The organism is Alkaliphilus crotonatoxidans, from assembly GCF_054658015.1.
This window is the reverse complement of sequence record NZ_BAAHXS010000004.1, coordinates 922747-1038089: the sequence shown is the minus strand read 5'-3', so window position 1 is coordinate 1038089 and position 115343 is coordinate 922747. Positions and strand designations below refer to the sequence as shown.

At 42.8% G+C, this 115343-nt stretch carries 106 protein-coding genes, 2 riboswitches and 1 other annotated feature (2 of these 109 only partly in view); of the genes, 15 read left to right on the top strand and 91 right to left on the bottom strand.

Annotated elements, in window-relative coordinates:
• The 6 genes from ACYQ1I_RS07495 to ACYQ1I_RS07470 form a co-directional block, all read right to left on the bottom strand.
• Positions 1–898, bottom strand: partial view of an Ig-like domain-containing protein gene (locus tag ACYQ1I_RS07495; protein WP_459763913.1) — the 5' portion only. The gene continues 1979 nt to the left of window position 1, outside the view; only the first 898 of its 2877 coding nucleotides appear in the window; the start codon lies at positions 896–898; the stop codon falls past the left edge of the window.
• Between the two features lie 549 nt (positions 899–1447).
• Positions 1448–3058, bottom strand: a complete 1611-nt coding sequence (pyrG, locus tag ACYQ1I_RS07490; RefSeq protein WP_459763912.1) for a CTP synthase — start codon at positions 3056–3058, stop codon at positions 1448–1450.
• Between the two features lie 381 nt (positions 3059–3439).
• A complete protein-coding gene (locus ACYQ1I_RS07485; RefSeq protein ID WP_459763911.1) occupies positions 3440–4837 on the bottom strand; it encodes a S41 family peptidase in 1398 nt (465 codons plus the stop codon).
• 261 nt (positions 4838–5098) lie between these two features.
• A complete protein-coding gene (locus tag ACYQ1I_RS07480; protein ID WP_459763909.1) occupies positions 5099–6574 on the bottom strand; it encodes an S-layer homology domain-containing protein in 1476 nt (491 codons plus the stop codon).
• Positions 6575–6593: 19 nt separating this feature from the next.
• The gene (locus ACYQ1I_RS07475; protein ID WP_459763907.1) at positions 6594–9395 is read right to left on the bottom strand and encodes an S-layer homology domain-containing protein; all 2802 of its coding nucleotides are present in this window, start codon (positions 9393–9395) and stop codon (positions 6594–6596) included.
• Between the two features lie 17 nt (positions 9396–9412).
• Positions 9413–15739 carry an IPT/TIG domain-containing protein gene (locus ACYQ1I_RS07470; protein ID WP_459763905.1) on the bottom strand — a complete coding sequence of 2109 codons (6327 nt, stop codon included), beginning with the start codon at positions 15737–15739 and terminating at the stop codon, positions 9413–9415.
• 310 nt (positions 15740–16049) lie between these two features.
• On the opposite strand from ACYQ1I_RS07470, the gene ACYQ1I_RS07465 reads away from it, so the two are divergent.
• Together ACYQ1I_RS07465 and ACYQ1I_RS07460 are read left to right on the top strand one after the other, a co-directional pair.
• Positions 16050–17453, top strand: coding sequence for a stalk domain-containing protein (locus ACYQ1I_RS07465; RefSeq protein WP_459763903.1), 1404 nt, complete (start codon positions 16050–16052; stop codon positions 17451–17453).
• A 94-nt stretch (positions 17454–17547) separates the two neighbouring features.
• Positions 17548–18105 carry an S-layer homology domain-containing protein gene (locus ACYQ1I_RS07460; protein ID WP_459763901.1) on the top strand — a complete coding sequence of 186 codons (558 nt, stop codon included), beginning with the start codon at positions 17548–17550 and terminating at the stop codon, positions 18103–18105.
• Between the two features lie 50 nt (positions 18106–18155).
• On the opposite strand, the gene spoIIE is transcribed toward ACYQ1I_RS07460, so the two are convergent.
• On the bottom strand, positions 18156–20516 hold the full coding sequence (gene spoIIE, locus ACYQ1I_RS07455) for a stage II sporulation protein E (RefSeq protein ID WP_459763899.1): 2361 nt from the start codon (positions 20514–20516) through the stop codon (positions 18156–18158).
• Positions 20517–20755: 239 nt separating this feature from the next.
• On the opposite strand from spoIIE, the gene ACYQ1I_RS07450 reads away from it, so the two are divergent.
• On the top strand, positions 20756–20935 hold the full coding sequence (locus tag ACYQ1I_RS07450) for a hypothetical protein (RefSeq protein ID WP_459763897.1): 180 nt from the start codon (positions 20756–20758) through the stop codon (positions 20933–20935).
• On the opposite strand, the gene sufU is transcribed toward ACYQ1I_RS07450, so the two are convergent.
• The 28 genes from sufU to ACYQ1I_RS07310 form a co-directional block, all read right to left on the bottom strand.
• Positions 20916–21338: a Fe-S cluster assembly sulfur transfer protein SufU gene (sufU, locus tag ACYQ1I_RS07445; RefSeq protein WP_459763895.1), complete on the bottom strand. Its 423-nt coding sequence runs from the start codon at positions 21336–21338 to the stop codon at positions 20916–20918. The two genes, ACYQ1I_RS07450 and sufU, sit on opposite strands and share 20 nt — an antisense overlap.
• Positions 21328–22569, bottom strand: coding sequence for a cysteine desulfurase (locus ACYQ1I_RS07440; RefSeq protein WP_459763893.1), 1242 nt, complete (start codon positions 22567–22569; stop codon positions 21328–21330). The genes sufU and ACYQ1I_RS07440 overlap by 11 nt, the downstream gene beginning before the upstream one ends.
• Positions 22553–23560, bottom strand: a complete 1008-nt coding sequence (gene sufD / locus ACYQ1I_RS07435) for a Fe-S cluster assembly protein SufD (protein WP_459763891.1) — start codon at positions 23558–23560, stop codon at positions 22553–22555. The genes ACYQ1I_RS07440 and sufD overlap by 17 nt, the downstream gene beginning before the upstream one ends.
• An 11-nt stretch (positions 23561–23571) precedes the next feature.
• On the bottom strand, positions 23572–24975 hold the full coding sequence (sufB, locus tag ACYQ1I_RS07430; RefSeq protein WP_459763889.1) for a Fe-S cluster assembly protein SufB: 1404 nt from the start codon (positions 24973–24975) through the stop codon (positions 23572–23574).
• 27 nt (positions 24976–25002) lie between these two features.
• Positions 25003–25752 carry a Fe-S cluster assembly ATPase SufC gene (gene sufC, locus ACYQ1I_RS07425; RefSeq protein ID WP_459763887.1) on the bottom strand — a complete coding sequence of 250 codons (750 nt, stop codon included), beginning with the start codon at positions 25750–25752 and terminating at the stop codon, positions 25003–25005.
• A 173-nt stretch (positions 25753–25925) separates the two neighbouring features.
• Positions 25926–26852 carry a Ppx/GppA phosphatase family protein gene (locus ACYQ1I_RS07420; protein ID WP_459763885.1) on the bottom strand — a complete coding sequence of 309 codons (927 nt, stop codon included), beginning with the start codon at positions 26850–26852 and terminating at the stop codon, positions 25926–25928.
• 85 nt (positions 26853–26937) lie between these two features.
• Complete coding sequence (locus ACYQ1I_RS07415) at positions 26938–27360, bottom strand: S1 domain-containing RNA-binding protein (protein WP_459763883.1); 423 nt, start codon at positions 27358–27360, stop codon at positions 26938–26940.
• Between the two features lie 98 nt (positions 27361–27458).
• Complete coding sequence (locus tag ACYQ1I_RS07410) at positions 27459–27758, bottom strand: septum formation initiator family protein (RefSeq protein WP_459763881.1); 300 nt, start codon at positions 27756–27758, stop codon at positions 27459–27461.
• A gap of 22 nt (positions 27759–27780) precedes the next feature.
• Positions 27781–28293, bottom strand: a complete 513-nt coding sequence (yabQ, locus tag ACYQ1I_RS07405) for a spore cortex biosynthesis protein YabQ (RefSeq protein ID WP_459763879.1) — start codon at positions 28291–28293, stop codon at positions 27781–27783.
• Between the two features lie 106 nt (positions 28294–28399).
• Entirely contained in the window at positions 28400–28696 is a 297-nt protein-coding gene (gene yabP / locus ACYQ1I_RS07400) for a sporulation protein YabP (protein WP_459763877.1), read from the bottom strand.
• Between the two features lie 67 nt (positions 28697–28763).
• Entirely contained in the window at positions 28764–29756 is a 993-nt protein-coding gene (locus tag ACYQ1I_RS07395; protein ID WP_459763875.1) for a SpoIID/LytB domain-containing protein, read from the bottom strand.
• 108 nt (positions 29757–29864) lie between these two features.
• Positions 29865–30110: an RNA-binding S4 domain-containing protein gene (locus ACYQ1I_RS07390; protein WP_459763873.1), complete on the bottom strand. Its 246-nt coding sequence runs from the start codon at positions 30108–30110 to the stop codon at positions 29865–29867.
• A gap of 170 nt (positions 30111–30280) precedes the next feature.
• Entirely contained in the window at positions 30281–30547 is a 267-nt protein-coding gene (locus ACYQ1I_RS07385; RefSeq protein ID WP_459763871.1) for a spore coat protein, read from the bottom strand.
• A 22-nt stretch (positions 30548–30569) separates the two neighbouring features.
• Positions 30570–30755, bottom strand: coding sequence for a DUF1657 domain-containing protein (locus tag ACYQ1I_RS07380; protein ID WP_459763869.1), 186 nt, complete (start codon positions 30753–30755; stop codon positions 30570–30572).
• Positions 30756–30917: 162 nt separating this feature from the next.
• Entirely contained in the window at positions 30918–31196 is a 279-nt protein-coding gene (locus ACYQ1I_RS07375; RefSeq protein ID WP_459763867.1) for an HU family DNA-binding protein, read from the bottom strand.
• Positions 31197–31316: 120 nt separating this feature from the next.
• Positions 31317–32777, bottom strand: coding sequence for a bifunctional methyltransferase/pyrophosphohydrolase YabN (gene yabN / locus ACYQ1I_RS07370; protein WP_459763865.1), 1461 nt, complete (start codon positions 32775–32777; stop codon positions 31317–31319).
• A gap of 24 nt (positions 32778–32801) precedes the next feature.
• On the bottom strand, positions 32802–34412 hold the full coding sequence (locus ACYQ1I_RS07365) for a putative polysaccharide biosynthesis protein (protein ID WP_459763863.1): 1611 nt from the start codon (positions 34410–34412) through the stop codon (positions 32802–32804).
• Between the two features lie 199 nt (positions 34413–34611).
• Positions 34612–35163, bottom strand: coding sequence for a stage V sporulation protein T (gene spoVT, locus ACYQ1I_RS07360; RefSeq protein WP_459763861.1), 552 nt, complete (start codon positions 35161–35163; stop codon positions 34612–34614).
• 294 nt (positions 35164–35457) lie between these two features.
• The gene (locus tag ACYQ1I_RS07355; RefSeq protein WP_459763859.1) at positions 35458–36417 is read right to left on the bottom strand and encodes a peptidylprolyl isomerase; all 960 of its coding nucleotides are present in this window, start codon (positions 36415–36417) and stop codon (positions 35458–35460) included.
• 40 nt (positions 36418–36457) lie between these two features.
• Positions 36458–39982, bottom strand: a complete 3525-nt coding sequence (gene mfd / locus ACYQ1I_RS07350; RefSeq protein WP_459763857.1) for a transcription-repair coupling factor — start codon at positions 39980–39982, stop codon at positions 36458–36460.
• Between the two features lie 107 nt (positions 39983–40089).
• A complete protein-coding gene (locus ACYQ1I_RS07345; protein ID WP_459763855.1) occupies positions 40090–40470 on the bottom strand; it encodes a hypothetical protein in 381 nt (126 codons plus the stop codon).
• Positions 40471–40502: 32 nt separating this feature from the next.
• On the bottom strand, positions 40503–41060 hold the full coding sequence (pth, locus tag ACYQ1I_RS07340; RefSeq protein WP_459763853.1) for an aminoacyl-tRNA hydrolase: 558 nt from the start codon (positions 41058–41060) through the stop codon (positions 40503–40505).
• 156 nt (positions 41061–41216) lie between these two features.
• Positions 41217–42164, bottom strand: a complete 948-nt coding sequence (locus ACYQ1I_RS07335; protein ID WP_459763851.1) for a ribose-phosphate diphosphokinase — start codon at positions 42162–42164, stop codon at positions 41217–41219.
• A gap of 33 nt (positions 42165–42197) precedes the next feature.
• Positions 42198–43574, bottom strand: a complete 1377-nt coding sequence (glmU, locus tag ACYQ1I_RS07330) for a bifunctional UDP-N-acetylglucosamine diphosphorylase/glucosamine-1-phosphate N-acetyltransferase GlmU (RefSeq protein WP_459763850.1) — start codon at positions 43572–43574, stop codon at positions 42198–42200.
• Between the two features lie 213 nt (positions 43575–43787).
• A complete protein-coding gene (gene spoVG, locus ACYQ1I_RS07325; protein ID WP_459763848.1) occupies positions 43788–44069 on the bottom strand; it encodes a septation regulator SpoVG in 282 nt (93 codons plus the stop codon).
• Between the two features lie 145 nt (positions 44070–44214).
• Complete coding sequence (purR, locus tag ACYQ1I_RS07320) at positions 44215–45033, bottom strand: pur operon repressor (protein WP_459763846.1); 819 nt, start codon at positions 45031–45033, stop codon at positions 44215–44217.
• A gap of 238 nt (positions 45034–45271) precedes the next feature.
• A complete protein-coding gene (locus tag ACYQ1I_RS07315; protein ID WP_459763844.1) occupies positions 45272–45934 on the bottom strand; it encodes a class D sortase in 663 nt (220 codons plus the stop codon).
• Positions 45935–46014: 80 nt separating this feature from the next.
• On the bottom strand, positions 46015–48300 hold the full coding sequence (locus tag ACYQ1I_RS07310) for a thioester domain-containing protein (RefSeq protein ID WP_459763842.1): 2286 nt from the start codon (positions 48298–48300) through the stop codon (positions 46015–46017).
• Between the two features lie 255 nt (positions 48301–48555).
• A riboswitch (cyclic di-GMP riboswitch) is annotated at positions 48556–48645 on the bottom strand.
• 75 nt (positions 48646–48720) lie between these two features.
• Positions 48721–48807, bottom strand: a riboswitch (cyclic di-GMP riboswitch).
• A 287-nt stretch (positions 48808–49094) separates the two neighbouring features.
• Here ACYQ1I_RS07310 and murC point away from each other — a divergent pair.
• Positions 49095–50504, top strand: a complete 1410-nt coding sequence (gene murC / locus ACYQ1I_RS07305) for a UDP-N-acetylmuramate--L-alanine ligase (protein WP_459763840.1) — start codon at positions 49095–49097, stop codon at positions 50502–50504.
• Positions 50505–50668: 164 nt separating this feature from the next.
• Here murC and ACYQ1I_RS07300 read toward each other — a convergent pair whose 3' ends face one another.
• The 7 genes from ACYQ1I_RS07300 to ACYQ1I_RS07270 form a co-directional block, all read right to left on the bottom strand.
• Entirely contained in the window at positions 50669–51667 is a 999-nt protein-coding gene (locus ACYQ1I_RS07300; RefSeq protein ID WP_459763838.1) for an LCP family protein, read from the bottom strand.
• Positions 51668–51821: 154 nt separating this feature from the next.
• Positions 51822–54092 carry a transglutaminase TgpA family protein gene (locus ACYQ1I_RS07295; RefSeq protein ID WP_459763836.1) on the bottom strand — a complete coding sequence of 757 codons (2271 nt, stop codon included), beginning with the start codon at positions 54090–54092 and terminating at the stop codon, positions 51822–51824.
• Positions 54076–55293, bottom strand: a complete 1218-nt coding sequence (locus ACYQ1I_RS07290) for a DUF58 domain-containing protein (protein WP_459763834.1) — start codon at positions 55291–55293, stop codon at positions 54076–54078. Before ACYQ1I_RS07290 ends, ACYQ1I_RS07295 begins: the two co-directional genes overlap by 17 nt.
• On the bottom strand, positions 55283–56230 hold the full coding sequence (locus tag ACYQ1I_RS07285) for an AAA family ATPase (protein WP_459763832.1): 948 nt from the start codon (positions 56228–56230) through the stop codon (positions 55283–55285). The genes ACYQ1I_RS07290 and ACYQ1I_RS07285 overlap by 11 nt, the downstream gene beginning before the upstream one ends.
• 437 nt (positions 56231–56667) lie before the next feature.
• Positions 56668–58140 (bottom strand): aminotransferase class I/II-fold pyridoxal phosphate-dependent enzyme, encoded by a 1473-nt coding sequence (locus ACYQ1I_RS07280; protein ID WP_459763830.1) that lies wholly within the window; start codon positions 58138–58140, stop codon positions 56668–56670.
• A gap of 302 nt (positions 58141–58442) precedes the next feature.
• Positions 58443–59558, bottom strand: a complete 1116-nt coding sequence (locus ACYQ1I_RS07275) for a M20/M25/M40 family metallo-hydrolase (protein WP_459763828.1) — start codon at positions 59556–59558, stop codon at positions 58443–58445.
• 149 nt (positions 59559–59707) lie between these two features.
• Positions 59708–61261: an AbgT family transporter gene (locus tag ACYQ1I_RS07270; protein WP_459763826.1), complete on the bottom strand. Its 1554-nt coding sequence runs from the start codon at positions 61259–61261 to the stop codon at positions 59708–59710.
• Positions 61262–61789: 528 nt separating this feature from the next.
• Between ACYQ1I_RS07270 and ACYQ1I_RS07265 the strand changes: the two genes are divergently transcribed.
• Positions 61790–63016, top strand: coding sequence for an NAD(P)-dependent oxidoreductase (locus ACYQ1I_RS07265; RefSeq protein WP_459763824.1), 1227 nt, complete (start codon positions 61790–61792; stop codon positions 63014–63016).
• 95 nt (positions 63017–63111) lie between these two features.
• Complete coding sequence (locus tag ACYQ1I_RS07260) at positions 63112–63552, top strand: DUF3189 family protein (RefSeq protein WP_459763822.1); 441 nt, start codon at positions 63112–63114, stop codon at positions 63550–63552.
• Between the two features lie 54 nt (positions 63553–63606).
• Here ACYQ1I_RS07260 and ACYQ1I_RS07255 read toward each other — a convergent pair whose 3' ends face one another.
• Positions 63607–63987 (bottom strand): hypothetical protein, encoded by a 381-nt coding sequence (locus tag ACYQ1I_RS07255; RefSeq protein ID WP_459763820.1) that lies wholly within the window; start codon positions 63985–63987, stop codon positions 63607–63609.
• Between the two features lie 126 nt (positions 63988–64113).
• On the opposite strand from ACYQ1I_RS07255, the gene ACYQ1I_RS07250 reads away from it, so the two are divergent.
• The 3 genes from ACYQ1I_RS07250 to ACYQ1I_RS07240 are packed head-to-tail and all read left to right on the top strand — an operon-like array spanning position 64114 to position 65379.
• The gene (locus ACYQ1I_RS07250) at positions 64114–64440 is read left to right on the top strand and encodes a YtrH family sporulation protein (protein ID WP_459763818.1); all 327 of its coding nucleotides are present in this window, start codon (positions 64114–64116) and stop codon (positions 64438–64440) included.
• Complete coding sequence (locus tag ACYQ1I_RS07245) at positions 64437–64883, top strand: sporulation membrane protein YtrI (RefSeq protein ID WP_459763816.1); 447 nt, start codon at positions 64437–64439, stop codon at positions 64881–64883. Before ACYQ1I_RS07250 ends, ACYQ1I_RS07245 begins: the two co-directional genes overlap by 4 nt.
• A gap of 52 nt (positions 64884–64935) precedes the next feature.
• Positions 64936–65379 carry a rhodanese-like domain-containing protein gene (locus ACYQ1I_RS07240; RefSeq protein WP_459763814.1) on the top strand — a complete coding sequence of 148 codons (444 nt, stop codon included), beginning with the start codon at positions 64936–64938 and terminating at the stop codon, positions 65377–65379.
• Positions 65380–65523: 144 nt separating this feature from the next.
• Here ACYQ1I_RS07240 and ACYQ1I_RS07235 read toward each other — a convergent pair whose 3' ends face one another.
• The 8 genes from ACYQ1I_RS07235 to modA form a co-directional block, all read right to left on the bottom strand.
• Positions 65524–66951: a hypothetical protein gene (locus tag ACYQ1I_RS07235; RefSeq protein WP_459763812.1), complete on the bottom strand. Its 1428-nt coding sequence runs from the start codon at positions 66949–66951 to the stop codon at positions 65524–65526.
• A 334-nt stretch (positions 66952–67285) separates the two neighbouring features.
• Entirely contained in the window at positions 67286–68152 is an 867-nt protein-coding gene (rsmA, locus tag ACYQ1I_RS07230) for a 16S rRNA (adenine(1518)-N(6)/adenine(1519)-N(6))-dimethyltransferase RsmA (RefSeq protein WP_459763810.1), read from the bottom strand.
• A gap of 9 nt (positions 68153–68161) precedes the next feature.
• Positions 68162–68698, bottom strand: a complete 537-nt coding sequence (gene rnmV / locus ACYQ1I_RS07225) for a ribonuclease M5 (protein ID WP_459763808.1) — start codon at positions 68696–68698, stop codon at positions 68162–68164.
• A gap of 262 nt (positions 68699–68960) precedes the next feature.
• On the bottom strand, positions 68961–69995 hold the full coding sequence (locus ACYQ1I_RS07220) for a resuscitation-promoting factor (protein WP_459763806.1): 1035 nt from the start codon (positions 69993–69995) through the stop codon (positions 68961–68963).
• 404 nt (positions 69996–70399) lie between these two features.
• Positions 70400–71527, bottom strand: a complete 1128-nt coding sequence (locus ACYQ1I_RS07215) for an HD-GYP domain-containing protein (RefSeq protein WP_459763804.1) — start codon at positions 71525–71527, stop codon at positions 70400–70402.
• A 121-nt stretch (positions 71528–71648) separates the two neighbouring features.
• Positions 71649–72713 (bottom strand): sulfate/molybdate ABC transporter ATP-binding protein, encoded by a 1065-nt coding sequence (locus tag ACYQ1I_RS07210; protein ID WP_459763802.1) that lies wholly within the window; start codon positions 72711–72713, stop codon positions 71649–71651.
• A gap of 40 nt (positions 72714–72753) precedes the next feature.
• Positions 72754–73440 (bottom strand): molybdate ABC transporter permease subunit, encoded by a 687-nt coding sequence (gene modB / locus ACYQ1I_RS07205; RefSeq protein ID WP_459763800.1) that lies wholly within the window; start codon positions 73438–73440, stop codon positions 72754–72756.
• 34 nt (positions 73441–73474) lie between these two features.
• Positions 73475–74290, bottom strand: a complete 816-nt coding sequence (gene modA / locus ACYQ1I_RS07200) for a molybdate ABC transporter substrate-binding protein (protein WP_459763798.1) — start codon at positions 74288–74290, stop codon at positions 73475–73477.
• A gap of 249 nt (positions 74291–74539) precedes the next feature.
• Between modA and ACYQ1I_RS07195 the strand changes: the two genes are divergently transcribed.
• On the top strand, positions 74540–75463 hold the full coding sequence (locus tag ACYQ1I_RS07195; protein ID WP_459763796.1) for a substrate-binding domain-containing protein: 924 nt from the start codon (positions 74540–74542) through the stop codon (positions 75461–75463).
• Between the two features lie 59 nt (positions 75464–75522).
• Here ACYQ1I_RS07195 and ACYQ1I_RS07190 read toward each other — a convergent pair whose 3' ends face one another.
• The 4 genes from ACYQ1I_RS07190 to ACYQ1I_RS07175 form a co-directional block, all read right to left on the bottom strand.
• Entirely contained in the window at positions 75523–76290 is a 768-nt protein-coding gene (locus tag ACYQ1I_RS07190) for a TatD family hydrolase (RefSeq protein ID WP_459763794.1), read from the bottom strand.
• Between the two features lie 12 nt (positions 76291–76302).
• Positions 76303–78240: a methionine--tRNA ligase gene (metG, locus tag ACYQ1I_RS07185; protein ID WP_459763792.1), complete on the bottom strand. Its 1938-nt coding sequence runs from the start codon at positions 78238–78240 to the stop codon at positions 76303–76305.
• Between the two features lie 51 nt (positions 78241–78291).
• Positions 78292–78544 (bottom strand) — a binding site (T-box leader).
• A gap of 201 nt (positions 78545–78745) precedes the next feature.
• Complete coding sequence (locus ACYQ1I_RS07180) at positions 78746–79276, bottom strand: spore maturation protein (protein ID WP_459763790.1); 531 nt, start codon at positions 79274–79276, stop codon at positions 78746–78748.
• On the bottom strand, positions 79273–79851 hold the full coding sequence (locus ACYQ1I_RS07175; RefSeq protein WP_459763788.1) for a nucleoside recognition domain-containing protein: 579 nt from the start codon (positions 79849–79851) through the stop codon (positions 79273–79275). Before ACYQ1I_RS07175 ends, ACYQ1I_RS07180 begins: the two co-directional genes overlap by 4 nt.
• A gap of 179 nt (positions 79852–80030) precedes the next feature.
• Here ACYQ1I_RS07175 and ACYQ1I_RS07170 point away from each other — a divergent pair, with 179 nt between their 5' ends.
• Positions 80031–81473: a nicotinate phosphoribosyltransferase gene (locus ACYQ1I_RS07170; protein ID WP_459763786.1), complete on the top strand. Its 1443-nt coding sequence runs from the start codon at positions 80031–80033 to the stop codon at positions 81471–81473.
• Positions 81474–81556: 83 nt separating this feature from the next.
• Here ACYQ1I_RS07170 and ACYQ1I_RS07165 read toward each other — a convergent pair whose 3' ends face one another.
• Positions 81557–82978, bottom strand: a complete 1422-nt coding sequence (locus ACYQ1I_RS07165; RefSeq protein ID WP_459763784.1) for a tRNA nucleotidyltransferase/poly(A) polymerase-related protein — start codon at positions 82976–82978, stop codon at positions 81557–81559.
• Between the two features lie 328 nt (positions 82979–83306).
• On the opposite strand from ACYQ1I_RS07165, the gene ACYQ1I_RS07160 reads away from it, so the two are divergent.
• Entirely contained in the window at positions 83307–83543 is a 237-nt protein-coding gene (locus tag ACYQ1I_RS07160; RefSeq protein WP_459763782.1) for an AbrB/MazE/SpoVT family DNA-binding domain-containing protein, read from the top strand.
• Between the two features lie 60 nt (positions 83544–83603).
• On the opposite strand, the gene rsmI is transcribed toward ACYQ1I_RS07160, so the two are convergent.
• The 15 genes from rsmI to ACYQ1I_RS07085 form a co-directional block, all read right to left on the bottom strand.
• A complete protein-coding gene (rsmI, locus tag ACYQ1I_RS07155; protein ID WP_459763780.1) occupies positions 83604–84455 on the bottom strand; it encodes a 16S rRNA (cytidine(1402)-2'-O)-methyltransferase in 852 nt (283 codons plus the stop codon).
• Positions 84448–85215: a tRNA1(Val) (adenine(37)-N6)-methyltransferase gene (locus ACYQ1I_RS07150; protein WP_459763778.1), complete on the bottom strand. Its 768-nt coding sequence runs from the start codon at positions 85213–85215 to the stop codon at positions 84448–84450. Before ACYQ1I_RS07150 ends, rsmI begins: the two co-directional genes overlap by 8 nt.
• 152 nt (positions 85216–85367) lie before the next feature.
• A complete protein-coding gene (locus ACYQ1I_RS07145) occupies positions 85368–86186 on the bottom strand; it encodes a hypothetical protein (protein WP_459763776.1) in 819 nt (272 codons plus the stop codon).
• 26 nt (positions 86187–86212) lie between these two features.
• Positions 86213–87403 (bottom strand): anti-sigma-I factor RsgI family protein, encoded by a 1191-nt coding sequence (locus ACYQ1I_RS07140; protein ID WP_459763774.1) that lies wholly within the window; start codon positions 87401–87403, stop codon positions 86213–86215.
• A complete protein-coding gene (sigI, locus tag ACYQ1I_RS07135; protein WP_459763772.1) occupies positions 87393–88133 on the bottom strand; it encodes an RNA polymerase sigma-I factor in 741 nt (246 codons plus the stop codon). The genes ACYQ1I_RS07140 and sigI overlap by 11 nt, the downstream gene beginning before the upstream one ends.
• A gap of 207 nt (positions 88134–88340) precedes the next feature.
• Positions 88341–88958, bottom strand: coding sequence for a peroxiredoxin family protein (locus tag ACYQ1I_RS07130; RefSeq protein ID WP_459763770.1), 618 nt, complete (start codon positions 88956–88958; stop codon positions 88341–88343).
• 106 nt (positions 88959–89064) lie between these two features.
• Positions 89065–89952, bottom strand: coding sequence for a PSP1 domain-containing protein (locus tag ACYQ1I_RS07125; protein ID WP_459763768.1), 888 nt, complete (start codon positions 89950–89952; stop codon positions 89065–89067).
• On the bottom strand, positions 89946–90932 hold the full coding sequence (gene holB / locus ACYQ1I_RS07120) for a DNA polymerase III subunit delta' (RefSeq protein WP_459763766.1): 987 nt from the start codon (positions 90930–90932) through the stop codon (positions 89946–89948). The genes ACYQ1I_RS07125 and holB overlap by 7 nt, the downstream gene beginning before the upstream one ends.
• Before the next feature lie 18 nt (positions 90933–90950).
• Positions 90951–91280: a cyclic-di-AMP receptor gene (locus ACYQ1I_RS07115; protein ID WP_459763764.1), complete on the bottom strand. Its 330-nt coding sequence runs from the start codon at positions 91278–91280 to the stop codon at positions 90951–90953.
• A gap of 301 nt (positions 91281–91581) precedes the next feature.
• The gene (nagE, locus tag ACYQ1I_RS07110) at positions 91582–93039 is read right to left on the bottom strand and encodes an N-acetylglucosamine-specific PTS transporter subunit IIBC (protein WP_459763762.1); all 1458 of its coding nucleotides are present in this window, start codon (positions 93037–93039) and stop codon (positions 91582–91584) included.
• Between the two features lie 157 nt (positions 93040–93196).
• Positions 93197–94258: a glycosyltransferase gene (locus ACYQ1I_RS07105; protein ID WP_459763761.1), complete on the bottom strand. Its 1062-nt coding sequence runs from the start codon at positions 94256–94258 to the stop codon at positions 93197–93199.
• A 132-nt stretch (positions 94259–94390) separates the two neighbouring features.
• A complete protein-coding gene (locus tag ACYQ1I_RS07100; RefSeq protein WP_459763759.1) occupies positions 94391–95416 on the bottom strand; it encodes a BclA C-terminal domain-containing protein in 1026 nt (341 codons plus the stop codon).
• A 546-nt stretch (positions 95417–95962) separates the two neighbouring features.
• Positions 95963–97171, bottom strand: a complete 1209-nt coding sequence (locus ACYQ1I_RS07095; protein WP_459763757.1) for a helix-turn-helix domain-containing protein — start codon at positions 97169–97171, stop codon at positions 95963–95965.
• Positions 97172–97545: 374 nt separating this feature from the next.
• Positions 97546–97824 carry a helix-turn-helix domain-containing protein gene (locus tag ACYQ1I_RS07090; RefSeq protein WP_459763755.1) on the bottom strand — a complete coding sequence of 93 codons (279 nt, stop codon included), beginning with the start codon at positions 97822–97824 and terminating at the stop codon, positions 97546–97548.
• A gap of 19 nt (positions 97825–97843) precedes the next feature.
• A complete protein-coding gene (locus tag ACYQ1I_RS07085) occupies positions 97844–98395 on the bottom strand; it encodes an RNA polymerase sigma factor (protein WP_459763753.1) in 552 nt (183 codons plus the stop codon).
• Between the two features lie 288 nt (positions 98396–98683).
• On the opposite strand from ACYQ1I_RS07085, the gene ACYQ1I_RS07080 reads away from it, so the two are divergent.
• Both ACYQ1I_RS07080 and ACYQ1I_RS07075 read left to right on the top strand, forming a co-directional pair.
• Positions 98684–98893: a BhlA/UviB family holin-like peptide gene (locus ACYQ1I_RS07080; RefSeq protein ID WP_459763751.1), complete on the top strand. Its 210-nt coding sequence runs from the start codon at positions 98684–98686 to the stop codon at positions 98891–98893.
• A 353-nt stretch (positions 98894–99246) separates the two neighbouring features.
• Complete coding sequence (locus ACYQ1I_RS07075) at positions 99247–99474, top strand: hypothetical protein (protein ID WP_459763749.1); 228 nt, start codon at positions 99247–99249, stop codon at positions 99472–99474.
• Between the two features lie 22 nt (positions 99475–99496).
• Here the strand turns inward: ACYQ1I_RS07075 and tmk are convergent, their stop codons facing one another.
• Both tmk and ACYQ1I_RS07065 read right to left on the bottom strand, forming a co-directional pair.
• On the bottom strand, positions 99497–100150 hold the full coding sequence (gene tmk, locus ACYQ1I_RS07070; RefSeq protein WP_459763748.1) for a dTMP kinase: 654 nt from the start codon (positions 100148–100150) through the stop codon (positions 99497–99499).
• A gap of 1 nt (position 100151) precedes the next feature.
• The gene (locus ACYQ1I_RS07065) at positions 100152–101609 is read right to left on the bottom strand and encodes an aminotransferase class I/II-fold pyridoxal phosphate-dependent enzyme (RefSeq protein ID WP_459763746.1); all 1458 of its coding nucleotides are present in this window, start codon (positions 101607–101609) and stop codon (positions 100152–100154) included.
• A gap of 162 nt (positions 101610–101771) precedes the next feature.
• Here ACYQ1I_RS07065 and ACYQ1I_RS07060 point away from each other — a divergent pair, with 162 nt between their 5' ends.
• Positions 101772–101918 (top strand): hypothetical protein, encoded by a 147-nt coding sequence (locus tag ACYQ1I_RS07060; protein ID WP_459763744.1) that lies wholly within the window; start codon positions 101772–101774, stop codon positions 101916–101918.
• A 66-nt stretch (positions 101919–101984) separates the two neighbouring features.
• Here ACYQ1I_RS07060 and ACYQ1I_RS07055 read toward each other — a convergent pair whose 3' ends face one another.
• The 18 genes from ACYQ1I_RS07055 to hemB all read right to left on the bottom strand — a co-directional run.
• Entirely contained in the window at positions 101985–102128 is a 144-nt protein-coding gene (locus ACYQ1I_RS07055) for a hypothetical protein (RefSeq protein WP_459763743.1), read from the bottom strand.
• A gap of 161 nt (positions 102129–102289) precedes the next feature.
• Positions 102290–102460, bottom strand: coding sequence for a sigma factor G inhibitor Gin (locus tag ACYQ1I_RS07050; protein WP_459763741.1), 171 nt, complete (start codon positions 102458–102460; stop codon positions 102290–102292).
• A gap of 204 nt (positions 102461–102664) precedes the next feature.
• Complete coding sequence (locus ACYQ1I_RS07045) at positions 102665–103177, bottom strand: DUF6106 family protein (RefSeq protein ID WP_459763739.1); 513 nt, start codon at positions 103175–103177, stop codon at positions 102665–102667.
• A gap of 104 nt (positions 103178–103281) precedes the next feature.
• Entirely contained in the window at positions 103282–103467 is a 186-nt protein-coding gene (locus ACYQ1I_RS07040) for a hypothetical protein (RefSeq protein ID WP_459763737.1), read from the bottom strand.
• A 159-nt stretch (positions 103468–103626) separates the two neighbouring features.
• Positions 103627–104382, bottom strand: coding sequence for a precorrin-6A reductase (cobK, locus tag ACYQ1I_RS07035; protein WP_459763735.1), 756 nt, complete (start codon positions 104380–104382; stop codon positions 103627–103629).
• Complete coding sequence (cobJ, locus tag ACYQ1I_RS07030; protein ID WP_459763733.1) at positions 104379–105122, bottom strand: precorrin-3B C(17)-methyltransferase; 744 nt, start codon at positions 105120–105122, stop codon at positions 104379–104381. The genes cobK and cobJ overlap by 4 nt, the downstream gene beginning before the upstream one ends.
• Before the next feature lies 1 nt (position 105123).
• Complete coding sequence (locus ACYQ1I_RS07025) at positions 105124–106131, bottom strand: cobalt-precorrin 5A hydrolase (RefSeq protein WP_459763731.1); 1008 nt, start codon at positions 106129–106131, stop codon at positions 105124–105126.
• The gene (gene cobM / locus ACYQ1I_RS07020) at positions 106128–106886 is read right to left on the bottom strand and encodes a precorrin-4 C(11)-methyltransferase (protein WP_459763729.1); all 759 of its coding nucleotides are present in this window, start codon (positions 106884–106886) and stop codon (positions 106128–106130) included. Before cobM ends, ACYQ1I_RS07025 begins: the two co-directional genes overlap by 4 nt.
• Positions 106883–107482 (bottom strand): precorrin-6Y C5,15-methyltransferase (decarboxylating) subunit CbiT, encoded by a 600-nt coding sequence (cbiT, locus tag ACYQ1I_RS07015; protein ID WP_459763727.1) that lies wholly within the window; start codon positions 107480–107482, stop codon positions 106883–106885. The genes cobM and cbiT overlap by 4 nt, the downstream gene beginning before the upstream one ends.
• Complete coding sequence (gene cbiE, locus ACYQ1I_RS07010; protein ID WP_459763725.1) at positions 107475–108092, bottom strand: precorrin-6y C5,15-methyltransferase (decarboxylating) subunit CbiE; 618 nt, start codon at positions 108090–108092, stop codon at positions 107475–107477. The genes cbiT and cbiE overlap by 8 nt, the downstream gene beginning before the upstream one ends.
• Complete coding sequence (gene cbiD, locus ACYQ1I_RS07005; protein WP_459763723.1) at positions 108085–109209, bottom strand: cobalt-precorrin-5B (C(1))-methyltransferase CbiD; 1125 nt, start codon at positions 109207–109209, stop codon at positions 108085–108087. The genes cbiE and cbiD overlap by 8 nt, the downstream gene beginning before the upstream one ends.
• A gap of 6 nt (positions 109210–109215) precedes the next feature.
• Entirely contained in the window at positions 109216–109842 is a 627-nt protein-coding gene (locus tag ACYQ1I_RS07000; RefSeq protein WP_459765314.1) for a precorrin-8X methylmutase, read from the bottom strand.
• 7 nt (positions 109843–109849) lie between these two features.
• Positions 109850–110737 carry a GHMP family kinase ATP-binding protein gene (locus ACYQ1I_RS06995; protein ID WP_459763722.1) on the bottom strand — a complete coding sequence of 296 codons (888 nt, stop codon included), beginning with the start codon at positions 110735–110737 and terminating at the stop codon, positions 109850–109852.
• The gene (locus tag ACYQ1I_RS06990) at positions 110734–111474 is read right to left on the bottom strand and encodes an AIR synthase related protein (RefSeq protein WP_459763721.1); all 741 of its coding nucleotides are present in this window, start codon (positions 111472–111474) and stop codon (positions 110734–110736) included. The genes ACYQ1I_RS06995 and ACYQ1I_RS06990 overlap by 4 nt, the downstream gene beginning before the upstream one ends.
• Positions 111465–111989 (bottom strand): ECF transporter S component, encoded by a 525-nt coding sequence (locus ACYQ1I_RS06985; protein WP_459763719.1) that lies wholly within the window; start codon positions 111987–111989, stop codon positions 111465–111467. The genes ACYQ1I_RS06990 and ACYQ1I_RS06985 overlap by 10 nt, the downstream gene beginning before the upstream one ends.
• Complete coding sequence (locus tag ACYQ1I_RS06980) at positions 111958–113391, bottom strand: cobyrinic acid a,c-diamide synthase CobB (protein WP_459763717.1); 1434 nt, start codon at positions 113389–113391, stop codon at positions 111958–111960. The genes ACYQ1I_RS06985 and ACYQ1I_RS06980 overlap by 32 nt, the downstream gene beginning before the upstream one ends.
• A gap of 24 nt (positions 113392–113415) precedes the next feature.
• Positions 113416–114711 (bottom strand): glutamate-1-semialdehyde 2,1-aminomutase, encoded by a 1296-nt coding sequence (gene hemL / locus ACYQ1I_RS06975; RefSeq protein WP_459763715.1) that lies wholly within the window; start codon positions 114709–114711, stop codon positions 113416–113418.
• A protein-coding gene (gene hemB, locus ACYQ1I_RS06970) for a porphobilinogen synthase (protein WP_459765312.1) crosses the window boundary here: on the bottom strand, positions 114708–115343 show its 3' portion. Its footprint extends 339 nt past the window's final position; the window shows 636 of its 975 coding nt (coding positions 340–975); its start codon lies off the right edge, out of view; its stop codon occupies positions 114708–114710. The genes hemL and hemB overlap by 4 nt, the downstream gene beginning before the upstream one ends.

Below are 115343 nucleotides of genomic sequence, written 5' to 3'. Positions count from 1 at the left end.
CAAATCTTACTTCTTCTTCTACTTCTTTTCCTAAAACTTCTTTGCTAATAACCAATACGTTATTGCTTTGGTTAGGAGCTTTAGATACTAAAGTAAGAGTAGCAATGTTTCCATCAATTTCAACATCTTCAATTTTTGAAATAGTTTTACCTTTGTCATTTTCTAGCTTGTAATTGTCAACTTTTTCAACATTTTCGTTTCCTTCAACATCTTGGTTGAACTCAACAACTACTTGCTTTAAGTTGTCAGCGCTAACGCCAACGATTTCTAATTCTTCTGGCTCTGGCTCAACTGGCTCAAAACCTTCAAGACCAAGTTTTTGTCCAAGAGTTTCTTCTCCACCCTTAACTTCTAAGTCAAGAGCCTTATCGATAGTAGCACCAACTACTAATCTTGATACTGTAGAGTTAGCATCTTTAGTTAAGTCAACATCGATACCAACTTCAGCAGCCTTTAATACATAACCGTTAGGCCATGCAAGACCAGCAAGATCTTCGCCGTATCCTAAAGCTCTTAGGATAACTACTAATAATTCAGCATATTTAGCGTTTTCTAAAGGTCTGAAAGTGTTTGCACCAGTATCACCAGTGAATAGACCTTCTTGAACAGCTAAACCAACATATGGTGCATACCATGATGTTGCAGCTACGTCAGAGAAGTTAGAAGCAGTTTTTAATGCTTCAATTTCTGCATCCTCGTAACCGTGTAATCTTAATACTAGAGTTGCTAACTCAGCTCTTGTAGCAATTCTGTCTAATTCTAGACCTCCTACTCCGAAAAGTCCAGCAGCGTGTACTCTTTTTACGCTATCTGGAACTACTTCTTCAGCAGCGAAGGCAAATCCAAAGCTTCCTAGTACCATAGAAAGTACAAGTACTAATGACAGGATTTTCTTCATTATGTCTTCCTCCTTTTTAATTTTGGTTTCTTTTTTGAAGTGAGTTTTTAATAAGGTTTATGGTCGTAACCCTCTTCTGTAAAACCAACCATACCTTTAAATTTATAGAAGCGGTTTTTTGGTTATGTAGCCGCATTCTATAGAAGAAATTATACCACCGACCCGCTTAGATGGTCAATGATAGTTTGTAGATTGTAACATAACTGTAATAAAACCTTACCACAATTATCAACCTCTACACAATCATTATACATGGGCAGAGGCAAAAATACCATTACAGTTATATTACATCTTCTTTAATAGTGTATGACAAAGAAGGCACTGTTTTCCTAAATTATTAGATTCCTTCCATGTCCACTTAATTAATATTCGCTCCTTAGCAAAAAATTCCTCCTTAGTTTAGGAAATTTCTAGTTTTTTTATTTTATTTTTGTTTCTTAATTATGTTCCTTATTTGGTCAAATAATTGTGATTTCAAGCGTGGTCCCTTTTACCGATGAAAAGACCTAAAGGAATTGAACCTTTAGGCCTAGTGAAATCAAAAGTATCCTATTTTTTATATTTTTCATCCAGTGCCGCCCTGATAAAGTCTCTGAACAGGGGATGGGGCCGGGTGGGTCTTGATTTGAATTCTGGATGGAACTGCCCTGCCACAAACCAGGGATGATCGGGAATTTCAATAATCTCAACCAATCTTTCGTCAGGGGAGATTCCGCTGATGATCATTCCGGCCTCCGTCAGTACCTGGCGGTATTCATTATTAAACTCATATCGGTGACGGTGTCTTTCGTAAATCAGGTCTTCACCATAGGCCTCCCGGGCCTTGGTATTGGGGTAGATTTTACAGGGGTAAATCCCCAGGCGCATGGTGCCTCCTTTATCTTCTACATCATGCTGCTCGGGCATCAGGTCTATGACAGGGTTGGTAGTGCCTTCACAGAGCTCAGAGCTGTGGGCATCGGCCATACTCAGTACATTCCGGGCAAATTCCACCACTGCCAGCTGCATACCCAGGCAAATTCCAAAGAGGGGTACCTTCTTTTCCCGGGCATATTGTAGGGCCAGGATCTTCCCTTCAATTCCCCTGTCTCCAAAGCCGCCGGGGATCAAGATTCCATCGGCCTCCTTTAAGATTTCCCCTACATTATCTTCATTAATGTCGCCAGAATGTACCCAGTCAATTTCCACCTTGGCATCGTTATAGATTCCTCCATGGGTAAGGGCCTCTGATACAGAAAGGTAGGCATCCCTCAGCTCGACATATTTACCTACCAAGGCTATTTTAACATGCTTCGTAGGGTTTTTGTGCTTATTAACAATTTCCTTCCATTCGTTCAGCCTGGCTTCACCGGCAGAAAGCTTTAGCCGGTCAATGACCAGGGTATCCAGCCCTTCCTCCTGTAATAATAGTGGAACCTCGTAAAGGCTTTCGGCATCAAGGTTTTGTACCACGCTGTTACCGCTAAGATTACAGAAAAGACCGATTTTTTCCTTCATGTCAACCGATAAGGGGTGTTCAGTACGGCAGACAATAATATCGGGTTGAATACCGATGCTGCGAAGCTCCTTGACGCTGTGCTGGGTAGGCTTGGTTTTTAGTTCCCCTGCCTTGCCTAAATAGGGTACCAGGGTCACGTGAATATACATGACATTTTCGACCCCTACGTCATATTTAACCTGACGAATGGCTTCTAAAAAGGGAAGACTTTCGATATCCCCAACGGTACCACCAATTTCAGTAATGACCACGTCGAAGGTGCCCTCTTTGGATACTCTAAAAATTCTTTCCTTTATTTCATTGGTGATATGGGGAATGACCTGAACGGTTCCCCCCAGGTAGTCACCCTTTCTTTCCTTTGAAATGACTGACCAGTATACCTTCCCTGAGGTAACGTTGCTGTTTTTGCTGAGATTAATATCAATGAAGCGTTCATAATGGCCTAAATCAAGGTCGGTTTCGGCCCCATCGTCTGTTACGAAGACCTCACCATGCTGATAGGGACTCATGGTACCGGGGTCTATATTAATGTAGGGATCGAATTTTTGAATTGATACCTTTATTCCCCTGCTCTTTAGAAGCTGCCCCAGGGATGCGGCCGTAATGCCTTTACCCAGAGAGGAAACAACACCACCCGTTACGAAAATATACTTTGTTGACATAAAAACCTTCCTTTCCCATAAAAAAATTCAATTTAGAATATAGAAACATAAAATTGCTGTAAACCTAAAGCGCTAATTAATATGATTTTTAAAGGAGTATAAGTAGATAGGAATGATTTGACGTTTGAAATAAAACAAAAAAATAAAATGTACAATTTTATCATTAAATATTCAAGTCAAAATCATACATTAATAAAGCATTTTAAATTGGAAAACCTGTCCATTTTGCCTCTAAAAATAGTGAGAGGTCACCCCTAAGGGTGACCTTTTACAGGGCACCCATTCGGGTGCTGGTCTTTTGAGTTTTCTGCTGATATATTAACCATATTATTTTATCTAACTAAGGTAAGGCTGTCAAGATAAAAAGCAAAAATCATCAAATTAATTCGCCGCCGCCCGGTGCCCACCCTTCAGATAATCTATTGCATAATTAAGCTGATTGTCATTTTCCCGGCTCAGGGCTTCCTCAAGGAAGGCACCTTGTAAAGCCAATTTAAGGGGCAGGGATACCTGCTCTTCATCAAAGGAAATTTCTGTGGCCTGGGAAAACTGCTTTAGTGCATTAAGGGTGTTTTGATCAAATTCTCCTGTCAAGGAAACTGATCCATAGCCCAATGCCTTTAGACGCTGCTGAAGGGCCTTGACTTCTTCTCCCTGGGCTTTTAGGGAAAGCTCGGTTTCCAGGTTGAGGGGCAAAAGATTTTCGATATCTAATTTTTCAGGAAATCTATCTACTTCAATATCTGGTTTTACCCCCACCCCGTCAATGACAGTTCTGTTGGGTGAAAGATATCGAGCCTCCGTCAGCTTAAATCCACCACCGCTGTATAGGGAGTGGATTCGTTGTACTGACCCTTTCCCATAGGTGGTAGAACCAATAATCGTAGCAGCTCGGGTATCCTGCATGGCCGCCGCCAGTATTTCAGAGGCACTGGCACTGTTTTCATTAACCAGCACGACAATATCCTTAAATAGAGGCCTCGACAATTGAGATAAATAGGTTACTTCAAAGGCGTTATATTGTATATGTAAAATCGGCCCCTTAGGAACCAGCAGCTGACTGATTCCCAAAACTGAATCTAAAACGCCCCCTCCATTGTTTCGAATATCAACAACCAGGCTTCTGATTCCCTGACCATATAGCCTGCTTACTGCATTGAAGAATTCTTCATAGGTATGCTCATAAAAGGAGATAATTTGAATATATCCGATTCCATCGATCTCCTCGGCATAAACAGTTTCCATTAAAATTTCTTCACGGATGATATTAAACATTAGAGTTTCGTCGGTTAAAGGACGATGTATTTTCAAGGTAACCTGGGTTCCCTCAGGTCCTTTGATTAAGGAAACGGCCTCATCCACCGTCATGCCCTTCAGCAAAGTACCATTGACCTCAAGAACCTCATCACCGGGAAGCAGCCCTGCCCTTTCTGCAGGGGAATTAGCTATCGGCTCTGCAATGATGATTTTTCCCTCATCCTCCTGTACATAGGCACCAATTCCAACAAAGGAGCCCCCCAATTGCTCTAAAAGGCTTTGAAAGGCCTGGGGGCTATAATAAACACTGTGGACATCAAGGTTTTCAAACAGGGCCTCGGGGGTGTCGCCCTGCAGCTCTTCTGGGCTGAGGGGATCAACATACCTTTCCAATATAAAGGCCTTAATCTCGTCTAATTCTGATTTACTCATTTCAGCCCCATAGGCCATGCTTCCTGCCAAAAGGCTGAGCAGCAGCGATAAAACCAATAGTATACCTATCTTTCTGGTATTGCTCCTCACATTTAAAACCTCCTCTGGTTAGTCTGTAGAAAAACGTGAAATTTATATTTCCATATTAACCGACTTTAAAAGAAAAATCTAGACTAGTACCCCAACGCAGTTAAAACTTGAGTTATTCACTGTGGAAAATTTTCATAGAGCAAGGCGGAGGAGGAAGCAATATCGAGGAATATTGCGACTGTCGACAACAAAGCCATATGGAAATTTAACCAGGGATAACCTAAAATTTGCGATGGATCCTAAGTCTAGATTTTTAATATATTAGAAATTCAATATTCTCTCTCGATAATCGTAGCGAATATCCTCTTGTAAATAATGAATTAAGTTTGTCATCAGGGTCGCTGCCTCGGCCTTTGTCATAACCTTTTGGGGCTGAAAATAGTTTTCTTCGTTGCCGCTAATTAATGAAAGCTCCTTGGCAATATAAACGGAATCCTTGGCCCAAATTGGAATTTGAGCATCGTCTCGAAAGCCGGTGTTGTACTGCTGAATGGGAGCAAGATTTTCAAAGCCCAGCAGTCGAATAATGATGGTGGTGGCTTCGGCCTTGGTCACGGTTTGATTGGGTAAAAAGTTCCCCTTACCGTCCCCATGCATAATTCCCTTGTTATATACTGCCTTTATATATTTTTCATTGGGGTCCTTGGTGCTGACATCTAAAAATATCCCAGGCTCCTCGGTGGGTTGTACACTCCTCCGCCGGCTTGTAGTGGGGGCCTCCTCCTCTACCAGATCCATGACTACAGCAATGGCCCGGGCAAAGTCAGCCCTTGACATGGGCAAGGAGGGGCCATAATAGCTACTGCTGGGATAAACCGCCTCAAGACTGGCCAGCAGTAAAATATCATCTTCAGCCCAGTGCCCTAAAATATCCCGCATTTCAGGAATTGTCAGGCGCTGATTTAACGGATTTGTATCAAGGCTGAGGCTTTTGGTACCTGTATTTCTTTGGGAAAGCACATTACCATTTCGAGACAGCCTTGGCAGGTCATAGCTGTATTTCAGTATGTTCTCCTCCTGCTGTGTTAAAAGATAGCCGCCCCTAAAGCTAATTTGACTGGGACTGTTGGGTTCGTAGCTATAGTTGGCGGTACGGTTGTGAACGGCTTCAACCTTAGCCGTACCCTGCCAGCTAACGGGGTTATTACCTGTTTTTTGGTAATCAATATAATGGTTCAGGGTTTGGGTTTCGGTGGAGCTCCAAAATTGATCATAGCCCACCACATCTCCCCTGGTTTCCACAATTACCTGACCCTCATTGTTATTAATAGTGTAGAGCTTTCGTCCGTCCCAGTTTCCCGCAAAGTAGGTAACGCCTGGTTTTAGCTGCTTCAATACGGATTTACTCCACTGTACATTGTTTTTGTTGGTTGCATACCTTACCCCATTGACCTCGATGCTTTCCGAATAGCTGTCAATGGTGTAATTTTCCTGCTGCTGCTGACTGCCGGTATGTGAATCAATGGTGATTTTTACACTTCGGGTCAGCTTAGCCTGGGCCTCGACATTTTCCAGACGATAATTATAGGTTTCGGTAATTCGGTTATTTCTTTCGCTTCTTTTTAGATTTAAGCTCCCTGTCATTAAAATAGGCTCGCCAGTTACAAAAATAACCTCCTGATAGATCATTTCGTTTTGAATACCGCCTTCATACCCGGGGATTTCCAGGGCAAGGCTGTTGAAGCTGCAGGATAGAACCAGGAGAAGTGTGATCAATATGATTGTTCTTTTCTTCATTATAATACTCCCTTCCCTTCTACTGTTCTATAATGACGATGTAGGCATCATCCTGAGTAGATACATTTTTATTTTTCACTAGATAGACCTGGGCCCTTTCTTTGATTAGATAGAGATTATCTCGATCCACCGGCTTATCATTTAACAAGATTACCGCCTTTTCTATGGAAATCTTCTCATTGCCACTGGAAGCCTCCCAACGATTGTTGAGGGTATTCCAATTTCGAACATTTCCTAAAACCAATTCTTCATTATCGAGGTCTACCGATTGTACCGTAGCCGTCGCACTGTGGTGGGTTCGTACAAAACGGCTGGTATGGCTCAGGTTAGGTGTCAGATTGATACTTAATATCTCCTCAACCTTCTGGCCGTCATAATGGCTTTCCTTCACCACCACAAAGGCATTTTTACCCACATAGTGATTGTTTTTGATACGACTTCTCAGGGTTGGGTTTTTAATTAAGTTTGGATCAACAAAACGTGAACTGATGAAATAGCTGCTATCTATTTCTTCTTTAATTTCGCTGTCAAAGATGTAGGTATCCTCTGTTAAAGTCAGCTGCTTTGGCCGTTGTTCAGCCACCCATTGGTTATCGCTAAGCCTTAGGTAGTCTAATTGATTCGACATACGGCTTAGGGTAATGCCATATTCTGAAATGGCATTGATTCTTCCCCGATAGACAACCAGGCGGGTTTCATCAATTCGGTCATCAATCATACCACCGTATTGAATCGCAACGAAGGCGGCGTTACGGGCACCATTTTTTAAATCTGATGCCAGATGGACGGTTTGCCCCACCTCAAGATTTAATCTGTCCACCAGTCGGTTGTTGTTGATTACAATAGTACCGGGACTAAAGTTGATATAATTGTTGTTGACGGTCATACGGCCATTTCCAAACTGTAGATTGGTAATTTTGTTATCAAAAATCTGGGTAGAGCCTTCCTTTACCAGGGTTTTGGCAGCCCGTTCCACTCCGTAGCTGCTCTCTACCGCAGTATACACTTCCTTCCCAATATTGGTCTCTAGCTCCTTAAGGCTTAAGGTCGTTGAGCCCCGATAGATACTTCCGTCAATTTTCAGCTTGACTTTTTGATCGGGGTGCTTTTTCCATACCCCCTGATCATAAAGGGTGACGTTATTCAATATGATTTCATTATTTCTGGTTTGAACAGATTCCAACGTACCCCGGTAGACTCCCTGGATGTGTTTTTCGTCGTCCTCTGCCCTGATTTCTGAGATATCGGCACTGTAGATATCATCAAAGGTTAGAATGACCCTGTCGCCGATCTTCAGCTCAAAAAGATTGGCACTTCTGCCGTTTCGGGTAAGCCTGGTTTCAGGAACAATTCGGTATTTTTCCCGGGCTTCTCCCACCTTGATTTCTATTTCCTGGCTGTTGGCAAAGAGTACGTCTCCCACCTTGGTTCGGCTGCCTGGCGGAATATAGCCATGAAGATTGGGGTCCTCCTCAAGATAGCCCTCAATGGCGATGACATTTCCCTGTCTAAGGCTTAAGGTTACCTCTTGTCCATAGGCAATATCCTGAAGTGCAGCCTCTTTTCCGTTAACACTTACCAGCACATTGGGGGCCAGTTCAAAAAGGTGTCTTTGATCATCATAATCCAGTACCGCCAAGCGTCTGTTATTCATGTCCATCAGCTCTACGGTTCCCTCCAGGGTAGTGACGGCGGAAGCTACCGCCTTGGCATAGATAACCTCCTGGGCATCGTTAATGTAATATTCTATATATTGTTGTGTCTTTAAAAGGCTTGAAAGGCCCAACCGCCCTTCACTAAAAACAATAAAGTCCCTGCCTGCTCCAGGCTCCACCGCCAGATAGTTGACAGTGGTATCATCATTTCGAATACCAAAGAGTATTTTTTCTGTTCCCTGCTGGGTAACAGTTTCTTTATTCAGCACAGTGCCGGCCATTTTGGTCAGACCCCGGCGGGCCAGCAGCTGATCATTGATGTTGTACATGATTTGGGCCATTTGTGCCCTGGTTAAGCTTCCCCTGGGGGAAAAGGCAGTGTTTGATACACCTGACATAATCCCCCTTTGTAAGACGGCCTCAACATGGGGGATTTTTTCAGTGTCAATTTGCTGCCAGTCAGAAAATTGATAAACCCGGGCCAGCTGGTTACCATAGCTGGGGTTTAATTCCAGGGTACGGCTTACCCATAGGGCCACCTGCTGACGGGAAACCGGCCGATTCCAGGCGGTTCTGTTTTCCAGCTGATCTCGTATTTGAGCCTGCAGAGCTTCCAGCTCCTGGGCTGAATAGTCTCCCTCTTGGAAGGAGGCCATTCTGGTAACGATTTGCTCCTCCAGGCTGTTAAGCTGCTGGGGAGTTAGCTCCATAATATCATCCACCTCTTCATCGGTGATGATTCCCTGCTCCAGGGCCACCTGAAGATATCCCTTGGCCCAGTTATCGACAGCACTGAGTATCAAAATATTCCTTACAGAATCGGGAGCTTCATTTTCTCCATATTGCTGGGCCGCCGCCTCGCCTCCGGTTGCCCTGACCAGTACGGTTAAAGCCTCTAAATAGGTCAGGGTGCCGTTGGGCCTAAAGGTGGTATTATTAACTCCCTTCATTACCGAAAGGGCAGACATTTCATAAATTGCCTCCCTGGCCCAGTGATTGTTAATGTCATTAAACCTGAGGGTTTGGAAAAGGGCTTGACCCTTTTCCATTCCTGAGTACACCGGTTGAGAGGTAAAATCCTCAATGCCATAGACCACACCTGATAAGGAGGTAAAGAGAATTAGCAGTATTAATAGGTGACTTATTTTTTGCTGATATGTTTTCATCAAGCTTTCTCCTTTCATTAGCGTTGGGCCATGAGCATGAACCGACCTTTTCGAGTAATAAACATCTGCTGCCCATCGGCCACCTTGTTAAATCCATGCTTTGCATAATCATACTGGCCGATAAACAATTGTCTTCCCTTGGCTGAAGCATAGGCCATGCTGTCGTGCTTAAAGCGAATTTCTCCATTCCGGAGCATGCTGCCTAGGGCCTGGGTGCTTGTGCCGGATTGAAGCTGAAAATCTATATCGTAAACCTCCGATGCCCTGATCTGGGTTCTGGACAGGGCAGTTCTCACAGATTCTGCCGATGGCCCGCTGAGCCGTTCAATGATCACATGGATATGGGCATCATTTCGATTTGCCTGGGGCACTTGAATGGCCTCCCGGGTGTATAGATCCCTGGCCAGGAAGGTAAATTCAATGGTACCGTCGGTAATCACGATTTTTCGATTTAGGTTTTCTGCCACCGTTAAGGGGATTGCCACCACATATCGGTTTTGATTTTTATACTGTGACAATGAAAAATCAATGACATAGGGTGCCACCGCCACAGGGACTTCCTGGGTACCAATGGTTCTGATGACAGTGTTGTTTTGATACTCCACCTTACCTTCTTTTCTGACCTTTTCATCGGCCCGATCCATGGCATCTAATTTATCCTTCAATTGTTGATCTTCCCGTTCGCTGAAGGTTCGTACCGTAACCTCTGCATAGTCTGTGGCACTACCATATTGATTCATTGCTCTGACCATTAAGCGATATTGGGTATTGGGCTCCAGGTTTTTAACAACATATTCATAGCTTCGGGTATCACCTATATAGGTATACTCCCGGTCATTGATGCGTCTGCCGTAGATTTCAAAGCGATCGGCAGCATTTAGCAGGTTCTTGTCGGAATCTGACCAAATCAGGTTGATGGAGGATTCTGCTCCTGGAATTCCCTCCAGTACCATGGGTTTATTAGGTACCGGGATGGCATAATCAAATCGATCATAGGGCTCTGAGATTCCTCCGTCGGGGTTGATAATGATCAGGTGGGTGTTTTCCAGGTCTAGGGCTTCGTTAAACTTCACCTTGATTGTATATTGATCAACCACCGTTACAGAAGCCGCCTCCTTGCCTCCCACCACAGCCACGTGGATATTGTCGCCATAATCGTCTACCCCATGAATTCCCTTGCCCTTTAAATCCATATCGTCGGTCAGATCCCTTTCATTGATGATTTTTCCTCCGATGATAACCTTGGCACCGGAAATAAACATTTCTCCCTTAATGGTCACCTCGGTATCTGTATCGTTGGCTAAAATCTTTGAGGGATTTACATTAGTGATCTTAGGCTGACTGATGTAGGTAAAGCCACCCCTTAAAATTGCCAGCTCTCCGTCAGGGTTTTCAACCTTGACATCCACCAGGCCATGCTTGTTTGATTTCGGTACAATAACATGGATTGTTCTGTAGTCAACCACTTCGATATCGTCCTGATCTACCCGGGCCTCCCCAAAGAAAACCTGTAATTGGTTACCTTCAAAGCCAGTCAGACTTTCTCTGAAATCGGCCCCCTCAATAACTACCCTGGTGCCGCCGCTGGCTGGCCCATGGTCAGGTTTTACGGCAGTAACCTGGGGCTGGGTTTCACCCTTGATAAATTCAATATAGATTGGCGGATTACTTTCATCGGAATAGGCGGCGCCTCCGTCGGTATTGGTGACCACTACCCGATGAAGTCTTCCCATGGCACCCTCGCCCACATCGGGCATTTCAAAGGTCAGTCGGTTGGGAAGCTGATAATCTATTTCACTGGTGTCAATGGTGGCAATATTGGAGATTTGTATTATTGCCCCTTCCCTGAAGTCTTGTCCTATGACACTGATCACGTTGCCGCCCTTATGGGTCATGCGTAGGATTCTGACGGTCTCACCGTTAATTTCCTCCTGCACCGGGTCAAGGCCTTCCTTGGTTATGTTGGTGATGACAGGCTCGCTGTCAGGGTTTTTATATTCAAAGCTATCCTGGGCCTGGCCCCCGTCGGGATTGATGACAAAGACCGGTACCACCCCAACGGTATAATAGCTGGGGGTTCGAAGCATAATTTGAGTTGGATTCACCAGTTGAGCCGTAACGGCATAGCCCCGCTCTACAATAAACCTTCTGTCACTTACCTCCACACGAATTAGCTCGGTACCTTGATATGCCTCATTATCAGCAGTCTTTAACATCGATACGGGAATGTATTTTATACTGTTATCGTAGCCCTTAATGGTGGCTTGATATAGCTTTCCATTTTCCTCAATTTGAACATGAATCTCCTGGCGGTTCCCCACGTATTCCAGCCGTAAATTTCCTGCCAGGCTTACAGAGGCCCGGTTATTATCGATTCTGCCGGAGTTTTCCTGCTCCCTTTGCAGATTGCGGTTGGTGATGTTTCCAAACCTTACCCTGGGCTGATTGACCCGTTCAAAGTCTGTGCTACCATTGCTTTCTCGATCTAGGTAAATTTCCATTTCGCTGTAGGCAAAGCCGGTTCCTATAATTTCAATCCTATCGCCCCCCAGCTTGCTTCCCTGATTCGGGATAATTCTTGTAATCGCAGGGTTGGAGGAACGATAGGTATAGGTTACCTTGTTGGATAACCCGGCATCGTTGTTTAATACATAAACCTGGGCCTGGCCCGAAGCTCCCGGCGGTGTAATTACCTTTAGGTAGCCCCTGGAAAATTCCACAATTTTAGCCTGCTGATCGCCAAAGAAAACCTTGGGCAGTACAGGGGAGTTATAGTAGTAGTCGTATTGTCTATGGTTAAGCTCTGTTTTTCCCAATAGCTCATCGACCCTGGCCTGGTAGTCTTCATCGCTTTCCCCCGGCAGCCGTTCAATTCTCTCTAGATCGTCCCAAATGCCATTGTTGTTCAGGTCATTAAAGGATTCATCCGGGTCTTTGATTTGGTTCCGGTTTGCATCATCATAGGGCTCGTAGAATCGGAAGTCGGTACCAGTTATTTCTACAATTTCCCCCCCGGCTGCTGTTCCCTCTACCGGAACAATTCGGGTAATTCTTGGAGAACTGCTGGGAATTACATAGGTGAAGGCCTTTTCCTCACTGGCAGTTCCCCCATCGGGGTTCACCACTACAATGGGTACAGTCAAACGGTTGGTTCCCCGATCCTGCATTAAGTCGCCATCGTAGGCCGGTACCCTGACGGTAATTTTACGTCCGTCCACCGATACCACGGTATCGGCCGCCGGTACCTCGACACCGTTAACGTAAACCTTGGACTTGGTGGTGCCGTTGTCTTCAAATTCCACCCCGATGATATCGATGGTGTAGCCGCCGTTAACGGAGCCCTCATTGGGGTCAACCGCCGTAATTTGCGGTCTTGATTGGGGCTGTGTATAGTAATAGAAGCCCTGTTGATTGACTCGACTGTCTTTTTTGGTATCGGGGTTAATGACGGTTAAATCATAGTAGCCGTCGGCCCCCAGCACAGGCACTCTGAAATAGATTTCATTTCGATCGTTGACCCGCACCCGATTTCCCACAATTTGATTCCCTTCCACCTTGTAAAGGGTTTTCATGTTAAGTCGAATAGGGCTATCGGTGGCATCGGCCGGTTCAATAATAAGATGATCCTGCTCGATGGTTAAGGGGTGAAGGTTTCCCCCCTCCTTGTCGGCCATAATGGCATCTTTGGCTTCATTCAAACGAATGGTATAGCTGTTGCTGGCTCCGTCTGACAAAATCGCCTCTCCCCGTCCATTTACATCGATGGTGTAAAAGCGATGGGGCAGGTCTTCGGTTTCAAGGATAACACCACTATAATAATCTGCCCAGCGAAGCCCGCCATTTTCAATGGAGAAGATCGGGTCGTCAGCCGGTGAGGTGTAATCCCTCAGGGTAATTCGTTTGGTAATGGGGTCAAGATTATACTCGTTAATTTCCTGATCTCCCAACATCACCCTGGTACCAATTAAACGATAAATGCTTTCGGCAGTGGCCGTTGGGTCAGGCTTCAGGAAGTTTTCTCCCTTGATAATCACCAGGGTATTGGTGTTACCAGACTTGGGTGAAAAATCAATAATCCTGGGATTGGTAAAGGTAATCACATAGGTAAAGGGTCTGGTATCCATTCCCCCTTCAGGGTTCATCACCTGAATTTGGGTTTCACCCTCTCTGCCGGGGGGTGCCTTGAAGGTAATTCTTCGGCCATCCTCCTGACGGGTAATGGGGGTAACCTCCTGGCCGTCAATAAATACCTTCACACCATTTAAGAAGTTGCTACCCTCTATTACAATTTCCTCGCCGCCATCTACAGCCACGGTATCGGGTCTGACGGAGGTAATAATGGGATTTTTATTGGCTTCAGGATTTACAAATTCAATGAAATCCGGCTGAAGGGTGCTTAAGCCCATTTCCTCGGTATTTCTGGTGGGGTTGGTGACCCGAATAAAGGTTTTACCTAAGTTTTCTACTGAAGTGCCCTGGGGCAACATCACCAGGATTTTGGTTCCCAGCTCACTTCCCGTAGTACCATCCAGCTCTCGGCCCGCTGCATCCAGCACCTTCACATACTGCTCAGGGGTGGTATTTTTATCTATGACAATTTCGCTTCCAAATTCAATTACCGGGTAGCGTACCACCTCAGTGCCATCAGGCTTTACATAACGGTGGATCATGAAGTTTTCACCATGAACAGCCACCAGCCGGTCGGAAGGAATCTGATAATCCCCCGGTGTACCTGTCACCTGAATTTTGTCAGGGGTAACGCTGTTGATAACCGGCTCGATCTTACTGGGAATATAGGTAAAGCCGTCCTTCAGCTCGGCACGCTCCCTGACTGTCACTGTACCTGAGCTGGTTGTAATCGTAGTGACCGTTTCAACAATGACATCCTTCACAGGGTTCACGTCGGCATCGGTAATTTGGGGTGTTCTGACGGTTAACCGATCCAGATTGGAGCTAAAGCTGTAATCAAACTCTGTCTCATCCTGGCTGTTCTTTCTGGTCTGATATACCGTATTGCCCCCTATGTAAACTGTAATGATTCTGCTAGCCTCAGCCGCTTGACCCCTGTAGGTACCATTGGTATAGGAAATTTCCAATTGCTGAGGGTTTGCAGACTCTGGATCTGTGACAACCGTAATGTTGTTATTTCCAGGAACGAATTCCGGAATATTTAAGGAGCCGAAAAACTGCCCCGTAATATTGACTACCGTTCCCGTATCGGGGCCGGAATTGGGCTGTACGGAAATAATCTTTGACTTGATGTTGGCATCAATAATGGTGAATTTTTGAAAATTACCTTCTTTATCTTTTAATATATATTCCTGATTGACATTAAGGGCCGGGTCTCCGATTACCGGGTTGGTCAAAACAACATAATATTCCCCCACGGGTAAATCCGGCACCCTAACGGTTAATATATCCTTACCGTCTTCGGCATCAGGGGCAAAGGTTTTGTCGGTTCCCCGATTGGCAATGGAATAGGCCACGGTTCCATCAATCTCCCTCATGAAATAAACGTCATAGTTATTGAGTATATCCCGTTTAAAGTAGACGGTATCTCCCTTTTCCCCCCGGTTAGGCGTCATTTCAATACCTGATAAATCCATGGCTTGATATAGCCTGAATTGGCTCGTATAAGTATGGACGATGCTGGTGTTCACCGGGCTGGCTCCAAAGCCGGGAAAATCGTGGCTTTCGTTATTGGATTTAATAAAGACGATGTTTTGCATCCCCAGGGCCCCGGTTAGATTGTTAAACTCCGCTTTATCGGGATCATAAGGTCCCCCAGGAAAATCTTGATAGCTGCCGGGCCGACCATACTGGGCGGTGATGTTGTTTGACCCAATATTATTAAATCGTGTACCTGTAATGGTCAAGGTTCCATCAGCCTCGGCGGAGCTAGCCTTTACCTTTCTGGTTACATCTGTAATGCTGGGAATTTGATTTTCATTAATGGTAGCCGTATAGTTTCCTATGGTAATGCTTTGCCCTAAGAATGAGGCTTCGTCTTGTATTTGGCTGCCCGAAACCTCAAACTTCAGGAAATCTCCTTCGTTGACGGTTCGGTAGGGCGTTAGAAGTCTTTGCCCGGCTTCATAGGTATTAATTCTAACGGCGGCATTCCGCAGATTAACCCCCACGATGTCAATGTACATATTGGTTAAGTTTCCATCTTGATCGTAGGTTTTCCCAATGCTGATGCTGTCGACTCGATAATTGGCAGGGTCATAGTCGCCAACTTCTGCATGCACCAACAGCCCTGACCAGGGGAGCATTGGAAACAGCATGCAAAATATGACCGTTACCGCCAAGTATCTCTTCATTTTCATTACTGCCTTTTTCATCTGGAAATCCCTCCACTTGTCCTTTATTTTCTATGGTAAAGTTCTGGTTAATCATTTTTTAAAAACAGATATATACCAATATATCGTCATATTTACATTATTTATATAGCTGAAAATAATGGTAATTTTACCTTTTTTATTATAGCACAGGAGTGCTCCATTTTTTTACCCCTTTCGACAATTGTCATAAAAATGAAACAAATAGACTAGAAAAAGAGTTGGTATTAATTCTACAACCTATTTTAAGAGTAAAGTTTTCCTTCTATTAATACGATAATATATATAGACAATTTTTAAGGAGGTTTCTGTCATGCCAAAAAGGACTAAAATAACCATGGGGATGGTACTGGCCTTGATTCTTTTATTTACAAGCCCTGCCTTTACCCAAACCTATAGTCGCAGCATTACCGCATGGTTTAATAACTTGACGGTGGAGCTTGACGGGGAAGCACTATATTTGGAAGATGAACCATTTATTTATAACAACCGAATCTATATGCCCATAGAAGAGCTGACCGATCAGTTGTATATGAATTATAACTATGATGAAGAGAAGGGGGTCATCAAGCTAGAATCAAACCGATTAAATGTAGCCGACCCCAATTCTTCGGTGGTACCTGTGGCCTTCCAGAAGAATTATCAACTGGATAGCCTGAACAGAAGGATTGCCGAGCTGGAAACGGAGCTTAGTCTTTTGAAGACCGGCAGGGTACCCTATCAGCGGATTACATCCCTTTCAGAGATGGAATCTTATTTAAAGAAAAATCTCAATATGCTGGAGGATATTGAAATGACCCTGCAGCTTCGTGCTGTAGGTACCAACCAACTAAGACTTGAGGCCTATTTTGACAGTAAAGATTATACCAGGTGGAGCAACCTTAGCCGCCGGGATATAGAGGGCTGGATTGATCAGATCTTCTATGCTGTTCAGGAGCTTTATAATGATGAGGTCGTCATTCAAGGGGATATTCGAAGAAGCAGCTACCGAGGTACGATTTATGCCTCCTATTGGACAAGGGGCAGCAGACTGTACTATGATTTCCGACTGGCGGAGCATAAGGAAAACCTCCATGCGGATTCTAAAAAGATCGTTGATGCATTGGATAAGCGTTTAAAACGATATGATAATGCAACCTTTACCTATGAGGTCTACGTTAACGCAGATGATGTGGATGTGATTGCCACCTTTAATCGGAACGTGGATAAATGGAGTCCTCAGGTGAAAATGAGATACTTAAAGCGCCTTAAAACAGAAATTGAACGGGTTTACAAGGATGTCAACATCTACGGCCAGTTGGTGGCGGAAAACCAACAGGACCCAATTATTCGATTCAGCTTCGATGGTGATCTGGTTCGCTCAGCCGAGTTGATGGATGAGGTGGAGGCCTATTTAAATAAAAATTACAAAACCTTTAAATATGATGGCGATACCTTTACCTTTAAATATCGAGTAATGGAAGGCTCGGATGATACCCTGACCATTGACCTGGAGGGGAACTTTAACCGCAGCGACCGTGACTGGCAGCGGATTCAAAACAATAGTGAAACCAGGTTCAGGAGATTTATACAGGATGCATATCGCTACGTAGAAGGCCTTTGGGATGTAGACATTTATGGCGAAGTGATTGATAAAAAACTGGAGCATATAACCGACATAGAGTTTTATCGACCAGGCGACAGAGGCTCCAGGGCAGTTCAAAAATTACCCTTTTAATTAAAAAAATGGGCCCAATTGTCATCAAACCTTAATATACATCACCCCCTATCTTTGATATAATTTCAGTAGCATCAGAGAAGGGGGTGTATTTATGCTCAAAAAGATAATTATATTGGCATTAGGCCTGTTGCTGGTGTTCAGCATGACCGCTGCCTATGGCAACACCACCAGTCAGCAGGAAATTGCCGGAGCATACTTAAAGGATTTAGGCCTTTATCAAGGCTATGATGACGGTTCCCTGGGATTGGAAAGACCCATTACCCGGGCGGAGTTTGCCACGTTGGTGGTTCGCATGATCGGAGAAGAAGCTGTTTCAAAAAAACAGGTAGATACGGTTTTTAAAGATGTAAAGGCTAACCATTGGGGTTCAGGCTATATTAATACGGCGGTTAATCGCAAGCTGGTACAGGGCTATAGCGATCAGACCTTTAAGCCCGAAGGAAATATTACCTATGCCGAGGCAGTGACCATGATGATTCGTCTGCTGGGCTACGAAAATACCGCCACCGGCGAATGGCCCCAAAGCCACCTAACCGTTGCCAATAACCTGGGAATGACCAAGGGCTTAAGTTATAATGCCAATCATATTGTCAATCGTGGCGATGTAGCCATCATCATTAAACAATCCCTAGGGATTCAAATGAAATAGAGACATAAAAAAGGCGGAAACAATTTAGTTTCCGCTTTTTTTATGTTTATCTAATGGCTTCTGGTCCCCCACAGCTTGGTTACCAGAACTGTCATGTCGTCCTTTGGCCCGTTGGGGGTATAGCTGAGGGCTTCATGGAGTATTTTATCTGCCAGCTCCTGGGGATTCCGGGTCTTGGTGGCCATCAGGTGGTTCACCAGCCATTCCTCACCCTGCTCTTCGTTTGCCTCCAGAATACCATCTGAAACCATAATAATAAAATCTCCATCCTTTAGCTGCACACTGTTTTCGTGTACCTCAATATCGGTTAAAATACCCATGGGCAAGCTGGCGGAGTTGACAATTTCCACCTTCCCCCCCTGACGCTTGATGAAGCTGGGGGCACTGCCGATTTTAGAGAATTCTGCCCTTCCATTGTGAAGATCAATCACCGCCATATCAATGGTTGAAAAAATTTCTTCCGTTGATTTCAGCATTAACAAGGAATTGATGGTTTTAATCGACATTTCCTTGCCGAAGCCTGCCTCCATCATTTTTTCCAGCATGCTGATGGTGGCACTGGACTGTCGATAGGCCTTGTCTCCGGTTCCCATACCATCACTTAGGGCAATCATAAAGCCATCATGATTTAAGTCACTAAAGGTGAAGGAGTCACCTGAATGAATATTCCCCTCCTTAGTCACCCTGGCCACCTTAGTTACAGCCGTAAATTGCTTGGCCTCCACCAGGGTAAACTGGCAGGCATCGTGGGTGTTGCATTTTCTGTTTTTGCAGGTAAATTCCAGGCCAACAGCCTTGGAAATTACGTCAACATAACGTTCAGTACAGTCTCCGTTTCCATAGCATGACCTTTTTTGTACCTGTATTTCCATTTTCCCCCCTTCATTGGTTGACACCAAAAGCTTTTTGACCGATAATCCCGCCTTGTCCAGTTCCACATAGACGGCATCCTCCAGCTCGGTATCAAAAATAATTTCGCTGTTTAGCTCCTCTGCCAAGTGTAATATGCCATTGGCCACCCCCTTTAGCTGTTCTCCCACCAGCTCCTTGCTTTCCAGGAGCCTCTTTTTCCATACCATGTTTAATCGGCTGAGCTCGTACAAGGTCATCATTTTTTCAGTGACAGCCCTGGTACGAATACATCTTTTTTGAATTTGATCCGGCAGGCTTTGTTCATTCACCTCCCCCTTGGTTTCGATCAACAGCAACAGCTCCTGGAGCCCCTGGTAGGTGTTGAGGAAGTTATTTTCCCAGCAGCTTCGTTTCATTCCGCAGTCACTGCATACACTGATGGCCAGCTTATCTAACAGCAGGCTTAAATCTCGTTGACCGAATTGCTCAATTTGCCGGGTCATATTTTCAAAGGTAGAGGATAGGTCGATAAAGGTATTGGAAAAATCCTTTAACCGATCATAAATACGCAATTGAATTTCTTCCCCGTAGTTTTTGGTGGAATGAATGATTCCCAAAACGGGGCTGCTGTATTTTTGAAGCTGGTCCAACCAGTTGTTGGGAATCAGTAAAAAGATGATAAAGGCACCTATTACCTCTTTGATTTGAATAAACACCTCATAATAGCCATTGATATAAAAGGTTAAAATAACGTTTCCGATCAAAAAGCCCAGGGCACTTCCAATTTTGCCCATGTCCTTAAATATTCCTGCCAACAGCCCGGAAAAGGCAAAAATACCAATTATGATGGGTGGAACGGTGGCGGCAGACATGCTGGTAATAAGCCCCAGGGTCACACCGATGGAGGCCCCTACTCCCGGGCCGCCATTGTAGGCAAATAGGATAGTAATGAGAATACCTAAAATATTTTTTAGGGATACACCCATGACCTCAAGCTCCTTAACCCCTGAAAGGGTTAGGGCCATAAGAATTGCCACGCAAATGATTTCTTCGGTGGCCAATACCTTTCGACGGTTTTGATTGAGGGCAATGGGAATGGCATAGGAAGCGATATAAACTGATACGAAAATGACCAGAGCCTCAAAGACATTCATAAAGAGGTCATACACATAAAATTGATCAAATACCGTAAAAAAGCTGACACTGACTAAATAGATCCCGGCACCCGTGAGGGCTGCCGTTAAGGTTTTAATTTTTCGAGTATTAAATAGATATTGAAAGGTTACAGCAATCAAGGCCAGTGAAAGACCGTAAGGAATGGCCCCTGCGAAGCCCTGTACCGTCAAAATTCCCAGGTAAGTCGATAGGGCGGTGGAAATATATTTTTTATTTTTACAGCATAGGGCTGTGAAAAAGCCAATGCCAAAGGGAGTAAGCTCACCTAGTATACCGGCCCTTCCCAATAAGAAGGCCGTAAGGTTTAAAAAGAAAAGCCCTTTATAATTTAAAAGTGAATAAATCCGTTTTTCAAAGGGATAGCTTGTGGTTTTTTCTGCCATGTTTACACCTTCCTTAACTTATGTAATTAATTTTAAGCCCCAGGAATTTCTGATTGGGAGGCTGTAGGGAAAGTTTAACAGAGGAAGCCTAAAAGATTTGTCAAGAAAAGTGGACAGGCTGAATAAAATGTCAGACAAAAAACCTTAGTATTTGACAAAAATGCCAAGGATCTATAATGATAATCAGGACCTTTTTCCTAAAAGCCTTTGTGAAATAATGGATTCGTATTTCCCGGGAAATGGGATGGGCAATGGCTTTGGATGAGAAATTACGTGAAAATAAAGGGGTTTCAAAATTTGAGGAAGAAGTAAGAAAAACAATAATAAAAGTTGATCAAAAAATGAATAAAAACGATAAACCGACATATACTGTAGGTTTACCGTTTTATCAATCTATGGCTAAGCAGTTTCCTCTATGATTTGCCTAAGGGTGTACCAGGCCAGCAGGGCGCATTTTACCCTGGCGGGAAAATCGGCTACGCCCCTTAAGGCCTGGGCATCCTCCAGGGAGTCGTAGTCTCCGGCTTCCTTTTTCAGCATCCGGGCAAATTTCTCTACCAACACCAGGGCTTCCCTTTTATCCTTTCCCTTGATTAAATCAATCAGCATGGAGGCCGATGCCTGGCTAATGGCACAGCCCACACCATGAAAGGCAGCATCTTGAATGATCTCTCCCTGAAATTTCACCTGCAGTGTTAAGTCATCTCCACAAAGGGGATTATGGCCCCTCTGGCTGTGGCATTGCCCTGTCAGTTGACGGCGATGGGGAGATTTCCCATAATGCTCCATGATGATTTCTGAATATAGCTGGTTAAGCTCCATGGGGAAACCAACTCCTTACCTTTTTAATTCCGCTGATAAAGGCATCTACCTCATCAGGGGTATTATATAAATAAAAGCTGATTCTGCAGGTGGCTGCAAGACCAAGGTATTTCATTAAGGGCTGGGCACAATGATGGCCACTGCGCAGGGCAATTCCCTCTTGATCAAGAATTGTGGCCACATCATGGGGATGAACCCCCTTTACGTTAAATGAAATGACACCGCTTCTGGATTCAAGGGTCAAGGGACCATAAATTTCTATATTGTCCAGCCCTTGAAGGCCTTCGAGGGCCATAGCCGTGAGCTTCATTTCATGTTGATGAATTTTTTCGAGGCCGATCTCCTCCAGATAGTCTATGGCCCTGGCCAGCCCCAGGGAGGCCCCCACATTGGGGGTTCCGGCCTCGAAGCAAAGGGGCGGAGGAGCAAAGGTGGCATGCTGTTCCTCTACCTCGTGAATCATCTCACCTCCAAGATAGAGGGGGGTGATTTCCTCCAGCAGGGCCTCCTTTACATAAAGAATACCGCTGCCCATGGGGCCAAGCATTTTATGGCCTGAAAAAACTAAAAAGTCGCAATCCATTTGCTCTACATCCACCTTCATATGGGGCACCCCTTGGGCACCATCAATTAAAACCCGGGCTCCCCTTTCATGGGCCAGGGGAATAATGTCCTTCAGTGGATTCACCGTTCCCAGTACGTTGGAGGTGTGCTGCAGGGCCACCAGCCGTACCCTTCCCTTCATGAGCTGGTGGTATTCCTTCAGGTTAAAGGTGCCATCAGGGTTTAAATAAACATATTGCAAATTGGCTCCTGTCCTTTGGGCCACCCTTTGCCAGGGTAGCAGATTGCTATGGTGTTCGGCAATGCTGATAATAATATCATCCCCTGGCTGGAGGTGATGGATGGCCCAGCCATAGGCCACCAGATTAATTCCCTCGGTGGCATTGCAGGTAAAGATGACAGAGGCCCGATCCCTGGCACCGATAAAGCTCCTCACGCGATCACGGGCCCCCTCATGGGCCTCAGTGGCTAGGTTGCTAAGGTAATGGGCCCCCCGATGAACATTGGCATTCTCGTTTTCATAATAATTTGCCATGGCCTGGATCACCTGCTGGGGCTTCTGGGTGGTGGCTCCATTATCCAAATAAATAAGGGGACGGCCATAGGGCCGGCTGTTTAGGATGGGGAAATCCCGCCTGATCTTATCTATATCATAGGTCTTCTCCATGGCTGAACCTCCTTGTAATTTCCTGCTGAACCTGATCTCTGACAGCAGCCAGGGGTATTTCATCAATTAACGGTTGGAAGGAACCTTCAATTACCATTCTTTTGGCGTCATCCCTGGTAAGCCCCCGGGTCATGAGATAATACAGCTTTTCTTCCTCCAATTGACCGGCGCTGGCGGCATGGTTGGCCTTCACATCGTCTTCCCCACACAATAAAATCGGTTGGGCATGGGCATGAACCCCCTTATTCAGCAGCAACACCCGCTGCCCCTCCCGGGCCTCAGTTTTTTTAGCGCCCTTTTTAATATCAAGGGTTCCTTTAAAGCAGGATTGACTTTGATCCTTTAAGGCTCCGTGGTTTTTAATTTCACTGACGCTATGGGGCCCATAATGAATCATTTCATAATTTTGCTCCAGCCTTCTGTCTTTATCTCCTAAAAACAAGGTGGTAACCATCACTCGGCTGCCTTGCCCCACCAATTCATTCACAATGGTGGTACTGGCCTCGGCGCTGCCCAATTCAATTGTAAACCAATTCACCACAGCATGGGGCCCTAATTTGGCAATATTGTAATCAGCATGACCATGGGCGAAACCAAGGCGCTGCACCTTGATAACGGTGACATGGGCCCCATCCTCGGCGATTACCAGGCTTCTGCCCTGATGGCTAAATTTTTCATGATCATAATCTGAATCACCCCGGTAATCTATTACGATCATGACCTGGCTGTTGGCCTCCGCCACAATCAGGTGATCCTCAGCCAGATGGGGGAGTTTCTGATCAAGACAATAATTTATTTCAATTGGATTTTTAATTTTAGCTTCCCTGGGAATGCGAAGCATCACCTGGGCATTATTAGATTCCCTGACAATCTTTTTCCATTCATCCACAATTGATTCAGGAAGTCCATCGGTCGACCTCAATTGCTCTACCCCGGCAGCCCTTAGGGCAGCCTCCTGGCAGGGAAAATCATGGGGTTTCGTTTCTGTCATTTTTATACCTCCTATCCAATGGCACCCTCCAGCTCAAGCTGGATAAGTCGATTCATTTCTACGGCATATTCCAGAGGCAGTTCCTTGGCGATGGGCTCCACGAAGCCCCTGACAATCATGGCCTTGGCTTCATCCTCTGTGATTCCCCTGCTCATTAAATAGTAGATTTGCTCTTCACTGATTCGGCCAATTTTAGCTTCATGGCCAATATCGATATCATCGTTTTTTAAATCAATGGTGGGCAGGGTATCGGCCCTGGATTCATTGTCAAGCATTAAGGATTCACACTCTACGTTGGCCTTACAGCCATCGGCATCGGCAGCCACCTTTAACAGACCTCGATAAAAGGCTACCCCTCCGTTTTTTGAAATACTTTTGGAAACCACCCGGGAGGTGGTATTGGGGGCCAGGTGAATCACCTTGGAGCCCGTATCTAAATATTGTCCCTTGGAAGCAAAGGTAATCTGGGTATGATCTACCCTTGCCCCTTCTCCCTTTAAAATTGTGGAGGGATACAGCATACTTACCCGGCTGCCGAAGGAGCCTGAAACCCATTCCATAATACCGTCTTTTTCTACAATGGCCCGCTTGGTATTCAGGTTATAGGTATTCCGGCTCCAATTTTCGATGGTGCTGTACCGAAGCCTTGCTCCCTGTCTGACAAAAAGCTCTACACAACCGGCATGGAGGTTGTTAACGGAATACTGGGGAGCCGAGCAGCCTTCAATGAAGTGCAGCTCCGCCCCCTCATCGACAATAATGAGGGTATGCTCAAACTGACCGGAACCCGGTGCATTCATTCTGAAATATGCCTGAAGGGGAATTTCTACCTTTACCCCAGGCGGCACATAGACAAAGCTGCCTCCGCTCCAGACCGCCCCATGGAGGGCGGCAAACTTATGGTCTCCCGGCGGAACGCACCGGGTCATAAAGTGGGCCTTCACCATTTCTTCATACTCCCTCAGGGCCGTTTCCATATCAAGGAATACCACCCCTTCCTTGGCCAGTTCAGACCTCATATTATGGTAAATCACCTCTGAATCGTACTGGGCCCCTACCCCTGCCAGGGCTTCCCGCTCTGCCTTGGGAATTCCCAGCTTTTCAAAGGTGTCTTTAATATCGTCGGGAACAGCCTCCCAGCTATGCTTCATTCCTGTATCGGGCTTTAAATAGGTGACAATTTCATCCAGGTTTAAATTGCTTAAATCTGGCCCCCAGGTGGGTACAGGCTTCTTTAGATACAGGTCTAAGGACCTTAGCCTAAGGTCCCTCATCCACTGGGGCTCATTCTTTTCATGGGAAATGGCTTCAACGATTTCCCGATTCAAGCCCTGCTGGCTCTTATAGCTAAACCGTACTTCATTTTTCATGTCGTAACGGCTAAAATCGATATCTTCTACCTGGGTTTTGCTCATTACTTATGACCTCCCTATCATGATCTTCTAGGCATATGTCTGCTTAAGGCCTTCATAGCCTGTTTCCTCAAGTCTCTTTGCCAGGGAAGCATCACCGCTTTGAATGATTTTTCCCTTCATTAAAACATGAACATAGTCTGGCTGAATGTAATCTAAAATTCTATTGTAATGGGTAATAATCAGTACCCCGGTATCAGGCTCCTTTACCTTTTTCACTCCTTCTGCAACAATTTTCAGGGCATCAATGTCCAGGCCTGAATCGGTTTCATCTAAGATGGCTAGCTTAGGTCTTAAAATAGCCATTTGTAAAATTTCATTTTTCTTCTTTTCGCCTCCGGAAAACCCTTCATTCAAGTACCTGTTGCTATAGGTCTGGTCCATATTCAAGAGAGCCATTTTTTCCTTCAGCAGCGACTCAAACTTGAAAATAGAGATATTGTTTCCGGTTACAGCCTGGTAGGCGGTGCGCAGAAAGTTTTGAACCGTTACCCCGGGAACTTCCTCTGGATATTGAAAGGAGAGGAAAATCCCCCGCCTGGCCCTTTCGTCGGGAGAAAGCCCATTAATTTCTTCCCCTTGAAAATATATATGACCTGAAGTGACTTTTCCCTTAGGGCTTCCCATAATGGTATTGGCCAGGGTGCTTTTACCCCCTCCATTGGGCCCCATGATGGCATGTATTTCCCCGGGCTTAACCTCCAGGCTTAACCCCTTTAATATTTCCCTTTCTTCGATCTGAACCCCTAGGTCAGCAATACGAAGTAATGCTTGCTCCATTTTTACCGCTCCTTTAATGAGATTATTAATTCCGAGCTACGCACTCGGGATTATATTTAGATTTTACCATAAAAGCTCTAATAAAAACAATAATCATTATCAATATTTGTAAAATTGATAATGATTATTCTTCCTAAAGCCTATTTATTTGCCATCTATCCTTCAATTGACGTTTAAATGGGTTGGTTTAACAGTTTTTCATAAATAATCCCTTCTAAATTATCGTATTCACTGACAACCAGTTCATCGACCCTTAATAGTGCCATGGCGGTGGTCATAATGGTAGTACCGGCTAAAATAATATCTGCCCTTTGGGGCTGTAGCCCCTTTAATTGTCTTTTTTGGGCAATGTTCATTTTCTTTAGTCTTTCTCTAAATGACTCCATTGTATTGAAGGGAATACGATACCCATGGACCTTGTCTGGGTCATAGGGGTCCAATTGCTGGCACATGGCGGCTATGGTGGTGGCGGTTCCGCCTATGCCGGTTAGTTCTTTAATTCCTTGATCTGCTAGTGTTTTAATGGGAGCCAGCAATTTTTTAATTTCAGCCGCTAAACCCTTATATTCTTCCTCTGAAATGGGGTCTGTGGCAATCAGCCGTTCTGTCATACGAAGGGCCCCCACATTGTAGCTCCTGGCGGTTTTAATGGAGGCGCCGGCTCCAACGATCACCTCTGTGCTGCCCCCGCCAATATCAATAATGGTTAGGGAATTTTGCTCCGCCGAGCCCATTAAAACCCCCTGATAGCCTAGTTGGGCTTCATGGCTGCCATCGATAATTTCAATGGTAATTCCCGTTTCCTTCAGGGCCCTGTCAGCAAAATCTTGTCCATTTTTGGCATCCCTCACGGCACTGGTGGCAATGGCCCAAACTTCCTCTGCACCAAAGTTTCTGGCCTGGCTTACAAATTCTGTGAAGGCTTGAATATTCAGGGCCATTCCCCTATCGGTTATGTAGCCCCCTGCATCTACCGAACGACCAATTCGGGTAATTTTCAGGTGCTTTTCCCGGCGAATGAAACGATTGTTTTCTACCTCAGCCAATAAAAGACGCATTGAATTGGTGCCTATGTCAATGGCAGCACATTTTTGAATCATTTTTGACCCTCCGTTTCTTTAAAACAATTTTCATACATTGTAAATCGTGGTTACATAAGAAAAAGCCGACTTCGTCGGCTTGAATTTATTCTTTAAACACTTTTTTTCCATGTCCATTTCCTCTGCGATTACTTTTGCCCTTGCTCTTTAATGACTGCATTTTTTCATCGCTGTCTTTTAAAAATCGGTTAATTTTGTCTTCAAAGGATAAAGACTCGACTTCACTTCGAGCTGACCAATCAAACTCGGCAGGCTTTACTACCCTCTTTTTAGGAGGCGCCGCCTGTTTTATGGATAAACTAACCTTGCCGTCCTTTTCAACGGACAAAACCTTTACCTTTACCTGTTGTCCCTGCTTTAAATACTCGTGAATGTTCTTAACATAGTCATTGGCTACCTCGGAAATGTGTACCAGCCCTGTTTTGCCTTCTCCTAGATCGATGAAGGCGCCAAAGTTTGTTATCCCAGAAACAGTGCCTTCAAGTACATTACCTACCTCTACCGGCATAAATTTAATATTCCTCCTTCTAAAGTTTCAATCAAGCATCGATTATAGTATATATCAGAATTATTATATCATAAGTAGTTAAAAAGGTATACTTTTTTTTATTTGGCGCCTTTTCCCAAATCGATAAAGAGAACTTCATCCTGACCGATCATTTTTAATTGTTCCCGGGCAATCTTTTCAACGTGCTCATCGGAATTGGCAGCGTCTATATCGGCCTGCATTTCATTCAGCTCTTCTTCCATCAATTCAATTTTCTTTTGATTTTCGGCTTCTACCACCCGCAGTTGATTCATTTCCTGCTGCTGTTCGTAAAGGGTATATACCACATAGCCACAAAGGAAAAGGGCAGCCATGATAAAAAGCATTCCACTTAAGTTCTTTCGTCTTTTTTTTGCCATCCAATTGCCCCCTCCCACCTGTCTATTTCTTTTTAATATATCGACTAAATCCCTTCTTTATATCCTTTACGTAGCTTACCGGAATTTTCATTACTCTCTTTGACTTATAGTATAATGGTTTCGTCTTTCTTTTACAATAGGAATATGGTACAGAAATCAGACAAAAACCGACCTGAAGGGGATAAAGAAGTAGCTTCCATAAATCCCCTATTAATTCCTTTATTACCCTGATCATAAACAAAAGGGTTTGTATGATTTTAGCGCTTAATAAATAATGATAAATCAACACACCAATAACAAAGCCAAGAAAGTTATAAAAGCGCAGATCACCCTGATTGCTGATGATCAGCACATAGAAGGCCACAATGGAGATAATGGTCCAAAATAATATATCCTGTAAATAGGTGGCGATTTTTTTGGGATGAAATAATCCTCGAAACACCTTATACAGATCATAAATAAAACCGATTAAAAGCCCGCCATAGATGGTTGCCAGTAATATGTAGGCTTCATGATAAACGGAATACATGCTCATTATAATCACCTCAACAGGATTTGTGGTATCTTTCTATCCTATGATAATCTACTGAATTTGGTGAATGTCCCATAAAAAAAAGCTGCCAATTTTTTTATATTGGCAGCTATTTAAACAATTTACCTAAAAAGCTTGATCCCTTTGATCCAAAGCTATCTCTTTCACTGTAGACCATCGACTGAATTTTTCCCTCGATAATGACGTTTCCGTCTTCTAAATTCAATTTATTTACATCCAGTTCTTCTCCTTTAATTGTCAGTACACCGGCTACTGTTTCTACAAGAATTAGTTCGTTGTTGAAGCTGTTAACATGCTCAACACCTGAAACCGATAGCTTTTCCCGATTCTCCAGGATGACATTATGGCTTCGACCTCGGGTATTTTTTCGCTCTTCCATTGCCATCACCTTCCCCATCCTTCCTTCATCTATAACTATGAGGTATGGAAAGGTTTTAGAACTGAAACTTAGACTATTCCCACATTTTAACGATCCTGATATCCTTAAAATAGTGCTGAATAATGGCCTCGGCATCCTTACCCTCCTGGGCCATTTGATAGGCACCCCATTGGCTCATGCCAACCCCGTGGCCATAGCCCGTTCCCTCCATGGTCACCTGATCACCAGAGACAGAAATATTGGTCAGCCGGGTTGACTTCATACGGGTGCTGTCTAGGGCCAGTCGAAAGGCGGGAGCTGCCACGGTAACGTCTCCGATCTGAATTTGAGTGGCCCTGCCCGATGGTCCCCATTCTGTCACCTCAATATTATCAAAGTCTTTAATTTCATGACCTGACTGTTGGGCAGCCTGAATAATTTCAGCCTTGGTAAAGGTTTCCTTCCAATTGGCATCCTCTGGCGGAGCCTCCTGAGAATCCTGGGAATCTACCACTTGAATATAGGGGGGGACTGATTCGTCAAAGCCTAAGCCTTCGATGGCAGTGGCTGTTTTACCGCCTCCATGGGCATGGAACCAGGCTTTAATATAATCATTATCATAAAGGGCCACCTGTCCCCGGGTACTTTCTACGGCCTGTTTAATACGGTCATTTACTTTTGAAGCATCATAGGCCTGGGCCTCTTCAATATCTGTAGAAACATGTGCCCCTTCATATTTAGACCCTCCCTTATCTGTAATGAATTCCATAACAAAGGTACGGGCCAATATGGCCTGGGCCGCCAGGGCTTCTTCAGGGAAATCTGGGTTCATCTCTCCGGCCAGAACACCGGTTAAGTACTCTTCAAATTTCATCTCCCTTATCTGTCCTTCATCCACCACGTGAACCTTCAAAACAGGCTCTACACCTTCGCCCTGACTGATTTGCTCTGGTATAGGGGGAATATTTTCTTCAGCCTTCTCCTGGCCCGGTGGCCTTTCCACCGATCTGCAACCAGCAACGGAGAACACCATCAGTAAAGTAATTAAAAATAGGTAAATGCCTTTATTCCGTTTCATCCGTTTCATTGGATTCCTCCTTACGATTAAAAGATTAAAAGATTGACAGACTGCTTTCCTTAATCTTTTAATAGTATTTGAAAAAAGGCATTTTATATACGATAACCTCTGTAATTTCTACTCCTCGATGACCCGGTACATTTCCTTAGCCCCATCCTTGGTGACATGTTCAGCCACATGGGTGATTTCGGCCTTAAACACCTTGTCACCAAAGCGTATTTCAATGATGTCTCCCACCGAAACCTCGGTTCCCGGTTTGGCAACCTTGCCGTTGAGCATCACCCTGCCGCTTTCGCTGGCCTCTTTGGCAACGGTTCTTCTTTTAATAATTCTTGAATTCTTTAAGTATTTATCTAAACGCACGATAAACCCTCCTGCTATGTAGTATTAAGCTTCTAGTCAGCTTATAAAAGGCTTCTACCATAAGTATATAGGATTTATGTTTTTTAAACAACCCGCCCAGGTATGGTAAAATAGCAGACAAGATAAAAAATGATTAGTACCTTGATACTAATCATTTTTTATCTTGTATTTTAGTGTGGTATGTTGTTCATTCCCTGGCTAAGTTCTGATTTAACCTGTTGCACCTCTTGAGGCGGAGCAGAAGATGCAGGCTTATAATAGCCTTTTTGTTCAGCAAGTTGATACAGGCTGTACTGGAATTGTTCATCACTGTTTCTCATTTGCTGAAGCATTTGTCTTAGGCTTTGATTGGAAGCCTCACCGATTGTTCTTGTATAGTCGGTCAAGCCTGCCTTTGTCATTGTTAAAACATCATTTACCATATCCTTATCTTGCATTACGAATACCTCCTTTTCTTAATTATTGTAGAAATGTCATTAGCTTTTGAGCACTATTCTGTGCTGACTGGGCTGCCTGCTGGAACATTTGCTTTACTTGCTGGTCTTGGCATTGCTGTGCATAGTCGTTAAGCTTGGCCGAAATGGTTTGATGGCTGCCTATTAAGTGTCTAAGGTTTTGCAGCTCCATTTGATTTAGTTGTTGCATGAAGATCGACTCCTTTCTCAAATGTTTTAATGTGTATTTCAACCTTATTATGGGCCAGTAGGCAAAAATTATACAACAATTATAAAAAAGGAACAGGCTAATTTAGCCTATTCCTTTTACAATCAAGCTTAAATAAAAACCAGGTCAGCGACCTGATTTTTATTAACCATTAATTTTTTCTTTTAATGTTTTACCAGCTTTGAAAACAGGTGCTTTAGAAGCTGGAATATCAATAACTTGCTCTGGATTTCTTGGGTTTCTACCTTGTCGTGGCTTTCTTTCTCTTACATCAAAAGTTCCGAATCCTACTAATTGTACTTTGTCTCCAGCCACTAATGCTTCTTCAACGCTTTCCATGAAAGAATTTAAGGCCAGTTCTGCATCCTTTTTAGTTAATGCACTTTTCTCTGCAATCTTAGCAACTAATTCAGCTTTGTTCACTTATAAAACCTCCTTAATAATTTAGAATACGTATAGTCATATTCTCTTTAAATTTTGAAAATCCTTCTTTTTAAATGATTTTTGCTATTTTTTTTGTATATTTTTGAGGATTTTAGAAGATTATGTATGGTTTTTTCTCTTTGCTTCCTCCCATAGGATGTCCATTTCTGCCAGGGTCATTTCCTTTAATGCCTTCCCGGTGTCCTTTGCTCTTTCCTCAATATAAGAAAATCTTTCGATAAACTTCTGGTTGGTCAGGTTTAATGCTTCCTCTGGCTCAACCTTTAGAAATCTGAGGAAATTGACAACGGCAAATAGTAAATCGCCCCCTTCACCCAAGATTTTTTCTGCAGCTCCCTCCATGATGGCCTCTTTTAATTCCTTCAGCTCCTCTTCAATCTTTCCGGCAGTTTCTTCAAGGGTGTCCCAATCAAAACCAACCTCAGCAGCCTTTTTTTGAATTTTATAGGCCCTCATCGTTGCAGGCAGTTGCTTTGGTATCAATTTCATTGATTCTGTTAGGCTGGTGATTTTCTTTTCTTCTCGCTTACTGGCTTCCCATGCTTCAAGGGCCTCATCCTGGTTATTGGCCTGGGTATCCTTAAATACGTGGGGATGCCTAAAAATTAGTTTTTCACATATGCCCCGAATCACATCCCCCATGGTGAAGGCTTGTCTTTCCTTGGCAATCTGACTATGGAAAACCACCTGAAGCAGCAGGTCCCCCAGCTCCTCCTCTAATAGGAAATCATCCTCTAAATCGATGGCCTCCAGCACCTCGTAGGCTTCTTCAATTAAATAGGGCTTTAGACTCCTATGATTCTGCTGGATATCCCATGGACAGCCATCTTTACTCCTTAATATTTCCATGATTTCTATTAAATTATTCATATTATAGTATTTTTTTTCTAGGGTGTCAATGCTTGGTATATAAACACTTGTCAGGTAATCGATCCATTCCAGACGATCCAGTTGATAGAGCGGAATCCGCTCAATTCGCTCAAGGGTTGAAGTTCCAGCATTTTTCACCACAACAATCTCTTGATCATCATGATAATAGTCCATCAGCCTCAATTTTACCTGGGAAGCAATAAAGGGATCATAAACCTGGGTAATGATTGTGGCTGTGGATGGGTCTGGTTCCTGCCGATCCAGCTGCAGGCCGTCAATTAACTTAAAGCCTGCCACAGGGTCTAGCCCCACGGCAGGAAGCATCACATCGATAAAGCTCATGGCAGGATGCACCTCTACGGGAATTTGCTGAACCCTGGCCGCCACCATAAGCCTTTCTACGGTGCTTTCAGCCACATAGGGATGCCCAGGTACGGCATAAAGCACATCTTCCTCCTGGGCGGCCCCTAACAGTGCCATTACAATTTGATCATATACTTCATCAAAGCTGTCAAATGTTTCGTAATAGGAATCAAATGCTTCATATGTGATATCCTTTAGCAGCGCCACCGTCGGATGGTGCATTGTTCTTAAAAAAATTCTTTTATGTCTTTTCATTTCGTTAAGAGCAGCCAGTGTCACATGTTCTAAAGCCCCTGGCCCCAGCCCAACCACTGTTATTTTCCCCATGGTTTTTCCTCCTGAACACTTAGCTTATTCATTGTGCTTTTTAAGCAGCCTAGATCGCTTTAAGACCTTCGCCAGCCGGGTTCCCCCCGGCAACAGTTCGAAATCTGCTTCTGTAATGGCTCCCGTCAATAAAAGGGCCAGCCCGTACACCACAACCCCTACACCGATGGCCATAACGGTTGCAAGGTTATTGCCCACCGTTGGGTATATCCCCCGGTAGCTTAGACTAACTACCAAACCCATGGCAATAACAGAGGTTAAGGGCTTTACAAAAAACTGTACGGGGTTAAAGGTAGTTCCGGTGTATCGTTTAACAGCAATAAAATTTAATGTAGAGGCCACTAAATAGGCCGATACGGTACCCAGGGCCGCCCCTTTAACATTCAGGGCAGGAATTCCCGTCAAGGTGTAGGTAACAAAAAATTTAACAATAGCACCAATCATTAAATTTCTCACCGGTACCGCCGGTTTTCCAACCCCCTGCAGTACTCCTGTTAGTGTTTGCAGCTGTGTTAAGAAAAATACAGCCATTGACATAAACAGCAGGATCTCGCCGGCCGAAGCGGCTTCGTTGGGGAACAGCAAATTCATAATCGGCCCCGACAAAATTGCCAGGCCCACCGAAGCAGGTAACCCAATCAAGAGGGACACTCTAAAGGCAGACTGGGTGTCAGCCTGTACAGTTTTTCGGTCTTTATTGGCCGTGGCCTCAGCAATAACCGGTACCACACTCATGGAAAGGGCCACAGTAAACACCTGGGGCAGGTTGATGAGGGTGGCAGCCATTCCTGTCAATTGACCGAAAAGGCTGTTGGCCTCCTCATAGGAAAAGCCAATGGCCTGTAGTCTTCTTAAAACGATCATGGTATCAACAATATTAATCAAGGGCATAACGGCCCCCCCAATGGTAATGGGAATGGCCACCTTTAAAAGGTCTCTGATAATGACCCTGGTGGGAGCCTCTTGTTCATCAGGTAATCGGTCAAAGGAGGATAAAATTTTCCTTTGAGATCTTCGATAAAGATAATAAATAATTAAAAAGCCAAAAACGCCCCCAACGGTGGCCCCAAAGGCAGCCCCTGCAGCAGCAAGTTCAATTCCCCGGTTTAAAAGCAGCACTGCCAGCAATAAACCAATCAATACTCTGCCGAATTGCTCCGCCACCTGGGAAAGGGCAGTTGGCGTCATATTTTTCATACCTTGAAAATACCCTCTGAAGGCAGCCATGGCAGAAACTACCAGCAGGGCAGGAGCCAGGGCCATTACTGCGTAATAGGCGTTAGGGCTTTTTACAATATGATTGACTATGTAGCCAGCTCCAAGGGCAAGAATCAATGAGCTAATGGTTCCCAAAGACAGTAGTATCTTCAATGAGGTTTTAAAGACCTTATGGGCTGCTGCATTGTCTCCCTTTGCTCTTTTTTCCGATACAAGCTTTGATATGGCTGTTGGAAAGCCCTGGGTTGAAAAGGAAAGCAAAAATGTATAAATTGGATACCCCACCTGAAAATAACCTAATCCTTCGGAACCAATAATCCGCCCCAAAGGAATTCGAAAAAAGGCACCCAGTACTTTTATAATCATACCCGCTATCCCCAAGACAGCGGCACCCTTTAAAAAGGATTCTTTTTTCATAAATACTCCTCCCACTCTTTTCAGTCAGAATCTATTATAGCAGACTTTAACCATTTCGTATAGTACGGCCCCAAGTACCTTGTATCACCTAAATAAACGGGTTAGCCCTGGTCGAATTCCGACGGAAGGTTAGGCTTTAGAAAAATTTAATAAATAATTTCAGACAATAAAAAACCCGGCTTCCACCGGGATTAAATCATTATTGCTCCATTTGCTTTGATAGGAAGGCAGCAGCAGTCATGGCAATTTTCTTTTCGGTATCGCCCATGCTTGTCCCCTTATCCCTGGAGCAAAGAATTACTGTTCCAATTGGATCTCCCTGGGTCACAATGGGGGCAATTACCTGGGCGGTATATTTCCCTTCATCGGGCTCATCGGAAGCAATTGGACAATATTGATCACCTTGATTGGCTACTACCACTTCTCTTTCATCCATCAGCTTTTCCAGGGTCTTACTAACCCGTTTATCTAAATATTCCTTTTTGGAAGCCCCTGCTACGGCTATGATGGTATCACGATCTGTGATGATGGCAATATGGCCCAGGGCCTCTTGAAGGGATTCTGCATATTCTGTAGCAAATTCGGTCAATTCCCCAATGGGTGAATATTTTTTTAGGATGACCTCTCCCTCTCGATCAGTAAATATTTCAAGTGGATCTCCCTCTCGAATCCTAAGGGTTCTACGTATTTCCTTGGGGATTACAACTCTACCTAAATCGTCTATTCGCCTAACAATTCCTGTCGCCTTCACTCCTATTACCTCCTAAATTTAGTAGAATTTATTGTATCAATATTATTTTACCAATTATAGTTTTTTATGCATTTGGGTTTAAAATCTATTGGATTAAAATAGTATACGAACAATGTGGTAATTTTCAAGGACTACAGGAACATTCTATTTGAATTTTCGAAAATTAAGCCTTAAGAATTAGAAGAAATTTTCCTCTTGTTGAAATCAATATACTGAAAATTCTCCTTAATTTTAATTATTATTAGGCGAGAACTTTCCGGGTATAAAAAAAGAGGGAGTGCTTCTCCCCCTATATTAATCAGTAGTTATATTTCTTACAACCTCTGCCTTTTCAACACTTTCATCAATGAGCTTTTGAAACTCTGTGGCCTTTAGGAAATTAACGATTAGATCCAGGCTATCCTCAAATTCATGTACCTCGGTATTTTTATCCTCTACCTTGATGATATGGTAGCCAAAATCAGTTTGTACAGGGTCGCTTATGTCCCCAGCTTCCATGGAGAAAGCTGCTTCATCAAAGGGAGCCACCATACTGCCCTTGGCAAAATAGCCCAGGTCTCCGCCCAAGTCCTTGGTACCGGGATCTGTAGAATATTCCTTGGCCAGCTCCTCAAAGGATTCTCCCTGTTTAATTCGCTCTAAAAGCTCCTCGGCTAAGTCTAAATTATCAACCAATATGTGCCGTGCCTTCACTTCATCAATTATAAAATACTCAGGGTTTTCATCATAGAAGGTTCGAGCTTCTTCTTCGCTAATGGTTAGCTCTTCCATGTAAACCCCTTGATAAGCATTGATAATTTCCCCTACACGAATCAGCTCTTTAACAAAGGCCTCGTCAAGACCGTTTTCCTCTGTAAAAGCCTTATATTCCGCATTATTGTTGAGATATTCCAAATACTCCTCGTAGGATTTATCAATCACCTCTTTATCTACAGAAACATCCTTTTCTTTTGCCAGCTGAAGCAATACTTCATCGGTGATCATCTTTTCCAACACTTGAGATTTGACTGTTTCAATCAGACTTAAACCAGTTTCGGTATTCTCGTTAAAGATTTCAGAACCAAACTGCAATTCATAATCCATTTTATATAGTGCAAGATTTTTATTAAAATCCTCCATTGAAATCTCGACTCCATTTACTACTGCGGCTACTTCTGCATCTACCTTGGCTTCTTTGCTGCAGCCCACCACCAATAATGCCATGATTAAAATTATTGACATTATGCCTATATGCTTTTTCCAATGTCTTTTCATTTTCTTTTATCACTCCCTATCCATTTCGGTCTTCACTCTATTATAACGAATTTGCTTTTATTTGCAAACCGCTAATTTTTTCTATCATGTCCTTTAGGTCAGTTAATGTCTTATATTGGTCAAGATTATTAATTTTATATAAAAAATAGGGCTCACTGGTGCCATGGAAGGTTACCCGGCGGTGATAGGTGTGAAGCACATCGCCAATATACTCCGGCTTAAGCTTGCTGGCATCCTGAAAGCTAATTTTAATTTCTTTATCTTTTTGACTGATAGACCCAATCCTTAGGTTTTTAGCCAGGGCCTTAATATAGGAAATCATTAAAAGGTTTCTGACGCTGGCAGGTATATCTCCATACCGGTCTTCAATTTCTTCCTCAACACTGAATAGATCAGCCTGATTACGGATTGAGGCAATTTTTTTATAGATTTCAATCTTCTGGCTGGGGTTTGAAATGTAATCCTCGGGAATGTAGGCATTGACATTGAGCTCCATCAGGGTATCTTCATATTTTTCTACAGCCTCACCCCGCATTTCGCCGATGGTTTCCTCCAAAAGCTTGACATATAAATCGTAGCCAATGGCGGCCATGTGTCCATGCTGTTCTCCCCCTAAGAGGTTTCCCGCACCACGGATTTCCAGGTCACGCATGGCAATTTTAAAGCCAGAACCAAACTCCGTAAATTCCTTGATGGCCTTTAGACGCTTTTCTGCCACCTCTGTCAGGGATTTATTCTTCTCGTACATTAGGTAGGCATAGGCCTGCCGGTTGGATCTACCGACCCGGCCCCGAAGCTGATAGAGCTGCGATAAGCCCAGCTTGTCGGCATCGTGGATGATAATGGTATTGACATTGGGTATGTCAAGGCCCGTTTCAATGATGGTAGTACAGACCAAAAGATCATATTCCCCTTCATAATAGGCAAGCATTAGGTTTTCCAGCTCCCGCTCACTCATTTGGCCATGGCCTACTCCAATTCTGGCCTCTGGAACCAGCTGGGCCAGCCGATTGGCCATTTGCTGTATTCCCTGAACCCGATTATAGACATAGTAAATTTGCCCGCCCCTGGCAAGCTCCCGGGTGATGGCATCCATCAATACCGATTCGTTGTATTCCATCACATAGGTCTGTACAGGAAACCTTTCCTCTGGCGGATCTTCAATTACGCTCATATCACGTACACCGATCATCGACATATGAAGGGTTCTGGGAATCGGTGTGGCGGTTAAAGTCAATACATCTACATTCTTTTTCATGTGCTTCAGGGCTTCCTTATGTTTTACACCGAAACGCTGTTCTTCATCCACAATCAGAAGTCCTAAATCTTTAAAGTTTATATCCTTGGATAATATTCGATGGGTACCGATTAATATATCTAGGTTACCTGTTCTGGCATCTTCAATAATTTTCTTTTGTTGAGCTGCTGTTTTAAAGCGGCTTAACATCTCTATCTTCACCGGAAAGCCCGAGAAGCGCTGGGTAAAGGTATTAAAATGCTGCTGTGCCAAAATCGTAGTAGGAACCAATACTGCCACCTGTTTATTTCCCATAACTGCTTTAAAGGCTGCCCTAATGGCCACTTCGGTCTTTCCGTAGCCTACGTCACCGCATAGCAGCCGATCCATGGTTCGTTCCCGTTCCATATCTGCCTTAACCTCTTCGATACAACGAAGCTGATCTGCCGTTTCCTCATAGGGAAACAGGTCTTCAAACTGCTTTTGCCATTCGGTATCTTCAGGAAAGGCATGGCCTTTGGCTTTTTCCCGCTCTGCGTAAAGCTTTAATAGCTCCCCTGCCATATCTTCAATGGCTCGCTTTACCTTGGCCTTAGTTTTAGCCCACTCGGTTCCCCCCAGTTTATTCAGCCTTGGCAGCTTGTCGTCACTTCCGATATATTTTTGTATTAAATCCATCTGATCGGTTGGCACATAGAGATTATCTTCACCAGAATAACGGATTTTCAAGTAATCCTTTTTAATTCCCTCAACCTTTAATTCTTCGATTCCAATGTATTTTCCTATTCCATGACCCTCGTGAACTACATAATCCCCCACCTGCAATTCAATAAAGGATTTAATCGGGGCAGCATCCTTACGCTTGGTTTTTTGCTTTTTCTTTTTATGAACTCCATATATTTCGCTGTCGGTAATCATGATATATTTCATATCGACATATTCAAAGCCCTTGCGAAGGCTTCCCTGAACAATGACCACCTGGCCTGTCATGAGGCTTTCCCCTTGGGGATTAACCTCAAAATTTACCTTAATTCCCCGATCCCTCAAGAGCTCCAATAATCGCAGGGCCCGTTCCTTGGTGCCAGGAACCAGCACCACCTTATAACCTTTATACTGAAGTGTTTTTAACTCTTCTACTAAAAAATCAATTTTACCCTGGAAGGATTGTACCCCCCTGGAGGTAAAGGAAATAGTTTCTTTAGGCTGAAAGTCGGGATTATATTTCGGTATTAAGCTGAGGGATGCCACCTGATGCCTCTTAAGGCGCTTGACAAGCTCATCGTAAAGGAACAGGCGCTTGCCCTGGGTGGGTAATACCTCGCCCCTTTCCAAAAGGGTTTTAAAATTATCGTGAAATTCCTCTAAATGTCCCTCTGCCTTTTCTCTGATTCTTCGGGGCTCATCCATTACAATGAGGGTTTGAAGCCCCATATAATCCAATAGGGTGGCAGCATCCTCATAGACATAGGGCATGAAGAGATCGGCCCCATTAAAATGACTAAAGTTCTCAAATTTATCTACAATTTCGTTAAACTTTTCCTCCAGCCTTTCCTTTCCTGGCTCCTCCAGCTTGCTCAAATTCCTTTTCAATTCCTGTTTAAGCTGTTTTTGCAGGGCATCCAGCCTGGTTGGATCTAAGAGTCCTTCCGTTACAGGATTTATCTCCACCTGCTCCCTTTTATCGATGGACTTCTGGGTGGCCACATCAAAGGCCCTGATCGAATCAATCTCATCATCAAAAAGCTCAATTCTATAGGGATTCTCTGCAGAGGGAGGGAAGATGTCTATGATTCCTCCCCTAAGACTATATTCACCCCTGGCCTCTACCCGATCGGTGCGCTGGTAGCCTTGAATAAAGAAGGTGTTAAGAACCTGTTCCAGATTGATGATCTCGCCCACCTTGATATTGACCCGGTATTTCCGATAGATTCCTGGGGGAGTTAGCTTTACCAGCAGGGACTCCACCGAGGCAACCACAATTCCCCCTGTAGATTGGTTGAGCCTTTCCAGAACCTTAATTCGCTCATCCTCCTGATCATTACCCAGGGCTGTCACATCATAGTAAACAATTTCTCGGGAGGGAAAATGCATGACATCCTGATTTAAATAGAACTTCAAATCCTGGTACAGTTCCCGGGCTTCCAGCTCATTGTGGGTAATCAGACAGATGGGCTTCTTCAGGGCCTGATACAGCCCGTAAATCATATGGGATTTTTGTGATTCATTCAAGCCATGGAGATAAACCGGGGTTTTTCGAGATTTAAAGGCTCCGATCAATTGATTGTACTGTATGGAATTTTCTATAGGTGTAAGCAGTAGATTCTTCACCCTCATGACACCGCCCTTTAATAAAGTTACATAATTTGCTGTAAAAATAGTCAGCATCTTTAGCCCGGATTTGAAACCCAGGCTTTTAAATTATGATTACATTTACATTATAGATATTTAGTTATATACCAGTTCCACCCACTATGAAACAGCCAGGCCACCAGAATAGCAATAAAAATGGATTGGCTTCGATTAAAGACCAGCAGGGTGATGTATCCAAAGAGGCTATGACTGAGTATACTGGCCAAGGCTGCCAGTTTTCCTATTTTTTTAGGGGAATTAAATATGTCATACCCACCTTCTATGATCCCAAATACAATATGGGTAGCTAAAATGTTTCTATTGATTACCATTGCTGCAAGAGTTTTTATCAATTCTTCCGCCAACGGAACAATCATGATCAGACTGTTTCCGCCAAAGCGCTTCAGTATGACCTTATTTAATAGATAAGCGAAAAAAGCTGCCAATATACCCGAAAGGATGAACATTTCTCTACTCCTTTTTTTCTATATCCTTCACCTTATCCATTATACTTATTCATGGCCAGCTGCAGATTATCGCTGATAATGGTCTCTACCGCCAAGGCAGCCCGTTCAATGGCCTCCTTAACAGGGCCTGCTTCTTCCTTTGAAAAGCGACCCAATACATAGTCCGCCAAATCTCCCCCTTCGGGCTTTCCTACTCCAATTCTGATTCTGGGGAAGCGATCCTCCTTAAGGAGATAAATAATATTTTTCATTCCGTTGTGACTGCCGGCACTGCCCTTTTCCCTTATTCTAAGGGCACCTGTCTTCACATCGATATCATCGTAAATGACGATTAGCTGCTCTAAATCAATTTTATAAAATTGTATCAGCTCCATTACACTTTGTCCACTAAGATTCATGAAGGTTTGGGGCTTGACTAAAAGAACCCTTTCCATACCGATATGCCCTTCTCCGATCAATGCCTTGTACTTTAGCTTGTTTACCTTTATATTTAAGCGATCAGCCAATAGATCAACGGTGTGAAAGCCCACATTATGTCTAGTGCCCTCATACTTTTTTCCTGGATTCCCAAGACCTACAACAATATACATGTTTTTCACCTCCTAATGGGGGCCGCCGGCCATAAGCAAAAAGTCACCAGTTTGATTAAAAGCCCCTCTTATTCGAGGTATTGAAAATCAGCAGGCATGTATACAAGATACATAAGGGTGCCGAAATTTTCACCTGCGAAAAAAAGGGGTTTTCGTCTAATCAAAAAGCTTACTGACTGAGATGTTTTTATAAATACGTAAAATTGCTTCTGCAAAAACCGGTGCTACTGAAATTGCCTTAATTTTATCACTTTGCTTTTCCTCGGGAAGCTTAATAGTATTGGTGATGATCAGCTCTTTAATAGCTGAATTTTCTATTCTTTCCAGCGCAGGCCCAGACAATACCGGGTGAGTACAGCAGGCATAGACCTCAACTGCGCCAAATTCCTTCAGGGCATTGGCGGCATTGGTGATGGTTCCTGCCGTATCAATTAAGTCATCCACCAGAATAACTGTTTTGCCTTCAATTTCACCAATTATGTTCATAATTTCAGACACATTGGCCTTTGGCCTTCTCTTGTCAATAATAGCAATGGGTGCATCCAGATGATTAGCAAAATTTCTTGCCCGGGTAACACTCCCCAGGTCTGGAGAGACGACTACCACATCCTTTAGGTTCTTTTCTAAGAAATATTTTGCAAGAATGGGTACTCCCTGTAGATGGTCAACAGGAATGTTAAAATAGCCTTGAATTTGGGCAGCGTGCAGGTCCATGGTCAACACCCGGTCGGCACCGGCCGTCGTGATGATATCTGCCAAGAGCTTTGCAGTAATTGGATCCCTTGCCTTGGCCTTTCTGTCTTGTCTTGCATAGCCGTAATAGGGAAGTACCGCAGTAATTCTTCCGGCTGACGCCCTCTTAAAGGCATCGATCATGATTAAAAGCTCCATTAGATGATCATTAACAGGGGGGCAGGTTGGCTGTACCACATATAGATCTGTTCCCCTGACGGTTTCATTAATATTGACAGCAATTTCACCGTCACTGAAGGTGGTTACCTCGGCATTTCCCAGGGGAACCCCGATAGTTCTTGCAATTTCCTCAGCCAATTCCAGATTGGCATTTCCAGAAAAGATTTTAATTTCACTTCCACTGGTGTTCATTAACTGTAATCCTCCTTGTTAAATTGACAATACTTACTTATCTTTTTTTAATAGGCCCTTCTTTTCTACCCAGCCATGCTTGTTTTCCTGTCGCCCCCGGGCCACCGCCAGGGCCCCTTCGGGCACCTCATCGGTAATGGTTGAACCACTGGCCACATAGCCATTTTTCTTTACAACCACAGGGGCAATCAGGTTGGCATTACTGCCAACAAAGGCACCATCTTCAACGACGGTCTTATGCTTGTTTTTCCCGTCATAATTGACAAAAACCACCCCACAGCCGATATTCACCTTTGAACCCACCTCGGCATCACCGATATAGGCTAAATGAGATGCCTTGGAATAATCCCCGATAGAAGCATTTTTCAATTCAACAAAGTCTCCTATCTTGACATGCTTTCCAACCCTGCTATTGGGCCTTAAATAGGCATAGGGCCCCAGGGTAGAATAATCATCTATATTGCTTTCTATGACAACAGAATGGTTAATTTCTACCCCTTGACCAATATGGGAATACCGGATTTGGGTATCAGGCCCGATTTTACAGCCTTCCCCAATGGTGGTTTCCCTTGATATACTGGTACCAGGGTAAATAATGGTGTCTTGTCCGATTTGGGCTCCCTTTTCTATATAGGTAACCTCGGGATTAATAATGGTAACGCCATTTCTCATATGCCCATGATTAATCCTTCTTCGCATGACAGCCTCTACCTGGGCCAGCTGTACCCGATCGTTCACCGCCATAATTTCTTGAGGGTCATCGACTTGATAAAGCCCCACCGAAAGGCCCTTTCCCTTCATGATTGAGAGGACATCGGTCAGGTAATACTCCTTCTGGGCATTATCATTCTTTAGCAGAGGCAGGGCTTCCTTCAATTCCCTTGAGTTAAAGCAATAAATCCCGGAATTAATTTCTTTAATTTTTTTCTCGTCAGGTGTTGTATCCTTTTCCTCTACAATTTCCTTTAGCTGATTGGCATGATCCCGCACAATTCGGCCATAGCCATGGGGATTCATCAGCTCTGTTGTTAAAACCGTAGCACTATACTGTTCTGAAACATGGGTCTTAAGCAGATTTTTTAGGGTTTCACCGGTAATTAAGGGGCCATCACCATTGAGTACCAGCACCAAGCCATCCTCAGAAAGGAGCTCTCGGGTCATACCAAGGGCGTGACCAGTTCCCAGCTGAACCTCCTGTAAAACCGTCTTAATATGGGGCTTTAGGCTATTTTTTACTTCCTCGGCCCCATGACCCACCACCACAATGCACTCATCTACCTCAGCATCTTCAGCAGCGTCAACAACATGTTGCAGCATGGTTTGTCCGCAAACCCTGTGGAGCACCTTGGGAAGCTGGGATTTCATTCGCTTCCCTTCACCTGCAGCCAGTATGATTGCTTTAAGTTCCATTATTTCACCTCTAATTTATATTTTAAGCGTAAATTCTTATCGATTTACTTCTAATTTCCCCTATATAGTTTATTATATTTTGACTAAATAAAAAACCCCTAAATCAAAAAACCTTTATATAATAAAAAAAGTCTGCCCTAAAACATCACTTTATATCATTATATCATTTTGACCGCAAATAAAAGGGACCCCCATGGCCCCTTTTTATTTTTCTTACTCTCCAACTGCTCCCTCAAGCTCGTCTCCCATTTTTTCATACTCACTGAAGATTGCATCCTGAATTTTAGATCTTGTTTCCGAGTTGATTGGATGGGCGATGTCTCTAAAGTCACCTTCCCCCATTTTTCGACTGGGCATCGCAATAAATAGTCCATTTTGACCTTCAATAATTTTAATATCATGTACAACAAATTCCTCATCAAACGTTACAGAAACAATAGCCTTCATTTTCCCTTCCGTTGCTACCTTTCTAATTCTCACATCAGTCACTTGCATTGTCCCTCACCACCTTCCATCTGTCATACTGCAAAATGCATATTATTATGGACTATTCTCCATTTAGGACAAATTTCCTGCAATAATATTGCAAGTTTTCAGAATTTTTTTGTCGTTGGTGGATTTTTTTTAAATTGTATCTGCATTATATCAGGTCTGGGTTCGGTACCATCTGAATAAACTGATCTGACTCCCTTACTTCTTCTAAAATTAACAGGGCACGATAGTCATTAATTAGCTTTTCAGCAGGTGTTTTTGTTGCAATTAGCACCCCTACCCCTTCTACCTCTGCATCAAATTCCTTCATCATATCCTTCATCCCCTTGGCAGTTCCCCCGGCCTTCATAAAATCATCTATAATAATTACCCGAGCGCCTGGCTTGATGGCCCGGCGTGAAAGGGACATCCGCTGAATTTTCCCACTTGATCCTGAAATATAATTAATACTCACCGTTGAACCTTCCGTCACCTTGCTGTCTCTTCTTAATATCACCAAAGGCCGATTCATGGCCCGGGCTACCATTAGGGCCAGGGGTATTCCCTTGGTCTCTACGGTGACGATATAATCAACATGTTTATAATCAAATTGACTGGCAAATATTTCACCGATATGATGAATCAGATGGGGAGAATAGATCACATCAGTCATGTATAAAAAGCCCCCGGGAAGTATCCGATCGCCCTGGCTTAGCTTTTCAGCAATCATTTCTAATATTTCTTTGTTTTGCTTCTTGTTGGTTTGGGGAATAAACTTCACACCCCCGGCGGCTCCAGAAAGGGTTTCAATTTTTCCCAGCTCCATTTTTTCCATTGTTTGCTTCACAATGACAATATCTTCGCTAATGGTAGACTTGGCTGAATTGAATTTTTCTGTAAAATAATTCAGTGTAAATACTTTATTAGGTTGATCACTTAAGATTTTTACCATGGCTGCTATTCGCTCATTCCTCTTTAGCTTGCTCATAACCATCCTCCAAAGTCATTTTATTATAGGGAATTGCCCCATTCCTGAAAAAAATATAAATATGAACATTCGGTAAAAAATTAACCATAACCTACGTTCTTACCTTAACATTTCCGTTGATTTTTTCCTTAACATTAGAATTTATACTTCTATTTATCATTTTATTGCTTTTCTTCAGGATTTTCAAGCTAAACCAATTACTACACCGATTAAAATCAAGCCATATAAGGAATTACTGCTACGTCTCTGTTTGCTTTGCATGAATGATCAACCTATGACTGGCAGTATAGAGGGGTGTACAGGTTATTAGGGTAAGCACCCGGTCTTGGTTGTTTCGATTCAATACAGAAACATCCTCGGGCAGTACAACCTTTTTCTCGTAGACTTCATACTCGTAAATGCCATTAATCGTTTCAATAAGAATCATGTCTCCGGGTTCCAGCTCATCCAATCGATTAAATAAGCGTCCAAAGGTATGGCTCCTATGGCCTGCCAAAGCCGTGTTGCCAATTTCGCCAATGGTGGTAGTTCCTTCAATTTGAGCTGCCCCCATTTTTAAATTTCGATTTGTTGCACCAGCCAGAATCGGTAGATTTAATTCTATCTTTTGAATTAGTATCCTTCCTATTGTATCAAGTGCCGACACCTCGATGGGCTTTTCCTCTTCCTGTTGGTCAGGCGGGTTTGTCGGACTTACCAGTCCCTGATCCTGCTCCATTTCATCATTAAAAATGGTTTCTAACTCATAATATGCTTCCATGGCAGCTGCTTCTAAAGTGATGTGTTCCTCAAAATCCTCCAGCAGTTTTTGCTGGCTATACCACCAATACCCCCTTTCCAACAGGGGATAAGCAGCTATGATGAGTCCCATGACAATGATTAAGGTTGACAGTTTTTTCATGGCGGCATCCTTCCTTTGGAAAAAGGGCTGGAACATAATTATCCCAGCCCTTAATTAAATTTGAATATCTTTTTATTTAATTATTTTCTTCTGAGCCTAATACCCAATGCACTGATTAAAGTTCCCAGTCCATAAAACAGATAGGGAGATCTTTCACCGGTTTTGGGCAACGCTACGGGGCCCAAGGGAATTTCTTCGTCAAGAATAATCATTTCGGGCTCTTCTTCAACTTCCTCTACTTCTTCTACCTCTATTATATCTTCTACTATTTCCACCTCTGGTACACCCTGGGGAATAGGTTCTTCTTCTATTATTTCTTCTACCTCTTCAACGGTTTCAGGTTTTGGGTTAGACCTCCTAATTGGGGTGTTGGATCTATCTCTGTTCCTATCTCTATCCCTGTCTCTATCCCGACCTGGATTGTTATTATCTGGTTCCTCTGGATCTTCTGGATCTTCTGGATCCTCTGGATCTTCAGGGTCTTCAGGATCTTCGGGATCTTCTGGATCCTCTGGATCTTCTGGATCCTCTGGGTCTTCTGGATCTTCGGGGTCTTCAGGATCTTCTGGATCTTCAGGGTCTTCGGGGTCTTCAGGATCTTCTGGGTCTTCTGGATCTTCGGGGTCTTCAGGATCTTCTGGATCTTCAGGGTCTTCGGGGTCTTCAGGATCTTCTGGATCTTCTGGGTCTTCTGGATCTTCAGGGTCTTCAGGATCTTCAGGGTCTTCAGGGTCTTCAGGATCTTCGGGGTCTTCAGGATCTTCAGGGTCTTCTGGATCCTCTGGGTCTTCTGGATCTTCTGGGTCTTCTGGATCTTCGGGATCTTCTGGGTCTTCTGGATCTTCGGGATCTTCAGGATCTTCTGGATCTTCAGGATCTTCGGGATCTTCAGGGTCTTCGGGATCTTCTGGGTCTTCTGGATCCTCAGGGTCTTCTGGATCTTCTGGGTCTTCTGGATCTTCGGGGTCTTCCGGATCTTCAGGATCCTCGGGGTCTTCGGGATCTTCTGGATCCTCGGGATCTTCTGGATCTTCTGGATCTTCAGGGTCTTCTGGATCCTCTGGGTCTTCTGGATCCTCTGGGTCTTCTGGATCCTCGGGATCTTCCGGGTCTTCTGGTTGAACCCTGGTATTATAAACATAAACGCTACCTTCCAGGGCTCCAATTGTTAATAAAATTCTTCCATCGGCGGGTGATATTTCATATATCGGTATATATTCTTCGGGTATATTAATTTCGGTTATCAAGTACTCACCCAGGGGCAGGTTTTCTATTTCCAATGAACGGCCAGCACTGACCGTATGTATTTCATTATAGCCCTGTGGCCCTGAAATATGGACGGTAAAGTCAGTCTGGTCTTCTTCTACAATTGTATTATCATGATCATAAACAACCTTATTGACTGTTATTTTTCCGGTTGGCGGCGTATATTCATAATAAAGCTTGGTCATGGCAGAAAGGGCGATTCCAGCTTCCATCCCTGTAATGCCTATTAAAGTCTGAGACTGCTTCACGCCTCCCACCGGCAGTAGAATCAAAGCGTCATAGACTTTTTGATGTCCTTTCACTTCTACTTGAAAATCGATGTCCGCTTGAAATTCCTCAGCGGGAATCGTTATTTTTACTGTTTTTATACCTTTATCAGTGTTGACGGTTTCCTCTGCTCCTGGATAAACCCCCTGCAAATCAATACTGTACTGATGATTTAACTCAATATAGCTGCCGTCGTAATTGGTTTGATCCGCCCCATAGCTAAAGGTAATTTCCACATCTTCCTCTGCATTTGGGCCAATGGCTACGTTTGTGATTCCCACATCGGCAGGGTGATCAGCGGCCGGTATACCGGGCAGTGACTTTAAATACTCATATACCCGCTTTACATTACGATTTAATAATTGAAAATAGGTAGGGCTATAATTGTTGGTCTGATTCCATATTGCATATTGTGTTGCAGTAATTGCCTGGGCCTGGGTTAAGCTGTTTACATTTCCTACAGCCTTCTTTAAATCATTCAGGCTGATATTGGGGTATGAGCCATGGGCTATGGCCCTTAGCTTGTTGGCTTTAGCTTCATTGATGCCAATGGACTCGGCATCTTCAAGCTTGATCAGCCGATAGTCAACATCCTGTCGTGCCCTGACGGTTTCGTCTGCACAGTAGACATAAATGGTTGACCCTACATACTTGCCATTACTATACTGTCTTACATGGAAAAGATAGGTGTTTGAATCTGAGCCCCTGGTACCCGTTCCATCCCAGCGGTAATATTGGCTATTTCCATAGGCTATGCTGGGCATAAACATCAAGGCCACCAGTAGGGCAATAATCAGGCTAAAGCTCCTTCTCCTGATTTTTTTTCTTACCATTCCTTCACTTCCTCCCTTTTTAATATAGTTTTATTGAAGCAAAATTGCTTTTCTAGTAACTTGTGTCCTTTAAAAGGCGAGATAAGAGCTGTGGCAAATTTGGACAGGGATAATCTATTAGCTTAAATGAGGCAGGGTACTAGGTACCAATTGAATCATTAAAACATAAATTAATTATTAAGTATGTCGCTTTATATTTTATTAGGTCTGGTATGACTAACATTCCATCAAAAACAAAAAACTGCCGCACGATTTTGCGGCAGCAGGACAATCATCGTATTGATTCATACCTTAGATTCCTAACTTTGCGTCCCAGCCTTTCGAACTGGTTTGCCCTTTACGTTTGTGCCTTAAATATTTTATTAGCTCCGTAAACTTTATAGTACAAAAATGATATAAAAAAACTGCCACAATTTAAACTGTGGCAGTCGGACGATCATCGTATATGCATACCTTAGATTCCTGACTTTGCGTCCCAATCTTTCGACTGGTTTGCCTTTTTCACCAAACATATGAAAATTATTACAAGGAAATATATTCCTATATTTTCTTATTTTAGATGGTGTAAAGAAAAAAATCAAGTATTTTTTATAAAAAAGTATATTATCTTATTCATCAGGTAAAATATCGAAGTTTTTTAGTGATTACACAATTTTTTTATGTTATGATACAATATAGCATCACATATTATTTAACTGTGTATCATGAATTTCCTGTGAAGCATCATAGAATATGCTTTTTTTGGGCAAAAATATTATTACAGCAATAATTTTTTAGATAGAGGAGTGAAGATTTTGATTTCTTTTGATCTAAACCACCAAATACAACGTATTCATTTAATTGGTATCGGTGGAATCAGTATGAGTGCAATAGCAGAAATCCTGCTTAAGCATGGCTATCATGTTTCCGGCTCAGATATTAAGGAATCTAACATAATTGAAAAGCTAAGAAGTCATGGGGCGCAGATTTTTTTAAGCCATCAGTGTGAAAATGTCAGGGACGCTGATTTAGTTGTCTATACAGCTGCCGTTAAGGCAGATAATTGTGAACGCCAGGAGGCAGAAAGGCTGGGTATTCCTCAGATTGATCGAGCCCACATGCTTGGGCTCATTATGAAGATGTATGACCGTGCCATTGCAGTTGCTGGAAGTCACGGAAAGACCACTACCACATCTTTATTATCCCTTGTGATGGAATATGCCAAGCTGGACCCTACCATCATGGTTGGTGGAGAATTGGACGAAATTGGCGGGAATATCAAAATTGGTGAAAGTCAGCATTTTATTACGGAAGCCTGCGAATATGTTGAGAGCTTTCTAAAATTCAACCCCTTTATTGGAATTATTTTGAATATTGACGAGGATCATCTGGATTTTTATAAGGATATTCACCATATTAAAGGAGCCTTTCATCGTTTTGGCCGGCTGATTCCCCAGGATGGCTATTTGGTTGTCAACGGCGATGATGACAATGTGTCTGATGTGATTCAACAGCTTACCTGCCAGGTATTTACCTATGGAATAAAAAAGGATTGTGATTTTACAGCCAGGGACATTGTTTTCCATACCAACGGCTTTCCTTCCTTTGAAGTATATTTTTCAGGCAAATCCCTTGGCAGATTTCAATTGAGTATTCCCGGTGTCCATAATATCTACAATGCCCTGGCTTCCATTGCCACAGCTTATATCCTGGGAATTCCCGCTGAAGAAATTGTCAAATACATTAAAATCTATAAGGGGATTCACCGTCGCTTTGATCTTCTCGGTGAAGTGAAGGGTGCCAAAATCATAGATGACTATGCCCATCACCCCGCTGAAATTAGAGCAACCCTGGAGGCCGCTAAAAAATACCCCCATGGTGAAATCTGGTGTATTTTTCAGCCCCATACCTATACCCGAACCCTGGCATTGCTGGAGGACTTTTCAAGGTCCTTTCATGATGCAGATCATGTGATCATTACCGATATATATGCCGCCCGTGAAAAGGATAACGGTGAAATTCACAGCAGCCGCTTGGCTGAATTAATTAAGGATCATGATGATGTACAATATTTAAAGGATTTTGATGGAATTACAGACTATTTATTACAGAAGGTTCAGCCTACTGACCTGGTCATTACCATGGGAGCCGGAGATGTCTATAAAATTGGTGAAATGCTGATTGAAAAGGGAAAGTATTTAGTGCAAAATAAAAAGATCATCTAGTCATTCGATCGGAAACAATTTAATTAATTATATTATTTAATAATATTTTTTAACTGTACCTGTTTAGTCCAAGCAAAGGAGGGTAATTTTAGAATACATAAACCCCCACTCCCCTATCCATTTATAAAGAAGGAGCAGAACTCCCCCAGTTCTGCTCCTTCATTTTATTCTTCAATTGACTCATCAGTTGACCCATCAACTACAGGCTGGCCGCCATAGACTTCTATTAGCTGATTTCGAATGCCCGGATAATCGGGGAAATAATATGATACTTTGTTTTGGTATCGATCTTCCCCAGCAAGTACTCTCATTTCCACATTTTCCATGTTCATTCCCACAGCCGAGGTGGCCAATGAAAGTACCTCTTGTAATTGCATATCGGTTCTGACATGCTTAAAGGCAGCGGTGGCCACTGAAGGCAGCCTTAGGCTCAGGGCCTTTTTAAAGGCTGACTTGATAAACTCCTGCTGGGCTTTAATTCTTCCCAGGTCGCCGTCTGCATAGGACATACCGCCGCTTCCCGGTGTCGATTTACGGAATCTAAGGAACTTAACCCCGTCGGCTCCCTTTAAAATATGGTCTCCCGCCTCGAAATAAATTCTAAGGGGTGGATCATCATAGGGGTCATAGTAGTCCATTTTCTTAGGAATATGAACCGGAACGCCTCCAAGGGAATCAATAATGGCCTCAGCCCCTTTATAGGTTACAGATACATAATAGTCAATGGGAATATCATACAAAATATCACTGACAACGGTCTTGACACCAGCTGCACCATGATCCCCATAGACAGAATTGATTTTACGCTTATCCAGCCGATCATAGCCCTTACGATGATAATAGGTATCTCGAGGGATGGAAATAATATCGATCTTTTTGTCATTTGGCTCAAAGGAGACAAACATCAGAGTATCGCTCCTGGGGCCCTCCAGCCCCATCAATACAAAATTGATTCGATCACTGTTATATACCAGTTCCTCCAATTCATCCCGATCTACATCATCTACCAGGTTTTCCTGATTGGGATCAACCACGGCCTCTATAATTTCATCTGAATTGGGATGATCATCCCGCATAAAATGATTGAAAGACCATACAAGGCTGGTGAAAATCACCACAAAACATAAAAAGGCAATGCCGAATATTTTAAAAAAGGTTTTCATCCTGTTCACTTCCCCGTTTGGTTTCATAACTAAGCATCATATAGCACTATCATTATCCTTAATTCATTTTATTTTTTAAACATCTTTTCTATTTTAACAAAAAAGTATAAAAAAAGCTATAGAAAAGGTGAATTTGCAAGGATCTTTATAGAAATTATTTCCTTAATTTATTATACTGAATCATTTTTCCCTTGATGTACTTTACAAAAATGTATTTTAAAGTTCCTAAATGCTGTCTTAGTTTTCCGTCTATCAGCTTAAAATATCTTGTAGTTCGCTGGACGTCCAATAACGAGCTCTCTTTGGAACTGTATTTAGCATTCATAAATATTTCTGTTATTTCTTTAAAATCATAATGTGAATCGTAAACAATTCGCTGAAGCCGTTGAGCATATTCCCTAGGGGTTTCTCCAACTTGAATAGGAGAATAGATTTTTCCAATCATTTGTACAATATGATCATACAAGTAAATTATTTTTTGGTTGCTGCTCCCCTGATCCAACGATCTTAGATAATAGATCAGCTTCAATTTGCTGTAGAGAATTCTTAGGGGTAGCATCCCCAAAAGACTGATGGGCAAAAACCGCTTCAAAATCCTCTTTAGAAAAACCCAAAGACTCGTCAGGGAGCTTTCTAGGGTGGGAATGGGCAGATCCTCCAAATTGCGATCCACTTCCCCCTGGGGCTCTTGAACTGGCTGAATTTCGCTATCCCTTAGGGCCCTTTCCAGTAAAGCCTCCATCTCATCAAATTCCGCTGCTGTATTTTCTGTAGATTCTTCTCTGTTTAATGGGGCCTCCTGCAGCACAGGCTCATCATAGGCAGGGGTTGCCTCGAAGATCATCCAACCCTCTGACCCCATGTAGGCCTCGACCCATGCATGGGCATCCTTTTGTCTGATCTCATAAATCCCTTCTTCATTGGCCTCCGGCATACGATATCCTTCGACGTATCGGGCCGGTATCCCCTGGGTTCTTAGCAATACTGCCATGGCTGTGGCAAAATAGGTACAATATCCCTGCTTCTCTTCAAAGAGAAAATATGAAACAAATTCCTTATCCTCTGGAACCACCGAAGGTTCAAGGGTATAGGTGTAATTTTCTCGTAAGTAGCTTCTAATTGCCCGGGCCTTCTGATGGGGCGTATCTACATGCCGGGTGATCTCATCTCCCAGTTCATAGACCGAATGGGGCAAATCTTCCGGCAGCATTAGATACTTTTCAAAGGATGGGTCTAATGAGGGAACCGGCTCCTTGTGCTCACCGCCAGGCAACAGGGCCTGAACCACATAGCTCTCATTTTTATATCTGGCCCCCCGAAAGGTCATCTGGAAATTTTCATCCACCGTGGCATTGGTAATCCCCCCTGCTAAAACCTTGAGGGGTTGATAGGGAGTAAAGATTGTATTGGTGGCCATATTCATATTCCGAATTTCAATCGTAACCGGTACCCCTGATTGCACCTCCATCGGCAAGAGCTTTCCCAGCTCATGGGCCCATTGATAATCAGCCTCTGTACTCCAATGATTATTCTGGTAGATGTTTTTAACATTTCCTCTTAAATAAAGGGGGGAAGGGGCCTTAACCTCCATAACCAGCCGATCGCTTAATTTTACCGGCCCCCCTAATCGGGTGGTATTGGACTGAAAGCCCGTTTGGGTGAAATCGAAAAGCTCACTTTTTCCAAAGCTTCGGCTATAGACCAAGTCATCTCGAAGCTCAAAGACTATGGGAAAGTATGCCTGGGCCTGGGCTTCAATCCAATGCCATTTGATAAGACTGCCGCCCTTTGGCAGTAGCCCTGCAGTAACCATGATCACCAGCCCGTAGCCAAGGGCTGTTTTCATCCACGGTGAATACAGATCAAGGGAGCCTGCGGCCTTAAAATAGCTTTCAAGTCCTTTTAAAATCAGAAACAGCAGCAAGAATAAAAATAACATGGGATAGGCCGCATCAATGTAGATATACCAATAATATATAAAGGCACCGACATAAAGGGGCAGCAGCAAAGATGGCCTTCTGATTTTGAAAAGAACCGTAACGGTGTATAGACTGACCAACAGTACCAGCAATACCCAGAAGGCCCTGCCATTTTCAAGATAGATTTCTTCACTGCCCCCCAGATGGTTTCTAATGTTGCTAAAGAGCTGAATTACCCATAAAACCAACCTTTGCAGTGTTTCGGGCTGATAATGCCGGTAAAACAGAAAAAGCGATAGCAGCATAAAGAATGCCGCCAACAGGGTGAAGGGCAATAGTACAAATAATTGAATTACGGTACCGGCCAAAAAGCTTAGAATTAAGACGCTAAAGCTGTTCAGGTTAATTAAAAGTACCTTTCCCAGTACCTGGGCCAGGGTAAAGAGCATCAACAAATGAATCAAGGTGTAAATAATTTTTTGCTTTCCCTTAAGCTCCTTTTTCATATTTTTCCTCCAAAACATCCCTTATGTCCTGTTCCACATCAAGCAAATAAAGGGGAATTCCCTCACCCCCAAGTTTTTTGGCCATTTCCTTATTTTGCCTTGAAATATGAGGGCTCCCCTCTTCACGGCCAATAATCAAATAAACGGGCTGCAGGTTTTTCATCTTCAAACGAATTCCCTGGGCCGCCAATTCCTTGCCAAGGAAGGGAGTCAGCAGAAACAAGGTGCTTCCCTGCTGTATATTGGGTAGATTACCCTCAATTTCTCTGTAAAAATCTACTGTGTCAACGGGATGAAAGGTTACCAGCTGATCTAAAAAACCTTTAAAATAGCCCGCCTGGTTTCCCGTCATGATCCTGGTTCCGCCGGTATCCCGATAATATAACGATACCTTTATATTTTGACCCAGGCAAAAATCTATGATGGATGCCGCTGCTTCCACCAGCTTATCTTCGATAAAGGCCTCCTGATCGAAGAAGTAGTTATTTCTACAGCTATCCAGCATGACGATAACACCATGGTCCCCCTGTTCTTCAAAATTCTTTACCATTAGGTTATCGGTTTTGGCCGAAGCCTTCCAATGGACCTTCTTTAAAGAATCTCCCGGCTGATAGACTCTTAAATCTGATAGGGCTGCATAATCCTGAAACAAAGGGTTTTTTACCACCAGCTCACCCATCTGTTGGCTGGCCTGAATTTTCAGACTTTTCAAAGTTACTACCCTGGGATAGATTGTTAAAGCCAGGGGAACATTGGCAACCTTTTTAAGCCGGTAAAGATCAAATATATCTTTAATGATCAGCCTTCCCTTACCCAGCGTAAAATTACCCCGCCGTACACACTGCACTGTTGTCTGGCCCCAATAGCTTTCCTTCTTCTTTAGATGAAATTGAATTTCAGGCTCCTGTTTTCCTGTCAGGCGGTAGACCAGCTCATTATGAAATACCAGCCTTGGAAAGGTCAAACCACTAGGGTTCCTGATTTCATAGTGAATTTTAATCTCTTCACCGGCCACCAATTCCCCTTCCGGTACCCTGACGATTACCTGTATAAAATATTTACCCAAAAGGCTGTGTAGAAAGGGCAGCAGCAGTGTCAGCAGATAGGTATAGAGGAGCAGGTAGGGAATTCTTCCCCCCACAATCAATGCAAAGGGAACAACCATCAGACCGATGAATAACAGAGCAATTTTAGTTCTCAATGGCACTCACCACCGGTACATGAATTCTACCCAGTATTTCTTGAATTACCTGATTAGCCCGTTTCCCTTCTATCCTGGCCTCTGCCGATAATACCATTCTATGGCCCAATACATAGGGGGCCAATTCCTTCACGTCATCTGGAATAACATAATCTCGATTTCTGACATAGGCCAGGGCCTTGGCACTTCGGTATAGGTCAATGGATACCCTGGGGCTGGCACCGAGGTAAATATCCCGATGACTTCTGGTTTCCTTTGATATTCCCACAATATAGCTTAATATATCTTCATGTACATATACCTGATCGGCCTCATGCTGCATTTCAATAATATCTGACTCTGTAGCTACAGCTTCAATGTCTTCCAGGCTTCTGCGCTGAAGATAGTTTTTTATAATTTTCTTTTCATCCTCAAAGGCGGGATACCCCAGGGAAAGCTGCATTAAAAAACGGTCAAGCTGGGCCTCGGGCAGTGGAAAGGTTCCTTGGTATTCCAAGGGGTTTTGAGTTGCCAATACCATGAAGGGTTTATTAAGAACATAGGTCGTATCTTCTATTGATACTTCCCCCTCCTCCATGGCCTGCAAAAGACTGGATTGGGTTTTGGGTGAGGTTCTGTTGATTTCATCGGCCAGAATAATCTGATGAAAAATTGGGCCCTTTCTGAATATAAATCGGTTTTCTTCCCTGTTATACAAGGTACTGCCTGTAATATCAGAGGGCATCAGATCAGGGGTAAATTGTATTCGACTATGGCTTAGGTCAATGCTTTTAGCAAGGGCCTTAACCAAGGTTGTTTTCCCCACCCCCGGCACATCTTCAATTAACAGGTGCCCTCTGGCCAACAGGCAGATCAATACCTTTTCAAGTACATCGTCCTTACCGACGATAACCTTTTTCATATTATCTATAATGGCAGCAGCCTTTTCTTTCCTCATAGCTTCACCTCTTTAATTTAATATCATTTAAGCCGTTGAATGAATACCAATTTTATAAAATGCCGACAATTATCAAAATAGAGTGAAATATTCATTTACTAGATAAGTAATTGTATGCCACTAAGATTTGCTTAAATAGCCAGATTTTATATTCAACAGCCAATCATGGTACAAAAAATAGTAAACTACCTATTATGTAAATTAAATATACAGGACTTTTTCTCCTTCTTTTTAGATAGAATTTTACAAATTTTTTAGATTATGATCTTGTATAAGACTATTAATATATATCGTTTTTAAATTAAAAAGACAGCCCTACTACTTAAAGCCCATTTATTTGTTCCTTCTAAAAAAAGTTTTCCTCTGAGATTTAGACGAAAAAGGGCAGGCAAATTTTAGAATTTGCCTGCCCTTTTCATCTATTTTTAGACCTTGCCTTATCGCTTAGCCCCCAGACCCAATACCCTAACGTATTCCACATAGGGATCTTCGGTACCCTGTACCAGGGTTTCCTCTTCCTTTAGCAGCATAATATGCTCGATCATCTCTCTGGTGATTCTTTCACCGGGTGCCACAATTGGTATACCCGGAGGATAGGCCATGATGGATTCTCCGCTGATTTCACCTTCGGCCTCTTCAAGCTTGACCACACGTTTGCTGCTGTAATAGGCATCTCTGGGAGAGATTATCACATCGGGGTTTTTGAGTATGCTGTTAACCAGGGGAATTTCTTCCTCCCTTTTATATTTTACAGCAATATCCGCCAGGGCATCGACCAGCGCCTTGACAGCCTCCTCTGTATCACCAAGGCTGATAATGGCCATGATGTTATAATAGTCAGCCAGCTCTACCTGAATGTTGTATTCATCACGAAGAATATCGTAGACCTCAAAGCCCGTTAAACCAAGCCTTCTTACATGAACCCCCAGCTTTGATTCATCAAAACCATGAACCCCGGGACTTCCCACCAGCTCGGTACCAAAGGCAAAGACACCCTCAATTTCATTGATTTGATTTCTGGCCCATCTTGAAAGCCTTAGTACCTCCCCTAGAAGTGCCTCGCCTTCCACCACCAGCTGCTTTCTGGCAACGTCAAGGCTGGCCATTAGCAGGTAGGAGCCACTGGTTGTCTGCATTAAATTGAGGTTCTTCTTTACAGTGAAGGGATCAATGATTCCCTCCCTTAAAAGCAGCAGCGAGCTTTGGGTTAGGGAGCCCCCTGTTTTATGGAGGCTGACGGCACTCATATCGGCCCCCAGCTCCAGGGCACTCATTGGAAACTCGTGATGAAAGCCCATATGGGCACCATGGGCCTCGTCTACCAATACCGACATGGCATTACGGTGGGCAATTTTCACAATTTCCTTAATATCCGAGGTGGCACCATAATAGGTTGGGTTAATGATGAAAATTGCCCTGGCATCGGGGTGCCTGCCAATGGCAGACTCTATACTTTCTACCGTAACCCCCATGGCAATACCAAGGTTTTCATTTATTTCAGGCTGTATATAAATTGGTATGGCTCCGCTCAATATAATGGCAGAAATAGCTGATTTATGGGCATTTCGAGGGAGTATGATTTTATCTCCAGGCTGACAGGCACTCATTATCATGGCTTGTACACCAGAGGTGGTGCCATTGACCAGAAAGAACCCATGGTCTGCACCGAAGGCATAGGCAGCCAGCTCCTCGGCCTCCTTAATCACCCCAATGGGATTACAGATGTTATCAAGGCATTTCATTGAATTGACATCCAGCTCCATTACGGTACTGCCTACATAATCGGTAAATTCCCTTAGCCCCCGGCCATGCTTATGCCCCGGTACATCAAAGGGAATTACTTTTCTTTCATGGTACTGCTTCAGGGCTGTAAATAAAGGTGTTTGATTTTGATTTAAACTGAAGGACATGCCACCACCCCTTTCAATATTTTTAAGCGTTGCCGAACAATGTTATTATCAGCAATTTTATTCAAATCATGTCATCAATTAAAAAACTATCCAATAATTTATTAAAAAACATTTTGTATAAAGTTGCAATAGTTTTTTATATTAAATTAGTTTATATTTTACAAAATAAAAAACCCCTGCTTCCTTGTCGCTTAAAAGGCCAGTACTTTACGCATTATTAAGTATACGATCAGTTTACTGTCTTTTCTGCTCCCGAATCCAGGGGTTTTTTGTAAAAATTATAGGCAAAGGCTTTATATTATTTATTCGCCGAAGATTTTAATTAATTCATAAACCATTCTGCCGCTGTTGACCAAATCAACAATATGCAGATGCTCTTCAAGGGTATGGGGCTTCTTTTCCCCGATTCCTAAATTAATGGCTTTAATGCCATTGCCGTTAAATACGTTGGTATCACTTCCGCCTCCAGTGGCACCGGTGTGGGGTTCAATACCCATTCGCTTAAAGGCTTCCATGGCTTTTTGTACGATGGTATCTGAAGGATCAATATTAAAGGCAGGATACATTCTTTCAACATCCATTTCTACTTTACCACCCATTTCAGCAGCAGCTTTTTCAAAGGTTTCCACCATATGGGCCGTTTGCTTGTTGAGCTTTTCTTCATTGATGCTTCGGGCTTCGGCCTTAATTTGAACCTTTGCCGTTACGATGTTGGTAGCTTCTCCACCGCTGATTACACCGACATTGGCAGTGGTTTCTCCATCAATTCTTAACAGGTTCATCCGATCAATAGCCCGGGCGGCAATCATGATGGCGCTAACACCCTCTTCCGGAGCAACCCCTGCATGGGCAGGTTTTCCCAAAATTGTAGCATTGACCTTGTCCTGGGCAGGGCCCGTAATAATAATTTCTCCCGGTGACCCACCGCTGTCCAGTACAAAGCCATAATCCGCCTTAATTTGACTATAATCAAGATTTTTAGCTCCAAAGAGACCCCCCTCTTCCCAAATGCTGAAGACAACCTCAATATCAGAATGGGGTACATTGTTTTCCTTGATTAATCTTAAGCCCTCTAAAACAGCAGCAATACCTGCCTTGTCGTCTCCGCCCAAAATCGTTGTTCCATCACTATAGATAACCTCGTCCTTTATAACAGGTTTAACCCCTTCGCCTGGCTTCACAGTGTCCATATGGCAGCTAAACAGAATCGTAGGCCCGTTTTGGGTACCCTTTAACCTGGCGATAACGTTCCCGGTTTCCCCACCAACGGCCTTGCCGGCATCATCAATCATTACCTCTAAACCAAGGGCCTTTAGCTTTTGAACCAGTACCTCAGCAACCTTTCCTTCTTTTCCCGAATGGCTGTCGATTTGAACCAGCTCTAAAAACTCATTGACAATACGATCACGATTTACCATCAGTACTTCCTCCCTTATGTATTTAATCCTGGTACCATATCAATTTTATTATACCCATTTTATTGGTGTGCTGTCTATGCTGTAGTGTGCTTCTTCCTTTTTTAAAAGGGGTACCGAAGTGCTTCGGTACCCCCAGTAACCAGATTCTATTATAGTTTAATAAAGCTTCCAGGCCCAATTGGTAGCCCCAGCATGAACCATACAACAAATAAGATGGTCCAGCCCAACAGGAATAATAGTGAATAGGGCAGCATGACAGAAATCAGTGTACCAATTCCAGTCTTTTTATCATACTTTTGAGCAAAGGCTACAATCACTGCAAAATAGTTCATCAGCGGTGTAATAATATTGGTGGTTGAGTCACCTATTCTGTAGGCTAACTGCGTAAATTCTGGTGAATAGCCTACCGCCATCAGCATGGGAACAAATACAGGGGCCATAATTGCCCATTTGGCAGAGGCACTTCCGATAAACAGGTTAATAAAGCCCGATACCAAAATAAAGCCGATAAGCATGGGAATACCTGTCATATTGGTGGCCTCTAAGACCTCGGCACCCTTAACAGCTAAAATCGTACCCAAATTACTCCAGTTAAAGTAGCTTACAAACTGGGACGCCACAAAGGCAAGTACCAGATAACCGCCCATTGAAGACATGGCCTTACCCATGAAGCCGGCAATATCCTTATCATTTTTTACAGTTCCCGCAGCGATACCGTAGGCAACCCCGGGAATTAAGAAGGCAGCAGCAATAATTGGTACAATTCCATTCATAAAGGCTGAATCCTTAAGAATTTCTCCTGCTTCACTTCTTAAAATACCGTTAGATGGAATTAGCATAGCTAAAATAATAATAACAAATGCAAGTAAAGATAAACCTGCCCATTTTAACCCCTTAGATTCTGCAGTACTGATTTGCTCTATGTCTACTTCAGAATCCCCTTGATAGCTTCCTAATCTTGGTTCAACAATTTTTTCTGTTACAAAGGTTCCGATTAGGGTAATAACGAAGGTAGAGACAATCATAAAATAAAGGTTGGCTGTAGCTTCTACAGTATAGCCAGGTGAAAACATTTGGGCAGCCTGCTGGCTGATTCCTCCCAATAGCGGGTCAAGGGTACTGATGATCAGGTTGGCGCTAAAGCCCCCTGAAACCCCTGCAAAGGCAGCAGCTAAACCGGCCAGGGGATGACGCTTAAAGCTTAGGAATATCAGTGCGCCTAATGGTACCAATACAACGTAACCGGCATCTGATGCGACATTAGACATAATACCTGCGAATACAACAACTGCTGTAATTAATTGCTTGGGTGTACTTAAAACCAATTTTCTTAAAGCAGCCTGTACTAAACCCGTTCCTTCTGCTACCCCTACCCCCAGCATGGCAACCAGAACTGTTCCCAATGGAGCAAAGGAAGTGAAGTTTGAAACTGCTTTAGAGAAAATATCTCTAATTCCTGCTACTGTCAACAGACTAACAGCTGTTACAGTTGCCATTTCAGTTTCACCAGTGGCTGTGTTGATTCTTTCAAAATTCACAGTTAATCCAGCTCTGGCTGCAATGGCAGAAATAGCGATAACCAGTAAGCTGAAAATGACAAACAGCGTTACTGGATGGGGCAGCTTGTTACCAACAACTTCAATTACATCAAGAAACCTGTTGAAAAAGCCGCGCTTTTTGGATGTTGAAACTTTTACACTCATCCGTCAAACCTCCTTAAAAAATTATAGGACTTCAAAATTCCAGATAAAAAATAAATAAGTCTGTCCTTAATTATAATACGAAATTGTTGAAAAATCAATTTATTTAAATCGATAGATTTTTCGTTAAATTTCGAAAAATAGTCCATGCATTTACATTGTTTTTTTGTTACATTTATTGTTAAAGTATTTAAACGCTCTATGTATTAGTTATATACTCTGACCTTTTAGCGAGCAGGGCATTATAGCCATTTAAAGCCTTAAACAATGTACTTTGTATGCACATTTTCTTAAAATTATTATGTCGGAATTTGCCAAACTGAATATTGAATTTTTTATAATGCAATAGGGAAATGATATACTTTTATAAATTGCGTCAGTTATCATTTCAGTAATATATTTCAAGAAAGGCTACCTATCAATCTTTAAAAGAAAGACTTTATTTGTTCTATATACTACTTTTTTAATGCTTGTTCAGTCAACTTAATTATTATAAAATACTATTTATATATCCTAAAGGAGGAAATCAAAATGTCTAATACCGTTATTGAGGAGGCTAGGCGATGCCTCAATTGTAAAATCCCACAATGCCGGAAAAAGTGCCCAATTAGTACAGATATTCCTGGATTTATTCAATTGCTTTTACAGGGTGAAATTCAGCAGGCCGGTGAAAATATTTTTAAGAACAATCCCCTTTCAGTCATTTGCTCCATTGTTTGCCCCCACGAGGCCCAATGTGAAAGCGGCTGTATTCTAGGTCGAAAGGGGAACCCTGTTAAAATCGGTACCATTGAAAATTATATTTCCGATTATTATCTAAACTTTACGTCCCGAGCCCCTGCCCTAAGAGTCTCTGGAAGAATTGCCATTATTGGTTCCGGCCCCTCGGGCCTGGCGGCGGCCTTTATTTTAGCTCAGAAGGGCTACAATATAACATTGTTTGAAGCCCAAGACCGAATTGGCGGCTTTTTAAGATACGGTATTCCTGAATTCAGACTTCCCAATAAAATTATCGATACCCTTGAGCAAAGACTGAAGGAGCTGGGGGTAAAAATTCGCCCCAATACCTTAATTGGGCCTGTCATTACCATAGATACCCTGTTTAATGATGGCTATGATGCCATTTTCATCGCCACGGGTGTATGGGAACCCAACACCCTTGGTATTAAGGGTGAGAGCCTGGGACATGTTCATTATGCCGTTTCATATCTTAAAAACCCTGATGTTTATGATCTTGGGGAACGTTTGGTGGTGGTAGGCGGGGGTAATACCGCCATGGATGCGGCGAGGACGGCCATCAGGAAGGGAACACGAAATGTGGTCATTGCCTATCGCCGTGAGCTTCAACAGATGCCGGCAAATCAACTGGAAATAGAGATGGCCCAAATGGACGGAGTAAAATTTGAATTTTTAACCAGCCCCTTGGAAATAGTAGATGACGGTATGAAGTGTATTCGTAATCAGGTGGTCGATGGAAGGCTGATTCCCGTTGAAGGCAGCGAATTTCTTATGGAAGCTGATTCTATTATCATTGCTGTCAGTCAAGGCCCCCGGACTAATATTGTTAAAAACACCAACGGCATTGAAACTGACGAAAGGGGTCTTGTCATGGTGGATGAAAGGGGAATGACTTCCCGGGAAGGGGTTTTTGCCTCGGGAGATGTGGTAACCGGTGCCAAAACCGTTGTTCTGGCTGTTCAAAAATCCAAGATTGCCTGTGAGAGCATTGAAGCCTTTATCAGGGAAAAACAGAATTAGAAAGACGATTTAAGACGTCTTGAAGTGAAGGGAATATTTCATGTCATTTTAGGCAGACTATTGATGATAAACTTGCCGTCGCTAGGAGGTCTTCTATGTATGTTGTCTATTACGGAAGCAACAGCAACATTTTACCTGCCATTGCTGCAGCCCTTCACTTAAACCGACTGACAATTCCTTTTGATGCTACAACAGATAATTTCAACACTCATTTTGAGGTAATGAATTGCGCCCGGGGAAGATTGGTCTTTTTAGGGAAGGATCAGGAAAACCATCAGATTTATGTACTCAATACCGTATCGTCGGCACCAATTATTATACCAGCCTTAGCCTCAGTATTTGAAATGCTTGGGGTTGATGAATCACTTCTGTGCCTTGCCAATACAACTGAAATTACCAATTTCTGCTTAACCCTGGCCTCTTGGTTTTTTCGCCTTGGCCTTCAAAAACTTCCCCACCGGCTTGTTTTGCTTGGACTAAAAAAGGAAAAAGAGAAAATTAAAACATTCGTTCATAGGATCAAAGCATCATTATGATGTTGATAAATTAAAGGCCAGAATCTTCTCTGGCCTTTCTGCCCTTTATTCAGTTTAATAATAGGGCAGTATCCCCCCTCCATAATAGCCATATCTTCTACGCCTGCGACTCAATAGCTCTCTGATTATTAGAATAGTGATCAGATCTCTAAAGATACCCCTTTGCAGCCCACTGGCTTCTCCTGCCTCCATCTGATATATTTGATCCACCATTTCTTCCACCATGGCGGGATCAACATAGGGATGCATTCTTGGATTTGTGGGCACATCGGCATGATGGCATATTTCCTGAACCTTTGGATAAATTCTTCTGTAACAGTCAGGATACATATCCATCAATCTTCGACTATCCTCATAATAGTCCATGTACATTCCAGGCATACCGTGCATACCTGGTGAGCCGTGATAGGGATATGGACTTGGACATTGATACATTGCTTTCCCTCCTTTCCTTCTATCTTTATTGTATGTTTTCATAACTGTTATGCCACTAATTTCACTCATTTATGGGGTTTTTTTTCATATACTTAATTAAACATGCAATGAAGGGAGGAATGGATATTGACCTTTGCTCAAAATCTACTGTTTAACTTTTTTATTGCTCTTGGTGTCATGCTGGGGGGATGTATTTTTGGGGGAGTGGCGGCTACAATCAACGGGCAGCCACCCATTAAAACTATGATTGAACTATGCGATAAAATTAAAATATGGGCAACCGTTGTGGCCCTGGGAGGAACCTTTCCCTCCTTTAAGCTGCTTGAAACCGGGATTTTTAACGGCGAACTGAAGAGCCTGCTGAAGCAGCTTTTTTATATTTTAAGTGCCCTTTCGGGAGCACAGCTGGGTCATCAGCTGATCAATTATTTAGAGAGCAGGGTTGGATTATGAAGGAAAAGGGCTTTTTTTTCGCTGTCTTTCTACTGGGCTTTTTCTTTGGGCTGGCCTTTATGATGCTTCTAAATATGAATACCCTGGAACGATTATATCGAACCCAGAACCAGTTAACCAACCAGCTGGCCGATCGGGAAATTAAACTGGAAAAATTGAGTGAAAGCCTTGCCAAGGAGCAGGCTGCTATTATTAAGGATCTAAAGCTAACCATTGAATTTGACGGCAATCATTTAATTCAGGAGGAAATTGAAAAAACAGCCAGATTCTATCTGGTCGACCTGGTGGGCAAGGAAATTTCAGATATTGATGGAGAGTTGCTCTATAAAATATTGGATAAAAGAATTATTGAAGTAGCCGATAAGCGGATAAAAATTCAGGTTAAGTACATTATTGTCCACGAGACGATTGATATTGGTTTATCGGCTAAGCCAGTGGAATAATAGACTAAATTAGGATATATATTTATAGTATCAATTACTAAGGGGTGGAATCATGCATATTTATGTTATTAGAAAAAGAAGCTTATATATTGCAGCGCTGGTTATTGTCACCATCATTATTGGACTACTCATTCTTTATGGCCTTAAAAGGGATCGAACCGTCAGCAATATTCAATTGAAGTATTCCTACCAAAGATTGCTGCCCGAGGAAGCCCACAGTCTCATACAAAATAATCCAAATGTTGTCATACTGGATGTTCGTTCCGTCAAGGAATTTGAAAAGGGTCATATTAACAATGCAACAGCCCTGCCTTTAAAGGAGCTGAGGGGAGAAATCCATAGCCTTGATCGGGAAAAGGCCTATGTACTCTATTGCGAAAATGGAAAAGACAGCTTGAAGGCCTCTAAGCTCATGGCCGAATCTGGATTTCCCAGGGTTTATACCATTACAGGGGGGTATGAGGATTGGCCCTTTGAAATTACTAAGGACTATTAATTAGAATCGACATAAAACAAAGTCTTCCTTTAAAGATTATAGGTAGATATATTAGAGAAATGATATTTGTTCCACAATTTATAAAGGTGTATCTTCTCCTATGTATATAAAAAGCCTCCCTAATTAAGAGAGGCCTTTTCATTTTCATTTTACATCCAGGGGCTTTGTTTCCTTAAGGGGATTAGCAGCTTTACCAGTCTTGGGATCAATATGCATCAGCCAATAGCCAAAGCCCTCGCTGACATTTGAACCACTTTTACAGGGATGCCAATAGGTAAAGCCTGTTTTCCCACCATAGGGCTGTTCTCTGGATAATCTTCTTCCCGGAATTCCATATACATAATAGATGGCGTTGTTTTGTTTGTCATATTGAATACCAAATAAATAGTGCTGATAAGGATAGATCTGCCGATGATATTCTGAAGGATACTGATAGGGATAATACTGGCTTGTGGGCCTTAACCCGTCTATATAGGCTACAAAGGGCATATGGGAACGATAGAGGGTCTGATAATTATAATAAATATGCCACCATTGATAGCCCTCTCCCAATCCTTCAAAGGGTGCAACCTTGGGAAACATCTTCAGCGTACTTTCCACATAGGCCTGCATTGCCTTCGTCATATTTCCTTCATTCAGCAGGTAGCTGTTTTCCTGAGACTCTGCGGCCTGCTGAGCCGATTGAAGCTCCTCGATGGATCGACCGGCTCCATGGCCCCCATGGGGCGGCTCCTGAATTTTTATAATACGCTGCTGCTTCTTGTCTGCCACTGAAGCAGTTGGTTTATTCAATGGAGCCTGAGCCTGAATAATTGGTTCCGGCTCTGTTTCTTCCATTGAAGTGACTTCCTCTATCACTTCCTTGGCCACCGGCAATTCCTCCTGGATTTCTTCCATAGGCGGCTCTGCTTCCACAGCTACACTGCTGGCCATTAAATCGTCGCTTTCCTCAAAGCTGTATTGGCTTCTGGGGCCTTCTTCCGGGCCGCCATCACTTGGTTTTACAGCTTCAACGGCTGGCTCTGCTGCTTCTATTTTCCGTTCTACAGCTGTAAGCCCTTCTTCTGCCCTTGGTTCTGCAACTGCAATCTTTTCTTCCTCTTTCATTTTTTCAGGCTGAACAATACCATAGAGCTTTCTTTCCACTATCCTTCTCCAGGAATTTGTGCCCTTTTCTATGTAGCCCACTAACGGTGCTGTTAAGGCCTTTCTTTGCTCGAAGGACTCTGCCAGTAACAGCAGTAAATTGAATTCCTCTATGGATTCCTTTGTGCCCTTTACATTTTCTCCACTGAATTCCCAGGTTACCTCACCTTTGCCACTGCTGTCCACTTCCATGGGACCAATATCCACAATAGTCGGATTATCCTTATTGCTATTGACAAGATACCAGCGATACCTCATTCTATTTTCATGTATTCCTCTGAGATTTTGGCAGTGGAGCATCATAATTCCCTTACCGTTACTAATCTCTACCTTCGCATAACCCTTGGGTGTTTGGCTTCTTGATATCTCAAAGCCTGTATCCTCATTCTCCAATATAACAAAGTACCTTTTATATCTTCTTTGCATGTTTTCCCCCCTTATATCAATTAGATTTTCCCTGTAAAAATTGTTCTGTATCATTATATGTATTGACCTTGAAATTGTTTACAGTTAGTTTTACTAAAGATGGCCTATAAAGCTATCTAAGATGCTCAAAGCAAGCCACCCAGTCAATTAGGGAAAAAACAAGCAAGTTAGAACAATCAAAGTGCATTTTCATAATGCTTGCAGGATAGCCTTAACTTATAAATTAAAAAATAAGGATATAAGCAAATAATATTATTTACCTATATCCTTATCCTATCGCTGCTAACCCCTATATAAATACGATTTACAGGTACAGCTTAATATAACAGTGTGGCTATAATCGTGTTTTACTTAATTGATTGGCCAAAGCAGCAAACTCTTCCAGAGAAAGGGTTTCGCCCCTTCTTTTTTCATCTATGCCTGTGGCAGCCAATACCTGCCTGACCAATTCCTTATTCAAATTAAGGTGCCCTGTGCTTAAGGCATTTAACAGGGTTTTTCGTCGTTTCCCAAAGGCATCCTTTACCAGTGCAAAATAGAGCCCTTCGTCTTGCACCTCTACCCGTGGTCTTTCCAGGAGGGTTAGCTTGATAACGCTGGAATCAACGCTGGGCTGGGGAATAAATACCGACGGCGGAACCACCGCCACCCTTTCTGTATCGCAATAATATTGAACTGCAATGGAAAGAGTGCCATATTCCTTTGTACTGGGCTTTGCCGCCATTCTTTCGGCCACCTCTTTTTGAATCATAATGGTGATGGAATCAACCGGTATCTTTTCCTCCAAAAACCGCATGATAATGGGAGTGGTAATGTAATAGGGCAGGTTCCCCACTACCTTTACTTTTTTCCCTGAAGCATGCTGCTTTAATAGGTTATTGATATCAACCTTTAAAATATCTTCATGGATTACCTTCACATTGGAATATTCCCTTAAATTTTCCTCTAAGATGGGAATCAGCTTTTGATCAACCTCCACCGCCACGACCTTGAAAGCTGCTTCAGCCAGGCCCTGGGTCAGGCTGCCAATACCGGGCCCCACTTCAATAACAGTATCTTCAGATGTGATTCCTGCCCCACCAACGATTTTTTCGATGATATTATAATCAATCAAAAAGTTTTGTCCTAATCCCTTAGAAAAATAAAATCCATGCTTTGCCACAATTTCCTTGGTTCTTTTGGGGGATGCAATTCTCTCCATAGGGCACCTCTACTCCTCTATTTTTTTCAGCGCTTCAGCAAATTCCTGTCGGGTTACACCGTAATGATTCAAACGGTTTAAAAACTGCTTTCCATTTCCGTAGCCAATTCCCAGCTCACGACCTAAGGCGCTTCTTTTATCTGCAGAATAATTTGTGCCAATTAATCCATACTCTATTAAATCAGCCTGGGTGAATTCCATTCTCTTAGTAACGACTTCGCTTCGAACCTTCTCCAGCGCCGCCATAATACTTTGGGGAGAAGCATTTTCAATCCCTATATCACCGTTTTTGGTTGCTTCTTCCCTTGGCAGAAAGGCATGCTTGCAGCCCGGCACCTGACTGGCAATGGTCTTTCTAATTTTTTCTCCTGCAAAATCGGGGTCAGTAAAAATAATAACGCCTCTTTTTTTAGCAGCGGTCTTAATTCTTTCAATAACCGAGGGGGGTAATGCAAAGCCTCCGGTTATGATCATTTCTGCCTCTACGGCACGTTTAACTGCCGAAACATCATCCTTGCCCTCTACTACAATAATTTCCTTAATCATATTTTCTCCCTTGGTTTATATCTTTCTATTATTTTGATTTTTATTTATATTGACAGAAACAATTTTTAAAGCCTTACGTCAAAACTAATATGACGAAGATCCAATTATTATCATATTACACCCCTGGTCTTTTTGTAAAGGGAAAACCCCTGTATTCCCGAAGTAGGGATAACCAGCCCTTACGTCTTTTTAACGTCGGGCTGATCTTCCTGCTCCTTAAATTCAGGGGTTGCTAATGGGCTGACGGGTTTAATGCTATGATTTATTCCAAAACATATACCCGTAATTTTTTTCTTCCAAATCGCAATGCTTCGCTGCGACTTTCGTAATAAATATCGATTTTATTGCCCTTTATGGCGCCTCCTGTATCCTCTGCTACAGCATAGCCATAGCTAACCTTGCCATCAAGGGATTCAATGTACAGCTTGCTGCCAAGGGGGATGACCTTTGGGTCTACAGCCACCACTCCGGGTCTAACCTGGGTTCCAGTACTGGTTATTCCATAGTATGGGTCTCCTGGATTTTTCCCTGTACTGGCATACCCGGCATCATAGGCTGTTGCCTCTACGGTCAAAACCCTTTTATACCGGCTCACCTCTCCCCGGGAGGTAATTAAATAATTTAAAGTTCCTTTTTCGATTATTTCATTCACTGCTTCCTGATGAATTACCTCGTCAACCACCTCACGGGCTACTTCTACCCCATCTTCAAAGGTGATTTTTGAGATAACCTCCTTTTCGCCATTCTTCCCTTCCTGAACCACCTTGGTGATGCCATGCTCCAGCTGCTCATTATATTTAACCAAGGTTTGATAGGGAATTTCCTGTTCTTCCTCAACAACTTCTTCCTCTACCCTTGTCACTCGAACAACGTCACCCCTTTGAAGGGGAGCCTCAAGGGCCGGCTCTACTCTGTCATGGTCATTTAAAACGATATCCATACTTTTAAGAAGGGCTTCAACGGTAGATTCGGCTGTTTTAACGTTTTTTTCCTCTCCCTCTACCACCAGCTGAATTTCAAAGGCTCGATGGATCACAATACGGGTTCCGTCTTCTACCCGTTCATGCAGCTGAGGGATTACCTTATCCGCTTCGTTAACCTCTATACCCTGTTGCTTTAATATGTTTCCTACTGTATTGGAAAAGGTTTTAATTTCAACTTCCTGTCCATCATGGGCGATTACGATGGTTTTGTTAACACTCATAATACTAAAGCCCACTAGCAGACAGACCAACGTAAGCGCCACAATTAAGATTTTTTTATCTAAAAATCTTAAATTGCTTAGTTTACTATACATTATTTTTCCTCCTATTCTCGTTACAAACAAAATTAATCCATTTTGTCGATTCCCATGGGAAATAATTGACCCAAAATTAAATTTAACTTCCCAGGTGTCATAAGAAAGGAACTTCATTTTTAATATTTTATCTGATAAAATTATTTTGTCAACTTTTTTGGATATTTATGGTATTTCTATCTTTTGGAAGACCCTTTTTTATCATTGCCATATATTACATATTATATTCTTCATCAAACAAATTACCTTTTAGTTTTTTTCAAGCCTGAACCAGACACGTTCATTCAAGGCTACTGATTTAAATAAGTTAAAATATGAATAATCTCAATATTGAGTTATATTAACTTTATGTAATGTCTACATTGGCAATAAAAATGGGCCCTGTTTTTTCAAGGCCCAACCTATTAAATAAAGTCAACAATTTCAATACTGTTGTTTTCTAATGTATTTAAATCTAAAATCCTTCCATCTTCCAGCTTTACCATTGGCCGATACACACATTGCCTGAAAATAAAAATTATTTCGCCGATTCGACCATCATTCAGCCTTACCCTTTGTCCAATAAAGCAATTCCCTATACGATTTAAAAATATATACAATATCTTTGGGTCCAGCTTTCCTTTATACTCTGTCTCAAGCACCTTAATGGCTTCAAAGGGAGAGAGCTTGCTTCGATAGGGTCTGTCTGATGTCAGCGCATTATAAACATCAGCTACAGCAACAATTCGAGCCAATAAAGGAATTTTATTTTCCTTCAAACCCATGGGATAACCACTGCCGTCAACCCGTTCATGATGAAACAGAACTATTTTTTTAACATCCTCATCAATAAATTCATATGACTTAATTAGCTCGTGGCTATAGATAACATGCTTCTGACATTCCAGTCTTTCATCATGGGTAAGGGTTTCCTTTTTATTTAACAGCTCCTGGGGGAGCTTCATTTTACCTATGTCAATCAGCATAGCCCCCAGGGTCAATTGCTGAAGCTGATCCTGGCTTAGCTCCAACCACTTTCCCAGGGCATAGCTAATAATGGTAACGTTTTGACTATGGGCATAGGTAATATCATCTAATCCCTTCAGCTTTTCAATCAGTTGGAATACATTCATATTGGTATTAAAAACCTTGAGGGTTTTTTGAATACTATCTTTAATGGCAGATTGATTAATGGCCTCGCCCTTTACGATTTTATCAAAATCTCCTTGAAGCTTTTTTTGTACCGTCTGGAGCTCTGCTCTGGCTTCGGTCACCATATTTTGGTGCTGTATTTTCTCAGCCTTCCCTTTTGTTTCTATGGCAGTATTTTTACTCTTTGAGGAAAAATGATGTACTTCTTTATCTTTAATTTTGACCTGTAAAATATGATGCTGCTCTAAAAGATGCTGTACCCGATCTAAATCCTCAATTACTGTTCCTGCCGGAATTAAAACATTGCCATAGGCATTAATAATATCTTCTTTAAAGGCCATTCCAGGTTGTAGTGACGATGTATATACTTCTTTGTAATTTGACTGTGCAGTCCCTGCCATTCCCATTCCCTCCCATAATTAAAAACCTATCTGCCGACAGATTAACATACCTTCAATATTATTGTCGGAATATTTTTGTTTTTTGTTAATGGGATTTTACATATTATTATAGCTTTTTTTATTAAGATTCCATGGGAATGAGCTTATCTACAGGAATTTGAATACTCCAGGGAGGAGTTAGGTTCTTCATTAATTTCCACTGTTCCCTTTCCAGCTCCCAATCAATGGTCGAAGCCTGATCTTCATTGCACCCTTCCGAAAGGATTACTCCCTTAACAACAACAGAGTAAGGAGCTTCAATAACCTTTTTGGGCATCAATTGAAATACATTTTTCCCAGGGCCTTCGGCAAGGATAATCTGATTACTGCGTATGCCGATATGGTCCTTTGAATATAGCCCCTTTTCCATTTCCAAATTGCAGCCCCAATCCAATGCCTTAACCAGTTGATTGCCTGCTTCAATGGCCCGGGAAATATTAGTGAAGCCCACCAGCCTTGCCGCCGCCAGGGTAGGGGGCCTCTGGAAAATTTCATCTCGCCTGCCCGATGCCGCAATACTGCCCTGATCCATGATAATCAACTCTTTACAGATCCGATAGGCCTCGTCCATATTATGTGACACATAAAGGGCAACCCCATGAAATTTTTCCAGCACAGTCAGCAATTGATCCTCCATTTGTCTCCTGAGATGATTGTCCAGTGCAGAAAAGGGCTCATCCAACAGCAGCACCTGGGGCTCAATGGCCAGGGCCCTGGCCAGAGCCACCCGCTGCTGCTGACCGCCCGACAATTCCCGGGGATAGCGTTTATCTAACCCTTCCAGCTGCATCATGGCCAGCATTTCAGCCACCCTTTTCCTTCTTTCAAGGGGTTCCAATCCATCTAGGGGGAAGCTGATATTCTCTAACACATTCATATGGGGAAACAGTGCGTAATTCTGAAACAGCATACCGATTCTTCTTTTTCTGGCCGGGAGACATACACCGGCTTCGGAATCATATAAGACATGATCGTTCAATGTAATTTTTCCCCTGGTGGGCCTTTCAAGGCCTGCAATACATCTAAGGGTCATGCTCTTTCCTGAACCGGAGGCCCCTAATATGCCCTTGGTCTCATTTAACACTCGAAATGAGGTTTTTAAACGAAAGTCCCCTAAATCCTTTTCAATATCTACCGCTAGTTCCATGGTCTGTCCCCCTTCACTAAAATCTTCCTACAATTATTTTTTATTTTACAGGATAGCCCCCCTTGACAATATACCGCCGCTGGTGTTCTGTCCAATAATTCATTAGAATTATTACAATAAAGGAAATTAGTACAATTACCAGAACCCATAGCAGAGCTTTGTCCATTTCACCACCCTGGGCAGCAAAAAAAATCGCCACGGGGATGGTCTGGGTTCTGCCGGGAATGTTTCCTGCTATCATCAGAGTAGCCCCAAATTCACCCAGGGCCCGGGCAAAGGACAGCACTGTGGCGGCCGCAACACCGGGCCATGCCAGGGGCATGATAATTTTCCAGAAAATACGCCATTCCGAAACACCCAATGTTCTGGCGGCATTTACGAGATTATCATCAACCTGTTCAAAGGCCGCCCTGGTGGTTTTGTACATCAGCGGAAAAGCAACCACCGAGGCGGAAATAACGGTGGCTGTCCAGGTAAAAATAATGGTGGTGCCCATTTTAGCCAGAAGCCTGCCGACCGGGCCGTATCTTCCAAAAATAAGCAGTAAAAAGAAGCCCACCACCGTAGGGGGTAAAACCAGGGGAAGGTTAAACAGGCCATCGACCAGACCCTTTAGGGGCCCATGATAGTTACTCATCTGCCTGGCAGCTATGATCCCTGTAAAAAATGTAATAATTGTGGCACACAATGCTGTCCTTAGGGATATCCACAAGGGTGTCATATCCATTTTTCATTCCCCCTATTTTTTAACAATGTTTAATCTAATTTACCATGGAAAATCCGTACTTTTCAAATATAGCGCCAGCCTCGTCACCCTTTAGAAACGCAAGAAAAGCTATGGCCTCCTCTTGCCTTTTACTGTCCTTTATCACTGCCGCAGGATAAATAACAGGCTGATGGGAATTGGCAGGGGCCTCTGCCACCACCACAATCTTATCTGAAATTTGGGCATCGGTGGCATAGACCACCCCTACATCGGCATTGCCGGTTTCTACCCAGGCAAGGACCTCTCGTACATTTTTTGCATAGACCACCTTAGGGGCAACGACATCCTTAATGCCTAAATAGTTGATAATTTCTTCGGTATATTGGCCCACAGGGACACTGGAGGGTTCACCAAAGGCAATGGCTTTGACATCCTCACCTGCTAAATCTTGAAAATCCGAGACAGTATCTTGATCTTTAGGAGCAATTAATACTACCTTGTTTTCCAGCAGCTCTGTAATCGTGTCATCCAGCAGCAGGCCCTTTTCCTGCAAGGTATTCATCTGTTTCAAAGCCGCCGAAAGAAAGACATCTACCGGTGCCCCCTGCTCAATTTGCTGCTGTAGGGTGCCTGAGCTGTCAAAGGTGAAGGTCAGGGTGATTTCTGGGGCCACCTTTTTATAAATTTCCTGAAGCTCTCCCATTACATCCTTTAGGCTGGCGGCCGCTGAAATCGTCAGTTCCACCGGTTCACCAGACTGATCAGAATTTTTCCCATGGCCCTCTGTATTCGTTGCAGGGTTTTGGCACCCTACAGCCAAGACCAGCACAACAGCCAGCATGACCATTAAAAATAAAGTTTGTTTTTTCATATAATTGCCTCCTTTGTATAAAATAATTACAAAACATATCAAAACATATCAAAACATAACAAAATTATTTCAAAAACAAATAATTATGTACTGTTATGTATTGTTTTGTTATTATATGTCACCATTATAAGGGATGAAATCATATCTGACAATCCTTTTTATTTTTTCGGGGCTCTCTTTCTTGTCCAATGAAGTAAAAGTTGTTATAGTAAAAGAACAGAGTTAATCATTGAAAGGAAGGTGATATCAATGAAGGATAACACCCCTTTGACCCCCCAGGAGGTGGCGGAGGCCTTAAGAATCACTAAGAACACTGTTTATGAGCTGATAAAACGTGGGGAATTGGCAGGCTATAAGGTGGGAAAAAAGATTCGAGTAGATTATCATGCGGTGGAGGCCTACAAAAATAAGACAAAGGTTCAGCCAGAGGAATTGGCTCCGGCGGCTACCCCTGCCCCAAGGGATATTGAAAATAATTCATTGGTGATTTGTGGTCAAGACCTGCTTCTTGATATTTTGTCCCGTTACTTGGAACAGCATCCCAATGGAGTCAGAACACTTCGTTCCTTTGTCGGAAGCTATAACGGTTTATTTAACCTCTACCAGGGGTCTGTTCAGGCCACTGCTGCCCATCTTTGGGATGGGGATACAGACCAGTACAATACCCCCTATGTTAGAAGGCTTCTGCCGGGCATACCGGCCCTTTTAATTCGACTCTGTAGCCGAATACAGGGCTTTTATGTACCAAAGGGAAATCCCAAGGGAATTAAGGGTTGGGAGGACTTAAAAAGAAGGGATTTAACCATGGTCAATCGTGAAAAGGGAAGCGGTACCCGAATTTTATTAGACGAGCATTTACGCCTGCTTGGCCTTTCGCCAGGTGAAGGCTATCATCGGGAATATTTGTCTCACTTGGCGGTGGCCAGTGCCGTTTCAAGGGGCGAAGCCGATTGGGGCCTGGGAAATGAAAAAACTGCCTCTCAAATCGACGATATTGAATTTATTCCCCTGCAGCTGGAACACTATGACTTGGTCATCAAAAAGGAATGTAAGGAAATGGCCCCCTATCAGGCAATCCTTGAAATCGTATCTTCAGCCCATTTTAAAAATGAACTCCTGGGAATAGGAGGCTATGACCTATCGGAAACAGGGAAAATTGTTTCAGAAACCTAATTAAATACCGCTCAACAAAATAAGGCCTGTCCCATAAATGGGGACAGGCCTCTCTTTATTTACTTGATACCAAATAGCTTCTTGGCATTGAGGGTGGTCTGCTTAGCCACCTCCTCCAGGGAAATTCCCTTGGCCGCTGCGATGGTTTCAGCCACCTGCCTGACATAGGCAGGCTCGTTTCGCTTTCCTCTAAAGGGAACAGGTGCCAGGTAAGGGCTATCGGTCTCAACCAAAAGCCACTCTAAAGGAATTTCCTTTGCCACCTGATGGGTCTTCTTTGCATTTTTAAAAGTAACAGGCCCTGCTAGGGAAATATAAATTCCCTTTTTGATATATTCCCTTGCCAGCTCTACGCTTCCTGAGTAGCAATGCATTACACAGCCTAGAGCCCCTGCATTATATTTTGATAAAAGGTCAAATACCTCCTGGTGGGCATCTCTGTCGTGGATAATAATGGGCAGCTTAACCGCTTGGGCCAATTGTATTTGCCTTTCAAACCACCTACGCTGCACATCCCTTGGAGAATGATCATAATAATAATCCAGGCCAATTTCGCCAATGGCCACCACCTTTTCTTTTTGACAAAGTGATCGCAGCACCTCGAGGGTATCTTCATCCATTTCCTTTACATCATGGGGGTGTACCCCTACGGCACTATAGACCATTTCATATTTTTCTGCCAAATTAACAGCCTTGACCGAAGTAGCTAGATCAGCACCCGGATTTAAAATATAGGATACCCCGGCTTCCTTCGCCCTGGCAATCAGCTCTTCTCGGTCTTGATCGAAGCGTGAATCATCTATATGGGCATGACTATCAAACAACATTATTCTTCCCCCTTAGCTGATCAGGGTGCCACTGGCAATTTCGCCATCGAGGCTTCCCAACACAAGCTTTTTATTGTCAGAGGCGGCTAATATCATTCCCTGGGATTCAATCCCCCTTAGCTTGACAGGCTTCAAATTAGCCACCAAAATAACCGATTTTCCTACCAAATCAGCCGGCTGATAGTCCTTGGCAATACCTGAAACCACCTGCCTGGTTTCATTCCCCACCTGTAGCTTCAGCACCAGGAGCTTATCGGCCTTGGGGTGCTTTTCGGCCTCCAGAACCTTGGCAACCCTCAGCTCTACCTTGTCAAAATCCTCAATAGTGATCATTTCCTTTGGCTCGACCTTTACCTCTTCCTCAACCCTTTGTTCTTCCCCTTCCATTTCATCCTTAATCTCTTGAAGCTTTTTATCAATATCGATTCGACCAAATAGAATTTCTGGATTTCCTACCTTATCATTTACCTTGATGCCATTGAATTCAGAGAGGGAATCCCAGCCAGTTACAGTGGTATTGAGCTGCTTAAAAATAGCTTCTGCCGTATCGGGTAAAAAGGAGTGCAGCATAACAGCAGAAAATCTGATGGATTCCAGCAAATTGTACAGTACTGTAGCCAGTCGGCCCCTTTGGTTAGGGTCTTTTCCTAATATCCAGGGGGTTGTTTCATCAATGTATTTGTTACTTCTTCTTAATAGGGTAAATACTTCACCAATTGCGTCGGACACCCTTAATTGGCTCATCTTGTCTTCTACCTTTTTGGGGGTTTCAAGGGCCAGCCTAATTAATTCGTCATCTAATGAATCCTTTACCTTTGGCCCCTCTATTACCCCATCGAAGTACTTATTGACCATTGTAACGGTTCGATTGACAAGGTTACCTAAGACATTTGCCAGATCGGAATTGATTCTTTCCATCACCAGCTCCCACGTAATGGTGCCGTCCTGTGCAAAGGGCATTTCGTGCAGGGAGTAGTATCTAACTCCGTCAACGCCAAAATGTCTTGCTAAATCATCTGCATAGATGAGATTCCCCTTTGACTTACTCATCTTTCCTTCTCCAGTTATCATCCAAGGATGGCCAAATACCTGTTTAGGAAGGGGCTCACCAAGGGCCATCAGCATGATGGGCCAATAGATTGTATGGAATCTTAATATATCCTTGCCGATTAAATGCAGATCAGCAGGCCAATATCGATTGTATCTTTCTCCATGGTTGCCGTCGACATCATAGCCTAAACCAGTAATATAATTGGACAGGGCGTCAATCCAAACATAGACCACATGCTTTTCATCAAAGGAAACAGGAATCCCCCATTTAAAGGAGGTTCTGGATACACAAAGATCCTGAAGTCCCGGCTTTAAGAAATTATTAATCATCTCATTTTTTCTTGACTCAGGCTGGATAAAATCAGGATTTTCTTCAATATATTTTACCAATCGATCTTGATATTTGCTAAGTCGTAAAAAGTAAGCCTCTTCTTTGGTAGTGGTAACAGGTCTGCCGCAATCGGGACAATTGTTGTTGACCAATTGAGATTCTGTCCAGAAGGATTCACAGGGAGTACAGTATAGACCTTCATATTCTCCCTTGTAGATATCCCCCTGATCATATAATTTTTTGAAAATTTTCTGTACCTGTTCCTCATGATCTTTATCCGTAGTCCTCATGAACTTGTCGTAGCTAGTATTCATGCTGTCCCATATCTTCTTGATTTCACCTGCTACGCCATCCACAAATTCCTTAGGTGTTTTTGCTGCTTCTTTTGCTTTTTGTTCAATTTTTTGACCATGCTCATCGGTGCCAGTCATGAAAAATACGTCATATCCCTGCTGTCTTTTAAACCTTGCTATGGCATCTGCCAGGATAATTTCATAGGTATTGCCTATATGAGGCTTTCCAGAAGTATAAGCAATTGCGGTCGTGATGTAATATTTCCCTTTGCTCATTTTTTTCCTCCTTAAAATTTTTCTTTTTAAAAACAAAAAAACCCCGTCCCCAAAAGGGACGAGGGAATCCTCGTGTTACCACCCTGATTTTTTATTGCCTCGCAGCAATAAACTCACTAGGTAAAAATTGAATGTTTCACCTTGCCCGGTTAACGGGGGCAAATCCGTTGTCACCTAAGGAAAATTCCCTCAATGACAAAGTTCTGGGGCCATCTTCAATAAACTAATAACGGTGCCGGCTTTCACCTTACCCGGCTCTCTTTAACCGCCTTCATTTATCTACTCTTCCCATCATTACTGCTGATATTATAAAAGGTTAATTTACCAAGAGGCTTTAGCCCTTGGTATGTAAAATTATTGATTATTATTACACTATAATATATTAAAATATACATACTTTGTCAATAGTCCATAATAATTTTCCTATGTATTAGGGCAAAGTCTTACTTTACAAGATTTAAAGAACAACTTCATTGAAATCTCGCTTTTCAACGGGTGACTCAGCCTAGCCAAAAAATATTTGTACCAGTACTACCGAGGCAATCACTGCGGCAAAATGAGATATAAGGGCTGCCATAACGGTATGCCTTGATTTTGAAATTCCTATGGCACCAAAATAAACGGCCATGGTAAAAAATATGGTTTCGGCAGAGCCCATCATGGTGGCAGCCACCCGGCCAATAAAAGAATCTGCCCCGTAGCTTTCTATTAAATCCTTTAAAATACCAAGGGAACCACTGCCTGAAAAGGGTCTCATTAAGGCAAGGGGCAGTACCTCGCCGGGAATTCCCAGGGGTTTTACAAGGGGTGTCATGATGGCCACCAAAAGCTCCATAGCCCCAGATTTTCTCAACAACCCGATGGCTAAAAAGATAGCAATCAAATTGGGCATGATCCGTACAACGGTTTTAAAGCCCTCTGCTGCCCCCTCTACAAAGGCATCATATAGCTTTACACCCTTAATTAGACCATGAATCAAAATACATGACATCATGAAGGGAATCGCCAAAATGGAAATAATCTGAAACAGCTTCATGGGCCTTCTCTCCCCTCTAATATTTTACAGGCTAAAACCCCCACCAGGGTCGATACCATGGAGGCCAGCAGGGAGGTAATTATAATTTCTGAAGGTTGGCTTGAGCCCCCATCGGCCCGGAGCTTTAAGACCGTCAGGGGAATCAGCTGTATTGAAGACATATTAATGACCAGAAACATGCACATGGCATTGGTAGCCCGTTGTTTTTGTGTATTAAGACCTTGCAGCTCTTCCATGGCCTTTAGCCCCAGGGCCGTTGCAGAGTTCCCTGCCCCAAACATATTGGCTACTAAATTCATCATGATGGCGCTTATTGCAGGATGATTCGCCGGAATACCGGGGAAAAGAAGGGATGTGACGGGCCTCATCAGTCGGGCAAAGCTGTTGATTAACCCCGATTTTTTGGCAATGTTCATTAGGCCAAGCCATACCGACATAATTCCCGTTAATCCAATGGCAAAGACGACAGCCTCTTGAACGTCCAGCAGCAGTACCTCATTGACAATTTCTGTTTTCCCAGTTATAATAGCCGTCAATATTCCGAAGAATATCATGATAAACCAAATTATATTCATTCTCAGCCCACCTATTTCTTTATCATTCCATTATATGAGCCATTACCGGAGCTTATGAATGGAGATTGATTTCAATAAGGGAAGAATGATGTCTAAATAATTGATATTTTTGTAGTTTTATTATTTCTTTGTTATAATAGGTACTAAAGGTATGCCCAAAAGAAAGGAAAAATGAGCCCATGAGAAATCTTACGCTTCTGACTGATCTTTACCAGCTGACAATGATGAATGGATACTATCAAAACAAGATCAAAGATGATGTGGTGGTTTTCGATATGTTTTTCAGGAAGAATCCCTTTGACAACAGCTTTACCATTGTTGCAGGGATTGAACAGATAATTGATTACATAGAAAACCTTCACTTTTCAGAGGAGGATCTTCAATACCTGCGCAGTACCGGATTATTTGAAGATGAATTTCTTTCTATTTTACGAAACTTCAAATTCACCGGCGATATTTACTCTGTTCATGAGGGATCAATCATGTTTCCCAATGAACCCATTTTAAGGGTAAAGGCCCCTTGCTTTGAAGCCCAGCTAATTGAAACTGCCATATTAAATATCATCAATTTTCAATCTCTAATTGCCACCAAGGCTGCCAGGGTTTGTACTGCGGCAAAGGGTGACCCAGTTTTTGAATTTGGCTTAAGAAGGGCCCAAGGCCCAGATGCAGGCATCTACGGAGCCAGGGCCGCTTATATCGGCGGGTGCTCAGGAACCTCTAACGTACTGGCGGGCAAGTTGTTTAATATTCCTGTTTCCGGCACCATGGCCCATAGCTGGATTCAAAAATTCGACAGTGAGCTTGAGGCCTTCAGGGCCTATGCCCAGGTTTATCCCGAAAACTGCCTGCTCCTGGTAGATACCTATGATACTTTAAAAAGCGGATTGCCCAATGCCATTACAGTTTTTAATGAGTTAAGGGAGAAGGGCTATGAACCAAGCGGTATTCGGATTGACTCCGGCGACATTGCCTATTTGTCAAAGGAAGCAAGAAAACGTTTAAATGAGGCAGGCTACCCCAATGTTAGGATTATCGCCTCCAGCGACCTCGACGAAGATACAATCAACAGCCTGAAGCTACAGGAGGCAGCGGTCACTGGCTGGGGTGTTGGTACCAATTTAATTACCTCTAAGAATTGTCCTGCTCTAGGGGGGGTATATAAGCTGGTAGCTGTAGAAGTGGAGAATAAGCTGGTTCCTAAAATTAAAATTTCGGAAAATCCAGAGAAAATTACAAATCCCGGTTATAAAAAGGTAGTTAGAATTTACGATTCGTCAAAGCAATTTGCCCTGGCTGACCTGATTATGCTGAATGAAGAGTCTATAAACATTGAAGAGCCTTTGACCATTTTTCATCCCATCTACACCTGGAAGAAAAAAACCTTTAAAAGCTATACGATACGAGAAATGCTTCAACCTCTGTATTTAGGCGGAAAGCTGGTCTATCAACGTAAGTCTGTTGAAGAAATCAAGGCCTATACCCAGGACGAGTTAAATTCCCTATGGCCTGAATATAGAAGATTAAATCGGCCGCAGCTCTATAAGGTGGATCTTTCCCAAAAGCTATGGGAACTAAAAAATCAAATGGTAAGTTCCATCAGAGTAGATAAGGATCACTAATTTCACCTAAGGGGATCATTTAAATTAAGGCAGCAGTAATTATAAAAAGGCCGGGGAATTGTAAAACCCTCGGCCTGTTATTATCAGAAATAGTTTTTTTTAATGTAATCTAGGGCTCCCCGTTTTGTGGGAGGAATTTGGCCTAAATAAAGGGCCTTTTTTATTTCTTCAATTATGGTACCAATCATTATACTTTGGGGCAGCTTAAGACTTTCCATAATCTCTTTTCCATTAATGATGTTATTTACCCTCTCAACGGGCTTATATCTGGTTAGATAATTATTAATAATATACTCCACATGGATTTTAAACATGCCCATTTCCTCTTTTGGGTCCAGAAGGGTTCTGGTGGCAATAATATCTGCAAGGGCAATTAATAAAATATCCAGTGTTTCTTCCCCCATCTTGCGAAAAACATCATACAATACCCTTCCGCTGACATCATTTGCTTTATATAAATCCAGGGGAATCATATGATAGGCAACATAGCGATAGAGGATTTCCGTCTCCTTAGCACTTAATTTTAGCCTTTCTGCATAGCCCTTTAAAATTTCCGCTCCAGTTATTTCATGGCCCCGGAAGCGGGTTCTTCCCGTTTGGTCTACCTGCCTGGCAGAGGGCTTACCTACATCATGAAATAGTGCCCCCAGTTTGATTAGTGCCAACCGGCTGCGGTCGCCTGCTAGAATCTGACTGGTATGCTCCTCGTAGGCCCTTTTAATATGGGCTTCAAAATAACCCTGTGAATGAATGAAGCCTTCCAGGATTTTGACAGTATAGATTGAGTGGGACCAGCAGTCAACCACATGATATTTACACTGTCCAACATCCTTCATGACCTGCAATTCAGGAAACAGCTTATCTAATAGATGCAGTGGCTCATCAAGGAAATGTAAAAAATAGTGGCTGTCCCTTCCTTCCAATATGGTGAACAATTCCCTGGTAATTCTCTCCCCCGGACTTCTCTTCAATTCTTCAGCATATTGTTGAATCGCCGTCAGGGTAGTTTCCTCCAGACTAAAGCCCAGCACTGACATAAATCTAACAGCCCTGAGCATTCTGACGGGATCATCATAAAAGGTTTTATCATGCAGTGACTTGATCTGTTTCAATTGAATATGGGTCTTTCCTTCAAAGGGGTCAATGATATGCTCTTCCTTTATTGGCCACCCGTGGGACAAATCATAAGCCATGGCATTGATAGTAAAATCCCTTTGATAAAGGTCATGCACCACCTCACCATTTTTTATGATTGAAATATCAATGGTATGGTTTTCCTTGTCGACAACACGGTATACCTGATTTACTTCATCTAAAACAAAGAAAGCAGCATTTAATCTGTCTGCCACCAGTTGAGCAAAGTCAGCGGCATTTTCAAGCACCGCTAAATCTAAATCCTTAAAAGGGCGTTGGAGTAATTGATCACGAATTGTACCACCCACCACAAAAACCTGCTTGTTAATCATCCGCTGTATTTCACAGATGCAGGCTATCACATCAACCATTTCATCAGCTCCTTCATCGACGGCCAATTCTATGTGCTATTTATTAAAATTTTTTAAAAAAATTCATATAAATTATCTCTCAATATACTATACCCAATTCATTGCCTTCTAACAAGGCTTGATCCCTCAAAAATGCCAATTTAATATCTAGGATATAAAAATTTATTTATTAATATTTTATTCAAATTAGGACGTTGACTTTTTATGGAAAGTCTGTTATTATTTAATATATGAAATGTCGAAATTTGTTATATGATGCCTCATTATATAGCAAATTGTTCATTCTTAAGGAAATTATTAAAATTTAAAAATCAAGGAGGAAAAAAATTTGAAATCAACAGGTATAGTAAGAAAAGTAGATGAACTAGGTAGAGTAGTATTGCCAATCGAATTGCGCCGAACATTAAACATTGCTGAAAAGGACGCACTTGAAATTTATGTTGATGGTGAAAGTATTATTTTGAAAAAATACGAGCCAGCTTGTATCTTCTGTGGTAACGCAAAGGATGTAACAGTTTATAAAAATAAGAACATCTGTAGTGAGTGCTTAGAAGAGTTAAAATAAGTTTTTTATAAAGAGCCCCAAAGAAAAATTTCTTGGCGGCTCTTTATATTTTTTGTATTTTTAATCCTCCAACTCAATGGCCTGCTGATATACCTCTCTTTTTGATATCTTTCTGGCCTTGGCCACTTGCTTAATGGCCTCCTTTTTATCGACTCCCTGCTTCATCATTTGAAGCAAATGCTCCTGTATCGATTGACCTTCAAAGGATTCTCTGTTGATTTGATCCAGGGCTTCTGAAGACATGCCTTCAATCAACAGTACAATCTCTCCCTTCGGCGGTGTCGTTTGAAACACCTCGATTAAATCTGATAAAGCTCCCCTTAAAATGGTTTCATATCTTTTGGTCAATTCTCGAGCGACAACCGCATTGCGATCTCCTAGCACATCGATACAATCCTTAAGGGTTTGCAGCAATCGGTGGGGGGCCTCATAAAAAACCAAAGTTCGATCGTCGTACATGATTTTTTCCAGCCGCTCCCTGCGTCTTTTCTTTTCTCGATTCAAAAAGCCTTCGAAGCTAAAGCGGCTATTGTCAAGGCCTGAAGCCACCAGGGCCAATATGCCCGCCGTGGCCCCCGGCAATACCTCAAAGGGAATTTCATGCTGAATACAGGCCTTGATCAGTTCCTGGCCGGGATCAGAGATACCGGGCATCCCCGCATCAGAAACCAGTGCTATTTCCTTTCCCCCAAGCAAATCTTCAATTAATTGAGCTTCCTTCTTCATTTTATTGTGCTCATGATAGCTAACCAGGTTTTTTTGAATTTCATAGTAATTTAGTAGCTTTAGGGTATGCCGGGTGTCTTCTGCAGCGATATAATCTACTTCCTTAAGTATTCTAAGCACCCTTAGGGTAATATCCTCTAAATTACCGATGGGTGTAGGACAAATGTATAGCCTTCCCTTATTCAATGGTTTCCCCTCCCTTCATAAGTGAGGTTTTTTGATAAATTTTGTAGATTTCATCGGTATACTTGCCCGCCTCCCGATATACAGTCAGGGGCTCCAGGATAATGAGTTCGGGCTTGGCCGCCTTTCTACATTCCATCAGCAGCAGGTTGGGCCGTTGATTTTCTCTGGGGTGAACAAATCGAAGACGTTTCGGCTCTAGCTTATATTGACGGCAACAGGCCATGATATCAACCAGCCGCTGGGGTCGATGAACCATAAAAAACCTGCCATGGTGCTTCAGCATTTTAGAGGCTATCTGTATGACATCTTCAAGGGTACAGCAGATCTCATGGCGGGAAATGGCCTTATGGTCGCTGGGATTTAACAGCCCCTCAGGGTGCATATAGGGAGGATTCGCCGTAACAACATCAAAGGTATTGACGGGCAGGTATTGGCTGGTTTCTTTTAAATCAATATTCATCACTTCAATTCGATTTTCCAGTCTATTCAGCCTGACGCTTCGATCAGCCATTTCTGCAACTTCTTTTTGTATTTCTATGGCTTTTATCGTTGTGTCAATACTTTTCCCTGCCATCAGAATAGGTATAATACCCGTACCCGTTCCCAGGTCTATGATTTGATCATATCTTTTTAATTCGACAAAATTAGCTAATAGTACCGCATCTATGCCAAAGCAAAACCCCTTGGGCCTTTGTATCACCTTTAAATCTTTTATTTGCAGTTCGTCAACCCGTTCTCCAGGCTTAATTAGCTTCTCCATTGCTTGCTCCTTATCTAATTTTTCTCAATCCCAATTTATTATATCATCTTTTTAATTTTTCTTGGTAATCCTTAGCTTAGATTTTATTTTAACCCAAGAAAAAAGAAAAAACCCTTCTATGGTTAGAAGGGCAGAAAATGCTATTGGTCTGCTTACTTAGAAACGGCTTTTAATGTAATAACCTGTGATTTGTTGACCTGAAGGGTTACCTTCATTTCAAGGGTTAAATCATCTAGGGTTTTTAGTTTATTATCAATATATACCAGGCTCTCATCATTTAATTGATATAGTTTTGCACCATTTTTATTTTCAACTACCAGTTTCTTTTCAGTATAATTTATATAGGCTAAGGTACCGGTGACAGTACTATATTCAGTGGTTTTTGCTTCGATTGCAACCACCTGCTTATCCATTATCCATAGGGTAGCCTTCATATCGACTGTTAAATCCTTAAGCCCTTTGGTCACACCATCAATTCTTACAACAACCTCGTCGTTAATTTCATAGGTAGTGTTTTTACCAGCTTCCTTTAATGTAATTTTATTTTTGTTTAAATTCAGGTTATGGATATGGCCCGTTGCCTTAATCTCCTTAGTTCTTTCGGAACTGTCAGCCTTAATCTCGGTGACTGTATTGTCTTTATTCAGCTTGATTTTAATGTAATCATCTACCTTAAGGTCATCTAATTGGGCCTTTTTATCATCGAGCTTTATTGTGGCCTTTTCATCAACCAACAGCATTAAAACAGCTGTACCATCTTCGATGGTAATTCTGTTGTTCTCTAAATCAATTCCCTTTAAAAGGGTTTCGTAGGTTTTATTTATGGTCGTTTCTTTTAAAAACTTCTTTTGGATTCCCGGCGGCAGGCCACCCTTTTTACTTAACCCCGGTGGTGTAAAGGCTTGAACCGACGAGATGGTCAAACCAAGGGTCAGCATCAGAGCAAAAAATCTAATAATTGCTTTTTTCATGTTGAATTCCTCCTTTAATTTTTCTTTCAGTATATGTTTACGGAGGATATTTTTATTTTGGGCATTTGAGAAAAATAAAAAATATTGCATTGCTTCAATATTCTCTTTGTTTGTTTGTTTTGTTTTTTATAAGAATTTTTATTGAACCTTTTTTTATTTTCGCTCTTAAATTTCTCTTTTTCATACCTTTTCTCTTTCTTTAGCCTAAACTTTTCATGATTTTTTTGCCGCTTTAGTTTTTGCTTGTCATGCTTTTTTTCTTGCCTTAAATCTACTTTTTCTTGTTTTATAACCCTTTGCTGCTTTTCACTTTGGTTGGTGGTTTGCTGCTGAACCTTGGTATCTCCTTGCGTTACTCCCTTTCCTTGGCCTGGATGCACTTCAAAAACCGGATGCTCCTTTTCTACTTCAATGCTTAGGTCAGGGTCACTAACTTCCTCTTCTACGGGGTGGTCTTCAAAAACAGGGTGCCGCTTTTCTTCAAATTGGGTAATCAGCTCCTTAACCCTTTTTTCCTTTATTTCATCAATATCGATTGAATCATCAATTTGCCGGGCAATTTCAAGCTTGCCCACCGAAATATCTTCCTCCCGGGCTCTTTGAAGGGTTTCTGGATTAGAAGTAATAGAAAGTACAATCCTTTCCTCCTGGTTGGATGTTGCTTCAATTGTCTGGGATAAGGCGGCCACCATTTGTTCAAGCTCTGCTTCAAGGTCTGCCTCACTGGTTAATGAAACGGTACTTAACAGAATATAGCTTTTTTCCTGGGCTTTAATGTATCCCCCTGCCTCTGCCCATTCTATAATTTTTAAAACTGCTTCTTTCGCATCAGCTCCAGTCAAGTCATCCAGTGGAAAGGCCCTGGCTTCAGCATTAAGACCCCTAGCTGTAACCACCTGCTGTTGTCGGTTTAATTCAAGGGTCACACTTGGGTTAATATCGACGGTTAAAATGGCAGTAGGGGGTGCAATTTCCTGGCGCAGCCCCGATAAATAAAAATTGCTGAAAAATAATAAAATAATTGCAGCTGCCACCGCAGCAGCCACTCTCAAATACCCGGTACCCCTTCTTCTAAGCATAATTTCATGGGGAAAAAAATCGATTTCCATTCCCTCAATTACGCCCTGACGTTTTGTTACTTCATGAAGGCTTAAATCCTGAGCCATGATAATCATCGAATTTTCCCTTATTTCCATTATGGTTCCCTTAGATTTCACTGACTTCCCTCCTTTCTACTTCGTTTATGTAACCCTTAAGGGTATCTAAATCACTCTCTAATATGAGAATGACTGCAATAATAAATTTTCGACTTCTTTGCACCACCTTTTTCGAAATACCCAGTTCCCTCATTAAATCTGTCATGGGTAAATTTTGAGTTCTAATAAATTTTTTTCTTAAGGGCTCAACTTCGTACACATATTTGGCCACCTCTATGGCCCTTAACCGGGTATCAATATGCTTGGGTGCTTCCAGTAACAAATCATCAAGGGTTACGTTATAGGCCTTCATCTTTTCAATCAGAAAGGCCATGTCCAGCTTTGTCTCAAAACGATTTTCAAAGCTTTCTTCCACAAGCATCTCTTCTATGCTATTTTTCTCTTCAACGCCAAAAAGCTGACTCATGTAGACCACCTTATTATTTCTGGCTTCCCGCCTAAGCTGATCAATGACTCTGCTTTTCATAACCACTGCTGCAAAATTTAAAAAGCTACCTTTTTTTTCATTATACTTATCAATGGCTTCATTGAAGGCCATCAGTCCAATGCTATACAGGTCGCTGTTCTTAGTATCTATATATTTGCCAAGCTGTTGGCTGATATGCTTTTGTATAAAGGGTATATATTCCTTAATTAATTGATTTCTTTCATGTTGATTGCCTTCCTGAATTAATTTTACTCTTTCCTCCAGGGTTTTGGCGGTCTTGAAAAGCCTCAGAAAATTCGTCACTTTTACACCTCCTTTTAAAGGGTACGCTCTGACTGATTATTTTGGGGGACCAAATATTTTTTTCTATACAAAAAAGCCCTACTTCCAGTCGCTGCAAAAAGCCAGATCTTTACGTAGTACATACGCTGCCCTCGCTTGCTTTTCTCGCTCCTGGAATATTGGGGCCTTTCATTATTCACAATCTGCAATTTAAAGAAAAAACTATCATTACTGTGTAAGCAATGCTTCTATATCATCCAACAGTTGGTCTTCTTCAACTACAGTTGTATAAACCTTATGAATACTTCCCTGGGAATCAATGATAAAGGTGGTAGGAAAGCTGCCAACATAGTAGGCCTGCTGAGCTTCTGCATCCTTATCGATCAGCATTTCATAAGCGTAATCAGCTTCATCTATCATTTCCAGCGCTTCAGTAAGACTGATGGAATCAAAAGCACTGGCATGGATTCCAACAAGGGCCACTTCATCATTAAATAAGGGCTGAATATTCTCTAATATGGCTAATTGATTAATCGCTTCCTCATTCCAGCTCACCCAAAAGCTCAATACAATGGGGCGGTCTTGAAATTGCTCCAGGCTGACGATTTCACCTTCGCTATTTTCCAACTGCAGCTTCGATACCCTATTGCCAGGATAAATTCCAGTCTTCTCACCTGAAGCGGTTTCACTGTCTGATAAATCCCCTGGCATCTCTTCCTCTGGCCCTGGGGATTCCTGAAGGGGCGGTAAATCAGGCTCCTGATCTACCTGTCTATTTTGATAGCTATAGTAAATACCAACTGCCAATACAATAATTAAAATCAATACCCAGATGCGGTTTCTCATTCCCTTTGTCACCTCTTTTTCATATGTTCAACCTTTATCATTATATCAAAGCCCTTACCTTAAGGAAAAGGCAAAGGTCCCCTTCGAGACACTCTGCCTTAATTTTCTATTCCTCCAGAGCCTTGAGCTCCTCCTCAAGGTCAGGCGGGATTTCATCATCCTGATTGGCCTTTTTATCGTCCTTAAGCTTAGTAACCTCATGAAGTGAAAATATTTTGATATCCTCTGAGTTATCTTTAGGGTTTCTGATTTTTACCTTTATCTGTTCCAACAGTACACTGGTATCAAAGACAATTCCTTCTCCTTCTGGAGTTTTGACAATGGCCCCAACCCCTGGGAGCTTATCAATGATTTGTTGATACAAATTATGCTCATACTTCAGACAACAAAACAGTCGACCACAAATGCCGGATATTTTTGCAGGGTTCAGGGAAAGACTTTGGTCTTTAGCCATTTTAATAGATACGGGCTCAAAATCACCTAACCAGGTAGCACAGCACAATGACTTACCGCAGGGGCCCAAACCACCAATCATTTTGGCTTCATCCCTAACACCAATTTGTCTTAGCTCAATTCGTGTTTTAAAGACAGAAGCTAAATCCTTCACCAGTTCTCGGAAATCAACTCTGCCATCGGCTGTAAAATAGAATATTACCTTGTTATTGTCAAAGGTATATTCCACATCAATCAGCTTCATATCAAGCTCATGATTTTTAATTTTGTTCAGACAAATCTGAAAGGCCTGGATTTCCTTTTCTTTATTTTCCCGATGCTTCGCTTCATCCTCTTCCGTCACAACCCGAATGACCTTCTTCAAGGGAGCAATGATTTCGTCTTCGCTGACCTCCTTAGGCCCCACGACTACCTCACCGTATTCAATTCCCCTTGCTGTTTCAACTATAACATTATCGTATTGATTAATTTCTATATGATCCGGATCAAAATAATAAATCTTACCAGCCTTTTTAAACCGTACACCAACAACAGTTACCATGACAATACCTCCTGAATATTTAAGAGCATGACTTCAAAGTTAAGCTGATAGTTTACATTGCTTTTAAGATTTTGCTTGGCCTTATCTATCATAAAAATAATTTCTCTTAATTGTTTCAACCCAATTTTGCTCGCTTGCTCCTGGATTTCTTTCATTTTATCATAATTCATGATAAATTGAAAAGCCTGGGTTTCTCTATATATCAATAAATCCCGATACCAGCTTGTAAAAATATCCAGTAATTCCTCAGCATAATTTTTTTCTTCCACAAAAAATTGCACTCTGTCAAGGAGCACAATTGTATTTTGATTTAACAGCTCCCGGGTAATTTCAAATAGGGTATTTCTCCTCCTGATAAAATCTTCATCCTCCAGCAGTTGCAGGGCCTTGCCCGGTATACCGTCTGAAAAGGCCGCAACAACCCTGGCAGCTTCGTTAGATATTCCCTTTTTGGCTTCAAGAAAATCAGCAATTTTATTTTTTTCGACAGGTCTCAGCCTTAATGCCTGACACCTTGATGCCACCGTGGGCAACAGGCGATTAATATTATTTACCAGCAAAATCAATACTCCATAGGTAGGTGGTTCTTCAAGGGTTTTTAACAGGGCATTTTGAGCCTGTGTTGTCATGGTTTCTGCATTACAAAGTACAAATACCTTGTATTTGCCCTCGTAGGGCTTCATGAGAATCTCTTTTTGCAGCTCTCTTATCTGCTCGATTTTAATGGCACCTTCTGGTTCGATCCATTTAATTTCAGGGTGATTTCCATGTTGGCTCTTTATACAGCTTTGACAGGTATGGCACGGTTTATTCTCTTTGCTTTGGCAAACAATTCCCATTGCCAGCTCTCTGGCAATGGTTCGTTTTCCCAGCCCCGCCAGGCCTTCAATCAGATACCCATGGGATACCTGCTTACGGGTCAATGCTATTTTCAAACTTTCTATCGTTCGATCTTGTCCAATTATTGCTTCAAAGGCCATCAATATGGACCTCTCTTTCTACAGCTTAATATATTTCTCAACATCAACGACAAATACTGTCGCTCCCCCCACTTTTACCTCAATGGGGTAGGGAATAAAGACCCCAGTGGCTCCCGATACAGGAGTCGGCGGTGTGGCGATCTGCTCTCTGGATTCACAGTTGTTTTTAATAATCTCAATTACCTGATCTACCTCTTCATCCTCTGTTCCTACCAGCAGGGTAGTATTCCCAGCCCTTAGAAATCCTCCTGTGGTGGCTAATTTGGTTACTCGAAACCGATGGCTGGTTAATTCCTCTAATAATGGATGAACATCTTCATCATGAACAATGGCAATAACAAGTTTCATCTTGCTATCCCTCCTTTATAGAATAAGATATGTTTAACTATTAACATTATACCCCACCTTTGCCTGTGGTTACAAAAAAATCTGTGCTTTTCCTCGATGCTTTGCATCTCATATTACAAGGCTTAATAGACTTTGTAGATATTGGAAATATTATATACAACCCATTGGCCTATGTCAACAGAAGTATTCTCTCATAGGCATAAGAACATATTCTTCCTTTGGATGATTTAAAGGGTTATAAAAAAGCACCAACAGGTTATTGGCATCCCCTGCTGGTGCAGTACATTTTACACAAATTGCCTCATTTTCCAGCTCTAATCCTGTCGATCTCTTCAGCAACAAATTGTACCTGGGGTCCAATGATTACCTGTATCCCCCTTGGTCCAATTATTTTTACACCTAACACCTGGGCCCCCTTGATTTTTTCCTGATCAACCGCTTCCATACTCCTTACTTCCACCCGCAGACGGGTGATGCAATTTTCTATTGAAACGATATTTTCTGAACCCCCTAAGCCTTCGTAAATTCTAACTGCCATCTGATAAAATTTATCTGTCGTATGATCGAGGAGCGAATTTTCTTTAACCTCTGCCTCATCTTCCAATTCCTCTCTGCCAGGGGTCATGAGGTTAAAGCGAGTGATAAAGAACCTAAATAAGAAATAATATATAACTGCAAAAACCAAGCCCTGAAGCACCAGCATATAGGGTTTATTGGCCAGGGGCATTTTTAGACTTAGCATAAGGTCTATTAGCCCGGCACTAAAGCCAAAACCGGCGGTCCAATGGAAGAAAGCTGAAATGGCAAGGGATATCCCAGTCAAAGCAGCATGTAGTAAATATAGCAAAGGGGCAACAAACATAAAGGAAAATTCCAGGGGCTCGGTCACACCTGTTAAAAAGGAAGCGAAGCCTGCAGCCAGCATTAATGAGTACACCAGCTTTTTCTTTTCTGGCTTGGCTGTTTGGTAAATGGCAAAGGCAGCCCCCACCAAACCAAACATCATAACGGGGAAAAAGCCCGCCTGGTACATCCCTGTAATTCCTTTTACCCCAGTACTGGACCAAAAGTTTCCAATGTCATTAATGCCTGCCACATCAAACCAAAATACAGAGTTTAATGCATGATGCAGCCCCGTTGGAATTAACAATCTATTAAAGAAACCGTACAGCCCTGCCCCTAAAAAGCCAAGACTGCTGATGGCTGTACCAAAGGCCACTAAACCAGAATAAACCACCGGCCATACAAAGAACAAGACAACGGATACCCCAATCATGGCAATGGATGACATAATCGGAACTAAACGTTTTCCGCTGAAAAAGGCCAGGGCATCGGGCAGCTTCACATGGCTAAAGCGGTTATACATTTCGGCCGCCACCAGCCCTGATATGATACCGATAAATTGATTTCCAATTTGTTCAAAGGCAGGATTCACCGCCGCCTCTTCGATTCCCCTGAACATGGCAACCGAGGCGGTTGAAAGCAACGTTGTCACCACTAAGTAGCCCACTAAGCCACCGAGGGCAGCAGAACCATCCCTTTCCTTCGCCATACCCAGGGCCACCCCTATGGCAAATAGAATTGACATATTGTCAATAATTGAAGCTCCAGCCTTGATTAAAAAGGCTGCCACAGCACTGCCGCCCCCCCAGCCAGAGGGGTCGATCCAATAGCCTATTCCCATTAAAATGGCTGCCGCAGGTAAAACCGCCACCGGCAGCATTAAGGAACGGCCAATTCTTTGCAGATACTTTTTCATTTCACAAGCCTCCTCTACATTAAAATTATTAATGTTTGCAGCCATTGTTTTAATACCAGTGCTTCCTGATGATTAAAAAATAGCTTACTATACATTATTAATGGCAGAGAAGGTTCATACCTCTGTTCTAAAATTTTGCCCCATACCGACCTATTATTCAGTCATTATTTTTAAAGTTTTTAAAAAACACTTTATTTTTTTCAACAATTTCATCATTCGGTTTATATTCTCCCGCCAGTTCATTATAATGAATGGCCTTCATATATTCTCCCTTCTCATAATAGCATACACACAATTCCATACTAGGGATATATCCCCAGGCATCTTCGTGAATAAAGCCCCAGCAATTTTTAGGTTTCTTCAAATCAAGGGCCAAACTAAACCAGAAGATTGCTTGATCGTACTTTTTTTGCTCCTTAAAAAAATACCCAATTTGGCAACATATTTCTGCCCTTGGGGAATCGTGTTGAAGACTGTTAAGTAATGCGATTATTCCTTCTTTCGGCTGATTAAGGGCTTTATAGCATATCGATAGCTCGTAGCAGGCTGCAATTTTATCTTCTATCCATCCTTCCTTAAAGCCTAAGAATTGATTAAAATAGTCTATTGCCTCTTGATATCGCTTTTTGGTTTTAAGCTCCCTGGCATAGTAATAAATTCCCCTTAGACTTAAACTTTTTCCTGACTTAATAATTTCATCATATATTTTTAGATTTCTACCAGCTTCCGATTTTTTTATTTTGTTATGTGTTATGGCTATATCTGTACTCATTATGTTTCCAGATAAAGCTATATATTCATGAACAGGCTCCTTCCACTTATAGCCCCTTTCACGCTTTGTGATTCTCTCACGGTAATAAGAAAAGACAACATTCCCCTTCTTATCGAATCCCACATTATATTTCATCATGACAACGTCAATATTATGATTTAATTGATTGTTTTTGAATTTTAAAAGCTTTGCTTGATCTTCGGGCAAAATAATATCATCTGCATCTAACCACATAATATACTCCTTCGTAGCCTTTTCATAAGAGAAATTTCTTGCGGCTGAAAAATCATTAATCCACGTAAAATCATAAATCATATCAGTATACTGGGCGGCTATTTCCTTTGTTTTATCCGACGAACCTGTATCAACAATAACAATCTCATCGACAATACCCTTAACTGATTCAAGACATCGTGCCAAGGACTCTTCTTCATTTTTTACAATCATACATAAACTTAAAGCGGCCAAAGTGTCACCCCTCTAAACAATCTTCATAGGAAATTTTAAAAAGTTGTTAATATTCCTTGCATTATAGATTTAATTAAGAAGGCCTGCTTGGCAAGCCTCCTTAATAATTTTTTAATCTGACAGTCTAATGATTGTCAGACTTGCTCCAGCTCCTGCCTGTAACGTAGCTGCACCAAGTAATCCAAATAATTCTAATGACACTGTAGAGTCTGCTGGTAAAGTTACAATTACTTCAGCATCAAATTCAGAAATTGTTAAAACTGGATTAATTGTAGAAGCGAGATTTGGTGTACCATTAATCACCAGTCTTGCTCCTAAAAGCAGACCCGCCGTTAATCTTACACTATAGGCAATTCTATATCTACCTTCCGGAGCTATAGTAAACACTGTATTGGCTCCATTAACTGTAATATCAGGCGATAGGTTTTGAGCATCCGGTAGCGGAACTGTGGTACCACCTAGTACGACAGCAATAATTGATCCACCGGTATTGGCTGCAAAGGCTGAGGTTTCCGTAATAGCCGGCCCTGTTGCTCCGGTCGCACCTGTTGCTCCTGCTGGGCCTGCCGGACCCTCTGGACCTGCTGGGCCTTCTGGACCCGCTGGGCCTGCCGGACCCTCTGGACCTGCTGGGCCTGTCGCTCCTGTTGCTCCTGCTGGACCCGCTGGGCCCGCTGGACCTGCTGGACCTGCTGGGCCTTCTGGACCTGTTGGACCTGTTGGACCTATTGAAGAAGTATCTTCTATCGTCACAATACCAGATCCTTCTGTTACAGTAATATCAAGTGTATCAGATTGAAAAATTAAATTTTCTCCTACTCCGACTGTAGCACTACCGACAGGCCCCAGCACATTAAATAAGGTGCCTCCAGGAGCAAACGTTCCAGTTGGTCCAGTAGCTCCGGTCGGACCTGCTGGGCCTGCCGGTCCCGCTGGACCTGCTGGGCCTGCCGGTCCCGCTGGACCTGCTGGGCCTGGTGCTCCTGCTGGGCCTGGTGGGCCTGTTGGGCCTACAGGTTGTTTCCCCCACCATGGAGTGCTATATTTAGAATAAAGCATACTACTTCGCCTAATGTCCTGTCGTTTAGAATCACCACAACAGAAACTATCCTCCCTAATATCATTTTCTTTATCCATCGATAATCTCTCCTTATTGTTTAAATATTAATATCGATTACTAAGAGTTTTTAATTAATTTAGGTAATTTAATGTGTTTTTTAAGTATCTTCTAATGTTAAGTTGTGTTTTTTATAAATCTCCTGGCAAATTAAAGTGTCAACCCTTGTTTGCGGCACTTTTTATTTGTTTTTTTATATTATCTCTTTCTTTCTCCGAATTGCTTCTATCGATGGTTTTTCATAATTATTTTATGCCTACAGCAAAAATGTGTCCCTTTTAAAATGGCCTCAATCTAAAAAGGAGCGTTGCCGATTGCAACACCCCCAAATATATCAAAGTATCAGAACAACCTAACACAGATTTTTGCATAGTAGAAATAAAGAAAGCTACCAGAATTGATACAATTATGCTGGTAGCTTTTTTATCAAATTACGGAACAAGCCATATGAAGTTTGCATTAATTCAAGAAAATTGAATATAAAACTATACAACCTAACGTAAAAAAAGTTTAATTAGTATGCTCCAGGCATGGGATCACCCATAAGTCTGATTCTATTTCTATTATTAAAATTTTGATAATCGCCAATTGTTTCGACAAAGCTTTTCTAATTGGTGTAGGTTATTAAAGTACTGTTTTGTTTGGAGGTCAATTTCCATTTGCAGAAAGTGTAGGTCTATTAATTTATCTACTCCCGAAACCTTCTCAGCAATCATAAGGCCTTGATTAATAAGTTCAACTGCTTTATCTATCTTATTCAACTTAAAGTTTAATTTAGCTTTCAGAAGGAATAGATATGGAATGTAGAAATTATTCACTTTATCTTGATAATCGTAAGCTAAGGCTGCATAATACATGCTCTTTTCGTAATCTTCTTTTATTTCATACAGTTCCGCTAAATTCTCATAAACCAGCATTAAATTATCAGTAGTCAATTTTTCAGGTTTTTTTAACATTTTATTATATAACTTAATAGCTTTGTCAAAATGCTGTATATCTCGATAAGTGTTGGCTTCAATAATAACGATCCTTTGATAAAAGTCTTGATCATAATAATTTAATTCTTTAAACTGCGCAATTCCATTCAGTACCATATCGTACTTTTTTTGCCTTCGATAGCAAAGCACTCTATTTATGACTAAGAGCATTTTCATTCTGTCATAGTTTTGGGGCTTATGTAGATAAAGTATATCTTCTAATTGAGCAAAATATAATAGCGCCTGTTCTATTAACATTAAAGAATAGTGACTGATACCAATTAAATTATATAATGAAGCCACTTTTTCATATTGTTCCTTTTTTAGATAGTAGGCCAGGGCGCAGAAGAAGTCTTGAAGGGCCTCATTGTATTGATAGGTGTCATAGTAAAATCTTCCTCGAGTCATTTGCAGCTCTGCCACTACTGAATCAAGCTTCCATTCCTGGGCAAATTCAATGAGATTTTTAATTCCATTTTCTACTTGAGCTTCATTTTGCTGAGAGGGATTCTTAAGTAGCTGCTGCATATCATCCAGCTTTTCTTTAATTAGCCGTTGGGCCTGTTCAACCTCTGTTTCCAATAGAAAGTCGGGAGTAATTTCCTTTCCTAAATTGGGGTAGTATTGATTTAAGGCAGAAGCGATTACAGTAGCAGCCCTATAGGTCAGGTTTCTTTTATTATTTTCAATCATGCTGATTAAGCTTCGAGTAATTTCATCATTTGTTAGATCGTCTTGATTCAATCCGATATCTGTTCGCAGCTTCCTTATTTTTTCTCCCGTACTCATAATTTTCATCAGTTCATTTTCCCTCCTCTATAGGTAACTTTGCAAAAAAGTCACATAATTGAATCTGCTTTAAATATACAATTTATTCCACCCACTGTCAATAGTCTATGATCGGTACAGTTATTGAATTTTTAGCACTAAACTAGATTAATATTTTGCCGTAGGCCTTATAATTTCTTTATTACATATATAATAAATATTACTAAAAAAATACATTAAAAGTCGAGGTTGTTAAATGAATGTAACGGTTTTTCCTTCAAATTATAAACAAAGCTTGAAAATTATATTTATTTAAAATTAATTTATAAATATTCTAATGGCGCTTACATAAAAGTACCGAACCTGACCATATATAAGATCAAATCCGGTACTAATAATGAGGTTTATTTCTGATTATTATTTTGAACATTTCTTACACCCTTGTTTGTTTTTAATGTCCTTTCAAAGGATTTTTTTATACTTTGATCCGGCTTAAAGTGAAAGGAGTGAATACAATTGATTAGTCTAATACATAGCTCCTGATAGCAATCCTCGTTGAAGACCCCGTTTATGTAGCTGTTTCTAATCATCAGTGGCTTAAACATTTCTATGATTTTTTCCACCGCAGCTTTATCTCCCTCCTGGGCCTTCTCAATGATTTCCCTAATTTCTCTATTCTCCATAGAATTCCCCCCTAATCCCCTAGATGGCTCTTCTATATCTATGGCCGAGTTGCTTTTTCAGCTTATTCAGGGCTGCATTTTTGATTTTGTTAACCCCCTGCTTTGTGATTCCCAGCTTTGCCGCTACAAATGTATCGCTTTCTCCTAATAGAATACATTTAGTTAAAACCTCTCTTTGTCTATCTGTAAGCGCATGGATCGCTTTTATGATTTCTTGATCATGGGAAATTTCATTGTAAGTAAAATGATTATATGTTAGCTTACCTATGTCATCTGTGAAGTCACCAGTAGAATCCATTAGCAGATTGATTCTTTCCTCTGTAAAATCGGGATCTACCACATTTAGGCTTAGCTCCTCTCGGGCCTTCAGTTGGCTACTCTTATTCCTGATTTGAACAGAAGAATACAGGATGGTCTTTTTGACGTAGCCATAGAAATAGGCTTTAAAAACATAGTCTTCGAAATCCTCTGTTAACTTCTGTCGATGCTTTTCTGACGGGGTACTATAAAATTGGCACGCTTCAAAATCAGTCTGTTTTTCTCTAAAGAAATTGTCTACCAGTTGACTCATTGATACTCACCTCCTTTCTATTGTGTTAATTTATAAGAGTGAAATTCTAATATTTTGTAAACCACAAAATAAAATTTATATGATAAAAGCCTTATTTTTCAGGAACGTATGTTCTATTTTTTGGTAAAAAAAAGATTGCTTCTACCTAAACCCCTGTAAATAGCTTATATTTATATTATAAATTAAAATAGTAAAAATTACAATATTTTGGATATTACAATTGGTTTACATTTTTGTTATTTTACACTCTTAAGTATAAATAGTTAATTTATAAAGGAGGTTATCAATATGGAAGGTGAATTATTAAAGCTGGCAGCATCTCAAGGAATATGGGCGGCGTTATCTGTGGTCTTGATATTTTATACCTTTAAAACCCATGAAAAGAGGGAATCAAAGTATCAAGAGATAATTTCCGGACTAACAGAAAGACTCAGTACATTAGACCACATGAAGCAAGAAATTGAACGGATCAAGGAAAGGCTGAAAGCACCATTCTGAAATCGTTAAATAACCTTTGCAATGGGTCGGGCCAGTATAGGTGCACGGCCCAATTTTATTTATTCTAACCCTTCATTTTCATATTGATATTGGTATAATAGCTGTCTTTTCTTTTAGATACCATTTTTTCTGGCTAATCCTTTCTTTTTTCCTTTTGGTATGTTAAGTTAAATATAACATATATTAGCTTTTCAGGATTATTACTTTTTTTACTTTTTTATGACAGAGGTTACAAAATAATTGCCTTTTAAAACCTATCAGCCATTCATTTTCTATTTTTTAACTATGATTACACTTATGCTAACGGAGGTATATAATATAGTAAGAAGATGGGATCAGTGGGGGGTGTAGTTATGGCGGATTTGTTCATTGGTACCTTATTCAGCATTGTACTGTTGGCCTTTTTGATTCATGCCTATATTGACCCTGAGGAAAGCTACATGATGGGAAAACGCTGGATGTTTGAAGAAGAAGTGGAGCTGTCCGAGGATTTTAAAAGCTATATTCGCTTTGTTTCAATGGCAGGTATAATCATTATTTCACTTATTTTAATTATTAGTTATATAAGGGCCTTTCGTTAATTTTATTAAAAAGACAATAGCCTTAAAGGGGGCTATTGTCTTTTTGTGCTTTACCTTTAGATAAAAGTGAAGTAATGATATTCTGAATTTCTGCCTGAATGTCAATTACATTACGTTCCCCATCTATTCTTTTAATACGAGCCGGAAACCTTTCGGCTAATTCCAAATAGGCATTATAGACCGATTGATGAAATTGTATTTTTTCCTGCTCAAGGCGGTCTCCCTGACCCCTTGATTTAATTCGACCCAGGCTGATTTCAGGTGAAATTTCCAAGAGTAATGTAATGTCTGGTTCTAACCCCTGGGTGGCAAAGCGGTTGATATCAGCCACAGCATCATAGCCTAAGCCCCGGCCCCACCCTTGATAGACGAGGCTGGAGTCTATATATCGGTCACAAATTACAATTTCGCCTCGATTTAAGGCAGGCTGTATAACTTGCTTAACCAATTGCCCCCGGGAAGCTGCATATAAAAGAGCCTCTGTTGTGTGGCTCATTTCAGCGTGACGCTGATCTAAAACAATATCCCTTATCTTCTCTCCAATCAAGGTGCCTCCAGGTTCTCTGGTAACCAGTACCCTTAAGCCCTGCTTCTCTAAAAATTCCTTTAACAGTATAATTTGGGTGGTTTTTCCCGCCCCATCAGTTCCTTCTATGGTAATAAATAAACCACTCATTCTATATCACCTCATTATCATCTATCACTTCAATTAGTAATTCTTCACCACCCATTAGCCCCAATACCTCCATTCCATTACCATGCAGGTGCTGTATATAGGTTATCATTTCCTCGTTAATTCGCTCTCCCGGTACTACCATAGGGATTCCCGGGGGATAGGGTACAATGGTGGTGCCACTGATTTTTCCATTGCTATCTTTAAATGGGCGGGTTTTTTTCCTTCGATACAGGGCATCCCTCAGGCCCAGGGCCTGCTGTGGCATCTGGACAGGATAAGGAGGAAAGTCTTTGATCTTTTCTTTCCCCAACCTTTGAGATATTTCCTCCAAGGCCCTGACTAGCTTTTCAAAATCCTGTTTTTGATTTCCCATGGTGGCTATGGCCAGCATGCCATACATGTTTGACAATTCCATTTGAATGGAATATTTTTCTCTTAACATTTGTTCCATACAATGGCCCGAACGATTAAGCTGCCTTAGGCTAATCCACAGCTTGGTCGGGTCCATGGCTTTGACATGATCTTTATTGAAGAGTCCTTGATCTAGTAGGGTAATACCGTTAATTTCTTTGATTTGACTTTTAAACCAGTCTATATGATCAAGCAGTGCCTCCATTAGCTCCCTTCCCTGGGTTTGACAGATCATCACTGCCAGATCAAGAGAAGCTAACAAAATATAGGAGGGACTGCTGCTTTGATGAAGCCGCAGCATAAATCTTAGCTTCTCCCGGTCAACCCGGTTTCCTTGAACATGCAGCATGGCACTTTGGGTTAGTGCTGGCAGGGTTTTATGGGTACTTTGAACCACCAAATCAGCACCACATTCCAGGGCTGTTTTTGGAAGTTTGTCACTTAAAAAGAAGTGGGCCCCATGGGCTTCATCCACCAGTAGAATTTTATTGTAACGATGTACAATTTCAGCTATTTTTTCCAGGTCACTGGCAATACCATGGTAGGTTGGGTAGGTAATCAGCACCGCCTTCACCTCAGGATGCTCAAGTATACACCTTTCTATTTTTTCAGGTGAAAGCCCCAGGGCAATTCCCTGCTCTATATTCATATGGGGATAAACGTAAATCGGTACACAATCACCTAAAAGGAGTCCATGGATAACCGATTGATGGCAGTTTCGATTGACTAGTACCTTATCGCCTGGGTTGGTAACCGCCATCAGCATGCTATATATACCGGCTGTACTGCCATTCACTAAAAAGTAGGTTTCTTCACTGCCAAAGAGCTCTCTGGCCCTCGATTGAGCGTTTTTAATGATCCCCTGGGGATGATGCAGATTATCGGTACCGGGAATTTCAGTCGTATCAAGATTCAAGGCCAATGATTTAAAGTTTTTATAGGGGATACGATCATAAAGAAAGCCATTTTTATGACCAGGCATATGAAAAGAAACCACCTGCTGCCTGTTCATTTTCAGAAGCTGGTCTATGATAGGCGATTGTTTCATTTTAATTCTCCTTCTTTTTAATCTATCTATTGATTCGATAGAAGGCCGCCTTTTCCCTTCATTTTTATTGGATTGTATATTTTGTAAATAAATAAGCGAAACTAAAGGTAGAACATGCTTCTAGTAACACCATGTTCTAAATTGAATAAGGATGGTGTTTATATGAAGGATTATCAGATTAAGAGCTTACGAGAATTGATTAAGGCCTATGGTGATCATAAAACGGATGTGGAAATATCCCAGCTGCTTGCCGTCCCCTTGAATCAAGTTTCTCAGGAACGAAAAAAGCTACTGACTGAATCGAAATAAACCCATCTTATCTAAAACGGGACTCCTCAGGGAGTCCCTATATTTTTTTGTTTACTTAATGAAAGCTTAATTTGATTTTGTTTTTTCATGCTTTCTAAGGGCGGCCAGTACCGCAAAATATATTACAAAATAGAGTGCTATCAATACTGGTACGTACATTATTACTCTTAATAAGGCTGCTACTATGATGTCAGGGTATATTCTTGACATTGTGTTCCCCCCTAATAATTTTATAAATGCTTAGGCCGGAAATTGGCCGTTGCCTGTATTTTTTTAGGTGCCTCTTATGTACTTCGACAAAAAGAAAAGAACTCCTTTTTTAAGGAATTCAGTCTGTGAGGGACTCCCGGGGAATCCCTCATTTTTTAAGTTTATTGAAACAATGCTTCCTTTATTCTGTCCTTTATCTCATCATAATTAATATGCTCGGGCGTTGTTTTTACTATTTCTGCCTCGCATTTCCCACATATGTATTTGTTCTTTATGAAAATTCCTCCTGTTTCATACTGATTGCAAATATGACATTGAAGCCTATCCTTCATACTTGTCACCAACCTCTTGATTATATTTACCTAATAGTTTTCCCCGATCTTTATTAGTTTATTCGTACCTCTCGTACATTGTTATTATAATTTTTTAATTAATTTTCATATAAAAAACAGCCCTTTATGAACTGAACTTTGTCAAGTAAACAGATAATCTAATTTTTAATTAATTAGACTGTCTACTTTGAAAGTATCATATCATTAGCTGGACTGTTTATTCTTATACTTTTTTATCTGTTTTCCTAATTCGTTTAACAATTCTTCACTGGGCTGCAAAATAAACCGATAGGTTTTATTATCTTGATTAAACTCACCGCCATAGACCCCTTTACCCTTGAGCCTACAGGCCAAACCATATATCTTTTTACAGGTCTTCGATTTGGGCATCTCATCTACGGGCTTGATCCAATTAATATCATATATCTTAATATTGAGTATTTTATTTTCCTTTTTTCCTATTTGCTTATAGAAGATTAACTCGTCAGCAATTAGAATATAGGTATACTGTGCAAGCCTGCGATTAATGATATAAGAGCATAGCCCCGCAACAAAAATCAAAATAACAATACTGACAATAGACCCGGCTTTTCTCGGTAAAAAGTTTGTTAATTCAACCAGTAAATTAATGCCAATGACTACAATCAAAATAAAGCGTATATTTTGCCAGAGGCTTTTTTTCGATTCACTTACTGTATGTCGGATTAACGCTGCCATTAAAGTACGCTCCTTTAAAAAAAATTTCCTTCCTATCATATCATCTTATGAATCGTACTTCAAGGGAAAATCGTAATAAAAAATAGTCCTTGCTTTCATAGGGACTATTTTACAACCCTGAGGGAGCGCCTTTGGGGCTGGTTTTTTTTCTTCCTGGTATTTCTAACGGTTTTAACCTTTTTATGATTCCTCATTTCTTGACCGGTAAAATACACTAAACTAATCATAAATAGACCTACGGGAATTAATAAGAGTACCAAAAACGCCACACTGATCCAGTAGCCTAGCATATGACCCCTCCTCTGTCGAATACCCACTGTGGCTGACATAAATTGCCGCTAATATCATAAAAAGCTCGTGATTTTTCATTGATTGCCTTATAAGATTACTTATTCTACAATTTTATGTCAATTCCTGCTGTTTTTCATAGGTCACCATGCCTAATTTCATTAATTTTTACGAAGCTCTGATACAAGTCCTACTAAGTCATCAAACACCCTGCCATAATTGATTGGGGGTCTTTTTACTACAATAACCGGTATCCCTAGGGCTTTGGCAGCCCTGAGCTTCTCTTCGGTTCCCCCGGCCCTGCCGCTGTCCTTTGTTACCACCACCTTGGCACCGTACTGTACAAACATCATTCTATTCATTTCTTCGCTGAAGGGCCCCTTCATGGCTATGATATTATCGGGGGTAAAGCCATAGGCCTCGCAGGTCCTAATGATGGATGAAAAGGGCAATACTCTGGCCACCAGCCGGTCTGCCCCCATCACCTCAACAAAGGTCTTAAGGTGGTTACTTCCGATGGTCAAAAATGCCTTTTCACCTATGGTATCGGCCAGCCTGGCGGCCTCAGCAAAATCCACTGCCTCCAATACCCTCGTTTCCTGATTCAGGTCAACACCCCTTCTTTCATACCGGAAATAGGGAATATGGAAGGCCTTAGCACATTCAATGGCCATGGTGGAAATATTGGCGGCATAGGGATGGGTCACATCAACAATGGCCTGAATTTCCTCTCTTGTCAGAAGCTCCTTTAAGGAAGCCTCTGTCAGCTTCCCCTCCAATACCTTGACGCCATCATGCTGCCCCAGGCATTTTGCCCCGTAATCTGTGGTAACAGTGGCTAAAACCCGATACTGGTGCTGAAGCAACAGCCTGATTAGAGTTTCCCCTTCCATGGTTCCACATAGGGCCAGGATCATAGCTGATAACCCCTTGGCGTAATCATAACACCGTTTTGAATATAGGTGTTGCTGTTACCAATAATCACCACGGTGGTCATGTCAATGGCTTCCCCAAGCATGGCTCCCAGGGTGCTTAAGGTGATCTGTTCTCCTTCCCGTTTGGCATTTTTAACGATTCCAACAGGGGTCTGGGGGCTTCTGTACTGAGAGATAATTTGAACAGCCTCCTCTATTTGGCTGGTGCGGCCTTTGCTTTTGGGATTATAAAGGGTAATGACAAAATCTGCCTGGCTGGCCAGGTCGATTCTCTTTTTAATCACATTCCAGTCTGTTAAAAGGTCACTCAGGCTAATTACCGCAAAGTCATGCATCAGCGGGGCACCTAGGGATGCAGCGGCGGCACTGACTGCTGTAATGCCTGGTAATATTTCTACTTCAACGGCAGGGCTCACCTCATTGTTAATCTCCAGCAATATTCCCGCCATACCATAGATTCCAGGGTCTCCGCTGCTGACCAAAACGACCCTATGGCCCTCCTGGGCCAAGGTCACCGCTTGCCTGCATCGATCGATTTCCTTCCTCATACCGCTGTCAATCACCCTTTTATCCTTTATTAGAGGGGCAATTAAATCAATATAGGTTTTATAGCCAATCATAATATCTGCCTGCTCGATGGCCTCCTTTACAGCCGGGGCCATTAAATCTATATTACCGGGGCCAATTCCAGCCACAGTAACCTTTCCTATTCTATTCGTCATACTACACCTCCAAGGTTCTTTCTGCCACCGACAGGGTGGTTCCTTTTCCCTTCATCTTAGTTAATAGCATTTCTCCACCGTTGCTGCCAATAAAGGCACAGGGGCCGCTGACGCTGCCCACCCCGATGGTTCTTTTTACAAATTCCGAAGACTCAAACAGGTACTCCACCTTCCTAATTGCTTCACGGGAGATTATTTCCAAGGGAACGCCTAACGCCTCCGCCGCCCTGATTAAGCCTGGCTCGTGCTGCTTGACATCTACGGTAACCAGCTTTTGAATGGAACAGATGGATTTCCCCAAGCCCTTAAGGGCAGTCTTGATATCATATAAAATCTGGTCTGCCACTGTATTTTTTCGACAGCCTACCCCCACCACCAGACTTTTGGGAAATAACTGCAATATACCCCGCTCCAGGGCCAGATTTTCCTGGTCGGTGACCATTAAACCATAGGGATATTGACCAAATTCTTCAATGGAATTCAGAGCAACATATTGATCGGGAAATTGAAAGCTTCTGTTGACCCAATAAAGGCCAATTTTACCCCCATTCACCAGATAGGCAGTTATTTCCTTGGCCAGACTCCAGTCGACAAAAACCAGATCATGCTCCATGGCAAAGGTATCAACTGCCTTGACCCCCTTAATGTCTGAAGCGGTGGTAATGACCGGGTTTGCATTGATCAGCTCCGCCAGCTTGAGGGCCCAGTAATTGGCACCTCCAATATGGCCTGAAAGCAGGCTGATGATATTTCTACCGGCTTCATCCATTACGATAATGGCAGGATCAATTGATTTGTGCTTCAGCAAGGGGGCAATGGTACGGACCACAATTCCTGTGGCCATGATAAAAATCAGTAGTCTGTATTCCTGAAAACATTGGGCAACTGTAGCCCCAAGGGATTCTCCGGCCTTGGGAAAGGAATAGACAGCTGCCTGGGGAAGATACTTCTTTAATCTTTGGGCCTGCTCCCTTCCCCCCTTGGTTAGGGTAAAAATGGCAATCTTCATTTTTTGCTGCTCCTGTATTCATGGGAAAACTGACTGTCATAAAGCTTGGAAAGGCTGTATTGATCGCCTAAAAAATGACCCACTAAAATTTGGGCTGTTTTCTTAATACCAGCCCTTTGCACCTGGTCTGATATGGTTTTCAGGGTGCCAATGACAATTTTTTCGTCCTTCCAGCTGGCTCTTTGAACCACTGCCACAGGGGTGTCCTCTGAATACCCCGTCAAAAGCTCCTGCACTACCTGATCAATCATATGCACCGAAAGAAAGATTGCCATGGTGGCTCCATGGGCTGCCAGAGCCCCCAGGGCCTCTGTCTCGGGTACGGGTGTTCGCCCCTCAAGCCTGGTCAATATAACGGTTTGAGAGACATCCGGCAAGGTTAGCTCCTTTTTTAAGGCGGCAGCCGATGCCACAAAGGAGCTAACCCCTGGAATCACCTCATAGTCTATGGACATTTGATCTAGCCGATCCATTTGTTCACGAATCGCCCCGTAGATGCTGGGGTCTCCGGTATGAACCCTGGCTACGATTTGATTATCCCGGGCTGCTGCTTCCATTACGGCAATGACCTCCTCCAGGGTCATACCGGCACTGTTAAAGACCCTGGCATTGGGCTTTCGACCGGCCAATACCTCTGGGTTTACCAGGGACCCAGCATAAATAATGATGTCGGCCTGCTGTATCAGCCTATGGCCCTTCATGGTAATTAGCTCCGGGTCTCCTGGGCCTGCTCCAATAAAATATACTTTGCTCATTTACCTTTCCCCCTTGCGGCTGAAATGATAGTAATGGGGTTTTGAGCCTCCATCAGGGTGTAATTCCCCCTGCCGCTGCCCCTGGCAACATTCACCGTTACTAATTCCAGCTCATTAAATTCGTATTTTTTTAAAAGCAACATGGCCGCCGACATGGTTTCTACTGTGACGGCAGTTAATACAATTCTGCCATGGGACGGCAGCCCCGCTGCCGCCAATTGAATAATGGCCTCTAATTCACCGCCGCTGCCGCCAATAAATATTCTGTCATAGAAGGGAATAAGCCTGAGCTGGTCTCCGGCCTTACCCGCCATAATTTCGATGTTATTAACCCCAAAGACTTCTACATTTCTTTTCAAAAGCTCCAGGGCCTCTTGCCTGTATTCAATACCATAAACTCTGCCCTTTTTAAGGCAAAGGGCCCCTTCAATGGCAACTGAGCCTGTGCCGGCCCCCACGTCCACCATAACACTGGTTTCTTCTAAGCGAAGCTTAGCCATAACCAAGGCTCTGATTTCAGCCTTGGTCATGGGTGCTTTTCCTCGAATAAAGAGATCATCAGGTATACCGGGGGTAATATATTTCCATTTATTCATAATTGATCACCACCACCGCCATTTTATAGGGAGCGTATGCTACAATTTCATTGGGCCTGCCCTTTACAATTCGTTCATCCTCGTAGGACAGGCTTTCTCCTACGATCATTTCAACCTGGTTCAAGCCTTCCCCCATGAGGGCCCTGGCAATTTCATCGGGGGAATTTTTAGAATCGGTCAGCAGGGTAATGCTCTGACCTGCCCTTATCAGAGACAAATAGTCTCCTTCCCTGCCATGAAGGCTTAACAGCCTAGTCTGATGCCAGGGCCTTTTAAGCTTTGCATATAGGTACTGAAAGGAGCTGATACCAGGAATAACCTCCAGCTGACGGTCTTCAAAGTGTCTTTTCAGATAATCCAACAGGCTGTAGAATCCCGTATCGCCTGAAACCACCACCCCCACCTGTCGATGGGCTAAATTTTCCTTAATGACTTTGATTGCATCCGCTAGATTTTTTAGGTAATATCGTTCCCCCTGAAAATCTGAAAATGCCTCAAGGTTGCGTCTACCCCCAAGCAACAGGCTGCATTCCTTGGCCCTTTGGCAGGCAATGGGCAGAATATATGCCGGGTTACCGGGCCCCATTCCAATTACATAAAGCCTATTCATTTTGAAATCCCTCCAAAAGGTTCTTAGCATGGGAACATTTGGCTAAAATACCCCTTTCCATCGAGAATATTACAGTACCCAGCTGAATTCTATGGTGGGTCCGCTGGCGGCACTTTTCTGTGATTTTCTCGGCCAAGGTATCAAATATTTTTTCATAACCCATGTCATAAATCAAGTCAACGGCCTCTTCGGTGGTATTGCTGGTTATGATCTTTTTCAATTCTGAGGGTGATGCACCCATCAGGGCCAGGTAGGCCGTAAGGATTTCCATTCGGCCATCGGCCACCCTGCTGTGGGTATGAAAAATGCCCCCTGCCACCTTAATGATTTTTCCCACATGGCCCACCAGGAGAATCCGTTCTACGTTCTTATCAAGGGCTTCATCTAAAATGTAGCCGATGAAATTACTAAATTTAAAGATATAGCTGGGAGGAATTTTCAACTGATCCCGGGCCAGGTCTCTTCCATAATTGCCCGGTACCATTACCAATGACCTAATCCCCTCCTCCACCAGCAGGTTCAGCTCAATAGCCAGGGATTCCTTATAGGCCTCCTCCGACATAGGCTCAACAATGCCTGAAGTCCCCAGTATAGAAATGCCCCCCACGATTCCCAGCCTAGGATTAAAGGTCTTTTGGGCAACAGCTTCGCCAGAGGGAACGGAAATCAGTACATCTGCTCCTCCTTCAGGGCCTATGACAGACCTTACCGCCTCTTCAATCATCCTCCTGGGAACGGGATTAATAGCCGCCATACCCACCTTTACGGGTAACCCCCTTCTGGTAACCCGGCCTACCCCAGGGCCTCCTTCTATGATAATTTGTCCATCGCTGCGCCATTGAACCCGGCTATGGATCTTTAGGCCGTGGGTCACGTCAGGGTCATCGCCGCCGTCCTTCACCACAGAGCAGGAAACTGACCCTGAAGACATTTCGATATCTTCAATGGGCAAATTAAGACGCCAGCCCTTGGGGGTATCAATTTCAACCGAATGTAGGGGCTGATTTTTAAGCAGCATCCAGGCAGCCGCCTTTGAGGCTGCCGTTGCACAGGAGCCGGTTGTGTAACCGTAGCGTAATCGCTTGCCATCCTTTAAAATATACCGCGAAAGTGCCATAGCATGCTACTCCAGCATGTATAACAGGGCATTGATAATGGCTGCAGCAACGGTGCTTCCGCCTTTACGGCCCCGAACAGTGATTTGGGGGATATTTAGCTTCAGCAATGCTTCCTTTGATTCAGCCGCCCCAACAAAGCCCACCGGCACCCCCACCACCAGAGCAGGTTTTGTTTTTTCCTCCTCAATCATCCGGCAGAGGGTAAATAGTGCTGTAGGGGCATTACCTAGGGCAAAAATTTTTGTATCCTGGTCCTTAACGGCCTGCTCCAGGGCCACAATGGATCGGGTTACACCTCGCTCCTTGGCCTGCTGTGTCACCAAGGGGTCATCTACCAGGCAATAGACTTCACAGCCATATTGGGCCAGCCTTCTTTTGTTGATTCCAGACAGGGCCATTCTGGTGTCGGTGTAGATTTTACAGCCCTTCCTTAGGGCCCCCAGGGCTTCATCTATGGCATTGGGGCCAATTACTGTTATGTCAGCAAATTGAAAATCAGCAGTGGTATGAATCATTCGTTTAATAATTTTCCCTTCTCTTTCATCTAAGACCCGATCTCCCAGCTCCTCTGTAATAATTTCAAAGCTCCGCCGCTCTATTTCCATAGGTTCCTTAATATAATCCAAGGTCATTCCTCCTTTATTCAATTAACACTGCTCCCCCGGACACCAGTTGATGGGAGCGAAATTTCTGAAAGCCAGACCAGCAGTTCAGCCTTTTCAGGGAAGCAATAAACTTATCCTGATCAAAGCTCCCCTCCTGATGTATAATTCCAACTACCGACCCGCTGTGGGCCACATTCACCCCCAGGGCCCCGAGCTTAAGGCTTATTTCAATCAGCTGTTCAAGCTGAGGCTTATAAAGAATATTTTGATTGGCCAGGGCACTAATGGTGGCTGCCTGGGCCAGCTTTTCCAATTTCTTTTCTTGTGCCCCCTCTTCCACCAGGGAAAGGGCCTTCTTCAAATGAGAAGCTTCCTTCATGAGCAGGCCCCTTCGGTCGGTTTTTCTAAATTCTATGGTATCTATGACTTCCCTTCCTTCCAGTAATAGCACCCGTCCCCTTGGATAGGGCCCATAGGCCTGACGAAATCCCCCATTGAGGGGATCAAAGAGGGTCATTTGAGAGAATACCGTACTGTCGGTGGGCTCAATAGATACACAGAGGGCAGCGATTTCAGCCTCTGTTATTTTCTTCCCCAGCAGGGTGGCGGCGGCCAGGGCCGTCGCCGCCAAATCGGCGGTGCTGCTGGCCATACCCTTCCCTTTGGGGATTTCTGAATGGATTTTCAGATGAAGGCCTTCTGCTTCCCTGGATGGAAAACCATAGTATTTCATTACCTGCCGAAGCATCTGCCTGGCCTTTGATGGTATGGCGCACCCTTCTTCAGGGCCCTCGGTTAAGATCACCTGACTATAGCAGTCAATACCATAGGAGATGAGCTTTTCTCCCTCCAAAAGCCAGCCTTGAATCAGCTCCCCACAGGAGGCAGGACAGCGGGCACGAATTTCAGCCGACCCCTTCATATTAAACTTCCTATTTGATATAGGGGCTGATCCAGGGTCTGCCTGACCCCTTCCAGGGCCCCTGGGGAAACAGAGAACACAACGGCCGTTGCAGGCCCGGCAGATTTATTTAAATCAATGGCTTCCGGGTTATTAACCTGTAATTGACAATGATTGAGGTCAGCCAAAAGGCAGGCCTCATATAGTACCCCCTTGGAGCCTACGGGAATAATATCCCCTATCTGGTGACTTTGTAGCAGACTGGTGAAATTTTTCAGACTGGCAATAACGGGATCATGGGGTAGTAAAATTTCACCGCCTACCCTGGGGAGACCCAGCAGCATAATGTAATCACCTTTTTGGGCCCGTTTAAGCCTTAGCTGCTGCTTGGGTACTTCACCAATAATCGTTACCCCCATGGCGGTTTGCTGCATCATAAAATTTTCTTCGGTGCTGCCATTAATGATATTCAGGGGTAAGCCTGACTCCTGAAGCAATTGTCTAATTCCTGTAAGGATTGCCTTACCGGTGGGCTCCATTTCAACCGCCAGGGTATTCACAACGGAAAAGGGGACTGCCCCAACCGACATGACCTCCATCATGGCCACCCGGGTTGTGTAATAGCCTGTTGTTTCAGGGCTGACCTTCACTAAATCCAGGGGTTTATTCCCCACACCGCCGCAGGAATCACAGCTAATTATCAGGTAATAATCACCTCTGTCAATCAAGGTTATATCTCTGGTTCTTGCTACTTCCATTGTATCCCTCCCCTGGTGCCGCCCAGGGCTTTATAGACCACAAGGGTTAAAAAAATGTTGACTGCCGATGCCAATGTTAAGGGCAGCCACATCATTAAAAATAAAGCCTTTCCCCCCAGGGGAAGCCCCATCAGTGAGGCTGCCCAGGCCGCCAGCAGGGTGGAGCCAGGGCCATTGAACAATATTCCTGCAAAGGCTGCCATGAGGGGATGGTTTTTTCGATACAATATACCAAAGCCCCATACTACTAAGGACATTAGAACAGAAACCAATAGATGCATGGGCAGGGTCAGGGGGAACCCTGAAGTCAGGGCTGAGAGTAAATGTCCCACTAAAGCAACAATTCCCCCTGCCAGGGGATCGATCAGCAGGGCGGCCAAAAAGGCCCCCATGGAATCCAGGGCAATACTGCCCTGAATTTTTATATATGCACCAATGCCGCTAATAGCAATAAATAAGGCCATTTTAACCAGTTTCTTTGTTTTAGACTCGGTTCTTCTCACAGCTCGGTACATTTTCCTCATCCTCCCTTCTATTGTAATACCTTTGACATGCTTCCAGGTAGGCCTTGGGAAATTTGAGATTGCTATAAAAATGGAAATGACTAAAGCCTGCCAGGCAGCTATATTTTTCGTAGCCGCATTGCCACTGGTCCACCACCTCGTGATCTCTGATTTTTTTAGCATGATAGCAGTAGTCTCCTGTCCAACCCTCTACTACAGCCCGGTGGAATTCGTGACCTCGAATACTGCCAATTCCATTGGTGTTAAATAGTCTGTCTTCCTTACATTGAATTTCGTTATATCCGAAATGCTGCAACCTGCTGGTCATCCGGGCTGCACCATCAAATACCCCCACCATTTCATATCTGTTACCATGAAAATCAATGATGGCCTCTGTCAGATACATCAGCCCACCACATTCACCAAATATGGGTATTCCACCCTGGGCCTTCTCCTTAATGGCCCTTCTTATGGCCCCATTACGGCTAAGCTCGGAGGCAAAGACCTCTGGAAAGCCACCCCCCAAATAGATACCATGAATCCCTGTGGGCAGGGCAGAATCAAGCAAGGGGCTGAAGGGAATTAATTCAACCCCTGCTTCCCGAAGCAAATCCAAATTATCTTCATAGTAGAAGTGAAAGGCTTTGTCAAGGGCATAGGCAATTTTTAACCCGGTATAGGTTTTGTCGAGGCGTGGTGCTTCCAGGCTTTCTAAAGCCTCAGCCTCCCTGGCCAGTTGAAGAACCCCGTCCAGATCAACGGTTTCTTCTACCATTGAGGTCATTTGTGCCAGCTTTTCATCCAGGGCCAGGGCTTCTTCTGTCGGTACCAAGCCTAGATGTCTGCTTTTCAGCTCAATTTTCATATTTTTATTTAAATAGCCCAGGCATTTGGCCCCTGTGCTACCTTCTATTATTTTCTTTAGAAGCAAGTAATGCTTTTCACCCGAAACATGGTTGATAATGACCCCCTTCACCTTCACATTGGGATCAAAATCCTGGTATCCCTTTACCATGGCCGCCGCACTGTTGGATAATCCGCTGCCATTAATCACCAGGATCACAGGAGCCCCCAGGGTCTTTGCCACATGGGCGGTACTGCCCTGATGGCCCTGGGTGCCTACTCCATCATAAAGCCCCATGACCCCTTCAATAATGGCTAAGTCACCAGCCTGCACCTGCCTTGTGAAAAGGGCCTGTACCACCCTTTCCTGAAGCAGGTGGGTGTCCAGGTTTCTTGAGGGTATCCCCGTTACCTTGCAATGGAACTGGGGGTCAATGTAGTCCGGCCCCACCTTAAAGGGCTTTATTGTATATCCTCTTTTTTTCAGAGCCCCCATTAATCCAAGGGTTAAGGTGGTTTTGCCTGCACCGCTTTGGGTTCCTGCTATTACAATTCTGCCACCTGTATTCATCTGTAATCCTCCTGTGGTTGTGGTTTATCCCTTAACCAGTTTGCCAAGGGCCTTGGCCGATGCTTCAAGGGTGATGTCGATCATCTCGTCGCTATGGGCATGGGAGATAAATAGGGCTTCGAATTGGGAAGGAGCCAGGTAAATGCCCCGTGACAGCATTTCTCTAAAGTATAGCCCATATTGCTGCGTATTGGAGGTGACAGCGCTTTCAAAGTCAACCACCTGCTGGTCTGTAAAAAACATACACAGCATGGAACCCACCCGATTAAAGCTGGCCTTGATTCCCAGGGCTTCCACCTGGCTTCGAAGGCCGGCCTCTAGCCTGGCACTTTTGGCCTCCAGGGCTTCATAAATTCCTGGGTTTTCCTTTAATATTTTTAATGTAGTGTAGCCAGCCGTCATGGCCAAGGGATTTCCCGAAAGGGTTCCGGCCTGATAAACGGGCCCCAGGGGAGATAATTGCTCCATGATTTCCCTTTTACCGCCAAAGGCCCCCACTGGCAGGCCACCCCCAATGATCTTTCCGAAGCAGGTTAAATCGGGGGTAATTCCATAAATAGATTGGGCTCCCCCAAGGGCAACCCGAAAGCCCGTCATGACCTCATCAAATATCAATAGGCTGCCAAATTGCGCTGTCAGCTCCCTTAGACCCCTGGCAAATGCTTCGGTCATGGGTACAACCCCCATGTTGCCTGCCACAGGCTCGATTATAACCGCCCCAATGTCTTCACCGTATTGTTGAAAAATAGCCTTTAGACCCTCCAGGTCATTATAGCGGGCGTTGATGGTATTCTCAGCAGTTTGATCCGTTACGCCGGGGCTGCTGGGGACTCCGTGGGTCAAGGCCCCCGAGCCGGCCTTGATTAATAAACTGTCGGAATGACCATGGTAGTTTCCAGAGAACTTGACCAGCTTTGACCTGCCGGTATAGCCCCTTGCCAGCCGAATGGCCGACATGGTGGCTTCGGTGCCTGAATTAACCATTCTGACCATCTCTACAGAGGGCACAAGCTCGGTAATGAGTTGGGCCATTTTGGTTTCAAGGGCTGTAGGGGCACCAAAGCTGGTTCCCTGGTCAAGGACTTGATGCAGGGCCTGTACCACCTCTGGGTAACAATGCCCTAAAATTAATGGCCCCCAGGAGGCAACAAAGTCAATGTATCGGTTTCCGTCTTCATCATAGAGGTAAGCCCCCTGTCCCCTTTTCATAAAGGGAGGATTCATACCCACCGATGAAAAGGCCCGCACCGGGCTATTTACCCCACCGGGCATATATTGCTTTGCTTCTTTAAACAGCCCTTCAGATCGTTCTATTTTCATGGAAGACTCCTCCTAATCCATTCTGCCATTTCCTTGGCAAAGTAGGTTAATATTAAATCGGCCCCTGCCCGTTTAATGCTGGTAAGGGCTTCTACCATGGCGCCTTCCCCATCTAAAATACCCTCCCTGGCCGCCAGCTTAATCATGGCATATTCTCCGCTGACATGGTAGGCCGCTACGGGCAGGTGAAACTGATCCTTGAGGGACTTGATTACATCCAAATAGGCCAGGGCAGGCTTTACCATTAAGATGTCAGCCCCCTCCTCTATATCTAAAGCAGCTTCTACCAGGGCCTCTCGCCCATTGGCAGGATTCATCTGATATGACCTTCTATCGCCAAACTGGGGGCTGGAGCCCGCCGCACTGCGAAAGGGACCGTAAAAGGAGGAAGCATATTTAACGCTATAGCTCATGATAGGGATATGGCTGTAGCCATTTTGATCTAAAATTGATCGGATCTTTAAAACTCTGCCATCCATCATGTCTGAAGGGGCCACCATATCGGCCCCTGCCTGGGCATGGGACAGGGCAGTTTTGGCAATCAGCTCAAGGCTTTCATCGTTATCTATTTCATTTCCCTTGACCACCCCGCAATGACCATGGCTGGTATATTGGCAGACACATACGTCGGT

Excerpts from the sequence above, each read along its gene's own strand:
- pyrG (WP_459763912.1), bottom strand. The coding sequence starts at position 3,058 with ATGTCAACAAAGTATATTTTCGTAACGGGTGGTGTTGTTTCCTCTCTG.
- ACYQ1I_RS07480 (WP_459763909.1), bottom strand. The coding sequence starts at position 6,574 with ATGAAGAAAAGAACAATCATATTGATCACACTTCTCCTGGTTCTATCC.
- ACYQ1I_RS07475 (WP_459763907.1), bottom strand. The coding sequence starts at position 9,395 with ATGAAAACATATCAGCAAAAAATAAGTCACCTATTAATACTGCTAATT.
- ACYQ1I_RS07470 (WP_459763905.1), bottom strand. The coding sequence starts at position 15,739 with ATGAAAAAGGCAGTAATGAAAATGAAGAGATACTTGGCGGTAACGGTC.
- ACYQ1I_RS07465 (WP_459763903.1), top strand. The coding sequence starts at position 16,050 with ATGCCAAAAAGGACTAAAATAACCATGGGGATGGTACTGGCCTTGATT.
- ACYQ1I_RS07460 (WP_459763901.1), top strand. The coding sequence starts at position 17,548 with ATGCTCAAAAAGATAATTATATTGGCATTAGGCCTGTTGCTGGTGTTC.
- spoIIE (WP_459763899.1), bottom strand. The coding sequence starts at position 20,516 with ATGGCAGAAAAAACCACAAGCTATCCCTTTGAAAAACGGATTTATTCA.
- ACYQ1I_RS07450 (WP_459763897.1), top strand. The coding sequence starts at position 20,756 with ATGGGATGGGCAATGGCTTTGGATGAGAAATTACGTGAAAATAAAGGG.
- sufU (WP_459763895.1), bottom strand. The coding sequence starts at position 21,338 with ATGGAGCTTAACCAGCTATATTCAGAAATCATCATGGAGCATTATGGG.
- ACYQ1I_RS07440 (WP_459763893.1), bottom strand. The coding sequence starts at position 22,569 with ATGGAGAAGACCTATGATATAGATAAGATCAGGCGGGATTTCCCCATC.
- sufD (WP_459763891.1), bottom strand. The coding sequence starts at position 23,560 with ATGACAGAAACGAAACCCCATGATTTTCCCTGCCAGGAGGCTGCCCTA.
- sufB (WP_459763889.1), bottom strand. The coding sequence starts at position 24,975 with ATGAGCAAAACCCAGGTAGAAGATATCGATTTTAGCCGTTACGACATG.
- sufC (WP_459763887.1), bottom strand. The coding sequence starts at position 25,752 with ATGGAGCAAGCATTACTTCGTATTGCTGACCTAGGGGTTCAGATCGAA.
- ACYQ1I_RS07420 (WP_459763885.1), bottom strand. The coding sequence starts at position 26,852 with ATGATTCAAAAATGTGCTGCCATTGACATAGGCACCAATTCAATGCGT.
- ACYQ1I_RS07415 (WP_459763883.1), bottom strand. The coding sequence starts at position 27,360 with ATGCCGGTAGAGGTAGGTAATGTACTTGAAGGCACTGTTTCTGGGATA.
- ACYQ1I_RS07410 (WP_459763881.1), bottom strand. The coding sequence starts at position 27,758 with ATGGCAAAAAAAAGACGAAAGAACTTAAGTGGAATGCTTTTTATCATG.
- yabQ (WP_459763879.1), bottom strand. The coding sequence starts at position 28,293 with ATGAGCATGTATTCCGTTTATCATGAAGCCTACATATTACTGGCAACC.
- yabP (WP_459763877.1), bottom strand. The coding sequence starts at position 28,696 with ATGGCAATGGAAGAGCGAAAAAATACCCGAGGTCGAAGCCATAATGTC.
- ACYQ1I_RS07395 (WP_459763875.1), bottom strand. The coding sequence starts at position 29,756 with ATGAAACGGATGAAACGGAATAAAGGCATTTACCTATTTTTAATTACT.
- ACYQ1I_RS07385 (WP_459763871.1), bottom strand. The coding sequence starts at position 30,547 with ATGCAAGATAAGGATATGGTAAATGATGTTTTAACAATGACAAAGGCA.
- ACYQ1I_RS07380 (WP_459763869.1), bottom strand. The coding sequence starts at position 30,755 with ATGCAACAACTAAATCAAATGGAGCTGCAAAACCTTAGACACTTAATA.
- yabN (WP_459763865.1), bottom strand. The coding sequence starts at position 32,777 with ATGGGGAAAATAACAGTGGTTGGGCTGGGGCCAGGGGCTTTAGAACAT.
- ACYQ1I_RS07365 (WP_459763863.1), bottom strand. The coding sequence starts at position 34,412 with ATGAAAAAAGAATCCTTTTTAAAGGGTGCCGCTGTCTTGGGGATAGCG.
- ACYQ1I_RS07355 (WP_459763859.1), bottom strand. The coding sequence starts at position 36,417 with ATGAAAAGACATTGGAAAAAGCATATAGGCATAATGTCAATAATTTTA.
- ACYQ1I_RS07345 (WP_459763855.1), bottom strand. The coding sequence starts at position 40,470 with ATGTTCATCCTTTCGGGTATATTGGCAGCTTTTTTCGCTTATCTATTA.
- pth (WP_459763853.1), bottom strand. The coding sequence starts at position 41,060 with ATGTATATTGTTGTAGGTCTTGGGAATCCAGGAAAAAAGTATGAGGGC.
- ACYQ1I_RS07335 (WP_459763851.1), bottom strand. The coding sequence starts at position 42,164 with ATGAACACCAGTGGAAGTGAAATTAAAATCTTTTCTGGAAATGCCAAT.
- glmU (WP_459763850.1), bottom strand. The coding sequence starts at position 43,574 with ATGGAACTTAAAGCAATCATACTGGCTGCAGGTGAAGGGAAGCGAATG.
- spoVG (WP_459763848.1), bottom strand. The coding sequence starts at position 44,069 with ATGCAAGTGACTGATGTGAGAATTAGAAAGGTAGCAACGGAAGGGAAA.
- purR (WP_459763846.1), bottom strand. The coding sequence starts at position 45,033 with ATGAGCAAGCTAAAGAGGAATGAGCGAATAGCAGCCATGGTAAAAATC.
- ACYQ1I_RS07315 (WP_459763844.1), bottom strand. The coding sequence starts at position 45,934 with ATGAAAAAACTGTCAACCTTAATCATTGTCATGGGACTCATCATAGCT.
- ACYQ1I_RS07310 (WP_459763842.1), bottom strand. The coding sequence starts at position 48,300 with ATGGTAAGAAAAAAAATCAGGAGAAGGAGCTTTAGCCTGATTATTGCC.
- ACYQ1I_RS07300 (WP_459763838.1), bottom strand. The coding sequence starts at position 51,667 with ATGAAAACCTTTTTTAAAATATTCGGCATTGCCTTTTTATGTTTTGTG.
- ACYQ1I_RS07295 (WP_459763836.1), bottom strand. The coding sequence starts at position 54,092 with ATGAAAAAGGAGCTTAAGGGAAAGCAAAAAATTATTTACACCTTGATT.
- ACYQ1I_RS07285 (WP_459763832.1), bottom strand. The coding sequence starts at position 56,230 with ATGAGGAAAGAAAAGGCTGCTGCCATTATAGATAATATGAAAAAGGTT.
- ACYQ1I_RS07280 (WP_459763830.1), bottom strand. The coding sequence starts at position 58,140 with ATGTCCTTCAGTTTAAATCAAAATCAAACACCTTTATTTACAGCCCTG.
- ACYQ1I_RS07275 (WP_459763828.1), bottom strand. The coding sequence starts at position 59,558 with ATGGTAAATCGTGATCGTATTGTCAATGAGTTTTTAGAGCTGGTTCAA.
- ACYQ1I_RS07270 (WP_459763826.1), bottom strand. The coding sequence starts at position 61,261 with ATGAGTGTAAAAGTTTCAACATCCAAAAAGCGCGGCTTTTTCAACAGG.
- ACYQ1I_RS07265 (WP_459763824.1), top strand. The coding sequence starts at position 61,790 with ATGTCTAATACCGTTATTGAGGAGGCTAGGCGATGCCTCAATTGTAAA.
- ACYQ1I_RS07260 (WP_459763822.1), top strand. The coding sequence starts at position 63,112 with ATGTATGTTGTCTATTACGGAAGCAACAGCAACATTTTACCTGCCATT.
- ACYQ1I_RS07255 (WP_459763820.1), bottom strand. The coding sequence starts at position 63,987 with ATGTATCAATGTCCAAGTCCATATCCCTATCACGGCTCACCAGGTATG.
- ACYQ1I_RS07245 (WP_459763816.1), top strand. The coding sequence starts at position 64,437 with ATGAAGGAAAAGGGCTTTTTTTTCGCTGTCTTTCTACTGGGCTTTTTC.
- ACYQ1I_RS07240 (WP_459763814.1), top strand. The coding sequence starts at position 64,936 with ATGCATATTTATGTTATTAGAAAAAGAAGCTTATATATTGCAGCGCTG.
- ACYQ1I_RS07235 (WP_459763812.1), bottom strand. The coding sequence starts at position 66,951 with ATGCAAAGAAGATATAAAAGGTACTTTGTTATATTGGAGAATGAGGAT.
- rsmA (WP_459763810.1), bottom strand. The coding sequence starts at position 68,152 with ATGGAGAGAATTGCATCCCCCAAAAGAACCAAGGAAATTGTGGCAAAG.
- rnmV (WP_459763808.1), bottom strand. The coding sequence starts at position 68,698 with ATGATTAAGGAAATTATTGTAGTAGAGGGCAAGGATGATGTTTCGGCA.
- ACYQ1I_RS07220 (WP_459763806.1), bottom strand. The coding sequence starts at position 69,995 with ATGTATAGTAAACTAAGCAATTTAAGATTTTTAGATAAAAAAATCTTA.
- ACYQ1I_RS07215 (WP_459763804.1), bottom strand. The coding sequence starts at position 71,527 with ATGGCAGGGACTGCACAGTCAAATTACAAAGAAGTATATACATCGTCA.
- ACYQ1I_RS07210 (WP_459763802.1), bottom strand. The coding sequence starts at position 72,713 with ATGGAACTAGCGGTAGATATTGAAAAGGATTTAGGGGACTTTCGTTTA.
- modB (WP_459763800.1), bottom strand. The coding sequence starts at position 73,440 with ATGGATATGACACCCTTGTGGATATCCCTAAGGACAGCATTGTGTGCC.
- modA (WP_459763798.1), bottom strand. The coding sequence starts at position 74,290 with ATGAAAAAACAAACTTTATTTTTAATGGTCATGCTGGCTGTTGTGCTG.
- ACYQ1I_RS07195 (WP_459763796.1), top strand. The coding sequence starts at position 74,540 with ATGAAGGATAACACCCCTTTGACCCCCCAGGAGGTGGCGGAGGCCTTA.
- ACYQ1I_RS07190 (WP_459763794.1), bottom strand. The coding sequence starts at position 76,290 with ATGTTGTTTGATAGTCATGCCCATATAGATGATTCACGCTTCGATCAA.
- metG (WP_459763792.1), bottom strand. The coding sequence starts at position 78,240 with ATGAGCAAAGGGAAATATTACATCACGACCGCAATTGCTTATACTTCT.
- ACYQ1I_RS07180 (WP_459763790.1), bottom strand. The coding sequence starts at position 79,276 with ATGAAGCTGTTTCAGATTATTTCCATTTTGGCGATTCCCTTCATGATG.
- ACYQ1I_RS07175 (WP_459763788.1), bottom strand. The coding sequence starts at position 79,851 with ATGAATATAATTTGGTTTATCATGATATTCTTCGGAATATTGACGGCT.
- ACYQ1I_RS07170 (WP_459763786.1), top strand. The coding sequence starts at position 80,031 with ATGAGAAATCTTACGCTTCTGACTGATCTTTACCAGCTGACAATGATG.
- ACYQ1I_RS07165 (WP_459763784.1), bottom strand. The coding sequence starts at position 82,978 with ATGGTTGATGTGATAGCCTGCATCTGTGAAATACAGCGGATGATTAAC.
- ACYQ1I_RS07150 (WP_459763778.1), bottom strand. The coding sequence starts at position 85,215 with ATGGAGAAGCTAATTAAGCCTGGAGAACGGGTTGACGAACTGCAAATA.
- ACYQ1I_RS07145 (WP_459763776.1), bottom strand. The coding sequence starts at position 86,186 with ATGAAAAAAGCAATTATTAGATTTTTTGCTCTGATGCTGACCCTTGGT.
- ACYQ1I_RS07130 (WP_459763770.1), bottom strand. The coding sequence starts at position 88,958 with ATGAGAAACCGCATCTGGGTATTGATTTTAATTATTGTATTGGCAGTT.
- ACYQ1I_RS07125 (WP_459763768.1), bottom strand. The coding sequence starts at position 89,952 with ATGGTAACTGTTGTTGGTGTACGGTTTAAAAAGGCTGGTAAGATTTAT.
- holB (WP_459763766.1), bottom strand. The coding sequence starts at position 90,932 with ATGGCCTTTGAAGCAATAATTGGACAAGATCGAACGATAGAAAGTTTG.
- ACYQ1I_RS07115 (WP_459763764.1), bottom strand. The coding sequence starts at position 91,280 with ATGAAACTTGTTATTGCCATTGTTCATGATGAAGATGTTCATCCATTA.
- nagE (WP_459763762.1), bottom strand. The coding sequence starts at position 93,039 with ATGAAAAAGTATCTGCAAAGAATTGGCCGTTCCTTAATGCTGCCGGTG.
- ACYQ1I_RS07105 (WP_459763761.1), bottom strand. The coding sequence starts at position 94,258 with ATGATTGTAAAAAATGAAGAAGAGTCCTTGGCACGATGTCTTGAATCA.
- ACYQ1I_RS07100 (WP_459763759.1), bottom strand. The coding sequence starts at position 95,416 with ATGGATAAAGAAAATGATATTAGGGAGGATAGTTTCTGTTGTGGTGAT.
- ACYQ1I_RS07095 (WP_459763757.1), bottom strand. The coding sequence starts at position 97,171 with ATGAAAATTATGAGTACGGGAGAAAAAATAAGGAAGCTGCGAACAGAT.
- ACYQ1I_RS07090 (WP_459763755.1), bottom strand. The coding sequence starts at position 97,824 with ATGGAGAATAGAGAAATTAGGGAAATCATTGAGAAGGCCCAGGAGGGA.
- ACYQ1I_RS07085 (WP_459763753.1), bottom strand. The coding sequence starts at position 98,395 with ATGAGTCAACTGGTAGACAATTTCTTTAGAGAAAAACAGACTGATTTT.
- ACYQ1I_RS07080 (WP_459763751.1), top strand. The coding sequence starts at position 98,684 with ATGGAAGGTGAATTATTAAAGCTGGCAGCATCTCAAGGAATATGGGCG.
- ACYQ1I_RS07075 (WP_459763749.1), top strand. The coding sequence starts at position 99,247 with ATGGCGGATTTGTTCATTGGTACCTTATTCAGCATTGTACTGTTGGCC.
- tmk (WP_459763748.1), bottom strand. The coding sequence starts at position 100,150 with ATGAGTGGTTTATTTATTACCATAGAAGGAACTGATGGGGCGGGAAAA.
- ACYQ1I_RS07065 (WP_459763746.1), bottom strand. The coding sequence starts at position 101,609 with ATGAAACAATCGCCTATCATAGACCAGCTTCTGAAAATGAACAGGCAG.
- ACYQ1I_RS07060 (WP_459763744.1), top strand. The coding sequence starts at position 101,772 with ATGAAGGATTATCAGATTAAGAGCTTACGAGAATTGATTAAGGCCTAT.
- ACYQ1I_RS07055 (WP_459763743.1), bottom strand. The coding sequence starts at position 102,128 with ATGTCAAGAATATACCCTGACATCATAGTAGCAGCCTTATTAAGAGTA.
- ACYQ1I_RS07050 (WP_459763741.1), bottom strand. The coding sequence starts at position 102,460 with ATGAAGGATAGGCTTCAATGTCATATTTGCAATCAGTATGAAACAGGA.
- ACYQ1I_RS07045 (WP_459763739.1), bottom strand. The coding sequence starts at position 103,177 with ATGGCAGCGTTAATCCGACATACAGTAAGTGAATCGAAAAAAAGCCTC.
- ACYQ1I_RS07040 (WP_459763737.1), bottom strand. The coding sequence starts at position 103,467 with ATGCTAGGCTACTGGATCAGTGTGGCGTTTTTGGTACTCTTATTAATT.
- cobK (WP_459763735.1), bottom strand. The coding sequence starts at position 104,382 with ATGATCCTGGCCCTATGTGGAACCATGGAAGGGGAAACTCTAATCAGG.
- cobJ (WP_459763733.1), bottom strand. The coding sequence starts at position 105,122 with ATGACGAATAGAATAGGAAAGGTTACTGTGGCTGGAATTGGCCCCGGT.
- ACYQ1I_RS07025 (WP_459763731.1), bottom strand. The coding sequence starts at position 106,131 with ATGAAGATTGCCATTTTTACCCTAACCAAGGGGGGAAGGGAGCAGGCC.
- cobM (WP_459763729.1), bottom strand. The coding sequence starts at position 106,886 with ATGAGCAAAGTATATTTTATTGGAGCAGGCCCAGGAGACCCGGAGCTA.
- cbiT (WP_459763727.1), bottom strand. The coding sequence starts at position 107,482 with ATGAATAAATGGAAATATATTACCCCCGGTATACCTGATGATCTCTTT.
- cbiE (WP_459763725.1), bottom strand. The coding sequence starts at position 108,092 with ATGAATAGGCTTTATGTAATTGGAATGGGGCCCGGTAACCCGGCATAT.
- cbiD (WP_459763723.1), bottom strand. The coding sequence starts at position 109,209 with ATGGCACTTTCGCGGTATATTTTAAAGGATGGCAAGCGATTACGCTAC.
- ACYQ1I_RS07000 (WP_459765314.1), bottom strand. The coding sequence starts at position 109,842 with ATGACCTTGGATTATATTAAGGAACCTATGGAAATAGAGCGGCGGAGC.
- ACYQ1I_RS06995 (WP_459763722.1), bottom strand. The coding sequence starts at position 110,737 with ATGAAGGGGTCGGCTGAAATTCGTGCCCGCTGTCCTGCCTCCTGTGGG.
- ACYQ1I_RS06990 (WP_459763721.1), bottom strand. The coding sequence starts at position 111,474 with ATGGAAGTAGCAAGAACCAGAGATATAACCTTGATTGACAGAGGTGAT.
- ACYQ1I_RS06985 (WP_459763719.1), bottom strand. The coding sequence starts at position 111,989 with ATGTACCGAGCTGTGAGAAGAACCGAGTCTAAAACAAAGAAACTGGTT.
- ACYQ1I_RS06980 (WP_459763717.1), bottom strand. The coding sequence starts at position 113,391 with ATGAATACAGGTGGCAGAATTGTAATAGCAGGAACCCAAAGCGGTGCA.
- hemL (WP_459763715.1), bottom strand. The coding sequence starts at position 114,711 with ATGAAAATAGAACGATCTGAAGGGCTGTTTAAAGAAGCAAAGCAATAT.